This window comes from Streptomyces sp. NPDC001513, assembly GCF_042894695.1.
In the GTDB taxonomy this organism is placed as follows: Bacteria; Actinomycetota; Actinomycetes; order Streptomycetales; family Streptomycetaceae; genus Streptomyces.
On the sequence record NZ_JBIAVU010000013.1, the window covers coordinates 223,958 to 313,336 of the forward strand.

The window sequence follows — 89,379 nt, forward strand, 5'->3', positions numbered from 1 at the left end:
GCCGGTGGACAGGCGGGGCCGCGGCGAGGATGACGGAAACCGGTGAGGGAGCGGCCGGGTCCGCAGGTGCGGTGGGTTCCGGTGCGGGGTCGAGGAGTTGGAACGCTTTCGCGTACAGGGCGGGGTCGATCGGGGTGAAGCCGGTTTCGGTGCGCGTGTTCATGCTGCTGACCTCCACAGTCCGTTCTCGTTGGTGACCTCGTCCCGCCTCTTCAGTTCGGACAGGCGCGGCTTGATGTGTTTGACGGAGGTGCCCAGCTTTCGGGCGATGGTCTCGGCGGTCAGGGGGATGGATTGCTCTCGCAGGAGTTCGAGAATGCGCGGCTTGATCTGCTCCTGGCCGTCCGCAAGGCCTGCGGGGCCGGTGGAGTCCGCCTGGGCTGCCGACTGTTGTGGTGCGGGCCCGGAGGGTCCCCGCTGTGTGGCGGTGAGGAGGTCGGGGAGGCTGCCGATCAGGTTCTTGCCGCGCTTGTCGACCACCGGGGTCCGTGCGATCGCCTCCCGATGCCGCCAGGCCTCGCAGTCTTCAGCGGCGACGGGCAGCGGGTCGCCTGCGAGGGAGGCGGGGGCAACGTCCAGGTGCAGGGAGCGGAACTGGCTGGCCTGCGATCCGGGGGTGAGGAGGTAGCCGAGGCCGAAGGTGCCGTCCTCGGGGTTGGCGGACGCTGTGGTGTCCAGGCCGCTCATGTCCCGGACGGCAACCTTCTGGGCCTGGCCGGGCCAGGAGTCGGGGATCATCGACAGGTCGATGCCCTCCGCGCCCTGGACGGCATTCGTGCCGACGAGCGAGCCCTGGCCCTTGGCGCAGCGCAGGAACACCGCGCCGCCGCCGATCAGGAGCTGGGAGCGGATGATCGACGAGTTCCCGAGGTCTTCGGCGAGTGGGGTTTGGGTGGCCAGGACCACGCCGATCCCCCTCTTCAGGGACCGGCGGGTGAGCTGTTCGACGATCGCTTTGGCCTCCGCGTGGTACGGCGAGGAGACGGACAGCAGCATGTGGGCTTCGTCGATGACGAACGCGATCAGCGGGTCAGTGAAGGGGAAGGACGGGGAGCGGTAGCGGGATTCGCGGTCGAGCATCATCGCGTAGGCCAGGCGCAGGGCGCCCATCGCCTCGTCCAGACCGTCCCCGCAGTACGCGGCCAGTGTGGCTCCGGCGATGGTTCCGGCCTGCGGAGACGCCAGGATCACCGCGATCCCCGAGCGGTGCGCGGACAGCAGGACCTGTTCGAGGACTCCGGACTTTCCGGAGCGGGAGCCGCCGACGAGGTAGAGGTGGCGGGCGCCGGAGCCGGGCTGGGCCAGGGGAACGAGCGCGGGAGACGCGTCGATGTAGGTGCCCAGGCGGACGTACCCACGCGCGTCCATGGACAGCTCGTCCACGACGGTGGAGAGCATGGTGCCGTGGATCAGCGCGTGCTCTTGCATCACGCGCACCCCCATCTGTGAGGGCTTGTCGGTCGGTGCCAACGCGATCTGGATGGTTGACAGGTCCAGGTTGCCCGCGAGGTCCGAGAGGTTGACCGTCCCGATCGCTTTCCGGTTGCGGGTGGCGATTCCTTCCCAGTCGAGGGGCCCGTTGTAGCGGGTGAGGGTCAGGGTGGTGCCGGGCATCGCTCCTTCCGCAGTGGCCACGTGCGCGGCCCACACCTCCTCAGGACTCGTCGGGACACCGGCCGCTATCTCCGGCTGTGCGGGTGCCTTCTTGAGGTGGACGGTGATCGGTAGAGCGTTGGGCGCGTAGTGCTTGGGGTCTCCCATCTCCACCTGGGAGACAGGGATTTGGTAGACGGAGGCGATGTCGGCGGCCTTCACGCGGACCTGCTGGCCCTGGGGCAGCGCGATGACCCCCGTGAACAACACCTGGTCGTCCCCGGCCTGGATGGCGAGGTGTGCGAGGTGGGCGCCGGGCTGGATGAGCTTGCGGCCCTCGGTCTGGGTGGGCCCGGAGATGAACTCTGTCCACCAGGCGGTGATGAGCTGTGCCTGCGAGGACTGCTCGGCCGTGGTTGTGGCGGGGAGCGTGGGGAGCTGGTCGGTGGTGTTGCGGTGGTGGGCCAGGACGGCCGCGCCGGCAGGGGCGGCGAGGCCGAGGGCGAACAGCGGATTGATACCGGACGCCAGGATCTCGTGGGCAGCGATGCCGCAGCCAGTGGCGGTGATCCCGCAGGCGATCAGGGACCGCAGGGCGGGCACGGAGGCGTTGACGGCCCAAGCGCCCGCTCCGGCCGCTGCTGCGGCGATGGCGGACCAGGGGCCGACCGTGAGAGCTCCCACGGCGAGAGCGGCGGGCGCGTACTGGATGAACTGTGCTCGGGTCGGCCCCATGGCCCTTCCTCCTTACTGCTGGGCGTAGAAGGCGGCTTCGGCCATGTCGACCGGGGAGGAGTCCACCGCGTCCGCGATACCCCCGTGCTCGGACTCCACGGTCGTCTTCGCGTCGTCGGCCGCCGCCGCGGCGCTGTCGGCAGCCGAGGTGTAGGCGCCGGCGGCTTCCTTGGCGCCGGTCATGGTCAGGGCGGCGTCGGCGAATTCGGCGGTAGTCGCGTCGTCGACGGCGAGCGCCTTCATCGTTTCGGCCGCGTCCTGCATCTGCTCGGCGCTGTCGTCGACGTCGGAGGCGAGCTTGGTGACGGTCTCGGCGTGGACGTGGACCTGGTGAGTGAGCCAGGCGAGCTTGACGCGCAGCGCCGCATACGTCGCGGCGTCCTTCAGTGATTCGGTGGCAGACATGCGGTCTCCTATCGGGCGTTGTAGAAGTCGCGTTCGGCGGGCTTGGTCAGCGGGGAGTCCGCCACGGCCCGGAAGATGCCGCCGTGGCGGACCTCGGCGTTCGCGGAGGCGGTACGGCAGGCCTCCTCGCCGCCCTGGATCTGGTCGTGGAACTTCTTGGCGGCGGCGGCCTGCAGCTCGAGCTGTTCCTTGAGGTGCTCGCACTTGCCGATGAGGTTGGCACCGACGCCCTTCTCCGTGATCTCGGCGATCAGTACGTCGCAGTCCGCCGCGAGCTCGGTGGATTCGTCCACGAGCGTCAGGCAGGCCTCCTCACTGGTCTGGCACAGGGTGGCCGCGCCTTCGGCGAGGTCGATGACCTGCGTGAGGTTGATGACCTCCCCGCTGCTGTAGGTGCGGGACTTGCCCGAAGCGGTGGTGACGTGGACGCCCTTGTCGTCGACGGTCGCGGCGTGCGGGACGGGCGGGTTGGGCTGCATCGCGGGGTCCTTCCTGATGTGGTCCGGGAGCGTGACGGCCGGGGGCGTAGGGACGGTGCCGGGCGGCGGAATCACCGGACCCGGCACAGGCGGCGGAGGCGGGGCGGTCGGCGCGGTGGTGGGCTTGGGCGGCGGTGCCGCCGCCGTCGGGGGCGCGGTGGGCTTCGGCGGAACGGTCGCCCCCGAGGCCGGCACGGAGGCCCCGGAGGGAGCAGAGGGCCCCGGAGGCGGTGTGGCAGAGGGCGAACCGGAAGGCTTGATGCCTGGCTTCCTCAGGTAGGCGGAGCGCCATCCGTCGCGCAGCCCCCCGGCCCAGTGCGCACCGGCGAGGAGCCCGTAATGGGTTTTAGCCGCCGCGTTGTAGGAGGCGTTGCGGAAGGTATCCGGAGCCTTGGCCGGAGCCCATTTCCCTTTCGGTTTCAGCGGGGGTTTCTTGATTCCCGCCCGCTCGTAGGTGTCGTGTGTGTTGTCGACGCCGACGAGGTAGGTGATGGCGAGGAGTATGAGGAGTTCCATGAGCCTCCCTCATGACAGTCTGTAGTTGACGGGCGGCTACCGGTTACCGGTTACAGGCCCTGTGGACGCCGGTTCGGGCCTCCACGGGGGAGGTTCGGGGTGCGTCTGGGGCTGTAACCGGTAACCTGTAACCGGTAACTGCGCACTCAGCGTGACGAGCCGATGGTGCTGACCGTGTCGTTCGCGGTGTTGAAGACCGCAGCCAGGGTGCTGCGGATCTCCTCGCTGAACGGCGTATACGGGAGGAAGATCCCGGAGAGGATCAGCAGCAGGCAGATCGCCATCTGCTTTCCCTTCGTCTTCTTGAAGGTGAAGAACACCGCCCAGCAGAACAGGACCAGGGCGAAAAACTGGAGCGTCATTCTCATGCACCTTTCTCGAAGGTGAATCCCTTGTTGCTCGCGGGGGTGACCAATCCGGAACCGGAGGAGATCCCGGCGGGCGTGGCGAGCTTCTTGTAGGCGAAGAGGCTTCCGCCTCCAACGAGCGCGACCCACAGCCAGGGGCTGGACGCGATACCGCCACCGGCCTCGGTGGCCTCCTCCGCCTTCTGCTTAGGGGCCGCGCTGCCGAGGGTCGGGGTGGCGCACGCGGCGATCCTCGAAACGTCGTAGGAGGAAGCCTTAGCAACGGCCGCCGCCCGGATCTTCATGCACTCCAGGTAGACGGCCATCTCCCGCTCGTAGAGGGATTTAGCGGCGGTCTCAGCGGTCTGCGCCCGCTGCTTGTCGGCCTCCACCTCGGCCAGCGCGTTCGCGGCCTTCTCCTGCGCGCGGGCACGGTCCTGGGCGGCCTGCTCGGCCTGCATGCTGGTGACGGCCACGACCGTTCCGCACACACCGAGGACAGCGATCGTGCCGCACACCGCGAGCGCGGCCGTGTTCCGACGGACCTGGCCGAGCTTCACGGAGAACTTCGATGCCGTGGCGGGCTTGTCGAGTGTCTCGGGGGTGATGCGGGTGAACTCCTCATCCCAGTCAATGGTGGACATGGGGTTCCTCCTTCCAACGCTGTGTGGGTACGGCCACGTGGCCCGGGGCCAGGGGTGGACGGATGGGCATCAGCTCACGCCGGCGGGCAGGGCCGCGCGGTCCTCGTTGAGGCGCTGGTAGAGCTTGTGGACGTAGGAGGTGGAACGGGTGGAAAGCCGGGCCGCTTCACCGATCGGCTTGCCCTGTACCCAGCACGCGCGGATCACGTTCGCGGCCTCATCAGCGGTCAGCCGGGCAGGCTCCCGCTCCACCCGGTGGACCGAGGTGGACGCAGGGGGAACCGCCGGGTGGAACACCAGGCCTTCACCACAGATGACCAGCAGATTCGCCCGGTGCCGGGGCTCAGGCGTAACCGCTGGAGCGGCCAGCGGGGCGGGCGCCGGGGCTGGGGTGGAAGCCGGGTGGACGACAGGTGCATCCACCCTGTTCACCTCGGCGTCCACCTGGGCCTGGAGGTGGACGATTTTCGTGAGGATCTTCTGCCGGTAGTGGCTGATCGCTTCCGCCAGAACGATCAGGAGGACCGGGGGGATCGAGTGGAGGACGAGCCCTGCCGGGTCGACCTGCCGGGGGAGACCGAAGGGGGTGCCCTGGGGCCACAGCGAGCTCCAGCAGTTCATCACCCAGGTCCCCAGGCCGGCGAACCAGCGCAGCACGGCCGCCCACCCGGAGGACGACAGCCCGTACTCGGACAGGCGCCCGTCGAAGATGAGGACCGTGCCGAGCGCGATGGCGAGCATCGGGTCGAGCATCCACGCGATCCACGGCGACACATCGTGGTCGATCGCGAACATCGTCACGTTCGACGCGGTGAACACCAGCGCTCCGGACGAGACCGCAACCAGCACCCTCGTCAGCTTGGACAGCAGCCCGTTCAACGCATCGATCTGCCCCAGGAAAGAGACACCGGGCGGAGCGGTCTTCGAGAGGCCAGCGTTCACGAGGTGCCGCCATCCTTGAAGACGAACGGGGTGTAGGTCACCGGCTCCTGGGCGGTCCGCCGGCGGATGATGCTGGCGTTCTCCCACGGGTCTCCGTCACGGCGGAGCATCACATCCAGCACGATCCGCACGTCACTCGCACGGCGTTCCAGGAGGCGGTGGTAGACGCGCTCGTCATCCTCGGCGACGGACGGCAGCGGCACGTCCAGGGCTTCCACGACCGCCCTCAGGAGGTCGGTGACGGCCGCGTTGTGGGTGCGCTCGTTCATGCCGCGTCCCTCGGAACCTGCGTGCCGGCGACGCGGTTGGCGACGTCCCGGCGGGCGGCGAGCACCCTGTTGTGGGCCCGGCGGACGCGCCGGCCGTCGAACTCCGAGGCCGGACGATCCAGCAGGGCGATCACCGCGTCCAGCAACTCGACCTCGGCCAGGACCAAGTCCATCTCGGCCTCGATCGCGTCCAGCTCCGCGTCCGACGGCTCCAGACCGTCGGACCACGGCGTAACAACGTCCTGAAGTGCAGCGATGAACTTCATGAGTCTTGCTCCTTCGAGAGAGGAACGGGACCGAACAGCAGCCCCCGGCGTTGTCGCGCCGGGGGCTGCACTGGGTTGGGTTGGCTACTCGAATCCACGAACAGCCACGGCCGCCGACACCCAGCGTGCAGATCAGGTGTCGGCGACTGTGGTCGTTGGTGCGGGTCGGACTGGGCTTCGCACGGCGCCGCTCAAGCCGGGGGCGGTCCGATTCCCCGGCGGTCGTCGCAGCCAAATGTCTGGCCGTGCGGATCTTTAGAGCCGATGGCGTGCCACCCCTTCGGGGCGTAGGGACCGTTGTGACGCGGGCCCGTTCTCAGTCGGCTGGTCTCCACTCGCCTCGGCCGGTGCGGTCACGGCCGTGGTGATGCGGTGGATCACTCTGTGGAGTTCTCAAACGACGACGGCTCTCCGACGAGCGCGGGTAACCCCGAAGGGCTCCCGTAAGAACGGGACACGCCGGACACCAAGAGGTATTGCGGGCACTCCAGAGCAGCCCAAAGAAGGCCCCTCACGAGTGGGTTGTCAGCGACTGAACCGCCGTTTCCGGTGGCCTCGTTGCTTGTGGCAAGCCTGTCCGCGCAGTGCTCAGGAATCGAATGACGGCTTGTCATATGAGGTCTGCCGCTTGCTCGCTACCCCCTGAACAACATGGTGCACCTAGTGCACCATGTTGGCAAGTGGCTCTGCCTACGTCTGGGGGAATGGATGCGGGGAGACTGGTGTACTAGGTACAACACCTGTGACTGGAGGAGTACCCCGATGACCGAGTTTCGAGGGCAGCCGGCATACCTTCAGCTAGCTGACGACCTGCGGGAACGCATCCGAAATGGCAAGCTGCCAGACGGCGCCGCGCTGCCCTCAGCGCAGGATCTGATCAATAGCTCGGGCGCATCAAGCACCGTGGTGAAAAACGCCGTGTCTCTGCTGCGAGCGGAGGGGTACGTCGTCGGTCACCAGGGCAAGGGGGTCTTCGCCCAGTTCCCGCCCCGGCTATCGGACCACTCGCGCGGAGCCGCGGACTGGGCCCTGCCGCTCTTGCAGGCGGGTACGGAATTGGAAGCAGCCCTGCGCGAGGCGCTGAGCAAGGGTGCAACTGACTCGGCGAACAGCGAAGCGGCCCTTGAACGCTGGCGTGCGGCATTCGCCAGCCTGCCGGAGAGCGTCAAGGACCGCTTGGCGAAGGCTTAGTGGCTGCCGGCGGACACGACCGACCACGCGTCGCCGACCAGCTGGTCAAGGCTGGACCGCTCCGGCTTCCATCCGAGATCAGTGGTGATCCTGGAGGTGTCGGCCACTAGACGCGGCGGCTCGGGCTGCGGGGGGCGGTGCACTACGGGCACCTCCCGTCCGGATACCCGTTCAACCGTGGCCACGATCTCCCGCATGCTCGCCGCGGTGGCACCTACGTTGTAGACCCGGTACGGGACAGAAGCGTCGGCCTCAAGAGCCAACACGTAGGCGCGCGCCAAGTCGTCCACGTGCACGAAGTCCCGGACTGCGTCGCCTTCGCCGTTCATCTCAAGGTGCGGGTAGCGGCCGGCTGCCACGGCCACCGCCTTCGGAATGATGCGGCTCTCATCCGCGTCCCCTACCCCGCTGACGGCGCCCGAGATGTTGAAGCAGCGCAGGCTCACGGCCTTGATGCCGCCTGCCTCCGCTCGGGCCCGAAGCGCGTCATCTGCGGCCAGCTTCGACGTCCCGTAGGGATTGCTCGGAGCGGGCACGGTGTCTTCGCCGATGGGCTGCTGCTCCGGCGCCCCGTAGACCGCCGCCGTAGAGCCTAGGATGACCGTGGGGGCCTCCGAGCCCGCAGAGGCGGCAGCCAGCGCATCGAGCAGCGTCACTGTGCCGCCGGCGTTGACGGCCTGGTACTCCTCCGGCCGCTCGAAGGATTCGCGGACTCGCGTCAGAGCCGCGAGGTGGCATACGCCATGGACACCATCAAGAGCTGCCCTGAGGGCTTTCACGTCGCGGATATCGCCGTGGAAGACCTGGGACACCGGCAGCTCTGGCACGGGGGTACCGGCCGGCCGATGCGTGAGTGCCACGGTGTCATGGCCTGCCTCGGCGAGCCGTCGTACAACCGCGTTGCCCACGAATCCGTAGGCGCCGGTCACAAGTACGCGCACTGATCTGCCTCTCAGCCCAGAATGAGCCCGCGGTGCTGCCACGCCAGGTCGAGGCACGCGGCGGCGGCGGATGCCAGGGGTTCATTGTCCAGTAGGCGACGGACGTTGGTCTCGGTGAACTCAATCCCGGCGCCGCTGTCGCCAGCCCGGCCTGCCACGACGGTGCCTTCGGAGTTCCGGGACACCATGCCGGAGAAAACGGAGTCGTACACATCGGAGTCGATGACCACCACGCTGAGGATCTCGCCGGCCAGCGTGAGCGGGTCCAGACCGATCCCGAAGCAGTACGGGCGCACCTTGCCTTCGCGGCGAGCCTGGTTGAGGGTCCGGAACGGTTCGGTGGAGTCGTAGTCGATTGGCTCGCCGCTGCTGCCGTCGGCCTCAGGGTCCCCGAGGAACTCCTCCGCGTACTCCCGGAGCACGTTGCGCCAGAGGTTGAAGTCATTCGACTGGTCCCAGGGCATCACCGATGAGGGCTGGAACACTCCGGCTGGCATGACGTGGTAGTTCCCGCCGGCCAGCGCGACATTGCTCGCGGAACGGTGGTGGAGCGGGAACGACGCTCCGTCGGGACCGAGCCGAATGGTCAAGGTGTCGATGGACGGCAGCAACGGCCGGTGGGCCAGGTCGAACGGGTCTCCGACCAGACCACGGAAAGGAAGTTCCGCCCAACTCGGATCACTGATCCACGCTGGGTCGCTCCCGGTCTTCAGCCAGGCGCTCGCCAGCTCGTGTGCCACACCTTCGCAGACGTCGGCCATGTCGAAATAGGTCGTGTACCCGAACGACAGCTTGGGCCGGCCTTCCGCCTGGGAGATGTCGAGCAGGCGGAAGCTCGGGCGGTTCACGAACAGGGAGGGGCGGTCAATCATCCGGATCGCCTGGGTGTAGCGATCGAACTTGGCTCCGTTCGCGGCCAGCGGCCGAACCCCTTCCGACGCCGTCTCCCGCCCGCTCACCTCAGGCGGACGGGTCTGGGTTAGCCAGGACAGCTCGATATCCGCGAAGTCGACCGGCTCGGGCCACATCCATGACTCGCGGGTGAGGACTGGGCTGTTCCCCGCGCGGGAGGCCTCCGGGTACAGGGCGGCGGCAGCCTTCGTGAGGTCCGCCCGGTGCCGATTGAGTTCGCGACGCGTCATGCGCCAGCGACGCTGGTCGTTGATAGCGGCGAGCGGGTTCCGCCCGCCCGAGTCGCGAGCGGGCGCTCCGACCGTGACCGCAGCTTCGGCCGGCGGGAGCAGGCCGAGCTCCTCCTCCGGCAGAGCCAAGGCGTGAGCGAGCCTGCGCAGCTCGACCATGTCGCGGATGGTCCGCTTGCCGCGTTCGAGTAACGACACGTACGACTGGTCGTAGCCAAGCAGGTCGGCAAGGTCCTGCTGCTTGAGCTTGTGGAGCGCCCGATACGCCTTGAGTACGTCGGCCAGATTCGATGCGTCCGGTGGGGCGCTCCGCTCCGCAATGCCGTCGAGCCAGTGCGGCGCGGAGTCGGCCAGAACGGTCGGCAAGAGGTTGCCGGAGGCTCCCGGCCCGATGGTGCGGCGACAGGGGCTGCACACGGTGTCGGAGTTGCTGCGACTCAACTTCGTTGCGCACCTGGTGCAGAGGTGCGGGGCAGGCGGTGCAACGGCCATGGACTTCTGATCCCTTCGGTGGGAGGGCGGTGACTCCAACGACGTGGCTAGGCGGGGTGATTGACCGGCCCCTGCCAGCTGACCGCCCCCAAGACTATGGACCCACAAAGCAGACCGCGGCGGTTTGAGACCGATCATCGAGAGTTCCCTGTCGGCGCCCACTCCAACCCAGCCGCCAGCCGCACGCCTACAGTTTGGGTTGTGGGCGGCGAACCCTGCGGTGACTGGCAGCGGCTTCACCGCTTTAGCCAGGCTGGGGCCGCACCGAGCAGAGGGCCGGCCAAAGCCGCTCCAGCGACCCGGAAAACCCCTGCCGGCCTGCTTCCTCCACTACTACCCTCTTGGTGTGCTCAGTCTCTTGATCGATACCTCCGTATGGCTGGACCTCGCGAAGCGGCGCGATGGGCAGCAAACGATCGTGCCAATCCGCGTGCTCATGGCTCAGGGGAAACTGGAAATCCTAGTTCCCAATCTGATCCTCGACGAATTCGCGCGGAACCGTCCACGAGCGGAGGCGGCCGCAACCGACAGTGTTCGCGAGCGATTTCGACTCCTGAAAGAGGATCTCAAGGAGTATGGCGACACAGAGGCTCAACGGTGGATCGCTGAGATGTCTCACCAAGTTCCCTTCGTCAGCGCCGGAGCCTTGCAGAACTTTGCAGAAATATTCGAGCTGCTGAACCGCGGGCGCAGACTGAAACCAGGGCCGACTGAGCACGAAGCAGTAATACGTAGAGCACTCGGCAAGAAGGCGCCGCTTCATCTGAACAAGAACAGTGTTGCCGACGCCCTGCTTATCGAACTATATCGCACGAGCCTCAGCAGTTCGACCGACTCTCGGCGGTTCATCTTCGCAACTTCAAACTATCAGGATTTCTCGGCACCCAATCAGGATCGGAGGGAACCTCACCCAGACCTTCTCCCGCTCTTCGCCGACCAGAATTCCAAGTACGTGTACGGCGTGGACGGCCTGAACCTAGCCTTGACCGAAGCCCTCGGCGAGGAATTCATTGAACTGGCCGAGGAAGTTGAATTTCTGCAAGAGGATCGGGGCCCTCGGGCCCTAGCTGACATCCTTGAAGCCCACACGGAATTCCTCGATCGCATCTGGTATGTCCGGAGCAGGCTGCGCGACACCGAGGACGGTCAGATCGATCCGAAATATAATGAGGAACTCCGCCGATCCATTGAGGCTGGCCGCCAACGGATCGAGGAGAAATATGGAACGAACTCCCTTGTCCCGAAGAATGATTGGGAGTGGGGGTTCTTGAACGGGAAGCTCTCTGCTCTTCGCTGGGTACTGGGTGACGAGTGGGACTTCTTGGACACTTAGGAGGTAACGCCATGCGACACGCGCAGGTGCCCTGTTGCGCGGCTCGCCAGCTCTGAGACGATGCGGGGGTCGGTAATCGGTTTCGCAGAGGCGGGCTGCAGCGTGGTTGAGTACAAGAGCGAGATCCGACAGAGCGTGATCTTCGATTTGGAGAAGAAGGTTGCCAAGGACAATTACAGCAAGTACCTCAAGCGGCTGACTCTGCGAAAGGTGCGGGGCTTCACGGACCGCGAAGTCAGCTTCGACTTTCCTGTCACCGCACTGATTGGCCCCAATGGTGGAGGGAAGAGCACCGTCTTGGGTGCCGCCGCCCTTGCCTATTTGAGCGTGCCGCCGGGACGCTTCTTCGCCAAGAGTGGCAAATATGACGAGAGTATGCTGAATTGGTCGATCGAGTACGAGCTGATCGACAAGAAGGTGGCTCCGCGCCTCTCGGTCTCGCGCACCGCAAGCTTCAAGCAGATGAAGTGGAATCGGAAGGCTTTGGATCGTGAGGTGCTGGTGTTCGGCGTTGAGCGCACACTGCCGGCCACTGAACGAGCCAAATTGAAGCCAGCCATCGGCGGTTCCTTTGCCGCGGCACGCGAAGTGACGCTTGAACCCGAAGTGACCCAGCGCGTCGCGAAGATCCTGGCAAAGCCGATAGAAGGGTTCCAACAGCTCTACGTGGACGAGGCCGGCAAGGTCTCACTGTTCTCGGGACGCACGCCGCAGGGAGATGGGTACTCCGAATTCCATTTCGGCTCGGGCGAAGCGAGCGTAATTCGTATTGTGGTTGAGGTTGAGGCGGCCTCTGATGGTGCCATGATCCTCATCGAAGAGATCGAGAACGGCCTCCACCCGGTTGCCACCCAGCGCCTGGTCGAATATCTGATCGGCGTCGCGCACCGAAAATCCTGCCAGGTCGTATTCACTACGCACTCCAACGATGCGCTTGCGCCGCTCCCCACAAGTGCTATCTGGGCGGCACTTCAAGGCAACGTAATTCAGGGAAAACTTGACGTGATGGCCCTGCGGACCATTACCGGGCAGACTCAGGCAAAGCTAGCGATCTTCGTCGAGGATGAATTCGCAAAGCTTATGGTCCTCACTGCTCTGCGCACTCATGGTGATGTCGAGCTGGATGAAATCAAGGTGCACGAACTCCTGGGAGCCGACTCGGCAATCAAGATGAATGAGCAGCACAACATCGACCCGACGGCACCCTTCCCCTCTGTCTGCATCCTTGATGGTGACCAGTCCGATCACGCCGATCCCACCAAGGGCATTTTCGTTCTCCCTGGGGCTAGTTCACCGGAGGCTCACGTTCTCGACCGCGTGATGCAGCGGTTGGACACAGTCGCTGGTCGGCTTACCCTGGCCCTGCATCTGGGCCTGCATGAGCAAGAGCGGGTCAAGCGAGTTGTGCACGAGCGCTTCGTCACAAACTGGGACAGGCATGTGATCTGGGAGCAGATCGGCGCGGATCTCGACTTCACTGCCGGACACACGGTCAAGGGCGCCTTCCTGGCGATCTGGGCACAGGAGTTCCCTGAGGAGGTCCGTTCTTTGATCGACGAGATCGGCGATGCCCTGCCACGGCGGGAACCGGAGCCGCAACGTGACTCATGTGTCTGAGCATCCCATTGGCTCTGAGCCTCTCAGGCATGGGCTCTCCGGAGCCCCGATCGTGCGGTCTGCAGCGCAGTGCGTGCTGGGCCTGACGGCAGTCGCTGACGGCAACGTGGGCGTACATCAACGGGTCCGTGCTGACTGAGTAAGCCCTCCGGCGTAGTGGGAGCTGGCTGGTTGCCTGGCCCCATCCGTCGCTGGGCGAACTTACAAAGCAGATGTCGGCGGTTCGAAACCGTCCGCGCCCACCAGCACAAAGGCCCCCGACCAGCAATGGTCGGGGGCCTTCTGCATCTCCGTTCGACGGCAACGAGGCCATGCAGTGTGGCCGGGTGCGGCGGTCCTGGGCGCGGTGGGTTACCGTCCCGGCATGTCGGCTCGTTTTCCCGAGATCGCCTCCGTCGAGGAGTTCATACGCCTGCGCCTCAGCGAGGATCCTGCGGAGTACGACCGTTCGGCGTGGGCGAGCATGCCGCCGAGCGTGTGGTGGCAACTGGTGCACGAGCATCCGGAGATGCGGTTCTGGGCGGCCCACAACCGCACCTGCCCGCCGGAAGTCCTGGCTGAGCTGATCAAGGACGACGACTGGCGGGTGCGGCATCGCGTTCTGGGCAGGCACTCCTGCCCGTCGGAACTCCTGGAGCAGTTGGCGGACGATCCCCACGACGCGGTCCGCAATACCGTGGCCACCCACTCGCGTTCGCCACGGTCCGCGGTCGCACGGCTCGTCGACGACCCCTGGCCGGTGATCGCCGAAGCGGCCCGCGCCCGCCTGGCCAACTGGCCGGCCCCATAGCCCACGCGCACCTCACGCGCACCAGTACGAAGCCCCCCATCGGGTACGCGGGGGCCTTCGCGTGCCGCGGCGCGCCCCCATGTGCTGCGTATCGGGTGGCTGCCGGGCGTCAAGTCACGGGTTTTCCTGCCACGGGATTTCGGGGCATGACGGGATGCGAACGCCGGGGGCTAATGGCGATACGGCTCAGGAAGAGCCAGTGGCCCGTGAACGCCGTCCGGAACAGCCCTGGCGATGCGATGTGCGGGACACGTATCCCACTCCCCAGGCAAGAAAGGACGTGGCAGCATGTTTCCCGCTCCCGCCCATCCCCTGTGTGTCGAAGCAACGTTGGACCCCCGGCTGACGCGATGGAAGTGGCTGGTGAAATGGTTCCTTGCCATTCCGCACTACATCGTTCTGTTCTTCCTGCAGGTCGCGTTCGTGCTGCTGAGCATCGTCGCGTTCTTCAGCATCCTCATCACGGGCCGCTACCCCCGGCCACTCTTCGATTTCAATGTCGGGGTCATACGTTGGGGTACGCGCGTCAACTACTACTCCTCCGCGGTGATGGGTACCGACGAGTACCCGCCGTTCACGCTCAAAGACGTGCCCGGCTATCCGATCCGTGTCGACATCGCCTATCCCGAGAAGCTCTCCCGCGGACTGGTCCTGGTCAAGTGGCTGCTGGTCCTCCCACAGCTGCTGGTGATCATGCTGATGCTCACCAGCAGCTGGAAGGCGTACCGGTACCTCGACGACTACAGTCCGTTCTCTTCCGGTCTCATCGGCCTGCTCACCCTGGTCGCGGTGGTGATCCTGATGTGCACCGGGAGCTATCCCAGGGGGCTGTTCGACTTCCTGATGGGCCTGGTGCGGTGGACGCTGCGCGTGCTCGTCTACGCGTATCTGATGACCGACAAGTACCCGCCGTTCCGGCTGGACATGGGAGGAAGCGAGCCCGTGGCAGGCGTCGTGGAGCCGGCCGGCAGCGGATAACCGTTCGAATTCACGTGTGCGGAGCCCCCACCGTTTGCGGTGGGGGCTCTCGTCGTGGCGTCTGCGGGCGGTGCAGGGACTCCTCCCACTTCGGGATCCGGGTATGCGCTCGCCGCTGTCGCAGGGCGCCGAGTGTGCGCTCTTTGTGTCTGGGCGTCGGCTGCTCATGCTTGTTGCCAGCCGACGAGCCGTGACTGCTGGAGGTCCTCTTGACCGAATGGAAGCAGGGGAAATGCGGGTGGCCCATCGAGGGCGGAAAGCGCTGTTCCAACCTGACGTTGAAGGGAACGTCGCGGTGCTGGCGGCACCAAGGGAAATGGACCAGGCGAGGTCGGCAGGAGGGGGGGAGGGCCAGGAAGCCGGGCGGGAAGTGGGCTGGGCCGGCAGCGGCGTGACGTGCACGTGGCGGCTGTGCAGGCTGTGGAGGCTGTGCAGGGGGTGGATTTCGGTGGTGCGCCGGCGTCCGAGCTCGCTACGTGCAAAGGCCCCCGACCGTGACCGGTCGGGGGCCTTTGCGTGTGGTTTCACTTGTTGGCGGGGCTCGGGTCCCTGAGGGAACCCGAGCGGCCGCCGTATCCGGGGAAGCCGGTACTAGTGCTCGCCCTCGGCCGGTCCCATGCCCGTGTCCGTCGGGGTGTCCGTCGCGGGCGGGGTGTCGCCACCGTGGTCCGGCGGGGTCTCCGTCTCCGGGGCGGGCGGAGTCTCGGTGCCGGGGGCGGGCGGGGTCTCCGTGCCCGGGGCAGGCGGGGTCTCCGTCCCGGGGGCAGGCGGGGTCTCCGTGCCCGGAGCCGGAGGGGTTTCCGTGCCGGGAGCGGGCGGGGTTTCCGTGCCGGGGGCCGGAGGGGTCTCAGTTCCCGGCGCCGGCGGGGTCTCGGTGCCCGGGGCGGGCGGGGTTTCCGTGCCCGGGGTCGTCGGCGGGGTGCCCGGGGCCGGGTTGGGTTCCGGGGCCGGGTTGGGCTCGGGCTTGTGCTCGCAGTACACCTTGCTCTTGAAGAACTTGCAGCCCGGCATGTTCTCCACGTCGCGGGGCCTGTTCTTCTTGCCCTTGCCCTTGTTCTTCTTTTTCCCTCGCTTGTTGTCCTTGCCCTTGCCGCCGTGGTCACCCTTGCCGTGGTCGAAATGACTGGCCGCGGCGTTGGTCGCCTCGGTGGTGTGCGTTGCCGGGGCGGCGAATGCGCTGGTGGGCAGCAGTGCGCCTCCTCCGACGAGCGCGGCCGAAACGGCGAGCATGGTGAAACGGTGCTTTCGAGAAGTGCGGATCATAAGAGTTCTCCTTCTGTGGGAAAGGTTGTGCGGGGAGATTCCAGTAGGCCCGCTGAGCGCGTGGCACGTCATGTCACCGGAATTCGGGACTTGACAGACCCACGTAGGCCCGCGCGGCCGCGCGGCCCGCGCGGGAGCAGGGGCATGACGGGGGCGCGCTCCAGCAGTACCTGAAGGGTGCGGGCTCTCGGAAGCGCAAGGGCTGTACTTCGGCGCTCCGTGCCGGGATGCCGACCGCGCGTTCCACAACCGCGCCCTCGGCCTTCTGGAACAGGCCCCCACTCCGACCTGAACGTGCGAAGACCCCCGACCGGTGCTGGTCGGGGGTCTTTCGTTCGAGCGGTTTCAGGCGTTGGGGCGCTTGCCGTGATTGGCCTTCTTCTTCTTGCGGGCCCGACGCTTGTTGCCTCGTTTGGCCATGGTGCGAGTCTCCCTCAATTGGTGACTTTTCATGACTTCGTCAGTCTAGATTCGGCCCCGAACCTCCGCATCAGCTCTGCCCCATCCGGGGTCGAGCCGCCCCGACGGCGGGATAGTGGGGGTATGTGCCGTTCCATTAAGACCCTGCGCCCGCCCGCCATCCCCGAGAAGGCCACCGAGGAGGAGATCCGGGCCGCCGCCCTCCAGTACGTACGGAAGGTGTCCGGCTTCCGGGTGCCGGCCGCGCACAACCGCGAGGTGTTCGAGGCGGCCGTGGACGCCGTCGCCGAGGCCACCGCGGCGCTGCTCGACGGTGTGCACGTACGGGGACAGGCCGCCGCCCCGGCGTAGCCGGGACCTCGGACCCGGCTTCCCTGCCCTCCCGGCCTACGCCGTCTACGCGGTCCCGGTTCCCGCGGCGCGGCGGCGCAGCACCCAGATTCCGGCACCCAGTGCACCCGCGGCGAGCGCGCCGCCGACGGCGATCTGCCCAGGGCTCATGGAGCCGATGCTGCCGCCCGTACCGCCGCGTGCCGCGCCGGAGGCGACCTGAAGCGAGACGGTGACGCGCTCGCCGCCCGCGCCACCGCACTCGAAGGTGACGCGGTGCGTGCCCGGGTTGGCGTCGCGGAAGACGGTGGCGCTGCCGTAGAGGTTGGTGGCCTCCAGATTGCCGGGGGTCAGCCGGACCTCGCTGAACGCGGTCGATGTGGCCCGGCCGGTCCTGGTCCCGCAGCCGTCGACATTGAGGGAGACCCGGCCGCCCGGGGCGACGGTGGTGGGGGAGACGCCGGCGGAGGGAGCGGCGTACGCGAACGTGGCGGGAGCGGCGGCGACGATGAGGGTCGCGGCCGCGATGGCCATCAGGCGTCGGGATGTGACGGGTGACGTGGCAGGCGGCTTGGCGGGCATGGAGAGAACTCCTTGGCTCCTCGAAACGGCGCGGCCAGGGCACGGATGTGACGCGGATTCGGTTGCGCACCGTGCTGTGGACGCTAGGAGCCCGGGCCGGAGGCGGCGATCGGGGCCGGGTGAACGGGTGAGCCACTGCTCCGCCCGGGGGAGCCGACAGCCCCGAGGGGAGCCGGCAGCCCCCGGGGCTGTCGGCCGACGTCCTGACCGCAGACGTACGACCCGCCTACGTACTGCCCGCCGACGTACTGCCCGCGGACATCCTGCTCCCGGAGTCGCCTCCGCCGGCGGCCCGGCCCGAGGAGTGCGCCCTACGCCGCAGGAGTCGCCGTCGTCGGCGGGCGGCGGACGAGGAAGGCCGCCAAGGCGCCCGCGGCGAAGAGGGCGACGACCGAGAGGGCGGTGCCGAGCCACTGGGTGCCCAGCCACTGGGTGCCGAAGTAGCCGAGGGCGACGCTGTAGCCGGCCCAGGCCATGCCCGCCAGGACCGACCAGGGCAGGAACTCCGCCACCTTGCGCTGCGTCTTGCCCGCGCCCAGGGACACCACGGAACGCCCGGCCGGGGCGAACCGCGCGATCACCACCAGGGCGCCACCACCGCGTGCCAGGGCCGTGCCGAGGCGCTCGTGGGCGCGGGTCAGCCGGCGGGAGCGGGCGATGGCCCGGTCCAGTCGGGCTCCGCCGCGCCGGCCCAGCCGGTACGCGGCCATGTCACCCAGTACCGAGGCCGTCGTGGCGATGACCAGCAGCAGCAGGATGTCCGGGACCTGCGCGGGCACCGGCACCGGTCCCGCCGCACCGGCGGCCGCTGCGGCCGCCGCAGCGGTGATCACCAGCACCCCGCTCGGCAGCACCGGAAGGAAGACGTCGAGCACGACGGACACCGCCACCAGGGCGTAGATCCATGGGCTCGCGGTCAGCGACCCCAGCGTCTCAAGCAAAACGGGACTCCCCAGTCCGGTTGACGTGCTGCGGCATGAAGCGCCGCGACGTCGCGGGGGAGCGGCAGGAGCGGCTTGACAGCCATACAGCGTACGCCCGGCCCCCGTACCCCGGGAGCCCGGGGCGGTAGCCACACCGCCGCCACGTCAACTCCGCCACCATCGCGGTCCGCTGCCCGAGCGGCCCCCGCCGTTCTGGGCCCGCAGGCCCCCGTCCGTCCCCGCCCCGTAACCGCCACCTTCGACGCCCCGAGCCCACCGGGTCCCCCCGATCCCGCCCGGTCCGCTACTCCGCCGCCGTGAGGTCCCGGTCCAGGACCGTCACCAGCCGGGCCCCCTCGCGGTTCTTCCGCGCCTGGTCCAGCCGCAGCCGAGCCGTCCGACCCGACAGCGCCAGCGTCATCAGCTGGTTCCCGAACCACGGCCCACCCGTACGCCGCCAGTTCAGCGGCGGCCGCCCCGTCCGCCCGTGCAGCGAGAAGCCGCGCCCCAGCCACCGGCCCGTCCGCGACCAGCCCAGCCGAAATCCCCACTTCACCGCCGTGTGGATCGAATTGTGAACCGGCGAGCACGTCAGCTGGAACACCCGCGCGGTACTCGGTATTCGGGGCTCGGCCACATACGCGTGATGCACGTCCCCCGAGAGCACGCACACCGTCGCCGGGGCCCGCGGCCCCGTGCCCACCTCCTCGATCAGATCGGTCAGCGCCGCGAACGAGGCCGGGAACGCCGCCCAGTGCTCCAGATCGCTGCGCCGGCGCAGATCCTCCCCGATGCGCGCCCACCGCGGCCCCCGCTCCCCACGGCACAGCGCGGCATTCCACGTCTCGGCATCGTGGATCAGCGGCGGCATCAGCCAGGGCAGAGAGGACCCGATCAGCAGATGGTCATAACCTCCGTGCCCGGCGAGGGCGTTCTCCCGGAGCCACTGCTGCTCCGCCGGATCGAGCATCGCCCGCCCGTCCTCGGCCAGCACCCGCGCGGCCCGCGTGTCCACCATCAGCAGCCGGGTCCGGCCGAAGTCGCGCCGGTAGCTCCAGCGCACCGTGCCCGGATCGGCGTCCGCCGCGGACGCGAAGGCCCGTAGCACCTCCGTACCGTCGGGGGTGTCCCGGACCGCCGCGTACAGCTCGTCCGCCGCCAGCTCGGCCGGCGAGAGATTCCCCAGGTGCTGGTGCACCCAGTACGACATCAGCCCGCTGAGCACGCGCTCCCGCCACCACGGCGTCGCCCGCATCTCCGCCAGCCACGCCGCGCTCGTGTTCCAGTCGTCGATCACGTCGTGGTCGTCGAATATGTGCAGGCTGGGCACGGTCGACAGCAGCCAGCGGATCTCCGGGTCGAGCCACGACTCGTAGTAGAGCCGCGTGTACTCCTCGTAGTCCGCGACCTGGGCGCCCGGCGCCTCCCGCAGATCCCGTCGGGCCGCGAGCCACTGCCGGGTCTCCTTGGACAGCGCGTCGGCGTACACCTGGTCGCCGAGCAGCAGCAGAACGTCCGGACGCACCGCCTCCGGGTCCGCCGCCAGCCGCGCCGCGAGGGTGTCGAGCGCGTCCGCGCCGTGCGGCCCGTGCTTGCCGGCGGGCGGCGCGGCCTGCCGGCAGGAGCCGAAGGTGACGCGCAGCCCGGGGGCCGCACGGCCCGGGGTCGCACGGCCGGGGCCGGTCACCGCCGGGGTGGTGATCGTGCTCGGCGGGAAGCCGCTGTCGGGCAGGGGCCACACCGGCCGGTCGTCGAGCAGCACCTCATACGCCGTGGTCGCGCCCGGGGTCAGGCCGGTCACCGGCACCAGCGCGTAGTGGTGACCGGCTATCTGGAAGGTGCGCGCGCTGCCGCTCGCCCCGTCGGTGCACCGCACCTCGGCCGTGCACGGGCGGTCCGCCTCGACCCATATCGTGGCCGATCCGCCCGTGTCCCAGTCGACGTGGCGCAGCAGTGGCCCCAGACGCAGTCCGGCCATGCAACTCCCCCTCCTCCGTAGCCCCTTCGATCACGGTACGACGGGGAGGGGGAGCCACGCCTCCCCCTGGCGGGGGAAAGATCGGCGGACTCGGGTCAGCAGCCGTTGAGGATGTTGACCAGGGCCGTCTTCTCACCCGAGTCCATGCTCAGGCCCCAGTACTGCTTCACCTGGACCCACATCCGTGCGTACGTACAACGGTAGGCCGTCCGCGGAGGCAGCCACTTGCCGGGGTCGAGGTCGCCCTTGGCCTGGTTGACGTTGTCCGTGACCGCGATGAGCTGCGGGCGCGTGCGGTCGTTGGCGAACTGCTGGCGGGTGCTCGTGGTCCAGGAGTTGGCACCGGAACGCCAGGCCTCGGCGAGCGGGACGACGTGGTCGATGTCCAGGTCGGAGGCGGCGGTCCAGGTGGCACCGTCGTACTCGGAGTACCAGCTTCCGCTCACCGCGGCGCAGGACGAGTCCTGGACGACGTTCACGCCGTCCCGCTTGAGGACGGTCTCGCGGGTGTTGCAACTGCCGGAGACGGTGCTCCAGTGCGGGAAGAGGTCGCGGCTGTAGCCGCTGGTGGACCCCTCGGCCTTCGGCGTGACGGTGGCCAGGTATGCGCGGGCGGCCGAGGCGCTGATGGGGGTGGGCGGGGCGGCCTGGGCGGTCGGGGCGTTGAGGAGGGAGGTGAGCGCGGCAAGGGCCGCCGCTGACGCGAGCACGCCAATTCGACGCGCGTAGACGTTGGGTATGAGTGCCATGAGGGGCTCCCTGGGTGCGGGGGGTGTGGCCGTGCGGCCCCGGCGGGGCGTGGCCATGCTGACGGCGCCGGGTTTCGAGAGGGTGGGCGCCAGGTGACAGCGTGGCGACATGAGCACGTCACATCAAGTCGGGCAAGGGGCCTGATTTAAATGGAAGTTGAGATTCCGTGCCTGGTGGAGGGTCGGTGGGGAGCCGGTGAGGGGCCGAGGGGGGCCGGTGGGGGGCCGAGGGGGAGCCCGGTGGGGAGTCGGTGGGGGGCCGAGGGGGCGCCCTGGGATGGGGCATGGCGTGACCAAAGGCCTATTTCGGCCGGCTGAGGGCGTCGCGTATTCTGTTCGGAGCAGAAGGGGAGTAGCTCTTCGCCGGACCGTCGACATACTGCTGGGTCACCCCAGCCGGCGCCCGGAGGCAGGCCACGCACAGCGGCCGGCCAGCGAGACCTTCGGCCGCAGTGTCCTGTCCACGCGTGGGCGCGTTTCGTACGCGCATACGCACACCAGGGCGCCGCCGAGCCGAAGCGACCCCTGAAACACCCCAGGTCTCTCGGTACCGCTGGCGTCCTGCCCGACCGATTGAGGTTCCACCCCCGTGTTCAGCTTCAGCATCACGGCGATCGCCTTCGGCGTCGTCTTCCTTGCCGAACTCCCCGACAAGACGGCCCTCGCCGGCCTGATGCTCGGCACGCGCTACCGCGCCTCCTACGTCTTCGCGGGCGTCGCCGCCGCCTTCGCCGTACACGTCGCCCTCGCGATCGCCGCCGGCAGCGTGCTCACCCTGCTCCCGCACCGCCTCGTCCAGGCCGTCGTCGGCATCCTCTTCCTCCTGGGCGCGGCCATGCTGCTCCTGAAGAAGGACGACGGGGAGGAGGAGGTCAAGCCGCCCGCCGACCAGTCCTTCTGGAAGGTCTCGGGGGCCGGCTTCATGCTGATCCTGGTGGCGGAATTCGGTGACCTGACCCAGATCATGACCGCGAACCTCGCCGCGCGGTACGACGACCCCGTCTCCGTCGGCATCGGCGCCGTACTGGCCCTGTGGGCGGTCGCGGGCATCGGCATCCTGGGCGGGCGCACCCTGATGAAGTACGTGCCGCTGCGACTCATCACCAAGATCGCGGCCGCGGTGATGGCAGCGCTGGCCGTCTTCTCGCTGTACGAGGCGATCGCGGGCTGACGGGCTGACGGGCTGACGGGCTGACGCGCTGGCGGGTTGGCGGGTTGGCGGGCCGGCGGGGCCGGCTGAGGTGGGCTGGGGTGGGGGCTGGGATATCCCGTTGCGGGAAGTGCGTGTACCGGTCACGCTCGTGCGCGTGACCGACACCAGCGCCGAACCCGCGCCCCAGGCCGAACCCGTCCCCACCTCGGATCGCCGGTTCGGCTGGTCCAACATGTTCGTCCACCCCGACGAGGACACCCGCACGGATGGTGGGTTCCGGGGTGAACGGGCCGTGCTCGCCGGCTACCTGCGCGATCAGCGGCTGACGCTGGAGCTCAAGTGCGCGGGCCTCGACGCGGAGGCCCTCGCGCGCCGCTCGGTGGAACCGTCCAACCTGTCCCTGCTGGGTCTCGTACGCCACCTCGCGGGGGTCGAGCAGTACTGGTTCCGGCAGGTCATGGCGGGCCAGGACGTACGCCGCCACTACCGCTCGGAGGACGGACCCGCGGGCGAGTTCACCGGCGCGGTGGCCGACCCCGCGATGGTCGCGGACGCGTGGGCGACCTGGCGAGCCGAAGTCGCCTTCGCGGAACAACTCGTCGCGCAGGCCCCCAGCCTGGACGTGACGGGCGACGCGGGAGGTGCGGGAGGTGCGGGGAGTGCGGGGAGTGCGGGTGACGAGCCGATGGAGCTCCGCGAGGTCATGGTCCACATGATCGAGGAATACGCCCGCCACAACGGCCACGCGGACTTTCTACGGGAACGCATCGACGGGCGAGTGGGCCAGTAGGGCGGGGGCTTCGGGGGCGGGGTCTCGGCTGGGCGGGATCAGAGAGGCGCGGGTGGGGTTTCCCGTCAGTCTCATCGTCCTTCCGCGTCGGGCCGGCCCCTCAAGGGCGCTCCTTCGTCGCGTCGCTACGCGATGGCCTGCGGCCACCCTTGACCGACCGACCCGCCACGAAAACCCGAAGACAGCCGAGAAACCCCAAAAGAACGAGCCGGGCCATCGGACCAGGGACGGCCCCATCACAGATATCCGGGTGAGGGTCCCGGGTGCGCACCACATCGCTACGCGCTCCCGCTCGTCTCAGCGTCTGCCAGCCGCCCTGGGCTGGACATAAGCCGCCACAGATCGCTACGCGCTTCGCTGGTTCCGGCGTCTGCCAGCCGTCTGGGGTTGCGCGATTAATTCAATTCCGACACGTCATTGAACATGCTGTTGCGCCAAGAATTCACGATTTCCAGAAAGCTGAATTCTGTGCTGTCATCGCGATCGTCGATCTTTGGAGTCGGTTCTTTTTCGGCGATGGCGATCGTGGGGGTGGTGAGTGCGCCGGAGGATAGTGCGACGCCGCCCACGGCCAGCGCGGTCACGGCGGTGAACAGGGCGAGACGCCGGGTGCGGGGCATGGGGATCCTCCTCGGTGGGGAATGGAAGGACGGCTGGTGGGCGGGCTAGCCCGTGTCTCAATTGAGCTTGATCGGGTGGGCGGCGTCATGTCGCTGAATGTCGTGGCTTGACAGCTGCCATGCGAGGCCGCGTTGGGGGCGGACTGTGGGCCTTTTTGGCTGCCATAGCCGCTGTCTGAGACCGCGTTTGAGATCTGCCGTAGCCGTGGGCTGACGTGCTCGTTGAACTCTCCGTGAGTGGTTCTGGGGGCGGATATCCGTCGGACCTGACGGACGAGCAGTGGACGCGATCTTCTACGTGGTGCGGACCGGGTGCGCCTGGCGGCAGCTGCCGAAGGACTTCCCGCCCTGGCCAACGGTGTACTGGTACTTCACCTGGTGGCACGACGACGGCACCGTCGAGCGCGTCCACGACGCACTGCGGGACGGGGTGCGCGAGGCTGACGGCCGCAATGCCGAGCCGAGCGCCGGCGCCCGGGACTACGAGACCATTCCGGCCCGGTCCGAGACCGTGATTCGCTGGGCGATGATCGGCATCATGGTCCTCACCCGTGGCCGATCGGCGACGCGGCCGGGCCCGCACCCGCTCGTACGCACCGCAGCCGGACACGCTATTCGACTCAGCTGAGCGATTCGAGGTCGTCGGGCGTGCCGTCAAGGGCAGGGCCACAGCCTGGGGGGAGGTGCGAGGCTACGAGTTCCACGGCCTCATCGCCAGTAACGGTGCCACCGATCTGCTCCCGCCCCGAACCGCGCGGCTCATGCAGCCGAAGAACATGGAAGTGCCCTTCGCCGTGGGGGAAGATCGAGGGAAGGTCTTGTGACCAAGGGAAGCGGGTGCACCGGCTGAACTGCAGCGATCCATGGCTGACCAGCGGAAACAGAGCCCGGAGGGTGGGGGTTGCGTATGCCGCCTCTACCAGCGCTGTGTCGATGAGGTTATCGCCCAGGTCCCGCACGACCTGCCACTTGGCTGCCACCGGGTCGTCTGGTGCTGTCCCGGGTATGTCCTTCTTTGTCATGCTCGGACATTAGCTGACTCTGCAACGGCTGCTTCGTAGGCCGCCGTTCGCCTTCCTCGCTGATGAGCACTGCTTCACCGGTACCGCATCTGCCAGAGCAGATCTCAAACGCGGTCTGAGGGTGACGGTGGTGTCAGCCCGCGCGGCTAGGGTTGCTGATCATCTACTCGAGGGGGAGGGTGCCATGGGCATTCATCCTGACGTGGCCGTATTGCTCGATCTTGTGCCGGCAGACTTGGCCGGTGGCGAGCGGATCGACTGGGATGCGGCCGAAGCTGCGCTGGGCACCAAGCTGCCCAGTGACTACAAGGCTCTACTGGACACGTACGGCGTGGGTGACCTCGGAGAGCTCGTCATTTTGCCGCCGCTTCCGAGTGACGTGCCCGGGTGGGAAGCGTGCCACATCGGAAGCATGACAGCCGGCCTGCGCGGGCTTTGGGATAGCGACTCCGGTGTTCCGGGTGTGACGCTCGGTGCAGATGCAGTTCTGCCCTGGGGCTCTGGGATGAACGCCAACGAGATGGCCTGGCTCATGAACGACCCCGACCCGGACAAGTGGCCCGTCGTGGCCTGGCGTCGGCACCACCCGTGGGGCGAGTCGGCTTGGGCCTTGTTCGACTGCGGCATGGTCCAGTTCATCACCCGCATGATGCTGGGTCAGTTCGACGCGTGCCCACTCGGCGATGAGTCCCTCTGGAAGCAGACGGACACCTTCGTCAGCTGGCGCGAGCAACATCGACGGCAGCTGGCCGGGCTGGACCCGGACACCGGTGAGCCCGATCCCTACGCCTACATGTACCCCGTCACTGACGACTAGAAGATCCAGTGGCTCGTCGCACTCGCATGGGGTGCGGTCGCAAAAGTGGCCAACTCTGCCTTCACGTACTGACGTTGGGCGCTCTCAGTCGATCCCTTGGGACACCATGATTCTTCCGAAAGATCGCGACCCCCGCTTCATCACCATCCGTCGTGGGGGGACGCTTACGGACCCTGACCATCGGCTCCTGGCCTTGTGGGCTGCCGATTGCGCAGAGCACGTTCTGCACCTCTTCGAGTCGGTGGAGCCCTCGGACCCACGGCCCCGCGAGGCGATCGAGCAGATCCGCGCATGGACGCGCGGCGAGATCAAGATGTCTCAGTCCCGCGCCGCGGGCGGCCATGCCATGGCTGCGGCAAGAGTGCTGAGCGGAGCCGCTCGGCACGCCGCATTTGCGGCCGGCCAGGCGGCGGTGGTGGCGCACGTCGCCGCACACGAGCTTGGCGCCGCGGCCTACGCGATCAAGGCCGTGCGCGCGACGGCCCCCGGACGGGAGGGCGAGAGCGCCGGCAGGCTCGAATGCGATTGGCAGCGCGAACAGCTCCCGGGAGCGATTCGTGAACTGGTCCTGGACGACCAGCGGTTGCGCAACGACATCTGCTGGTCGGTCTTCGAGTGAGCGAGTCAGGCGACCGGCCGGAGCCGGTCTGGCTGGTAGCGGCGAATGTTGTGGCTTGGCGTCGGTGCGGAACAGGCGGCCAGGAACTACGCCCGGGGACGAAGAGCTTCAAGGGCGGGGCGAAGGTGTACGTCGCCCATGTGTACTGGGGCCCGGGAGGCGAGAGGGTCACTGTGATCGGCCGCGAACGGCACACCAGCAGGTGGATAGCCATCGACACGGCGACGCGCCACCTGCACAGCTTCCGGCCGAAGCTCGTCCACACGCCGCGTGCCTTGGAGCAGCTGAGCGAGGCCGGACACCTCCATGGGTTCGGCGAGGACTACGCAGGGACCGCCTCCGCGACGCTGGAGACGTATGCGCGCCAGTACCGGGCAAAGATCGCGCCCTCCAGTCCGCACCCGGACCGATGCCTGTGCCACGCCTGCCTCACCGGCGAGTCCGCCCATCCGAAGCGTGTCCCTGATACCCGCTGACCCGCTCGCCCTGGAGAGATCCTCCCGATGAGCCCGATTCCTGCCAGGCCCCTCACCAGCGCCTGATCAGATGGGCACTCGACGGCTCCTAGATGAGTCATTCCGAAGTGATCAGTGGTCGTAGGCGATCAGGGACCGTGTGATTGGCTGTCCGGTCTTGTGGTTGTGCCAGATTGCTGCGGCCAGCGCGAGGACGCGTTGGGCGACGCGGACGGCGACGCCCTCAAAGGTCCGGCCGTCGTGTTGTTCCAGGCCGAGCTGGCCTTTGAAGGTGTCGTTCACCGACTCGCCCTTGCGGCGTTTCTCCCGCTTGAACGAGGGCCGCAGCAGCTCTGCCCCGCGCATGGCCAGATCGGTCTCGAATTCCTTGGAGGCGAAGCCTTTGTCCGTGATCACCAGCAGGCCGGGGCGGTCGGTGACTGTGTCCGGCTCACGATCCAACATCGCCGTCAGCACCTCGCGCTCGTCCAGCTTCGGGTTCGCAAGGGACCACAAGATCGGCATACCGGTCGGGGTGCACACCAGGTATAGCCGCAGGCCCCAGAAGAATCGGGAATGGCTGGCGCAGTATCCGTATCCGGCCCAGCCTGCCAGGTCCGACCGCTTCACCGTGGGGCGTGACCGGCCGCACTCGACCGGGGTGGAGTCGATGATCCAGTGGTTGTCGAACCAGGAGTCGGTGTCCGTCGCAAGGAGCCGTATAGCCCGCTTGACCAGCGGCAGCGCCGCCCGCAGCCGCTTGTTCCAGCCCGGCTGCCTCGGCACGAAGGGGAACATCTCGCCGAGGCAGGAGCCAACGAACCGCAGCCACCTGGTGAAGCCCAGCATCGCCTGGGCGACGGCGAGGCAGACGAGCTCGGAATCGGTCAGCCGGGGAGGGCGTCCCAGCCACCGGGTGTCCGTGATCTCGTCGTCGATCTTCACATACAGTGCGGTGAGCAGGGCGTCCAGGTCATTCGTCACAGAACGATCTTGGCCGCCCTGTCTGTCTCTCCGGCCGCCGGCAGGGGGCTGCCCGCCGTTGTCGAAGGCTGCGACGACCTGGCCGTTGGCGTGTCCCGGTCCGGCCCGAGATTGCCGAACCCCGCGCCATGCTCATGCCATCGGTGTGCATAATCGGACGTTGTGTGGACAATGCTTGCGCCGCTCATCGGCGTCCTGCTCGGCGGGTTCATGTCGATGCTGGCCCAGCGCTCGGCAGGACGCGCCTTGGAACGCGGCGAGGCGCGCCGCAGTGTTCGTGAACTTGCCGAGGCGCGCCGCAACGAGCGTCTCACTCACCTCATCGAATTTCTGTCTGCGGTGCAGGAAGCTGAACGAGTCGCGGTGGATCGGCATCACGACAACCTGGCTGACGAGCAGTGGCAGGCCCGGGCAAGGCAGGTCCTTGACAGGGTGTGGGTGATGCAGAAGACGATCCACGTGCTGTGCACGTCTGAGGTCAGCGAAGCGGCACGTAGCCTCGCGTGGGCAGTACAGGAAGTGATCAGGAAGGGCCCCGAAGACCCGGGAGAGCCACAGGATGAGAAGGTCTGGGCGCACATCCGTCCGAGCCGACAGGCATTCCTTGATCTCGTGCGCGACCAGCTGAATTGAAACCCCGGGGAGGGATTCGGCAACTGCTGTGAGCGGCCCGGGGCAAGCAGCACCAGCTCCGGCCTCCATTGTGCGGCGAGCATCATCTACTTCGCCGGCTTCTCGAGGGACGCAAGCCCGCCTTGGCGCAGGAGGCGTGCATGTCCACGGGCCAGCAGCAGGCCATCGAATGGCCCCTTGGCCCATCGACAAGCTGATCACGATCACTTCGGAATGACTCGTCTAGCCATGGGCGCGATGGCCGCTGCCATCGCGCCCATGTCCGTCCCCAGACGGTCGGTAGTCGCCGAGTCGTGAGAAGCGTGTAGCGATCGGTGGCGGCCTATGTCCAGCCCAGGACGGTCGGCGGACGCCGAGACGTGCGAAGCGTGTAGCGATCGGTGGCGGCCTATGTCCAGCCCAGGACGGTCGGCGGACGCTGAGACGAGCGGGAGCGCGTAGCGATTTGATGCGCGCCCCGGTCCGCCCGGATATCTGTGATGGGGTCGTCCCTGGTCCGTTCGCCCGGCTCGTTCTTTTGGGGTTTCTCGGCTGTCTTCGGGTTTTCGTGGCGGGTCGGTCGGTCAAGGGTGGCCGCAGGCCATCGCGTAGCGACGCGACCGAAGGGAGCGCCCTTGAGGGGCCGGCCCGACGCGGAAGGACGATGAGACTGACGGGAAACCCCGCCCGCGCTTCTCTGATCCCGCCCGGCCTCGAAGCCCGCCCCCCGAAGCCCGGCCCCCGCCCCGGCCTCAGCCCGTCGCACCCACCGTGAGCTGGATCGAGCCGTCCGGGGTGTTCGTCACCGTGAGGGTCGTCAGGTCCGGGACGTGGGTCGTCGGGGCGTGGGTGGCTGCGCGGGGGCCCACGCCGATCACGCGCATGCCCGCCGCGAGGCCGGCGGCGATGCCCGCGGCCGAGTCCTCGAACACGATGCAGTCGGCCGGGTCCACGCCCAGTGCGGCGGCGCCCTTGAGGAAGCCCTCGGGATCGGGCTTGCTGGCCTGGACGGACTCGGCCGTGACCCGTATCGCGGGCATCGGCAGGGCGGCGGCCGTCATCCGGGCCGTGGCCAGGGCGGCGTCCGCGGAGGTGACCAGGGCGTGCGGCAGGGCGGCGATCGCCGCCATGAACGCCGGGGCGCCCGCGACCGGGACCACACCGTCGGTGTCGGCGGTCTCGCGGGCCAGCATCACGGCGTTCTCGGCGTGGTTGATCTCCATCGGGCGGTCCGGCAGGAGGACGGCCATGGTGGCGTACCCCTGGCGGCCGTGCACCACCTTCAGGGCTTCCTCTGGGTCCAGACCGTTGGACAGCGCCCAGTCGCGCCAGCACCGCTCGACCACCGCGTCGGAGTTGACGATCGTGCCGTCCATGTCCAGGAGCAGTGCCTTGGCGGTGAGGACGACGGGTGCGGTGGTGGTGCTGGCCGGCATCGGCGGGGCTCCAGACGGGGCGGGAAAAGAGAACAAGTGGTTCCGTCCACCGGTCAGGGAATGAGGACGGAACCACTTTGTTCCCACACGATACAAAACGAAAGGCCGTCCGCGCCACCAGCCGGGGTGTGACCCCTGTCCCTACGGGCTATCCCTCCAGCGCCTTGCGGGTCACCGGACCGTAGATGCCCCACTCCTGGCCGTCGATGCCGCGGGAGTACTGGAACTGCGACAGCGCGTCCTCGACCCGCCAGTCGAACTTCCCGTGGAACTTGCCGCGGTACAGGCCCTGCGCCGACAGCAGCCGCTGCAGCTTCTCCACCTCCGGACCCGAGTCGCCGTACCGCAGGATCGGGGCCTGCGAGGGCGGCGGGGCGGACGAGCGGCTCGCGCTGGGCGACGGGCTCGGGGACGGGGGCGCGGACGTACGGGACGCGCTCGGTGACGGGGACGGTGACGCCGACTTCGAGGCGCTCGGCGAAGGCGAGGCCGAGGCGGACGGGCTGCCCGAGGCCTGGGTGTGGGTCGGGGTCGTGGACGGCGCGGCCGGGACGGCGCTCACCGCGGGCGTCGGCGCCTTCGCGTCGAGCACGGTGACCTCGCTCGGCGAATCGCTCGGGAGCACCCAGACCGCCATGGCCGTTCCGCTGAGGGCGACCACCGCCGCGGCCCCGAGGAGCAGCGCCAGCGGGCGGCGTGAACCGGAGCCGTTCCGCTTCTCCGGGCCCCCGCCCCCGCCCCCACCCCCTCCCCCGCCCGTTCTGCCTCTGCCTCTGCCTCCGCCTCTGCTTTCGGCTCTGCCTCCGCCTGTGTGGGCCGGTTCCGGGATGGCGCGGAGCCGGGTCGTTTCGGCCGGATGCGGGGCGTGCACCGGTGGCCCGTCCTGCCACGGGCCGGTTGGCGGTGGCACGGGTATGCCGTACGCCGGGGTGTCGTCCGGCGCCTGCGCCTGCGCGGGCGCCGGGCGCGGGTCCGGGGTCACGACGCCGGATATCGGCGGCGGGGACACCTCGGGGTCCGGTTCGCCCGGGTCGGACAACGTCACGTACGGACGGATGCGCAGGGGGTTGAAACCCACACCCGGCGCACACCCGCAGCCGGCGCCGACAGCGCCGCAATCTGGACAGTGCTCACCGTTCACTGGACTCCCTCCCTGGCTGTTGCCTGCGATTATGCAGACCCGCAGGAGTGCTCCCAACCGGCCCGAGAGGCCATAACCGGACACACCGCTCAGGATGGAGATGTTGATCCGGCCTGAGGAGGAATCGATGGCTCAGGATGTGACCACGGATGCCGTAGGCCCCGGTCACGGCCCGCAGAAGTCCGGTCCCGCCTCCGAACACACCTCCCGCGAGGTCCTCGTCTCCATTGGCGCCCTGCTGCTGGGCCTGCTGATCGCCGCGCTCGACCAGACCATCGTCTCCACGGCCCTGCCGACCATCGTCAGCGAACTCGGCGGCATGGCGCACCTGTCCTGGGTCGTCACCGCCTACATGCTCGCCTCCACCGCGGCCACCCCCCTGTGGGGGAAGCTCGGCGACCAGTACGGACGCAAGAAGCTCTTCCAGTACGCCATCGTCATCTTCCTGATCGGGTCGGCGCTGTGCGGGCTCGCCCAGGACATGCCCCAGCTCATCGGCTTCCGCGCCCTCCAGGGCCTGGGCGGCGGCGGACTGATCGTGCTGTCGATGGCGATCGTCGGCGACATCGTCCCGCCCCGCGAACGCGGCAAGTACCAGGGCCTCTTCGGTGCCGTCTTCGGCGCGACCAGCGTGCTGGGCCCGCTGCTGGGCGGCCTCTTCGTCGACCACCTCTCCTGGCGCTGGGTCTTCTACATCAACCTCCCCATCGGTCTCGTCGCGCTCGTCGTCATCGCCGCCGTCCTGCACATCCCGGCACGCTCCTCCAAGCACACCATCGACTACATCGGCACCTTCCTCATCGCCTGCGTCGCCACCTGCCTCGTCCTCGTCGCCTCCCTCGGCGGCACCTGGGGCTGGGGCTCGGCCCGGATCATCGGCCTTGCCGTCCTCGGCGCCGCACTGCTCGCCGTCTTCGTCTTCGTGGAACGCAAGGCCGCCGAACCCGTCCTGCCGCTGGGCCTGTTCCACATCCGCACCTTCACGCTCTGCTCGGCGATCAGCTTCGTCGTCGGCTTCGCGATGTTCGGCGCGATGGTCTACCTGCCGACCTTCCTCCAGGTCGTCCAGGGCGTCTCACCGACCATGTCGGGCGTCCACATGCTGCCGATGGTGCTCGGCATGCTGATCTCCTCCACCGCCTCCGGCCAGATCGTCAGCCGCACCGGCCGCTGGAAGGTCTTCCCGATCGCCGGCACCGGCGTCACCGCCATCGGCCTGCTCCTCCTGCACCAGCTGCACCGCACCAGTTCCACCTGGGAGATGAGCATCTACTTCTTCGTCTTCGGCGCCGGTCTCGGCCTGGTCATGCAGGTGCTCGTCCTGGTCGTGCAGAACGCCGTCAGCTACGCCGACCTCGGCGTCGCCACCTCCGGTGCCACCTTCTTCCGCTCCATCGGCGCCTCCTTCGGCGTCGCGATCTTCGGCACGGTCTTCACCAACGGGCTCGACAACAAGCTCGCCGCCTCCCTCGCGGGTGTCCAGCTGCCCGCCGGGGCCGGCGTCGCGCAGCTGGAGGCCGACCCGCGGGCCATCACCGCGCTCCCGGCCGGCATTCGTCCCCGCGTGCTCGACGCCTACGCCGAAGCCATCACCGACGTCTTCCTCTACGCCGTGCCGATCGTCCTGGTCGCCTTCGTGATCGCCTGCTTCCTGAAGGAGGACAAGCTCCGCACCTCGGTCACCGCACCCGATGTGACCGAGACCCTGGCCTCCAACCCGGTCCATCGCTCCTCGCGCGACGAGGTCGCCCGCGCACTGTCGGTCCTCGGCACCCGCGAGGGCCGCCGTCACGTCTACGAGAAGATCACCGCGAAGGCGGGCTACGACCTGCTGCCCGCGGCCAGCTGGCTGCTGCTGCGGATCAAGAAGTACGGCTCCACCGAGCCCGCGCTGCTCGCCGAGCGCACCAACGTGCCGCTGAAGGCCGTCACGGACGCCGCCCGCCAGGTCGAGGGGCGCGGGCTCGCCACCCGGGAGGGGCTGGCGCTGATCCTCACCGACAAGGGGCGCGAGACCGCCGAGAGGCTCGCCGAGGCCCGGCAGGAATCCCTTGCCGAGCTGCTCGGCGACTGGTGGGGCCCGGACCGCCCGACCGACCTGATCAAGCTGGTCGAGGAGATCAACACGGAGCTGTGCGGATCCGACGCCGAGGAGCCGTACGACGCCGCGCCGCGACGGGATCACGCCGCGCACTAGAACCGGTGCCGTGTGAGAAACCAGTGCCGTGCGGTGGGCTCCTGCGGAGTCAGACCAGGCGCTTCTCGAACCAGTGCTCTGCGTACGGGCCCGAGTTGTACGCGGGTATCTCCGCGTACCCGTGACGCGCGTACAACGCGCGGGCCTCGACGAGATCCGACCGGGTGTCCAGCCGGACCCGCTCCGCGCCCAGCGCACGGCCCTGTGCCTCCAGCGCTTCGAGCAGGGCCGCCCCGCCGCCGGTACCGCGGGCGCGCGGGTCGACGTACACCTTGGTGAGCTCGGCGGTGGCGGGGTCGAGCAGGCGCAGACCGCCGCACGCGAGGGGCTCGCCGCCGCGCCGGCCCACGACGAACCGGCCCGTCGGAGGGAGCAGCCCGTCGTCCGGGAAGTCCAGCAGCCCCTGGTCGATCTCGGCCTCGGTGACCTGCCGGTTCCAGTACCGGCCGGCGACCTCCGCGTAGTACGCGCGGCGCAGGAGGGTGGCGTCGGGAGAGGTGACGGGTTCGGGGACGACGGTCCACGACGCGGAGGCCGTCGACGCGGTGGTGGTGACGGGCGCGGTGGTCGTGAGGTGGTCGCTGCCGAGCTTGTCGTCGGCCCAGCCGAGCTGGTCACTGTGTGTGTTGATCGTGTTCATGGAGTCATTGTGGAGTTCGCGGCGGAACTCCCGCGTGGAATATCCACAACGCCGGGCCGATGATAGGAAAAGGACATTTCGCGCGTACCCGGAGGGTGTGAAACGCCATGGCAGAGCATCCCGACTGTGCCTTGATCCGCCGCGGTTACGAGGCCTTCGGCAAGGGCGACATGGAGATGATGGGCACGCTGCTGACGGCCGACGTGATCCACCACGTCCCCGGCGGCCATCCCCTGTCCGGGCACCACAAGGGCCGCGAGAACGTGCTCGACTTCTACCGCCGGCTCGGCGAGGAGACGAACGGCACCTTCCAGGTCCACCTGGAATCGGTACTGGCGGACGGGCGGGGGCACGTGATGAGTTTCCACACGGCGCGCGGTGACCGCGGCGACCGCGGCATCGAGATCCGCCAAGGGCTCTTCTTCACGATCGTCGGCCACAAGATCACCGACATCGACCAGTGCACCGCGGACATCGACGAGGAAGACGCCTTCTGGGGCTGACGCGGAAGACGCCTTTCGGAGCCGACGCATCCGTCGCACGTCCGCCAGCGGTGCGGGGGTGCGGGGCCCGAGCCCCGCACCCCTGACGGGTCATGCCTTCTTCGGTGCCGCCTGCTGCACGACCTCGAACGACCACACCGTCGACGCCGAAGCCGCCGGCTTCGGCCGCTCGCCGCCGCCCTCGCCGCCCTCGGAGCCCGCGCCGCCGCCCGCGCCGCCACCCTGGTGAGCGGCCTTCATCGGCCCCTCCATCCACGCCTGGAAGTCCTCCTCCGAACGCCAGCGCGTGTAGACGAGGTACTGGTCGGTGCCCTCCACCGGGCGCAGCAGCTCGAACCATTCGAACCCGTCCGAACCCTCCACCGTCCCGGCCCGAGAGGCGAAGCGCCGCTCCAGAACTTCCCGCTGCTCGGCGGGAACCGTCAGTGCGTTGATCTTCACGATGCTCATGGGAGCCATCCTAGGTATCCCGCGGGAGATATCGTCGTGCGGGTAATGGAGCGCGGCAGCCAGGCAAAGTCAGGGTTGCGGTCAACAGGGCGGGAGGCCGGCGAGGCGTGGCTAACGCGGCAGAGCACAGCGGTGCGAACGGACATGCCGGAGTCATAGGCGATAGCGGCAGGCTGGGGGCGGCACGCCTCCTGCTGTGGGCGCTGGCGGGCGCCCTCGCCGTCAGACAGGCGGCCGCGGTGCTGCGGGTGCCACCCGGCGAGTGGCTCAGCGGCCTGCACCTTCCCGCAGCCCTCCCCGGCTCGCTCTACGACTCCGGGCAGTTCGCCGGCACCCCCTTCGCCGGGCTGGTCCTGAAGCCGCTCGTCGGTTTCGCCGCCCCCTCCCTGGAGGTGGCCTGGACCTGCGTGACGCTGCTGTGCGTCGCCGCGATCGGGCTCGTCGCCGCGCGCGGCCTGCCCGACCCGGTGCCGCGGCGCACCGCGCTGCTCGCCGCGCCCGTGCTGACCGCACTGATGATGGTCTCGCTGCCCGTCCGCGAGGCCGCCTCACCGGGCCAGACCGCCGTCCTGCCGGTGCTGCTGGTGCTCCTGGCGGTCTTCCGCGTGCCCGGAGACCGGCCCGCGGGCTTCCTCGTCGGCCTCGCGGCCGCGCTCCAGCCCGCGCTGCTGCTGTTCGCCCCGCTGCTGTGGCTGTCCGGGCGCCGCCCCGCGGCCCGCACCGCCGCCGTGACCTTCGCCGCGGCCACCGCGCTGTCCTGGGCGGCCATGCCGCGCGACTCGTGGACGTACTGGGCCGAGCACCTGGCCGGCACCGGCCTCGGCGGAGCCCCCGACAGCCTCTCCAACCAGTCGCTGCACGGCGCGCTGCTGCGCCTCGGCCTGAGCGGCCCCGTCGAGATCCTGCTCTACGCGGCCCTCGCGGGCGCCGTCGTCTGGTTCGGGCTGCGCCGCGCGGTCCGCTACGCCCGCGACGGCCAGCTGCTGCTCGCCGTCGCCGTCACCGGCTGCGTGGCCGTCGCCGTGGCCCCGACGGGCTGGCGCCACCAGCTGCTGTGGGTGCTGCTCGCCGTCGCCGGCAAGGTGGGCCGGCGCGCCGCCGACCGGCCCGTGTGGCCGGTGGCCGTGGTCCTCGCCATGACCCTGCCGAGCTCCGTGCTGCTGCCGAACCTGGCCGCGCTGGCCCCCGTACGGGACAACGTGCTGCTGCTCGCCGCGCTCGCCGCGGCCTGCGCGGTACCGTTCCTGCCGCGCTCGTCGCCGTACTGGCGCGAGCCCGTACCGACCGCCTACGGGCGGCCGGCCGCCGCCCGCTGGCAGCGGGTGCCGCTGCTGCCGTTCTGGCGGCGCGTGCTGTCCCGCCCGAACCTGCTGCTGGAACTCCTGCTGATACGGGTCGGGTACTCGCTCTACTCGCACATCCGGGCCGCCGCGCCCACCAGCCGCACCCTCGCCGAAGGCAACGGCAGCCAGATCCACGGAATCGAGCAGGCGCTCGGCATCGACATCGAGCACGCCGTGAACCACGCCGTCGTGAACACGCCCTGGCTGGAGGCGTTCTTCAACTTCTACTACACCTCCTTCCACTTCGTGGTGCCGCTGACGATCCTGGCGGTCCTGTACTGGCGGCGCCCCGGCGACTACCGCTGGGCCCGCGCCTCCCTGGGCCTGGCCACCGTCCTCGCGCTCGTCGGCTTCTGGCTGTACCCGCTCGCGCCGCCGCGCCTGATGCCCGGCCTCGACTTCATCGACACCGTGCACGGACCGCAGGACCTGGCCAACCCCTCGTACGGGGCCATGACCGCCATCTCCAACCAGTACGCGGCCATGCCCTCGCTGCACTTCGGCTGGTCCTTGTGGTGCGGGATCGTGATCGTCGTGCTGGCGCCGAAGGGCTGGCAGAAGCTCCTCGGGGCGCTGCACCCGCTGATCACGGTGTGCGCGATCGTCGCCACCGCCAACCACTGGGTGCTGGACGCGGTGGGCGGCGCCGTCGTCGTGACCGCTGGCTTCGGACTCGTGTACGCGCTGTCCGGGCCGCGGAAACTCCAGGTGAGCCTCCCGGGGCAGCGCCGGAGCGACGAGGAGCAGCCGGTACGGGCCGGGGCGCGCAGCTCGTAGGCGCCTTCGGGTTCGGGGGCGCCCTCGGGGGCGCGACGGTCAGGGTGCCGGCGGGATGTTCTGGTTGAGGCGGAAGAGGTTGCCGGGGTCGTAGCGGCGCTTCAGCTCGCGCAGGCGCCGGTACTTCTGCGCCCCGTACGCCTGCTCGACGCGCTCCTCGCCCTCCTCCATCAGGAAGTTCGAGTAGACCCCGGTGTGGTGGGGGGCGAGGGCCGACCACAGGCCGCGCGCCCACGTCCGCTCGGCCTCGAAGCCGTCGGCGCCCTCCGTCGTCCCGTTGATGTTGAACGTGTGCCCGGCGCCGCGCCCGCCGAAGGCCGTCTCGTCCTCCCCGACGCGGGCGATGGCCCCGCCGAGCTGGAAGATCGGGAAAGCGGTGAGCGGCGAGACGATCCGGGCCGCGTGCTCGGCCGTACGGTCGATGACCTCGTCGGTGAGCCGGTCGACGTCGCAGGACTTGAAGTAGTACCAGCGGCCGTGCGGGAACGACGGGTCGAACATCGCCTGGTGCTCGGTGAACGGCTTCGGCGCGCACAGGTCCAGCACGGGGGCGGTGCCGGACTCGCGCAGCGGGCGCAGCACCTCCTGCCCCTCCTCCACGGGCCCCGCGTAGCAGCAGACCACCATCACGACGGGCTTCCCCCGCAGTTCCGGCGGTACGTAGTCGACGGCGGGCGCCTTGCGGTGGACGATCGCCGTGGTCAGCTCGTCCGGTACGTCGGTGATCCACTCGCGGTAGAAGCGCAGCAGGCGCGCCGACTCGGCCATCGGCCAGACCACGGGCCCCGCCAGCACCACCGGCCCCAGCGGATTGAGGCGGAACTCGAACTCGGTGACGATCCCGAAGTTCCCGCCGCCACCGCGCACCCCCCAGAAGAGATCCGGGTTCTCGTCCGCGCTCGCCTTCAGGAACGTTCCGTCGGCGGTCACCAGGTCCACGGAGAGCAGCTGGTCGATGGTGAGCCCGTACTTGCGCATCAGCCAGCCGATCCCGCCGCCGAGCGTGAGCCCGGCCAGACCGGTGTGCGTGACGATCCCGGCCGGGACGGCCAGCCCGAACACCTGCGTCTCCCGGTCCAGCTCGCCGAGCAGCACCCCCGCCTGCGCCCTGACCGTACGGGCCTCCGGGTCCACCCGGATCCCGCGCATCGGGGAGAGGTCGATGACGATGCCGTCGTCGCACACCGACTGGCCGGGGAAGCTGTGGCCGCCGGAGCGCACGGCGAGGGGGAGGCCGGAGGCGGCCGCGAAGCGGACGGCGTCGATGACGTCGGCGACGCCCGTGCAGTAGGCGATGAGGGCGGGGGAGCGGTCGACGGAGCCGTTCCAGATCCGACGGTCCTCGTCGTAGGAGGGGTCTCCGGGCCGCACCTGCCGGCCCCGGAAGGACTGGCTGAGCATGGCCATGTGTTCAGTCTGGCACTGGGGGATCGGGCGTGCCCGGGCGCTGGCCGCTGGGCTTGGCGGGGCTGGTTTGGGCCGAAGGGGCGCCGGGGCGCTGCTTGGCCCCGGCGCCCCTTCGGCTGGATCGCCGCTGTCTGTCAGGATCGCTTGGTTCGGGCCGGTCCGCCACTTGGTGGGCGGGGGGCCGTGCCGCCTGTGCCTCGACCGGGCTCAAAGATCGGGGCTCCGCCCCGGACCCCGCTCCTCAAACGCCGGAGGGGCTGGATTTGGGGGCGCTGCCCCCGACCCCCCGCGCCTCAAACGCCGGCGGGGCTGGAGTGGTGCGGCCGCGCTGGATTTGGGGCGGCTGGGCGTTCCAGGGGGCGGCAGGGGCCGGGGCGTGGGTGGAGGGGGCCCCTGCCGTCCTGGGGCCGGGTCAGCCGTGGGTGGTGACCCGGAGTTCCTTGATGCCGTTGAGCCAGGCGGCGCGCAGGCGGCGCGGGTCCTCGCCCGTCAGGTGGAGGTCCGGCAGGACGTCGGCCAGCGCGTTGAAGATCAGGTCGATCTCCATGACCGCCAAGGACTTGCCGAGGCAGAAGTGCGGGCCACCGCCGCCGAAGCCCAGGTGGGGGTTGGGGTCGCGGGTGATGTCGAAGGCGTCCGGGCTCTCGAAGACCTCGGGGTCGTGGTTGGCGGAGGAGTAGAACATCCCCACCCGGTCGCCCGCCTTGATCTTCTGGCCGCCGAGTTCGGTGTCCTGCGTGGCCGTGCGCTGGAAGGACACCACCGGCGTGGCCCAGCGCACGATCTCCTCGGCGGCGGTGGACGGCCGGGTCGCCTTGTAGAGCTCCCACTGGTCGGGGTGGGTGAGGAAGGCGTGCATGCCGTGGCTGATGGCGTTGCGCGTGGTCTCGTTGCCCGCGACCGCCAGGAGGAGGACGAAGAAGCCGAACTCGTCCGAGCCGAGGTTGCCCTGCCCCTCCGCCGCGACGAGCTGCGTGACGATGTCCTTGGCCGGGCACTCCTTGCGCTGGGCGGAGAGGTTCATCGCGTAGCCGATGAGCTCCATCGCAGCGTTCGCGCCGACCTCCTCGGTGATCGCGTACTCAGGGTCGTCGTACGCGATCATCTTGTTCGACCAGTCGAAGATCTTGGCGCGGTCCTTCTGCGGTACGCCGATCAGCTCGGCGATGGCCTGCAGCGGGAGCTCGCACGCCACCTGGGTGACGAAGTCGAAGCTGCCGTCGGCGGAAACGGCCAGGGCCTCCTCGGCGATCTTCCGGGCGCGGTCCCGGAGCGCGTCCTCCAGTCCGCGGATGGCCCGCGGGGTGAAGCCGCGCTGCACGATCTGGCGTACGCGGGTGTGTTCCGGCGGATCCATGTTCAGCATGATCAGTCGCTGGGCATCTATCGCATCACGCTGGATGTGCTCGTTGAAGCGGATGATCGCCGTGTTGGTGGTGGAGGAGAAGAGCTCCGGGTGCGTGGACACGTACTTGACGTCCGCGTGCCGGGTCACGACCCAGTAGCCCTCGTCGTCGAAGCCGGTGACGCCCCGCCGCTGGGGGCACCACCACACGGGTGCGGTCTGCCGCAGCTGCGCGAACTCCGGGAGGGGGACCCGGCTTTGGAGCAGGTCGGGGTCGGTGGCGTCGAAGCCTTCGGGCAGCGCGGGACAGGACATCGGGGCAACTCCAAAGTCTGACGGCCCATCAGAAGTTGGCTTGAAGGTAGTAACGAGTTCCAGAAGTGACAAGGGCCGCGGCGCCAACTGTTGCGTGTGGAATCCGTGCAGGGCACGTGCAAGACCCTTGCGTGCCGGGGCTCCAGGTCATAAGACTGCGGGGAGAACTAGAACGCGTACTAGTTCGGGGCGGGGCGCCGGGACGGCCCGCCGCGCTGGCGCTGTGCAGGAGAGGACGAGCTCATGGCCGCGGAACCCGTCATCGTCGAAGCCGTACGCACCCCCATCGGCAAGCGCGGGGGCGCGCTCGCCAACCTTCATCCCGCCTACCTGCTCGGTGAGACCTACCGGGAGCTGCTGGCCCGTACCGGAATCCAGCCCGACTGCGTCGAGCAGATCGTCGGCGGCACCGTCACCCACGCCGGCGAGCAGTCGATGAACCCCGCCCGCAACGCCTGGCTCGCCATGGGCCTGCCGTACGAGACCGCCGCGACGACGGTGGACTGTCAGTGCGGCAGCTCGCAGCAGGCCAACCACATGGTCGCCAACATGATCTCCGGCGGGGTGATGGACATCGGGATCGCCTGCGGCGTCGAGGCGATGAGCCGTGTGCCGCTGGGTTCGGGATCCAAGCACGGTCCGGGCAAGCCCTTCCCGGACGAGTGGAACGTCGACCTCCCGAACCAGTTCGAGGCCGCCGAGCGCATCGCCCGCCACCGCGGCCTCGGCCGCGAGGACGTGGACCGGCTCGGCGTGCTCTCCCAGGAGCGCGCCGGGATCGCCTGGGCCGAGGAGCGGTTCAAGCGGGAGACCTTCGCCGTGCAGGTGCCGACGACCGAGGAGGAGCAGGCCGCCGGGCAGGGCATGTGGCGCCTGGTCGACCGCGACGAGGGTCTGCGGGACACCAGCATGGAGGCGCTGGCCCGGCTCAAGCCGGTCATGCCCACCGCCGTGCACACCGCCGGGAACTCCTCGCAGATATCCGACGGGGCCGCCGCCGTGATGTGGGCCTCCCGCAAGATGGCCCGCGCGCTCAAGCTCAAGCCGCGCGCCCGCATCGTCGCCCAGACCCTCGTCGGCGCCGACCCCCACTACCACCTCGACGGACCGATCGACGCGACCCGGGCCGTGCTCGGCAAGGCCGGCATGTCCCTCAAGGACATCGACCTCGTCGAGATCAACGAGGCCTTCGCCTCCGTCGTCCTGAGCTGGGCCCGGGTCTTCGACCAGGACCTGGAGAAGGTCAACGTCAACGGCGGGGCCATCGCCCTCGGCCACCCCGTCGGCGCCACCGGCGCCCGGCTGATCACCACGGCCCTGCACGAGCTGGAGCGCCGGGACAAGGAATTCGCGCTGATCACCATGTGCGCGGGCGGTGCGCTCGCGACGGGCACGATCATCCAGCGCCTGTGACCGTCTGCGCAGCCTGAGCGCAGGCGCCTCTGAACCCCGTGGGATGGGATGCAGAAGGCCCCGGCGGCCGGACCTGGGGAGGCCGGCCACCGGGGCCTTCGTATGTCTGCTGGTGGTTTAGTACCAGTGGTTGGCGGACCAGAAGTTCCAGGCGCCGACGGGGCTGCCGTAGCGCTCGTTCATGTAGTCCAGGCCCCACTTGATCTGGGTGGCCGGGTTGGTCTTCCAGTCGGCGCCCGCGGAGGCCATCTTCGACGCGGGCAGGGCCTGGGCCAGGCCGTACGCGCCGGAGGAGGCGTTGGTGGCGGTGTGGTCCCAGCCACTCTCATGCGAGATGATCTTGTCGAAGGCGGCGAACTGGGCCGGGTCCTTGATCATCTGCTGGGCGATCGCCTTGGCGCTCGTCGGGGCAGCCTGCGCGGGAACCGCGGCAAGCATGGAACCGGCGACGCCCAGGGCGAGGACGGAACCCACGAGGGTCTTCTTCGAAGCGGCGATGCGGCGGATGACAGCGTTGGACACGGAGGAACCTTCCACAGGGGACAAGGGCGGTCGCGGCATGCCGGAGCATGCGTGAGCCACTCACGCGGTGGAGAGGGGTTCGTCGGCGGCGGGTGAAGCACCCGTGCCGCCCGGCGACTCATCCAGTTCTACCGACGACGTGGCGCCCTGGCAAAGGTCTCGTGTACTAGCCGGCCTCGCAGTCGAGGCCGGGGGGTGGGCGTGAGGGGGGTTGGCGTGGGCGCTTCGCGGTCCACTACCGCCGTTCGTATGTGACCTGGGTCCTGTGGGGCGCCTCACCGCCCAGGGCCCCGAATGTCACCCTCCGGAACCGTTCGTACCCCTCTCGGGAGCGGGCTCGCGGTCCGAGACGGCACCCGGATCGAAGGAGACGGGCGCGTCGAAGGCGGCCTTCCGCGTCGCCCGCCGCAGGGCCCTCAGCAGCGTGGCCCCCAGCGTCAGCGTCAGGACGACCGTCAGCGCCGCCCGGCCCAGGTCCCAGCCCACCGAAGTCGCCAGACAGTACGCGACGAACCGCGCCAGGTTCGCGGGGACCGGATCGCCCGGGTGGAACGAGATGCCCTGGCCCATGCCCTGCAGGAGCACCCATCCCTGCAGGTTCATGACCGTGCCGTACGCGAACGAGCCCACGAAGCCGTACGCCGCCAGCACCAGCAGCTCCACCCGGCCGCGTAGCCTCTCCGGGCCCGGCAGCAGCCCGGCCCCCAGCGAGAACCAGCCCATGGCCAGCATCTGGAACGGCATCCACGGCCCGACCCCGCCCGTCAGCAGGGCGGAGGCGAACATCGTCACCGAGCCCAGGACGAACCCGAAGCCGGGACCGAGGACGCGGCCGCTGAGCACCATCAGGAAGAACATCGGCTCCAGCCCGGCCGTACCCGCGCCCAGCGGCCGCAGCGCCGCCCCGACGGCGGCGAGCACACCGAGCATCGCCACCGCCTTGGCGTCCATGCCGTTGTCGGCGATCGTCGCGACGACCACGGCCACCAGGAGGGGCAGGAGCGCGGCGAAGAGCCAGGGGGCGTCCTGGGAGTGGGCGAGCCCCGACTGCCGGTCGGCGAGGAGCGGCCAGCCGAAGGCCGCGATCCCGATGAGGGTGACGAGGACCAGGGCGACGGCGGCCCGGGGACCGATGCGGACGGGGCGGGCCGGGCGGGTGGAGCGGGCGGGGCTCACTGGGCTTCCGTCGTATCGAGGGCTGCGGCCACCTGGCTCACCGTGAGCCAGTGGCCCGGGGCCAGGATCTTCGCCACCTGCGGAGCGAAGGCCGGCGAGGACACGACGACCTCGGCGGTCGGGCCGTCCGCGACGACCTCCCCACCGGCCAGGATCACCACGCGGTGGGCCAGCTCGGCGGCCAGCTCCACGTCGTGGGTGGCGAGGACGATGGCGTGGCCGTCGGCGGCCAGGCCGCGGAGGATCCCGATCAGGCGGACCTTGGCGGCGTAGTCCAGGCCGCGGGTGGGCTCGTCGAGGAGCAGCAGGGCCGGGCGGCCGGTGAGGACCAGCGCCAGAGCCAGGGCCAGGCGCTGGCCCTCGGAGAGATCACGGGGGTGGGTGTCGTCGGGGACGTCCGGGAGCAGCGCGGAGACGAGGGCGCGGCAGGTGCCGGGAGCCGCGCCGGCGTCGGAGTCGGCGGCGGCGCACTCGGCGGCGACGGTGTCGGCGTAGAGGAGGTCGCGGGGCTCCTGCGGGACGAGGCCGACGCGGCGGACCATCTCGGGCGGGGGCGTGCGGTGGGGGGTGCGGCCGCCGACGGTCACCTCGCCGGTGGTGGGGGCGAGCGTGCCGACGAGGGTGGCGAGGAGGGTGGACTTGCCGGCGCCGTTGCGGCCCATGAGGGCGATGGTCTCGCCGGGGGCCACGGTGAGGTTGATGTCGCGGAGCACGTCCGTGCGGGTGCGGCGGACGCCTAGGGCGCGGGTGTGGGCCGGGGCCGCTCCCGGGGCGGGGGTGCTCGGGGTCGGGCCCGGGCTCGGCGTGCCCCGGCGCCGTAGCCGCGCGAGCAGTCCGGGCGCGCCGCCGCCGGGGCTCCGCCCCAGACCCCGCGCCTCAAACGCCGGCGAGGCTGGAATGTGCGGCGAGGCTGCGAGATCGGGGCTCCGCCCCGGACCCCGCTCCTCAAACGCCGGAGGGGCTGAATCGTGCGGCGCGGGGTCCGGGGCGGAGCCCTGGGAGACGGCGGGAACGGTGGGCCCGGGCAGGGCTGCCACCGAGTCAGACAGGCGGGCCAGGAGCGGCGCGGCCAGGCGGCGGGCGTCGCGGATGGAGAGGGGGAGGGGGGACCAGCCTGCGAGGCGGCCCAGGGAGACCACCGGGGGGTGGACCGGGGAGACGGCCATGATCTCCGCCGGGGGCCCCAGGACGGGGGACGCGCCCGGCGACGGCAGGAGCAGCACCTGGTCGGCGTACTGGACCACCCGCTCCAGCCGGTGCTCCGCCATCAGGACGGTGGTGCCGAGGTCGTGGACGAGGCGCTGGAGGACCGCCAGGACCTCCTCCGCCGCCGCCGGGTCCAGCGCCGACGTGGGCTCGTCCAGGACCAGGACCCGAGGGTGCGGGGTCAGGACCGAACCGATCGCGACCCGCTGCTGCTGGCCGCCGGAGAGCGTGGCGATGGGCCGGTCACGGAGTTCGTTGAGGCCGAGGAGGTCCAGGGTCTCCTCCACCCGGCGGCGCATCACCGCAGGTGGCAGGCCCAGGGACTCCATGCCGTACGCGAGTTCGTCCTCCACCGTGTCCGTCACGAAGTGGGCCAGCGGGTCCTGCCCGACCGTGCCGACCACGTCCGCGAGCTCCCGCGGCTTGTGCGTGCGCGTGTCACGGCCCGCGACCGTGACCCTGCCCCGGAGCCGGCCGCCCGTGAAATGGGGGACCAGCCCGGACACGGCCCCCAGCAGGGTGGACTTGCCGACCCCCGACGGGCCGACCAGGAGGGTCAGCTCGCCTTCCGGGATCACCAGGTCGACGCCCTGGAGGGAAGGCCCGGCCGCGCCCTCGTAGGTGACCGACACCTGCTCGAAGCGGATCACAGCGACGCCTCCTTGGGCGGTACGGGTGCCACGAACGCGGGCAGCAGGCCGATCAGGATCGCCGCCGCCGGCCACAGCGGCAGCGTGGGCGCCACCAGCGGGACCACCCCCGGGTGCAGCGCGGCCGGGTCGACGGAGCCCGCGCGGATGAGGAGCGCGGCGACGGCCGCGCCCGAGCCGGCCACCAGCCAGGCGCGCGGCCCCCAGCGGTCGGGCCGGTAGCGGGTCCGCACCGACCGGCGCCCGCCGAGGCGCAGGCCCGCGAGGGCCAGGACCGCGCCGATGCCGAGCACGGGGAGCCCGTACGCGGCGCCCTGCGCGGCCAGCAGCCCGTACGTGCCCGCGCACATGCCGAGGAGACCGCCGAGGGTGAGGACGTTGGTGGTGTGCCGGACGGCCGGCGGGACCTTCGCCGTGCGGCCGTAGCCGCGCGCGTCCATCGACGCGGCGATGGCGACGGAACGCTCCAGGGCGCCCTCCAGGACCGGCAGGCCGATCTGGAGGATCGCCTTCACCCCGCCGGTGGGGCGGCCGCGCAGCCGGCGGGCCGTCCGCAGCCGGACCACGTCGGCGACCATGTTCGGCGCGAAGGTCATGGCGACGACCACTGCGACCCCCGCCTCGTACAGGGCGGCGGGCAGGGACTTCAGCAGCCGCGCCGGGTTCGCGAGGGCGTTCGCGGCGCCCACGCAGACGAGGAGGGCGGCCAGCTTCAGGCCGTCGTAGAACGCGAAGACCAGCTGCTCGGCGGTGACCTTCCCGCCGAACCGGATGCCCTGCGCCCAGGCGGGCAGCGGGATCTCCGGGAGCGTGAACAGGGTGTGCGCGCCGGGGACGGGCGAGCCGAGCAGCATGGAGAACAGCAGGCGCAGGCCGATGACGACGAGGCCGAGCTTGAGGAACGCCCCGTAGGAACGCGCCCAGGGCGCGTCCGTGCGGCGGGCCGCCACCACGTACCCGGCGACGCCGACGATCAGCCCGAGAAGCAGGGGGTTGGTGGTGCGGGAGGCGGCGGTGGCGAGCCCGAGGGCCCAGAGCCACCAGGCCCCGGCGTGCAGGGCGGTGGCCCGGCCGGCGAGCGGGGCCTGCCATTTTCTCTTGTACGTCGACCAGCGCGGGGGATCCTGCGCCGCGGGCAGGCTCCGGCGGGCCGGGGTCACGTCGTCGCGTGCGGCGCCGCGCCTGTCTTTCAGCCCCTCCGCACGCTCGCCCGTCATCGGGTGCGGCGGCGGGATTGCCAGAGGGCGGCCGCGGCCAGGGCGGCCACGGCTGCGATGCCCGCCAGCAGGCCCGCCGACGGGCCGCCGTCGTCCGGGGCCGCGGCGGCGGGCGCCGCCGACGCGCTCGGCGCCGGGGCGTCCGCCATCGGTTCGCCGCAGCCCTGCCTCGGGTAGCCCGAGATCGCGCACAGCAGGGCCGCGCTGTTGTAGCGCAGCGGCTTCGCGACCGATGCCAGCGCCTCGGCCGCCGTGGCCTCCGCGGCCACCTGCGCGCACGCGGTGCGCGGGGCGTCCTGCGGCGGGGCCTCGCCCGCCGGGGCGTCCGCGGGCACGCCGAAGTCGACGACGAGCGCGACCCGCTTGCGGCCCTGCGCCGGAGGGGTGGAGCCGCAGACGGCCTCGAAGTCGGCCGCGGCGCGCGGCTGCGCCGCCTGGTCCGCCGCGTCCTTGCTCACCGAGAAGCGGAACCCCTGCACGGAGCCGTCCTTCGGGCGGGCCATCGAGGGGCCCTGCGTGGCGTACGACCAGCGGCCGCCGCCCGAGCCGTCCCAGAACGACCAGTAGCGGTAGCCGGCCGCCAGCGCCGGAGCGGCGGCCAGCACGGCCAGGACGCTCCCGAGGGCCAGCGCCAGAGCGAGGGCCACGGCGGGCCGGCGGCGGCGCATCAGAGCTGGTTCTTCTTCCGGCGGCCGCTCAGCAGGATGCCGATGCCCACGCCGGCCGCGCCGCCCGCGCCGATGATCCACCAGAGGTTCTGGTTGTCGGACGACTCCTCCTTCACGGGGGTGGCGTCCGTGTCCGCGCCCTGCGGGGCCGGGCCGGTCGCGTTCAGCGCCGCGACGAGGTCGGTGCCGCCGAAGGACTTCGGGTCGGTGCCCGTGGCGTGCGCGGCGAGGATCAGGGTGCCGAGGGCGGCCGGCTTGCCCGTGGACCACTCGGCGGAGTTGGCCTTCAGCCACTCCAGGGCGCCCGCCGCCGACTGCTTGTGCCCGGCCGCGGCCAGGGCGATCACCGCGTCGACGGTGTTGCCGGTGTCCGGGGTCGGCTGGTCGGCGCCCGGGGTCACGGCCGTCAGGTGGCCGTCCTTCTTCAGGGCCTCGGCGAGGTAGCCCGCCGCGCCCTGGGCCGCTGCCGCCGGGTCGACGGTGCCCGCCGCCGGGCAGGTCGGCGCGGCCGCGGGGGTGTCCGTACCGGAGGGGACAACGGCCGAGCCCGTGCCGAGGCCGGCCAGCACGGCCGCGGCGGAGGCGTCGCCGTTCGCGAGCAGCTTGCCGTCGACCGGCTGGAACGCGAACGCGCCCCGGTCGCCGGCCGGCTCGGCGGCGCAGCCCAGCTGGAAGGAGAGCAGCGCCTCGTAGGGGGTCTTGCCCGCCTTCGACTTGATCTCGGCCGGCTTCTCGCCGGCCGCGGTCAGGGCGCTGATCACGAGGGCGGTCGAGTTGGCGTCGGTGCCGCTGTCCATGGCGCCGCCCGGGTTGGAGCTCCAGCCGCCGTCCTCGTTCTGTACGGACTTCAGCCAGCCGACGGCCTTCTTGACGCTCTCACCGTGGCCGCCGAGCGCGGTCAGCGCCTGCACGGCGGCGGCCGTCGCGTTGGAGTCGATGTACGCGGTCGCGTCGCAGTCCTTGGCGGTGTCCGCGCGGAAGGCGGGGAAGGAGCCGTTCGCGCACTGCTGGCCGGCCAGCCAGTGCACGGCCTGCGCGGCGGGCTTGATGCCGACGGTGTCCTGGGCGAGCAGCGCGAAGGACTGCCGCCACACGCCGTCGTACATGGGGTCGTCCTTGCCGTACAGCCCGGAGGGGATGACCGGGGGTGCGGAGGGGGAGGCGGGCGGCGCGGTGTCGGCGAGGGCTGCGGGGGCGACACCCACGCAGAGCACGGCGGAGGCGGCGAGCGCGGCTGCGCTGCGGCGGACGTTCATGGGGGAGGGTGCCTCTCCTGCTGGGGAACCGGAGGCGGGCACGCACTGGCACCGGGCTCCGGCTCCGTTTACCTCGACGGTGCCGGCCGCCGGAGGATCCGGCGGCGCGAGCCGCGCACTTCCGGTACGGGGCATTCCGGCTCCCCGCCCGGGCGGTGCCGGGGTGGGTCACGGTTGCGGGTCAGCGCCGGATTCGCACCGGCTTCCCCCCCGTACAGAAGTGTGGACGACGGCTTCACTCTACCGGCCCGTAGCCTGCGGGCCCGGGGGCACTGGGGGCCCGGGCCCCTTACCGGCCGCGCCGCCGTCCCTACACGGCCCGGTACGTCACCGGGTCGGTGCCCGGGACGGCCTCCGCGCGGCCCTGCTTCACCAGCCGCCGCAGGTGGGCTTCCGCTTCCGAGACGGCGATGTTGCGGGAGCCGTACGGGATCTGCTCCCAGGGCCGGTTCCACTCCATGAGCTCCGCCAGCGCCCACGGGGTGAGCGGTTCGGCCAGCAGGGTCCACAGCCCGGACAGCCGCTCCTCGTGGTGGTCCAGCAGTTCCCGTACGCGGGCGGGTGCGTCGGTGAAGGCGTACTGGTGGGCCGGGAGCACCTCGGCGGGTGCCAGCCGGCCGATGCGTTCGAGGGAGTCGAGGTAGTCGCCGAGGGGGTCGGTGACGCGGGTGTCCTCGGGGGCCTCGTACAGGCCGATGTGCGGGGAGATCCCGGGCAGCAGGTGGTCGCCGGAAAAGAGGCGGCCGTTGCCGGGCAGGTTCGCCGGGTGGGCCTCCTCCAGGTGCAGGCAGACGTGGCCGGGGGTATGGCCGGGGGTCCAGATCGCGCGCAGCCGGCGTCCGGCGAGGGGGAGCAGTTCGGCGGGGACGATCTCCCGGTCGGGCACGGCGGCGCGCAGTCCGGGCAGGGTCCGCATGCGGCCGCTCGCGCGGGCGGCGCGCAGGGGCGCGATGTGCTCCTCGGGGGCTCCGGCGGCGGCGAGCTTGGCGCTCATGTAGTCGAACCAGACGCCGGGCTCGGAGGCGCGGGTGCGGACGACGACCTCGGTGTCGGCGGCGTGCATGGCGATCCAGGCGCCGGACGCCTCGCGGACCCGGCCGGAGAGGCCGTGGTGGTCGGGGTGGTGGTGGGTGATGACGACGCCGTGGACGTCGGCGACGGGGATGCCGAGCGCGGCGAGCCCGGCGACGAGGGTGTCCCAGGACTCGGGGTCGTCCCAGCCGGTGTCGACCAGGACCGGGCCGCGGTCGGTGTCGAGGACGTGGACGAGGGTGTGTCCCAGCGGGTTGTCGGGGATGGGCACCTTGATGCCCCACACGCCTCCGCCGTGATCGGTGACCTGTGACGTGTCCTCCGGCATGAGCCCTCCGCCCGTTGCCGCCCTCTGACGAGAACGTGTTTCAGTAGTAGCCCAAGTCGACCACTTCCACGCTCTTCTGACTAGTCGTTGGATCTTCTCCGCTGTTCCGTCCTGGCCGTGGACTCCTCGAACTAGAACTGGTATCAGTTCTGGAACGCCAAGCCGCAGGAGGCCTCAGCCATGACCGAGCTCGTGGAACACGGACAACTGTTCATCGGCGGGGAGTGGACGGATCCGCTGGGCACCGACACGATCCGGATCGTCTCCCCTCACACCGAGCAGGTCATCGGCTCCGTCCCGCACGCCTCGAAGGGGGACGTGGACCGTGCCGTCGCCGCCGCGCGCAAGGCGTTCGACGAAGGGCCCTGGCCGCGGATGACGCTGGACGAGCGGATCGCCGTCGTCACCCGGATCAAGGACGCCATCGCGGTGCGGCACGAGGAGATCGCCCGCTCGATCAGCTCCCAGAACGGGTCCCCGTACTCCTGGAGCATCCTCGCCCAGGCGCTCGGCCCGATGATGGTCTACGACGCCGCGATCACGGTCGCGCGCGCCTACCCGTACGAGGAGCACCGCCAGGGCGTCCTCGGCCCGATCCTGGTGCGCCGGGAGCCGGTGGGCGTGGTCGCCGCCGTCATCCCGTGGAACGTCCCGCAGTTCGTGGCGGCGGCCAAACTGGCGCCGGCGCTGCTGACGGGCTCCACGGTGATCCTCAAGCCGTCCCCCGAAGCGCCGCTGGACTCCTTCATCCTCGCCGACATCGCGCGGGAGGCCGGACTCCCCGAGGGCGTGCTGTCGATCCTGCCCGCCGACCGCGAGGTCAGCGAGTACCTGGTCGGCCACCCCGGCGTCGACAAGGTCGCCTTCACCGGCTCGGTCGCCGCGGGCAAGCGCGTCATGGAGGTCGCCGCCCGCAACCTGACGAGGGTCACGCTCGAACTCGGCGGCAAGTCCGCCGCGGTGATCCTGCCGGATGCCGACCTGGACTCCACCATCGCCGGGATCGTCCCGGCGGCCTGGATGAACAACGGGCAGGCCTGCGTGGCCCAGACCCGGATCCTCGCGCCGCGCAGCCGGTACGAGGAGGTGGCCGAGGCCCTCGCGGCGGCGGCCGGCGCGCTCGTCGTCGGCGACCCGCTCGACCCGGCGACGCAGCTCGGCCCGCTCGTGGCCCAGCGGCAGCAGCAGCGCTCGCTGGACTACATCCGGATCGGCCAGGAGGAGGGCGCGAAGGTCCTGTCGGGCGGCGGCCGCCCGGTGGGCCTGGACCGCGGCTGGTACGTGGAACCCACCCTCTTCGGGGACGTGGACAACTCCATGCGGATCGCCCGCGAGGAGATCTTCGGCCCGGTCGTCTGCCTGATCCCGTACGGGGACGAGGCGGAGGCCGTACGGGTCGCCAACGACTCGGAGTTCGGCCTCAGCGGCAGCGTCTGGACCGGCGACGTCGAGCACGGCATCGACTTCGGGCGGCAGGTGCGGACGGGCACCTTCAACGTGAACACCTTCAGCCTCGACATGCTCGGGCCGTTCGGCGGCTACAAGAACAGCGGCGTGGGACGGGAGTTCGGGCCGGAGGGGCTGAGCGAGTACCTGGAGCACAAGATGATCCACCTGCCGGCGGGCTATGAGGCGGGTGCCTGATGGGTGACCGCTGGCAGGTCGAGGTGGACCGGGGGGTCTGCATCGGCTCGGGCATGTGCGTGAACCACGCCCCGGACGGCTTCGTCCTGGACTCGGCGCGCCAGTCGCATCCGCGCACCGCGCAGTCGGACGCGAACGAGCCGATCCTGACGGCGGCGGAGGGCTGCCCGGTGGAGGCCATCCTCATCACGCTGGCGGCCACGGGCGAACCGGTCTTCCCGCCGGAGGACTAGGGGGGCCGGTTGGCTGCCGGTTGGCTGCGCCGCTTGGGCTGGGTGTGGGGTGGGCCGGTTGTGCCGGGGCCGGGCGCGCGCCGGGGTGTCTCCTCGGGCGCCGAACGTTTCGGGGGGTCGGAGTGCGGAGGCTTGTTGTGTTCGGCGCCCTGCGGGGATCACCCCGACACACACCCGACCCCGGCCCATCCGGCCCGGCTGCGCCGATCCTTCAGCCCTGCCGCACCGACTCCAGCCTGGCTGCACCATTCGGCTTCGCCGCACAAATTCAGCCCCTCCGGCGTTTGAGGAGCGGGTCCGGGCAGAGCCCGGCGGGGTGCGGGGCGGAGCCCCGGTCTTTGAGCCGCACCATTCCAGCCCTGCTGCACCACTCCGGCCTCCGCCGCGCAAATTCAGCCCCGCCGGCGTTTGAGGCGCGGGGTGTGGGGCGGAGACCCGGCAGTGGTGCGCCAGAGGCTTACTTCGTCATTTCGGCGGCGCTCCGCTCGACGCAGAACTCGTTGCCCTCGGGGTCGGCGAGGGTCACCCAGCCGCCCCCGTCGGGCCGCCGGTGGTCGCCGACGACGGTCGCGCCCAGGGCGACGATGCGTGCGACCTCCTCGTCGCGCGTGCGGTCCTGCGGCTGGAGGTCCACGTGGACCCGGTTCTTCACGGTCTTGGTGTCGGGGACCGTCACGAACAGCAGGGTCGAGCCGGGCGTCTTGAGCAGCGCCTCGGGGTCTCCGGGGAAATCGTCGTCGGCGAGCGGGCTGTCCAGGACGGCGGCCCAGAACTGCCCGAGGCTGTAGGCGTCGGAACAGTCGAAGGTGAGGTGTCGCACAAGAGAGGCCATGCGGCGGACTATCGAACATGATCGCGGCCGCTGTCCAGCGGAATTCCGCGATCCCGCAGCGGCTGCTTCAGGCCTTTTCCGGGGCCGTCAGGTCGATCAGACGGCACACCGTCTCGATGTCGATCTTGACCTGGGCGATCGACGCACGGCCGGAAAGCCACGTGATCAGCGCCGAGTGCCAGGTGTGCTCGATGACCCGTACCGCAGAGAGCTGTTCCGCCGTCGGCGGGGCCTCCAGGCCCATCGCGTCCAGGATGATCGCCGTGGTCAGCCGGGACACCGTGTCCACCTCGGGGCTCACGCTGCGGTCGGCGAAGGTCAGCGCCCGCACCATCGCGTCGGCCAGCTGCGGTTCCCGCTGGAGGGCGCGGAAGGCCCGCATCAGGGTCTCCGCGACCCGGGCCGCCGGGTCGTCCCCGGCCGGCGGGCGTTTGCGCAGCGTGGTGTGCATGTGCTGGAGCTGGTCCTGCATGGTGGCGACCAGCAGGTGCACCTTGGACGGGAAGTAGCGGTAGAGCGTGCCCAGCGCCACCCCGGCCGCCTCGGCGACCTCCCGCATCTGGACGGCGTCGAAACCGCCCCGGCTGGCCAGCTGCGCGCTGGCGTGCAGGATCCGGCGGCGGCGCGCCTCCTGGCGCTCCGTCAGGGGAGGCGACGCCGGTGTGGTGACGGCCTTCACTTCCGCTGTCATGTGTCCCGTTCCGTGTCGTTGCGCGGGCTGATTCCGGGCTGGTCCCCGGTCAGCATGGCAGGCGCCGCAGTCGTGGCGCGAATCACCTGCTCCGCCTCTTACGGTGTAGTTTCCGGCCGGTAGATTCAATGCTCTTCGACGGATCAAGTCTGAAACTTGTTCTACATTATCCGAGCGGTTACGCTCCGGCGAAAGTTGCAGGGAGAAGGGGGCCGAGAGTGACCGCTGAGGCCATGGTGACGAGCCCTTTCGCGGGTTCCGCCGCCGACGGCGACCGCCCGCTGCGCATCGCACTCCTCACCTATAAGGGGAACCCGTTCTGCGGCGGCCAGGGCGTCTACGTCCGCCACCTCTCGCGCGAGCTCGTACAGCTGGGGCACTCCGTCGAAGTGATCGGCGCCCAGCCCTATCCCGTGCTCGACACCGGCGCCTCGCTCACCGAGCTCCCGAGCCTGGACCTGTACCGCAGCCCCGACCCCTTCCGCACGCCCAAGCGCGAGGAGTACCGGGACTGGATCGACGCCGTCGAGGTCGCCACCATGTGGACCGGCGGCTTCCCCGAGCCGCTGACCTTCTCGCTGCGCGCCCGCCGCCATCTGGCCGCGCGCGCGGGGGACTTCGACGTCATCCACGACAACCAGACCCTCGGCTACGGCCTCCTCGCCGACCTCGGCGCCCCGCTGGTCACGACGATCCACCACCCCATCACCGTGGACCGCAAGCTCGACCTCGACGCCGCGAAGGGCCGCGTGAAGCGGGCCTCCGTACGCCGCTGGTACGCCTTCACGCGCATGCAGGGCCGCGTGGCCCGCCGGCTCCCCTCCGTCCTCACCGTCTCCGGCTCCTCCCAGCAGGAGATCGCCCAGCACCTGGGTGTCCGGGACGAGCGCATCCACGTCGTGCACATCGGCGCCGACACCGACCTGTGGTCGCCGGACGCCTCCGTCGCCGAGGTCCCCGGCCGCATCGTCACCACCTCCAGCGCCGACGTCCCGCTCAAGGGGCTCGTGTACCTCGTCGAGGCCCTCGCGAAGCTGCGCACCGAGCAGCCCGAGGCCCACCTCGTCGTCGTCGGCAAGCGCGCCGAACAGGGTCCCGTCGCCCGCGCCATCGAGACGTACGGACTCCAGGACGCCGTCCGCTTCGTCAAGGGCATCACCGACGCCGAACTCGTCGACCTCGTCCGCAGCGCCCAGATCGCCTGCGTGCCCTCGCTGTACGAGGGCTTCTCGCTGCCCGCCGCCGAGGCCATGGCCACCGGCACCCCGCTCGTCGCCACCACCGGCGGCGCGATCCCCGAGGTCGCCGGACCCGACGGCGAGACCTGCCTCGCGGTGCCCCCGGGCGACGCGGGCGCACTGGCCGCCGCGCTGGGCCGGATGCTGGGCGACCCGCAGCTGCGGGCCCGCCTCGGCGCCGCCGGGCGCGAACGGGTCCTGACCCGCTTCACCTGGGCCAAGGCCGCCGAAGGCACCGTCGCGCACTACCGCGCCGCCATCGAGCAGGCCGCCCGTGCCGGCCGCACGCGGTGACCTGCCGCGCCCGGTGACCCTCCGCCTCATCCACACCCCCGCCCCACACCCCCGCGACCGCGAAGGCAGGACCCCGTGCTGACCGTCGATTTCTCCCGGTTCCCGCTCGCCGCAGGCGACCGCGTACTCGATCTGGGCTGCGGCGCAGGCCGGCACGCCTTCGAGTGCTACCGGAGAGGCGCCCAGGTGGTCGCCGTCGACCGCAACGGCGAGGAGATCCGCGAGGTCGCCAAGTGGTTCGCCGCCATGAAGGAGGCCGGCGAGGCCCCGGCCGGCGCCACCGCCACCGCCATGGAGGGCGACGCCCTCGCCCTGCCCTTCCCCGACGACTCCTTCGACGTCGTGATCATCTCCGAGGTCATGGAGCACATCCACGACGACAAGGGCGTGCTCGCCGAGATGGTGCGCGTGCTCAAGCCCGGCGGGCGCATCGCCATAACCGTTCCGCGCTACGGCCCCGAGAAGATCTGCTGGGCGCTCTCCGACGCCTACCACGAGGTCGAGGGCGGCCACATCCGCATCTACAAGGCGGACGAGCTCCTCGGCAAGATGCGGGCCGCGGGCCTCAAGCCGTACGGCACGCACCACGCGCACGGACTGCACTCCCCGTACTGGTGGCTCAAGTGCGCGTTCGGCGTCGACAACGACAAGGCGCTGCCCGTCAAGGCGTACCACAAGCTCCTGGTCTGGGACATCATGAAGAAGCCGATGGCCACGCGCCTCGCCGAGCAGGCCCTGAACCCGCTCATCGGCAAGAGCTTCGTGGCGTACGCGACCAAGCCCCACCTCCCCGTCGGCGCGACCCAGTGAGCTCGCCCGGGCGCACCGAACACCTGGTCCTGGACGGCGTACTGACGGCCGAGCAGGCCGCCGCGACGGTGGCGGGCATCCTCGCCGCCCAGCGCGCGGACGGGGCCATTCCGTGGTTCCGCGGACACCACCTCGACCCGTGGGACCACACCGAGGCCGCGATGGCCCTGGACGCGGCCGGCGAGCACGAGGCCGCCGAGCGGGCGTACGCGTGGCTGGTGCGGCACCAGAACCAGGACGGCTCCTGGTACGCGGCCTACGCCGACCGGCCCGACGGCGTGGACACCGCCGAGCCGCAGGACGCGAGCCGCGAGAGCAACTTCACCGCCTACATAGCCGTCGGCGTCTGGCACCACTACCTGTCCACCGGCGACGACACCTTCCTCGACCGCATGTGGCCGGCCGTCTACGCGGCCGTGGAGTGCGTCCTGACGCTCCAGCAGCCGGGCGGCGAGATCGGCTGGAAGCGGGAGGCCGACGGCACCGCCGTCACCGACGCCCTCCTCACCGGCTCCTCCTCCATCCACCAGGCACTGCGCTGCGCCCTGGCCATCGCCGAGCACCGCGAGGAGCCGCAGCCCGACTGGGAGCTCGCCGCGGGCGCCCTGCGGCACGCGATCCGGCGCCACCCCGAGCGGTTCCTCGACAAGAACCACTACTCGATGGACTGGTACTACCCGGTCCTCGGCGGCGCCCTCACCGGCGCCGAGGCCACCGCGCGCATCGAGGAGCGCTGGGACGAGTTCGTGGTCCCGGACCTCGGCGTGCGCTGCGTCCTGCCGAACCCGTGGGTGACGGGCGGCGAGTCCTGCGAGCTGGCGCTCGCGCTGTGGGCGACGGGGGAGTCGGACCGGGCGCTGGAGATCCTGCGGTCGATCGGCCACCTGCGCGCCGACAACGGCATGTACTGGACGGGCTACGTCTTCCAGGACAAGGCGGTCTGGCCCGTGGAGCAGACCACCTGGACCGCCGGGTCCCTGCTGCTCGCCGTGGCGGCGCTGGGCGGGGACGAGGCCACCACCGAGGTGTTCGGCGGGACCTCGCTCCCGGCCGGGCTGGAGCCGGACTGCTGCGGGTGACGCCGCCGGCCGGTCAGCGGCGGTAGAGCCAGCCGGCTACGGCGTGGCCGACGAGGAGGTAGACCACGGCGGCTATGCCGTAGCCGATGACGACCTGGACCCATTCACGGCTGAAGGTGAACAGGTCGTAGGACCAGGTCGCGAGCCAGGAGGCGACGTCGTGGATGAGGTCGACCAGGGAGTTGCCCTGGTTGGCGTCCAGGAAGTAGAGCAGGATCCAGAGTGCGATCACGAAGGCGAGCACGTCCGCCACAAGTGCGACGGCACGTCCTGCCTGACTGCTTCCTCGGGTGCGTGCTCGTGTGTGAGTGCTCATACGGCCCGTGTTGCCGCGTCGGCGTGTCGTAAACCCGAACGGGTCCCGCGAGTGGCGGGGGTGTGGGGCCGGGGTGAGGCTGCGAGGGACGCCTCAGTCCCCGGAGGAAACCGTGTCCGTACCCACGACCGTCCGATTCCGCCGTGCCGTCACGGCGGTGGTCCTCTCCACCGCGCTGATGGTCGGCGCCACCGCCTGCGGCAGTGGCGGGAGCGGCCCGCGCGAGGAGCTGTCCGCCGCGTCGATGGGGGAGCTGGCCGCCCTCGCGGCCGCGGAGCCCGTCGCGGCCGAGGCCGACGAACTGGCCGCGGTGACGCCGTCGCCCAGCACGTCCGCCGAGAAGCAGAAGTTCGCCAAGACGCGTTTCGTGGCCAACGCGGGCCTCGCGGCAGGTGCGACGTACCAGTGGATCGTCAAGCCGTACCGCGCGGGCAAGTTCAAGAAGGGCGCGAAGGGCCGGACGTTCGCGCTCATCAAGGCGGGCCTCGCGGGCGCGTTCGCGTACAACCGGCTGAAGGCGGCGGCCGACAACGCCAAGGGCGACCCGCTGCTGGCCAAGGCGATGGCGCCGCTGACGGCGGGTATCGCGTCCCTCAAGGGCCTCGGCAGCAAACTGCGCAAGGGCGAGGCCGGCGACGCCGACATCAACTCCTTCGACGACGTCATCAGCAGCGTCAAGGAGGCCGGCAAGAGCGCGGGCGCCGAGGTCGTCGACAAGGTCCCGAGCACGTCCCAGCTGACCGGCGGCTGAGCCCGCCCGCCCGGTCCGGCGGCCGGCCGCGGCCTGTTTCAATGGGCGGATGATCGAGTACGTGTTCCTCGCCGCCGGGGCCGCCGGAGCCGCGTGGCTGGTACGGCGCAAGCACCTCGCGCGGACGGCCGCCGGTCCCGTGCCCGGGATCCCCGGGATGGCGCGCCGGCCCGCCGGCGAGGGGCGCTGGCGGGCGGGGCGCGTGTACGCCGACGGGGGCGCGGCCCGCTGGGTCCCCGAGCGCGGTGAGCCCGTACCGCTGCCCGGCGGGCGGGCCACCGGGGTGCGGGTCCCCTCCGTGAAGGAGGGCATCGTCATCCACCCCGGCTCGCGGATCGTCACCTGCACCTACGAGGGCGGCGGCAGCATCGAGATCGCCGTGATGCCGCTGGACGTGCGCGAGCTGCTGGAGGCCGTCCCGCAGGCGGACACGGACACCCCCTCGCCCTGACACGCCGGGAGCCCCGGTCACCGCGGTGTGCGCGGTGACCGGGGCTCCGGTGTGCTGCGGGTGCTCCCGGAGGGGCTAGCCCTGGGTGAAGTAGCCGAACAGGTCGGTGATCACGTGGTTGCTGCCGCCCCAGCTGTTCCAGATGCTGACGCGGCCGTCGGCGACGGGGCTGGTCACGTGGTTGGGGACGGTCTCGCCGGGGCGGGTCTGGAGGCTGCTGGCCTCGGGCTTCGTACCGCCGTGGCCGTAGACGGTGAGGAAGCCGGGGCCGGTGGTGTCGGTGGCGGTCACGTTCAGGGCCGCGCCGACCGCGCCGGCGGGCAGGCCGGCGACCGAGGCGGTGACGCCGGGCGCGAGCTTGCCGGTGGCGCGGGTGTCGGCGAGGCGCTGCGGAACGGTCGGCGTGAAGAGGGTGCTCCCGTTCGCGGCGTAGTAGCCCACCGCGTCCAGGATCAGGTGCGTGGAGCCGGTGTTGGTGTAGAGGATGACCGTGCCGTCCGGGCCGACGGGGACGATGGCCTGGTTGGACTTGTCCTTGCCCGGTTCGAGGTTGAGGTTCGAGCTGACCGGGCGCTTGTCCGGCTCCGAGTAGGCGATGACGTGCGCCTGCTCGGTCGCGCCGGTGGCGGTCAGGTTGAGGGCGACCGCCTTGGCGTCCGCCGGGATGCCGTTGACCCCGGCGACCTTCACGGTGCGGGTCTGGCCGCCGCCCAGCGCGCCGCCGGTGGTGCGGGTGTCGAGGACGCGGGTCGGGGCGAGCGGGGAGAACCGGTCACCGCCGTTCGGCTGGTAGTAGCCGACGAAGTCGACGATCAGCGCGGCCTTGCCGGAGTTGAGCTGCGCCGAGAGCTTGCCGTCGGCGCCCACCGGGACGGTGACCGTGTTGGAGGAGGTGCCGCCCGCCTTGACGTTGACGTTCGAGGTGACCGGGCGGGCCTGGCCCGACGGCCACACGCTGAGGTGGGTGTCCTCGGTGGCGCCGGTGACCGTCACGTTCACGACGGCCGCGGAGGCGCCGGCCGAGTGGTGCGGGCCGGAACCGGTGTAGACGACCGGCAGGGAGAACGCGGTGGCGGTGCCGCCCTGGACGGGGGTGTTGGTGGTACGGGTGTCCAGGACGCGGAACGGCCGCTGCGAGACGTAGCCGGCCGGGGTGTAGGCGACCTGCACGGTCCGCTCGGCCGTCGAGGTGGCGCCCTTGACGTCCGTGAGGGTCGTCGTCACCTTGTACGTGCCGGGCTGCTTGTAGGCGTGCCGGACCGGCTCCAGGGCGTCGCGGCTCTCCTTCGCGCCGTCACCGAAGTCCACGTCCACGCGCTGCACCGGCCACGGCGTGGTGGCGCCGCGCGGGTCGGCCTCGGCGGACAGCGGCGGCACGAACTCCCTCGGGGCGTCCGGGTTCGGCAGGACGGGCTGCGCGGTGAAGGCCGTGGTCAGCGGGGTGGCCGCGGTGACCTTGGCCGTCACGGTGGCGGAGACCTGCTGGCGGACCTTGTTGGACGCCGTCACCTTGACCGTGCACGCGCACGGCTTGTCGTAGACGTGCTCGGCACTGGTGGCCGAGGTGACGACCGGCGCGGTGCCGTCGCCGAAGTCGTACGCGTAGGTGAGCGCGGCGAGCCAGCGGCTGTCCGCCGTGGCCTTGATCTTCACGGTGGTGCCGACCGGGGCCCAGCCCTGTTCGAGCTCCGCCCGGACACTGCGCAGCTCGTCGTACAGCTCGAAGGCACCGCGGTCCAGGTACCCGCCGTCCTTGCCGGTGTTGGGCACGCGCGGGTCGTCCCCGATCTCCCGCCCGAAGTAGTCGGTGAGGAGGACGCCCGGCGCCGTCGCGTCCGCGGAGTCGACCGTGGGCGAACCGTCCACCGCGCCGACGCCCGTGCGCGAGGGGGTCAGGATGTCGTGCGCGCCCTGGCCGGTCCCGGCGTGGAAGGACGCCTGGTCCGGGTAGGTGGCGCCGGCCCACTTGTAGGCCACCCGGTCCGCGGAGAAGGGGCCGGTGATCAGGTTGTAGTCGGCGCGGGTGCCGGTGGCCGCGGTCTGCGCCACTTCGATGCCGTAGCGCGCATCGAGGTTCCCGCAGCCGGCTTCGAAGTCGGTGTGGACCACGTTGTTGAACAGGGACGAGCCGGTGGAGCCGCCGGCGAGCTTGATGCCCGCCTCGCAGTCGCGGCGGATCGTGTTGTTGGTGACGACCAGGCCCGTCGCGTCCCAGGCGAAGACCGCCGCGTTGACGTAGCCCTGGATCTCGTTGCGGCTCAGTACGACGTCGTGCGCGTTCTCGACGCGGACGGACGTCTTCAGCTTGCTGTGCTGGAGGCGGACGTTCCCGCTGCCCCCGTCGATCGTGACGGAGTCGGGGTTGCCGCCGGCGGCGAGCCCGCGCAGCTCCACGTCGGTGGAACCGGTGACCCGGACACCGGCCGGGGCGTCCAGTCCGACGACCTTCACGAAGGAGACGTTGCCGATGGTCAGGCTCTTGCCGGGCGCCAGCCTGAACTTCGGGTTGGCCTCCACCCCGTCGGAGACGAAGGTGATCGGCTTGCCCGGCAGCCCGCCACGGTTGACGGTGACGTTCTCGTCGTAGGGCTTGACGCCCGGTTCGATGCGCACGGTCTGGCCCGGCTGCACGACCTTGACCGCGGCCGAGATCGTGCAGAAAGGCGTGGCGTACGTACCGGGGCCGCTGTCCGAGCAGGCGGCGAGCGAGTGGTTGTCCACGTACAGATCGGTCGGGGTTTCGGCGGCGGCCGCGGTCGCCGGCAGGCCGAGGAGGGAGACGAGACCCGCGGTCAGCAGGACGGTCGCGCGAGTGGGACGCACCAGAAGGGTTCCTTCGAGCAGAGGACGACGTGGGTCGCCATGGGTGCGGCGCTCGCGACCGTATGAGGCCGGTTCCCCCCGGCGGCAGTCGGGCGCACGCGCAACCCGCAGCGACGACGATCATCATCCACTTTCGGACAGCCGCTGTCACATCACATTGTCGGATCGTTGACCTAGCTGTTGAGCTCCGCCAGGACGCGCAGGGTGTGCGGGTCCGGGGCCGTCACGAGGAGGTCGGTGACCGGGCCCTTGCGCCACAGCTCCAGGCGTTCGGCGATCCGCTCGCGGGGCCCGACCAGGGAGATCTCGTCGGCGAAGGCGTCCGGGACGGCCAGCACCGCCTCCTCCTTGCGGCCGGCGAGGAACAGCTCCTGGATGCGGCGCGCCTCCTCCTCGTAGCCCATCCGGGCCATCAGGTCTGCGTGGAAGTTGCGGGCCGCGTGCCCCATGCCGCCGATGTAGAAGCCGAGCATCGCCTTGACCGGGAACAGCCCCTCCGCGACGTCGTCGCAGACCTTGGCGCGGGCCATTGGCGCGATCATGAACCCCTCGGGGAGGTCGGTGAGCGCGGCCTGGTAGACGTCGGTGCGGGTCGGCGACCAGTACAGGGGCAGCCAGCCGTCCGCGATCCGCGTGGTCTGGGCGATGTTCTTCGGTCCCTCCGCGCCCAGCAGGAGCGGCAGGTCGGCGCGGAGCGGGTGGGTGATGGGCTTCAGGGGCTTGCCGATACCGGTGCCGTCCTCACCGCGGTACGGGTGGCTGTGGAAGCGGCCGTCCAGCGCGACCGGGCCCTCGCGGCGCAGCACCTGGCGGATGACGTCGACGTACTCGCGGGTCGCGGTGAGCGGGCTCGCGGGGAAGGGTCGCCCGTACCAGCCCTCGACCACCTGCGGGCCGGACAGGCCGAGGCCCAGCATCATCCGGCCGCCGGAGAGGTGGTCCAGGGTGAGGGCGTGCATGGCGGTGGCCGTCGGGGTGCGGGCGGCCATCTGCGCGATGGCCGTGCCGAGGCGGATCCGCGAGGTGTGCGCGGCGATCCAGGTCAGCGGGGTGAAGGCGTCCGAGCCCCAGGCCTCGGCGGTCCACACCGAGTCGTAGCCGAGGGTTTCGGCCTCGGTGGCCAGGTCGAGGTGGGCGGGCTGGGGGCCGCGGCCCCAGTAGCCGAGTGCGAGTCCGAGGCGCATGAACGTCCCTCCGCGGTGCCGACAGCCGTACCTGACGATGCGTCAGGGGCCTGGCGACTGTAAGGCAACGGCCCCCCGCCCGGAAGGGCGGGGGGCCGTCGTGTGCGCGGGAGCGGGGCTCAGCCGCGCTGGATGCCCGAGGTGTCGTTCAGGATGCCGCGGCGGCCGTCCTGGGTCTGCGCGACCAGGGTGGCCGGGCCGCGCTGTTCGACGGCCAGGTACCAGGTGCCCGGGGCGAGTTCCGCGATCGGGGTGGGGGTGCCGTCCTCGGCGAAGAGGGGGCGGGCCACCGGGACCGCGAACCAGAACGGGGTGAAGTCCGCCGCCGGGGCGGGCGCCGGGGCCGCCTGGTGGACGTCCTGCGGCGCCGGCGTCGGGGTGCCGCCGTACGGCGGGACCGGCTGCGGGGTGGAACCGTAGGGCTGCTGCCCGCCCGGGTAGCCGTACCCGGCGCCCGGCTGGGGCTGGCCCGCGTACGGCGGCACCGCGGCCGGCTTCGGCTCCGGCACCAGCTGGCCCGCGAGGGCCGGGATCTTCGCACCGGCCACGGCCACACCGGCCAGCGCCAGGGTGGCGAGGAAGGCGAGGACGGCGCCGGCGCCCAGGTCGAGCTGGCTCGGGCAGGTGATCAGGGCCCACAGCGCGGACCAGGCGGCCGAGACGGCGAGCACGGTGCCCCACGCCGTCAGCGGGAAGCCCAGCACCTTGCGGGTCTCCGGCTGGAAACGGGCCGCGATGAGCAGACCGGCGGCGATGAAGCCGAGCAGGAAGACGCTGGGAAGCGCCAGACGGTAGGCGTCGGTGTCCCACGCGCTCGGGAGGTCGCCACCCGTCGTGGAGTAGAAATCGAGGAACGAGGCGATGAACAGCAGCACCGCTGCTCCGATCACCACGCCGTCGCCTCGAGTGAGGGAGCGGATGTTCACGTCTTAGGTGTCCTTCTCGGTCTCGGTCGTCTCGTGGTGCCGCGGTCGCAGATCGTGCCTGCAGCAGGTCGGGCGGCACCATGGTACGGACGTTCCCCGCGGCCGAGAGGATCGGGGCGGCGAGCAGCCCCGACGGGGCTGCCGAGTGGGACTACCCGCCGAGGAAGCCGACGATGCCGTCCGCGATGCCCTGCGCCGCCTTCTGCCGCCACTCCGGACTCGTCAGCTGCGCCGCGTCCTTGGCATCACGCATGTTGCCGCATTCGATGAACACCTTGGGCCGAGTTGACAGGTTCAGTCCGCCGAGATCGTCCCGGACGACCAAACCGGTACCGCTGCCGAGGTAGTTGGCGGGGGCCGAGCCGGTGGTGCGGGCGAAGTTCCCGGCGATCCGTTCGCCCAGCTCGCGGGAGGGGCCGACGATCTTCGAGGTGTCCGCGGCGCCGCCCTTGACCTTGGCGGGGAGGATGACGTGGAAGCCGCGGCTGCCGGCCGAGACCCCGTCGGCGTGGACGGAGACGACGGCGTCGGCGTTCGCCTCGTTGCCGATGCGGGCCCGCTCGGTGATGCAGGGGCCCCACGGCCGGTCCTGCTGGTGGGTGAGGACCACCTTTGCGCCCTGCGCCTCCAGGGCCGCCCGCAGGCGCTGGGACACGTCGTAGGTGAACTCCGCCTCCATGTAACCGGAGTTGGTGGTGGTGCCGGTGGTGTCGCACTCCTTGTGACCCGTGCCGATGTCGACCTGCTGGTCGATCTCGTCGGTGTGCTTGAAGTTGCCCGTGTTGTGGCCGGGGTCGACGACCACCGTCTTGCCTGCCAGCGGGCCCTTGGCGGGCGCGGGGGCGGGTACGGGGGCCGCCGCGGGCGTGGTCGCGACCGCGGTCGGGCTGCCGCTCGCGGTGGACCCGGACTTCGCGTCCCGCTGACCGGGCGACCCGGCCGCGTGCGACGCGGGCAGCGGCCGCGGCTGCTGCCCGTCGGACCCGGAGCCGGCCAGCACCTGGGTCAGCACCCAGCCCGCCAGAGCGGCCGGAGCGAGTGCGGCGACCCCGACGACGAGCGTGGAGCGTCGGGTGAACCAGGGCCGGTCCGGACTGACCGAGGAACCGGACTCGGGGGGCGGGGCACTGCCGTCTTTGCGCACGCGGCGATGCTAGACCGCTGCGCCGCCGCCCGGCCGGACCCTGGGCCATCCGGGGGCGTGGTGCGATTGTCTGCCCGGCGTTCGTAGGCTCAGATGCCCGGCCCCGTGCGGCGCAGCACGCGCAGCGAGTCGGTGACGGAGATCTCCTCGAAGGCGCCGGAGGCCAGGGCGCGCAGGTAGATCCGGTACGGGGCCTGCCCGCCGTCGGCCGGATCCGGGAACACGTCGTGGATCACCAGCGTGCCGCCCTCCGCGACGTGCGGGGCCCAGCCCTCGTAGTCGCCGCCCGCGTGCTCGTCGGTGTGGCCGCCGTCGATGAAGACGAAACCGAGCTTGCCGCCCCAGGCCGCGGCGACCTGCGGGGACCGGCCCACGATCGCGATCACGTGGTCTTCGAGACCGGCCTTGTGCAGGGTCCGGCGGAAGGTGGGCAGCGTGTCCATCAGGCCGACCTCCGGGTCCACGACGCTCGGGTCGTGGTACTCCCAGCCCGGCTGCTGCTCCTCGCTGCCGCGGTGGTGGTCGACGGTGATCGCCGCGACGCCGGCCTCGCGGGCGGCGTCGGCCAGCAGGATGGTGGACCGCCCGCAGTACGTCCCGACCTCCAGCAGCGGCAGCCCGAGCCCGGCCGCGGCAGCGGCCGCCTCGTACAGCGCGAGCCCCTCCCGTACGGGCATGAACCCCTTGGCGGCCTCGAAGGCGGCGAGGGTCTCCGGCTTGGGGTGGGCGGCCATGGGTTCCTCCTGGGCTGAGACTGGTCGGCCCATGCTGCCCTACCGCCGGGTAGGGGTCCATGCCGGGGCCCGGGCGGGCGGACCGGGCTGGCGGGCCGGACGGGCGCCCGGGCCGCGATCTGTTTGACCGCCTACTGGTTCGAGATGTGCTGGTCTCGCCCTGCCTGATAGACCCTCGCGCTCCCGGAGGCCGTGGCGCGCTGCGTCACCACGGGGGCCGGGCCGGCAGGCGGGCTCCATTCGTCTACGAGTCTCCTCAGGTCTTCGACCAGCTCCGGCTGTGCTGCAAGGAGACGTCGGAGCCTTCCCTGCCACTCCGCCTGAAGCTCACCTTCGATGTGCTGGTCACCGGCTGCCACGGCAGCGAGGAGGTCCTCACGGTTGGCATCGAGTTCGGCAACCACCGCTGCCGCACGCTCCACTTGCCCACGGCGCCAAAGGGACGCGATTCCCTCCCGTACGCGTTGCCATGCGTCAGTGGCCATCAAGGTGACGACTGTCGTGCCGGCACTGCTCGCCAATGCCACAACCGCTGGCTCCACAGCTCCCCCCATCAGAGCTAGTCATCGGCCCCTTGCGCATCGGTAAGCGCACATCACTAGGCAACGGCGCATGTCCAAAGTACGCCACAGGCGACAGTGCGGGATCCGAAGCTCACCCACCGATTTTCGCCCCAACACTCAACGGGTGAAGGTGGGTTGGCCTGCCTCACCCTCTACCCCAGGCGTAGCGGGTTCAAGCGCGACTGGGATGGGTTGGCGGATCAGGAGGCCACACCTCCAGGCGGTCGGCAACGTCGGTTGCTGCCGGTGGCGGGATCACTCGCAGGTGGCCGGAAGGATTCCGCGCCGGATGCGGATCGCATGCGGTGACGTGACCTCCTCGGATGATGCAAGCCATGGGCAACGCCCCATAGACGAAGGCAATTTGGCCCAGTGCCGTAGCGCGGCAGCTTCTGCGCGGGTCCGTCTGCACGCTCCCGCTACTTGGCTGAAACTCGCCACCACCTCTTGCCAGTACCTACCGCAACACCCCATAAATGACGATGTCTCAAATGACTCGGGAGGTCACGATGGTCCGTGCATGGGAAGCAGATCCTTCCTCACCGATGGTTCGCCGCCTCGGGAAGTCCCCCGAGGAGTTGGGAACCACGGGTGGTGAGTCCGGCTGCCCGGATATTTGGGAACTGGAGAACGGCGACATCGCGGTGATCGGGAGGGACCTTACCGATTCCTACAGAGACAAGCTCCCGCCGGACGCGAAGATCGCCCCGGACGAGCGACTGGTTGTCATCCCGCGCAGGACCGCAGTCTCGGCAAAGGTGGACACTCCTGATGCGTAGCCTGCTCGCTGAAGCGCCGCGTGAACGGCTCGGCCTGGATGCCTATCTAGAAGACTTTGACCGGTACTTCTGGAATTCTGGAGCAACTGGCTTCTGGAAGCTTGAACGGCGCCAGACCTTCAGGGAGGCCGGTGTCGACAGCTGGGAAGCGTTCCGGCGAGGGGAATGGCAGGAAGCGCTGTCTTTGATTGCCGATCAAGAGGGCCACTTCGAGAGTTATTTCGAGCGGATCACGCAAAGCGGATTCGCGCTGCATCGTGTTCGGGTCGTCGAGGAGCCCATCACCCCTTATCTGCAGTGGGAGTTGCATCTTCTACGCCTCAAAGAAAAGCATGGAGAAAGAACGCGGGTGCTGCCGAAGGAGAACCTTCCGGGCGGCGAAAGTGAAGGCTTGCTGCCAGAGGTCGTAGTGCTGGGTGAGCTCGTCATGTATGAAATCATCTACGATGATGACGGAAACCTTGCTGGTGGAATTAAGTTCACCGACGTCAATGTGATCTCGAAATGCAGGGAATTCATTCAGGGATTGCATGCGAAAGGGGAGCAGCTGCGCTCCTTCTTCGGGCGGCGAGTCGCTCCGCTCCCGCCTCCCGCGATCAATTCAGCCGGCTAGCTGGGGCCGCGAGCACTCGGCGCTCCTTCGAACCATGGCAAGCGAGGAGCGCTCACGCGAGAAAATGGGGCGAGACGTGCGAATCATCCTGATCTCCTACTCTGCTTCCGGGTTCTCTGTGCTAAGAGAAGCATGTCACCGGGCCGGATATGAGCCTGTGCTCTATATGCATGCGCGTTCGTTGATTCCCAACGGGGGAACGCGGTCCGGTGCAGGGGACGTTGTGGGCGGTATCATTGACGACATCCCACCGGGAATGGATTTCTTTGTACCTGGTGGAAAGGGGAATCTTGCGAACGTGCTGGCGTGCTACAACGCCGATCTGATTGTTTGCTACGGGTTCCCCTGGCGCCTCCCTGCCTCGGTTCTCCAGTCGACAAGGCTGGGGGGTATCAACGTGCACACATCCATGCTGCCCCAATATAGAGGGCCAATTCCTGTCAACTGGGCAATCCGAAACGGTGACGCAGAGATCGGTGTGTCAATCCATTGGATGGAAGAGGAGTTCGACGCCGGAAGGATTCTCGCGCAAGAAGCAGGGATTGCTCTTGAGGACGACGTCATCCCGGAGAAGCTATGGGATGACGTGAATCAAGTAATCTCCAGGCTGCTTCCTGTAGCTCTGAAACGCGTCGCTGATGGATGTCCAGGCGAAGTCCAGCAGGCCGGTGATCACATGTATGCGGGCTGGATGGAGGAGAGTTTCCATCAAGTGGATTGGCGCAATGGGAGACGCAGCATCCACAATCAGGTTCGCGCCATCAGGTTTGGAAGCTCCGGAAAATCCGGCCCTACGGCGCGCGTCGGGGCTGGTTGGATAAGGCTTCTGCGGACCTCTCTTGAGCCTACTGGAGGTATCGAGAGGGAATGTGCGGATGGCTCCTTGTGGATCGTGGATTCAGTTCCTGCGGATCCGCCTGAATTGGCACGTTCTTCTCGCTAGAACCCCAGCATCATTCGTCGGATTGATTCCTACTCCTGACCTGCGATCTGCCGATAGTTGGCAAGCTTTTGCTTGGCGATCACAGTCCAAGGGTGCGTCGGTCCAAGGATGCGCTCTCGCCCATTTACGACGAGCCCTGTCTGTTCGATCGCCTCATCATTCTGACCCACCGCGCTGAGGGCACTTCCCAGCAAGCTTCGAGCAGCTAGGGTGATTGGATACTCAGCCCCATAGCGAGACTCGTGTTGCGCGACAGCCCTACGCGCGCGTGGCAACGCCTCATCAGGTTGCCCCGTATTGAACAGGGCGTGAGCGCAATTCAACTCGGCGGAAAGGGTGATCGGGTGATGCGCTCCGAGTTCGCGAAGGCAGTCGCTTACCAAGGCAGGACCGGCGCCCGCTTCGCTTTCCAGTTCAGGCCCGGGGGGAAGCTCCAATAGGCAGGCCATTGCCTCGAGTGTCAGTGGATGCCAACGGCCCAGATGGGCTACCCGTCCAGAGACTGTGCGATGCATGAGCCCCACGGCTTCGGCTGTATGGCCAAGCCAAGTAAGTGGGCGTGAGAGATGCAGGCAACTCGTCAGTGTATCGGGCGAGTCAACTCCACATACCCTCTCAAGGTCAGCAAGTACCTGGCGGTGAAGGTCAGCTGCTTCCTCAAGGCGACCGAGTCTGTCGACAGATTTTCCTACACGCTGACGAATTCTCAGGACAAGGATGTGGTCCTCTCCCAGCCGCGCCTCTCCCAATTCTGTAGCCTCACGTGCCAGTGATAATGCCGATGCATAGTCCCCTCCCCGATGTTGAGTAATTATCAGTCGAAAGGCAGCTTCGAACGCCGCTTCGGCGGCTGTCTGACGCACGTCGTGCCACGCGCTGACACGACGGATCAGGGCTAGGGCATGTGGGGCCAGCAAACCTGCCTGTGGTTCTGGCTTACCTCGTTCGGGCAGCTCTGGAATCTTCGCGATAAGCAGCTTTGAGGCTGATAGCGCGAGTAGGTCCTGGCGATCTACGGGAACGCTGCGGGCAACACTGTGGAGGAGGACACCGTGTGTCCGCACGCAACGCTGACCAATTGTCACAAGCTCGGTCAGTGAATGATCCAGTAGCCCACGAAGAGCTAGCTCCACGCGGTCTTTCGGTAGTTCTTGACCTACTTCAACGCCAGAGAGAAGTGGCAATGGGAGTGATTCGCTTGACCAGCAGGAAAGAAGTTGCAGAAGCGTGACGGCTTCAGGCAATCCTTGGTTCACCAGGTTTTCCAGCGAGATTTGCCACGTACTACTCGCGAGATGTCGAGAGTCGCTGGAGTCAGCTCCGGCGCCTTGGTCGAGCAGCTCTATGAGGTCACGACGACTCGAAAGGTGGCGATCGTACTCTGCCATTGACCACGGCTCGATCACTTGATGGGCAAGAAACCCACCAGCCAAGGTCAAGGCCAGAGGGAGGCGACCGAGGCGATCCGCGACAGCGGCAGCTTCCTCTGCTGTCCCAGCCTGCGGTGCGAGGTCGCACAAGACCTGGGCGGCTTCGTCGCGCGGCAAGACGCCCACGTGCAGCAGTTGGGCTGCTGGCCACCAGTAAGTTGCTGCTTGTCGTGTTGTGACGAGAACCGTGCCACGGGGGCTGGTACGCAGCCAAGCCCCATCACGGAGAATCGCTGGATCATCGGCATTGTCCAGGACCAGCAGCCAGGGCTGGGCAGATTGATCAAGCCGATCCCATACGAGGTCCGCAGCTGCGCGTAATCCGTTTCGTGCAGCCATGAGTTCGCCTTCGTGCGCTCCTCTGTCGGCTGCTACGGCGAGCATGCCGGCGCGCAACGACGTCTGGTCCGAGGCATTGACCCATAGGCCCAAGCGGCCAGACTCGGTTGTCGCATGCTTGAAAACTGCAGATGCGACGGCTGTCTTACCGGAACCGCCTAGACCGTGGAGGACGAATACGTCGTTGGCTCGGTCTTTGGCGACAGCTGATTTCAGGCGACTCATGAGATCATTTCGATCCCGCAATATCAAGGGGACTCGCCCGATGGGTGGGTGTCGGACCGAGTCGGGCCCGACCCACGAAGCGTTCGAATAATTGTTCTCGGTAATGTACTGATCGCCAGAGCTTTGGTAGACCCGACCTTCTCCATCGGCATGGCCTTCATTCTGTCCCCTCACCACAGGTCGAAGTGGAGGTCGCGGCCGGAGGGGAAGTTGGTCGCGTACTCTGAAATCGTGAGCACATGCACTGACATCACACCTAAGAAGTCTCATCTGTTGGGATCAAAAGGACACGTTTGGGCGTGACCTATTCACGCCGAGTAGCCGCACCTCACCTCTTCCATGCTTGCACCAAAGGATCCGGACACCCTCTCAACTCGCCTCGAGTCGGGCCTGTCGAGAGCACGCTTGCGCATCGTGGTCCTTGCCTCAATCGGCTGCCGCTCCGGTGGTCCTCGGTGGAGTCCTGTCTGGGATCCTGCCCTTCGCGGCGCTGTCCGAAAGTGCCTTTTCGGCCTTTGGCCGCCCGAACAACTCCTCCCATGCGCACCGGCCCTAGGTCGGTTCACCCACGTACGCATCGGCGCCGACGGCGGGGCCGGCGCGTGGACCGGAGCCGGGCCGATTGCGTGATTCAGGCCACCTGTCCGCAGCCGGGCGATTACGCTCGGCTACGGAACCACAACTGGCTTGGGGGTGACCGTCCATGGTCGGCGTGCGCGATCTTGATCCCAGCGCCTCACCGCTGGATTACTACGGCTACGAACTGCGTCGGCTGCGCGAGGCCGCCGGGCTGAAGCAGTCGCAGCTCGGCGACATCATCTACTGCACCGGCTCGCTGATCGGCCAGGTGGAGAACACGAAGCGGGTGCCGACGCGGGACTTCTCCGAACGGGTCGACGCGGCGCTGGGCACGGACGGGCACTTCTCCCGCCTGGTGGGGCTGGTCCTGCGGAGCGTCTTGCCGACGTGGTTCCAGCCGTATGCGGAGATGGAGGCCCGGGCCGCGTACGTTTCGTCCTTCGAAGCGCAGTTGGTTTATGGGCTGTTGCAGACGGAGGAGTACGCGCGGGCGGTGCTGGGCGTGCGGAACAAGAAGAACCTCGACGCGAGGGTGGCGGCCCGCATGGAGCGCCAGCGGATCCTCGACCGTGAGAACCCGCCACTGATGTGGATCGTGCTGAGCGAGGCCGTGCTGCACCAGGAAATCGGCGGCCCGGAAGTCATGCGGAATCAGCTCACCCGTTTGCTGGACCTCCAGAGTCGGGAGTGGGTGAAGGTGCAGATCTTGCCCTTCGAGGCGGGCGCCCATGCTGGGTTGCCGGGGTCGTTCACCATGCTGCGCTTCGACAGCGACCCGGACATCGTGTACACCGAGGACTTCGTGCAGGGCCATATGACGGCCAATCCTCAGGCCGTCAGGGAGGGTTCGCTCCGATACGATCTTTTGCAGGCTGCCGCACTGTCCCTGGAGGGGTCGGCGGCGCTGATCGCCCGAGTATTGGAGGAGCGCTATGGACACCAACCAGCACCTGACGGGCGCGCGGTGGCGTAAGTCCTCGTACAGCGCCGACACCGGCGGCAACTGCGTCGAGGTCGCCGCGCAGCCCTGTCTTGTCGCCGTTCGGGACTCCAAGAATCCCGATGGGCCCGTCTTCACCGTTCACCCTGCGGCTTTCGCCACCTTCGTGAGGGCCCTCTCTGTATGATCCGCTCCCGACTGGGGGCAGGGGATCCGGGGGAGCAGAGGCTATGGAGCACGTAGGGCCGGGCGGCCCGACGCACGTGGGGCCGTTCGAGGTCGTCGGCGTGCTCGGGCAGGGCGGGATGGGGCGGGTGCTGCTGGGCGCCGGGCCGGACGGGCGGCTCGTCGCCGTCAAGCAGGTACTCGCGCACTTCGCGGACGACGAGGGCTTCCGGGCCCGGTTCCGGCGTGAGGTCGCCGCCTCGCGCAAGGTGTCCGGGGCCTACACGGCCGCGGTGATCGACGCCGATCCGGACGCGCCGACGCCCTGGCTGGCCTCGGTGTTCGTGGCCGGGCCCTCGCTGGGGGCCGTGGTCAAGGCGGTCGGGGTGCTGCCGGAGGACGTCGTACGGCGCCTCGCGGCCGGACTGACCTCCGCCCTGGCCGAGATCCACCGGGCCGGGCTCGTCCACCGGGACCTCAAGCCCGACAACGTGCTCCTCGCCGAGGACGGCGTTCGCGTCATCGACCTCGGCATCGCACGGGTCACCGAGGGTGAGGCCGAGGGCGACACCGGGCTGACGCGTACGGGGTGGGTCGTCGGTTCGCCCGCGTACATGTCCCCCGAGCAGGCCGAGGGCAAGCCGCTCACGCCCGCCAGCGACGTCTTCTCGCTCGGTTCCGTCCTGGCCATGTCGGTGACCGGCCGCAGTCCCTTCGCCGGCACCTCCACCCTCCAGACGCTGTACGACGTGGTGCACGCCGAGCCGGACCTGAGCGAGGTCCCGGCGGGGCTGCGCGACCTCGTCGCGCGCTGCCTGGCCAAGGACCCGGAGGCCAGACCGTCCCCGGCGCAACTGCGCGAGCTGATCGGGCCGGTGACCCCGGCGGGGCGGCAGTGGCCCTCCGCCGTGTACGGGATGCTCGCCGCGCAGCGGGCGCAGATCGACGGGCTGCTCGAAGGCGGCCCGGCCGCCGAACCCGAGCCGTTGCCTCCTGCCCCGGAACCCACGCACGTGGCAGCGCCCGTCCCCGTACCGAAGGTTCCGTCCGCGCCGCCCCGTCCGGCGGAACCGCCCACCGAGCCGAGCTCGCCGGCGCGGAGCCCGTGGCGCGGCAGGCGGCGGATCACGGCCCTGGCGGCGGCCGCCGTGCTGCTGGTGGCCGGCACCGGGGTGGTGGCGTACGTACGGGACCGGATGAACGCCCCCGTCGCGTATACGGGCCTGCCCACCTGCGCGAAGGCCGCCGACACCGTGCCGTTGGCGCTCCGGGACTCCTCGCTCGACACGCGCTCCAAGGAGGCCTGGGGAGTACGTACGGGCTGCACCTGGAACGGGCTCGGCCAGGCCGCCTCGCCCCACGGCCTCGTCCGCTGGGAACTCAGCCTCGGCGGGGACGCGGCGCGCAACGCGGACGCCCAGCGGGACCGCTTCCGGGTGGACGCGGCCGACAAGACGCCGGCTCCGAACCTGACCTTCGGGACGGAGGCCTACTGGGGGAGCCCCAGCCTCGACTGGACGTGCGCCCTCGCCGTGCGCGAGGGCAACCTCTCCGTCTGGGTGGGCCTGTACGCGAGCCCGTACAAGACGGCGGAGTGCCAGGACAAGGCGAAGGCGGTCGCCCGCGCCGCGCTGAAGGCCGCCCCGCGCTGAAGTGCGGGGCGGCGGGGCCGCGGGGCCGGCGCTCAGGAGAACAGCTCGCTCAGCAGCTCGGGGCCGAGGGCGATGGGGGCGGGGCGGTAGGTCGGCGGCTGCACGCCCATCAGCTCGCGCACCAGGAAGTCCCAGGAGCGCTTGCGTACGTAGGCCAGGCAGTCGAGCAGCGTGTGCTCGGCCCCGGGCACGATGAGCAGCTCGAAGTCCTTGTCGGCGGCGATGAGCCGGTCGGCGAACCGCAGCGTCTGCTCCGGGTGGACCTGGTCGTCCATCGCGCCGTGGACGAGCAGCAGCTTGCCCGCCAGCCGGTCCGCGAGGGCCACGTTGGAGGTACGGGCCCAGGCCTCGGGGTGGTCCGCGCCGTCGTAGGTCTCCACGAAGCCCAGGTTGAAGGTGGGGGCGTCGTGCGAGCCGGAGAGGGCGACCCCGGCCTTGTACACCTCGGGGAAGTCCAGCATCGCGCGGGCCGCGGCGAACCCGCCGCCGGAGTGGCCGAACACGCCCACCCGGCCCAGGTCCATCCACGGCCGGGTCGCGGCCAGCTGCCGCAGTGCCGCGGCGTGGTCGGCGAGGCAGCCGGCGTCGGCCAGGCGGCCGGAGGAGGCGTCGTGGAAGGACTTGCTCCGCCCGGGGGTGCCCCGCCCGTCCAGGGCCACCACCACGAAGCCCAGCGCCGCGAGGGGTTCCGCGTCGAGGCCCATGCCGCCGGGGTCGAAGCACGGGGCGACCCGGTTGACCTGCGGGCCGGGGTAGAGGTTGTCCACCACCGGGTACTGCCGGTAGGGGTCGAAGCCGCGGGGCCGGTACAGCACCCCGTAGAGGTCCGTCACCCCGTCGGCCGCGGTGACGCGGAACCGTTCCGGCGCGGTCCAGCCGGTGGCGGTGAGCTTGGTGATGTCGGCGCGCTCCAGCTCGACCAGCACCCGCCCGGCCCAGTCGCGGACGCTGGCCACGGGCGGGGTGTCGACGGTGGAGGCGGAGTCGATGAAGTACTCCTGGCCGTCGGCGGGCAGGGTGACGACGTGGTCCAGCCCGTCGTCCGTGACCTTGGCGAAGCCGGAGCCGTCGAGGGCGGCCCGGCACACCGTGCGCCGGTACGGATCCTCGTCGACCAGCCCGGAGGCGGTGAAGTACACGACCCGCTCGGCCTCGTCGACCCGCAGGATCTGCCGCACCGCCCACGGCCCGGAGGTGACCTGGCCGAGCAGGGCGCCGGTGCGCAGGTCGTACCGGTACAGGTGGCCCCAGCCGTCGCGCTGCGAGTACCAGAGCACCTCGTCGGCCAGCACCCGTACGATCGGCGGCTCGAACAGCCACTGGTTGGGCTCGACCCGGGTGTCCCCGCTCTCGCCGAGGACCGTGGTGACCTCGCCGGTGGCCGGGTCCAGCCGGTACAGGGTGAGGGTGCGCAGGTCGCGGGGCCTGCCGAGGTAGTAGACGGCCGAGCCGTCCGGAGCCCACCACGCCCACTTGGCGGTGACCGGCGACACCTGCGGCATGAGCAGCGGCTCGGCCTGGGCGCGGACGACCGTGCCCGAGGCGACGTCCAGCACGACCAGCTCGGCCAGCGGCAGGTGCTCGTCACCGGCGTAGGCGTACCGCTGGGTGTGCGCCACGGGCGCGCCGCCGTCGGCGGGCCGGGCCTCCACGAGGTGGGTCTGCCGGACCAGGCGCTCGTCGGTGCGGTGCGTCAGCACCTTCGTCGAGTCGGGGGACCAGGCCACCGCGGGCGGCAGGTGCGGCAGGCCGATCTTGCGCAGCAGGGTGGCGTTGGCCGTGCACTCCGGGCCGGTGCCGTACTGGTGGCCGCTCTCGCCGTCGCTGGTCAGCGCCCACTCGCGGTCCTCCGTCAGGGAGCGCGCCCACAGGTCGTGCCCGCGCCGGGACACGGCGAACTTCCCGTCGGGGGAGGGCACTTCCAGCGGGCTGCCCGGCGGCGTGAACTCGGCCTGCTCGCAGACGTAGCCGTCCAGCGTGCAGCGCCAGTACGCGTCGAGCGCGTAGAACTCCACGGCGTTGCCCGCGAGTTCGATGGCCATGAAGGGCAGGGCCTCGGGGTCGACCTGCTGTCCGGAGGCGGCGGCCAGCGCGGCGGCGAGCCGGGCGTGGTCGAAGGCGGGCCCGCGGGTGCCGGCCGCCGGGTCGGCCAGTACGAATCGCTTGCCGGCGCCGTGGCTCACCGCGTACCAGAAGCGGGCGCCTCCGTCGATCCACTGCGGCCTGACCTTGTCGCCGACGACGAGCTCACCGGGGCGGGCGGGACGGCGCAGGAGCTGCTCGGCGGCCTGGTAGTTCTGCGTGGTGCTCACTGTTTCTTCCTTCGTCCTTCGCCGGTGTCGGTGTCGGTGCCGGTGTGGCGTGCGGGGTTGTGGGTCTGTGGGTCAGTTGCTGCGGGCGGTGATGTCGCCGTAGGCGGTGGTGGCGTGGATGGTGAGGGCGGTGGTGGCGCCGTCGGTGTTCCGGAGTGTGTTGTTGATGCGGCCGTGGGTGGTGCCGGCGTCGAGGGTTGCGGAGACTCCGCGGGCGGCGCCGATGGTCAGGTCGCCGGCCTGGGTGCGCAGGTCGACGGTGCCGTGGAGGGCTTCGGCGATGGTGATGTCGCCCTTGTGGGTGCTGATCTGTGCGGGGCCGCCGAGGCGTCCGACGGTGACGTCGCCGGCCATGAGGGTGAGGTGGGCGGCGGCGGTCTCGTCGAGCTTGACGGTGGCCTGGGCGCCCTCGAAGGCGACGTCTCCGAGGCGTCCGACGCCGCGGAACTCGGCGCTGGCCGCCTTGGCCTCGACGCGGGAGCCGGCGGGCAGTTGCACGGTGACCTCGACGGACCCGGAGGGGCCGAGGATCTGGTTCTTCCCCTCGGGGGTCTTGATCCGCAGGATGCCGTCGGCGTATTCGACGGTGGTCTGCTCGGCCGCCTTCACGTCGCGCCCCTTGGAGGCGTTGGCGGGCAGGACCTCGACGGTGGTGTCGGCGCGGTCGGCGGCGATGAGGCGGATGCGGCCCGCGGCGATGTCCAGGACGGCGGAGACGGGGGCGGCGGTGGCGAACTTCTGCATCGTTCTTCTCTTTCTCCAGTGGCGGGCTCCCTGTCGGCCCGCCGTTTCTGATGAACGAAAAGCTACGTTGCATTCACAGATCTGGCAACACACTCGTTGCGCACGGATCTCATCTATGCAGCTCACAGCAGGTATTTCATTGCAATGGCTTTGATTTCAATGCAACATCCTGCGCCCGTGACGTTGCAATGAATGAAGAGTGAACGCCACGGCGAGAGGCGGAACCCGTCATCTGACCTTCCGTCAGATTGGAACGTGTTCTAGTCTGCGCCGCATGGGCATCGGAATCACGCAAGAGCAGCGCGAGCTGGCCGAGGCGGTGCGCGGATGGGTCGCGCGGGCCGTGCCTCCCGAAGAGGTGCGCAAGCTGCTCGACACCCCGCCGCAGACCGGGGCGCGGCCCGTCTACTGGGACGCGATGACCGCGCAGGGGCTGCTGGAACCGCACCTGGACGGCGGGACCCTGCTCGACCTGGCCGTCGTCGTCGAGGAGGCGGCCCGGGCCGCGCTGCCCGGGGCGTACCTGCCGAGCGCGCTGGCCTCCGTACTGCTGGAGCGGGCCGGTGCCGAGCCCCTCGCCGGGCGGGTCGGGGCGGTCGCGCTGGGGCCCGGGACCCTGACCGCCGTGGCCGTCGAGGGCGGCGGGTACCTGCTCGACGGACTGGCGCCGCCCGTGCTCGGCGCCGGTGAGGCCGACCTCGTGCTGCTCGCGGCCGAAGCCGCGCACGGCACCCGCTGGTTCGCCGTCGACGCCGCCGCCCTGGACATCCGTACGCACGAGAGCGCCGACCCGACCCGCCCCACCGCCGAGGTCCGGGCGCGCGGGGTCGCCACCACCCCCGACAGGCTGCTGGAGCTGGACGCGGCCCTGGTCCGCGACCTGGCCTGCACCCTCTTCGCCGCCGACGCCTGCGGCACCGCCGCCTGGACCCTGCACACCGCCGCCGCATACGCGAAGGTGCGCGAGCAGTTCGGCCGGCCCATCGGGCAGTTCCAGGGCGTCAAGCACCTGTGCGCCGACATGCTGGTCCGGCTGGAACAGGCCCGGGCGCTGGCGTGGGACGCCGCGCAGGCCATGGACGAACCCGCCGACGTGCGCTCGCTCGTCGCCGCCCTCGCCGCCGGGAGCGCCCTGGACGCCGCGTACTCCTGCGCCAAGGACTGCATCCAGATCCTCGGCGGGATCGGCTTCACCTGGGAGCACGACGCCCACATCCACCTCCGGCGGGCGCTCGTCGCCCGCCAGCTGCTGGGGTCCGGCGACGGACACCGCCTACGGGCCGTACGGCTCGCCGCGGGCGGCGCGCGGCGCGAACTGCGCCTGGAACTCCCGGCGGAGGCCGAGACCCACCGGGCGAAGGCCCGGACCGCCATCGCGGACGCGCGCGGGCTCGACCCCGCGGCCGCCCGCCGGATCCTGGCCCCCACCGGCTACGCCGCGCCGTACCTGCCGCCCCCGTACGGGCTCGGCGCCGGCCCCGTCGAACAGCTCGTCGTCCAGCAGGAACTGGCCGCGGCCGGAGTCAAGGTCGCCGACCTCGGGATCGCCACCTGGGTCGTGCCCTCCCTGCTCGCCTACGGCACGCAGGCGCAGCGGGACGCCTACGTCCTGCCGACCCTGCGCGGGGACGTCACCTGGTGCCAGCTCTTCTCGGAGCCGGAGGCGGGCTCCGACCTGGCCTCGCTGCGGACGAAGGCCGAGCGGGGCGAGGACGGCACCTGGAGGGTCAACGGACAGAAGGTGTGGACGAGTTCCGCGCACAGCGCCGACTTCGGGATCCTGCTGGCCCGCACCGACCCGGACGCGCCCAAGCACAAGGGGCTCGGCTACTTCGTCGTCGACATGAAGAACACCCCCGGCATCGACATCCGGCCGCTGAAGGAGATCACCGGCGAGGCCCTCTTCAACGAGGTCTGGTTCGAGGACGTGGAACTCCCCGCGGACGCCCTCGTCGGCGCCGCCGACGGCGGCTGGAAGGTCGCCCGCAACACCCTCGGCAACGAACGCGTCCACATGGCCGACCAGATGACCTTCGACACCGGCCTCGAAGCGCTCCTCGCCCACGCCGCCGACCTCGACGGGACGTACCGGGCGCGGATCGGCGCCCTCGCCGCCGAAGCACACGCCCTCGCCTGCATCGGGCTGCGCACCACCCTCCAGCAGGTGTCCGGGCTGGAGCCGGGCGCGGGCGCGTCCGTACGCAAACTCGTCCAGACCCCGCACCAGCAGCGGACCGCCGAGCTCGCGCTCGAACTGCTGGGCCCGGCGGGCGCCGTACGGGAGGGCGCGGGGGAGCGGGCGGTGCACGGCATGCTCATGTCCCGCTGCCTGACCATCGCCGGGGGCACCACGCAGGTCCAGCTCAACGTCGTCGCCGAGCGGATTCTCGGCCTCCCCAGGGACTAGGAGTCATCGGGCATGAAGTCGCGAAAGTCGTACATCGTGGGCGTCGGCATGACGAAGTTCGAGAAGCCGGAGTCGCGGGACTGGCAGTACTGGGACATGGCGAAGGAGGCCGGGACCGCGGCGCTCGCCGACGCGGGCGTGGACTACGGGCTGGTCGAACAGGTCCCGGTGGGGTACTGCTTCCAGGCCTCCACCGCCGGCCAGCGGGCCGCGTACGAGCTGGGGCTGAGCGGCGTCCCCGTCTACAACGTCAACAACAACTGCGCCACCGGCTCGACGGCGCTGATGATGGCGCGGCAGTTCGTGGAGGGCGGACTGAACGACTGCGTGCTGGCGCTGGGCTTCGAGAAGATGAAGCGCGGAGCGCTGGGCGGCGGTGCGGACGGCGGCGCCCGCGGCGGAGCCGCTGATGAATCCTTCAAGACCTCGCCGGTGGCCCGGCACTACGGGATCATGGCCGCCGGCCACGGCTTCGAGATGTCCCCGCCGACCGCGCAGATCTTCGGGAACGCGGCGCGGGAGCACATGGAGCGGTACGGGACCACGGCCGCGCAGCTCGCGGCGGTGGGCGCGAAGAACCACCGGCACTCGGCGAACAACCCGAACGCGCAGTTCCAGGACGTGTACTCGGTGGAGGAGATCCTCGCGGCGAAGGAGATCCACGCGCCGCTGACGAAGCTCCAGTGCTCGCCGACCTCGGACGGGGCCGCGGCGGCGCTGGTGGTGTCGGAACGGTTCGTGGTGGCGCACGGGCTGCACGACAAGGCGGTGGAGATCGTCGCCCAGGCGATGACCACGGACACGGAGGAGTCCTTCGCGTCGGGCTCGTGCATCGACGTGGTCGGCAAGCCGATGACCGCGGCGGCGGCCCGGCGGGTGTACGAGGACTCGGGGCTCGGCATCGAGGACGTGGACGTGGTGGAGCTGCACGACTGCTTCTCGATCAACGAGCTGCTGACGTACGAGGCGCTGGGCATGTGCGGGGACGGGGCCGCGGGCAAGCTGGTGGAGAGCGGGGCCACGACGTACGGCGGGCGGTGGGTGGTGAACCCCTCCGGCGGGCTGATCTCCAAGGGGCATCCGCTCGGCGCGACGGGGCTGGCGCAGGCGGCGGAGCTGGTGTGGCAGCTACGGGCCGAGGCGGGCCCGCGCCAGGTTTCCGGCGCGCGGGTCGGCCTCGCGCACAACATCGGCCTGGGCGGCGCGGCGGTGGTGACCCTGCTGCGACGGTGACGCCCCGCGCCCACTGCCGGGGCTCCGCCCCAGACCCCGCGCCTCAACGCCGGCGGGGCTGAAAGATCGGGGCTCCGCCCCGGACCCCGCGCCTCAAACGCCGGCGGGGCTGTATTTCAGCCCCGCCCCCTACCGGGCCGGTTTCAGTTCGCAGTGGCCGTCCACGCACTCCTTTCGGAGCCGGCCGCGGGAGAGGGTCTGGGCCAGGCCGATCGCCCAGCACATCGGGCAGCCGCGCAGGGCGACCAGGCCGACCGGGGCGAGGAGCAGGGTGGCCGGGCCGAAGGCCGGGATCAGGGCGAAGGCCGCGATCAGCGCGCCGAAGCCCACCGCGCCGCGCGCCAGGTGCCGAGGCACGGACGCGCTCGCGAAATCGGCGCCCGAGGCGGACGCGGTGGCGGACAGGGAGGAACGGGCGTCAGTGGAGGGCACGGGCACGGGTGTCTCCCAGGGAGTGCTGGACGGCCGCGCGGGCCCGGTGGAGCCGCGACTTCATCGCGGCCGTGCTGAGGCCGAGGGACTCCGCGGCCATCCGCCCGCTGTAGCCCTGGACGTCCCGCATGATCAGTACGCGCCGCTGGTCCGCCGGCAGCGCGGCGATGGCCTCCGCCACCCGCCCCGCCTCCAGCCGCTGCAGCACCTCGTCCTCGGCCGACATCACGGCGGCCTCCGGCAGCGGCGCCCGCTCCCGCGGCATCAGCCGGGCCCGGCGCAGGCACTCGTTGCGGACGATGCGGAACATCCACGAGGCCAGGGCGCCGGACGCGCGCAGCATGCCGATCCTCCGGTACAGGATGATCAGCGCCTCCTGGGCCGCGTCCTCGGCGTCCTCGCGCGACGCGCACAGCGAGTGCGCGAAGCGCCGTACGTTCGGGTGCGATCCGGTGACCAGGGCGGTGAGCGAGTCGAGGTCACCGCCCTGCGCGGCGACGATCAGGGCCTCACCGGGCCAGTCCGTGCGGTCAGCCACGGGTCCGGCCCCGTCCACGGCGCAGGACGAGGACGCACGTGCAGAGCAGGACGAGTGCGCCGGCACCCACGAGAACAGCGATCACGACAACCTCCGGGTCATGTGCCGACCTTGGCATCGGCACGTACACACAAGAGGCGCGACCCCCGGGAAAGGATTCACCCCAGGGCCGGATCGACCACCGTCTCGCCCATCGAGGCGCGGCGGATCGAGTCCGCCAGGTCCTCGATCGGGCCGTCGCGCAGGATCAGGCCCGCCGCCCCGGCGGCGAGCGCGGAGGCGGCCAGGCCGGGGTGGGCCGAGCCCGTCAGGACGAGGATCCGGCACTCCGGGTCCTCCGCCAGCAGGGCCGTCACGGCCGTGACCTCCTCGACCAGCGCCACCGCCGGCCGGGCCGTCAGGTCCCGCACGACCTCGATGTCCGGCACGAGGCCGAGCTGGAGCGCCAGGGCCGGGTTCGGCGGATCCAGCAGGACCCGGAGGGCGTGGGCCTGGCGGTGTTCCACGGGCATTTCTTCCACCTGGAAAGCTTATCTGACGCGAAGTCAGCAGTCTTCCCGGCTGGTCTTCCCAACTGCGGGGGCGTGCGTTATACATTCCCTCACCGGCCGGTCCTAGAACGCGTTCTAGAACCGGCCCCCGTATACGACCTCGGTGCGGCCGACGGTGCGGACGGCCGCACCGAGGTCTTCCAGGGCAGCGACACTCCAACGACAGGGAGCCGCATCCTCATGCCGATCGATGCCGCCAGGGCCCTCGCCGCCGACCCCCGCACGGGGACCATCGGCTGGGACCACAAGGACATCCAGCTCTACCACCTCGGCCTCGGCGCGGGCCTGCCGGCCACCGACCCGGACGAACTGCGCTACACCCTCGAATCCAAGCTCCACGTCCTCCCCAGCTTCGCGACCGTCGCCGGCGCCGGCATGGCCATGATGGGCGGCCTCGCCGCCCCCGGCATCGACGTCAACCTCGCCCACGTCCTGCACGGCGGCCAGTCCATCGAGCTGCACCGGCCCATCCCCGTCAAGGGCAACGCCACCTCCTCCGCCAAGGTCGCCGCCCTGTACGACAAGGGCAAGGCGGCCGTGATCGTGCTGCGCACCGAGGTCGCGGACGCCGACGGGCCGCTGTGGACCAGCGACGCGCAGATCTTCGTACGGGGCGAGGGCGGCTTCGGCGGCGAGCGCGGCCCCTCCGTCAAGGAGGAGCTGCCCGGGCGCGCCCCCGACCGCGTCGAGGAGCGGCACATCCGCGAGGACCAGGCACTCCTCTACCGCCTCTCCGGCGACTGGAACCCCCTGCACGCCGACCCCGAGTTCGCCAAGCTGGCCGGCTTCGACCAGCCCATCCTGCACGGCCTGTGCTCGTACGGGATGACCCTCAAGGCCGTCGTCGACACGGCCCTCGGCGGGGACGTCTCCCGGGTCCGCGCCTACCGCACGCGCTTCGCCGGGATCGTCTTCCCGGGCGAGACGCTCCGCATCCGGATGTGGCAGGAGCCCGGCCGCGTCCTCGTGTCGGTGACCGCCGTCGAACGGGAGGACGCGCCGGTCCTCGCCGACACCGTCGTCGAACACTCGTAGTCGTACGCCCTCTTAAGGAGCCGCACCGTGCGCGCAGCACTGCAGAGCGAGATCGGCCAGGACAAGCTCGAAGTCGTCGACGACATGGAGGCCGTGGGCTTCGGCCCCGGCAAGGTCAGGATCCGCATCAAGGCCACCGGCCTGTGCCACTCCGACCTCTCCGCGATGAGCGGCGTACTGCCCCAGCCCGCCCCCTTCATCCCCGGCCACGAGGGCTCCGGCGTGATCACGGACGTCGGCGACGGGGTCACCAGCCACACGATCGGCGACCGCGTCCTCGTCTGCTGGCTGCCGCCGTGCGGGCACTGTCCCTCCTGCAAGCGCGGCCAGGGGCACCTGTGCCTGGAGGCCTTCGGGAACGTCGCCACCCCCAACTTCAAGCGGGCGGCCACCGACATCTTCGGCTTCGCCGGCACCGGCACCTTCTCCGAGGAGATGGTCGTACCGGCCGCCTGCGCCATCCCGATCCCCGACGACCTGCCCTTCGACATCGCGGCGCTGATCGGCTGCGGCGTCACCACCGGGCTCGGCGCGGCCATCAACACCGCCAAGGTGGAGGCCGGCTCCTCGGTCGCCGTCATCGGCTGCGGCGGCGTCGGCATATCCGTCATCCAGGGCGCCAAGGTCCAGGGCGCCGCCCAGATCGTCGCCGTGGACCCGGTCGCCTCGCGGCGCGAGGCGGCGCTGCGGTTCGGCGCCACCGAGGCGGTCTCCCCCGAGGAGTTCGCCGACGCCAAGAACCGGATCACGGCCGGCGAGGGCTTCGACTACGTCTTCGAGGTCGTCGGCAAGTCCGCGACCGCGCAGAAGGCGTACGAGATGACGCGCCGCGGCGGCTCCGTCGTCATCGTCGGCGCGGGCGCCCTCGACGACAACTTCCAGATCAACATGTTCTCGCTGTTCTTCGACGAGAAGAAGATCCTGCCGTCGATGTACGGCGGCGGCGACGTGCTCCGCTCCTACGAGCGCACCATCGCGCTCTGGCGAGCCGGCCGCATCGACCTGGAGAACCTGATCACCCACCGGGTGAGCCTCGCCGAGATCAACGAGGCACTCGACCAGATGCGCACGGGCGTCGCCCTGCGCACCTGCATCGAACTCTGACCCGTTCTCTGACCCGTTCTGCCGATTCCGAGGGGAACCGTACGGATGTCACTGCCACTTGAGGGACTCTCCGCCATCGTCACGGGCGCGGGCCGCGGGCTCGGCCGGGCCGAGGCGATCGAGCTCGCACGGCTCGGCGCGAGCGTGGTCGTCAACGACTTCGGCCAGCCCGGCCGCGACGGCTCGGGGGAGGCCTCCGCCGCCCCGGCGGAGGAGGTGGCCGCGGAGATCCGCGCGGCGGGCGGCCGGGCGGTGGCGCACCTCGGCGACGTGGCCGACTTCGAGCAGGCGCGCGAGCTGGTCGAGCTGGCCGTGAGCAGCTTCGGGAAGCTCGACATCCTGGTCAACAACGCGGGCATCCTGCGCGACCGGATGGTCTTCTCGATGTCGGAGGAGGAGTGGGACTCGGTGATCCGGGTCCACCTCAAGGGCCACTTCAACACCACCCACTTCGCCTCCGTGCACTGGCGCGAGCGGTCGAAGGCCGCGGGCGGCCCCGTCTACGGCCGGATCGTCAACACCTCCTCCGAGGCCTTCCTCGGCGGCTCGGCCGGCCAGCCGAACTACGCGGCGGCCAAGGGCGGCATCGTGGGCCTGACCACCTCGACCGCCCTGGCCCTCGCCAAGTACGGGGTGACGGCCAACGCCATCTGCCCGCGCGCCCGCACCCGGATGACCGAGGACGTCTTCGCCGGCTTCGAGGTCCCGGAGGACGGCAAGCTGGACGCCCTCGCCCCCGAGCACGTCGCCCCGCTCGTCGGCTACCTGGCCTCGCCCGCCTCCGCCAAGGCCAACGGCCAGCTGTTCGTCGTACACGGCGGCATCGTCGTCGTCATGGAACGGCCGAAGGTGGCCGCCAAGTTCGACACGGGCAAGGAGGCCTTCTCCTACGAGGAGCTCGACGAGGTCCTGACCCCGCACTACGACTCCCGCCCGGCGAACGAGACCTTCGCCGCGGCGGAGGTCCTGGGCCTCAAGCACGCCTGACCGGCCTGTCTGCCTGAGCCCCGCCCCGCCCTACCGCCCCGACAGCGGAGCCTGCTGGAGGGGCACCGGGCGGGGCGGGGCCGGCGGCGGATCCAGCCGCACCGGCGGGGGAGGGGACACCGGCAGGGTCAGGCCGAGGATCCCGCACGGCACGTCCGGCGTCGCGTACGGGAGGTGCAGGCGGCCCTGCGGGCTCCACAGCCCCGCGCCGCCGAGCCAGCCGGCCGGGGCGCCCAGCCGGAAGACGTGCCGGTCGGCGGGCCGCCACAGGGCGATGTCCCCCTCCGGCAGCCGCAACGCCACCCCGCAGGTCTCCGGCATCAGGGCCTGCCCCGGCTGCACGGCGAAGGGGAGCGCCTCCCCGAGCCGCAGGCACTCCGGGAAGCGCACCGGACGCGAGCTGCCCAGCACCCCCCAGCCCAGGCGCGGTTCGCCTGGGGCGTCGGAGCGGATCAGCAGCAGCCCGCTGTCCGGATCCGCCAGCAGCAGCCGGTCGTCACTGTCCTCGGCGATCTGCAGCAGCGGGGAGACCTCGCCGCGCCCCAGGTCCACGGCGACGGCCTTGGTCGTGCCCTCCAGCTCACGGTCCAGGGCCAGCAGCCGGCCCACCCGGTCCAGCCACACCCCGCCGGAGCAGCGCCCCGGGATCCGGGCGACCGGCTGCGGCCCGAAGGCGCACCCGGCCACCTGCCACACCGTGGTCACCCCGTCGGCCGAGGCCAGCGCGAAGGCGTCGGAGCCGTCCGGGGACGGCGGGAGCAGCCGCACCCGTACGCCCTCCTCCGCGTCCACCGCGCCCAGCTGGAGCTCCCCGGTGCGCGGCCCGGCCGCCGCACCCGTCGGGTACAGCAGCGCGAAGGCGTGCCGCTCCGCGACCCGCCGGTGGATCAGCACCCGCCCGTCGGTCAGCGGCAGCACCTCGCTGTCGGCCTCCTCGGGCTGCGCGAGCGGCAGCGGAACCGCGTACGGCTCGGGCCCGGCCAGGGTCCAGCGCTCCACGAACCGCGCCTCCCCCTCCCCGGCAAGCCGGGCGGCGTACGACCCGTCCGCCGCGATCGTGAACGGGGCCATGGTCGTCATTTCGATGGCACAGACAGACATCCGTGCGTCACCTCCGGAGGGGAAGCTAGTTTTCGGGCTTCCCGCCGAACAACACGACCAAGGCGGCTTCACACATACGGGTGTCCGGGGGGCGATTCGTTTGTGGTGGACGAGGCGATTGTGCTGTGCGATATCGGGGCGTTTAGGGTGGGGCGAAGTTAGGTATGCCTTACCGGATGTCCGGTTCGGCACGCTGCCCCCACCCCCCAGGAGTTGTGACATGTCCTTCCGACGCCGCGGAACCGCCGCCGTCGCCCTCGCCGCCGCTGCCGCGCTCGCCCTCACCGGCTGCGGCGGGCAGGACGGGAAGGAGGCCAAGGACAACGGCTCCGGCGGGGGCGGGAAGGTCGTCGCGCAGGGCGGCAAGGAGTTCGGCGAGGCCGCGGCGAAGACCGCCGCGTTCGGGACCACCGCCGCGCCCGGCGAGTTCCCGCGCACCGTCACCCACGCCATGGGCACCACGGAGCTCAAGGCCGCGCCGCAGCGGGTCGTCGTCCTCGACGTCGGGGAGCTGGACAACGTTGTCTCCCTCGGCCTGAAGCCCGTCGGCTACGCGCCGTCCGAGGGCGACGCCGGCATCCCCGACTACCTCAAGAAGGACGCCGGCGACCCCAAGTCCGTCGGCACCATCAACAGCCTCAACCTGGAGGCGATCCACGCGCTCAAGCCCGACCTGATCCTCGGCAGCCAGCTGCGCGCCGCCGACCAGTACCCCGCGCTCTCGAAGATCGCCCCCACCGTGTTCTCCATCCGCCCCGGCTTCCCGTGGAAGGAGAACTACCTCCTGAACGCGGCCGCGCTCGACAAGAGCGCCGAGGCCAAGGCCGAGCTCGCCGCCTACCAGGCCAAGGCGAAGAAGCTCGGCGACGACCTCGGCGAGAAGAAGCCGACCGTCACGATGCTGCGCTACATGCCCGGCAAGACCCGCCTGTACGCCGGCGCCTCCTTCATCGGCACCATCCTCAAGGACACCGGCCTGCCGCGCCCGCAGAACCAGCAGGTCGAGGACCTCGCCGTCGAGGTCGGCCCGGAGCGCATGGACGAGGCCGCCGCCGACTGGATCTTCACCGGCGTCTACGGGGCCAAGGACAAGACCAAGCGCGACTCGGCCGAGGCCAACCCGCTGTGGAGGGGCCTGGAAGCCGTGCAGCAGGGCCGGGCCAAGGACGTCCCGGACGAGACCTGGTACCTGGGCCTCGGCGTCACCGCCGCCGACAAGGTCCTCGACGACCTGCGCACCTTCCTGGTCAGGTAGTCCGGGCGGGTCGTGGTGACGGGGACGGTAGCCTTGGCCCGTGCCCCGTCTCTCTGAAGTCATCGCCGCGCTGGACGCTCTCTGGCCCCCCTCGCGGGCCGAGCAGTGGGATGCCGTCGGAACCGTCTGCGGCGACCCCGAAGCCGAGGTCAGCCGGGTCCTGTTCGCCGTGGACCCCGTCCAGGAGATCGCCGACGAGGCGCTGAAGCTGGGCGCCGACCTGATCGTCACCCACCACCCCCTCTACCTGCGGGGCACCACCACCGTCGAGGCCGGCACCTTCAAGGGCCGCGTCGTGCACACGCTGATCAAGAACGACATCGCGCTGCACGTCGCCCACACCAACGCCGACACCGCCGACCCAGGCGTCTCCGACGCCCTCGCCGGCGCCCTCGACCTGCGGATCACCGGCCCGCTGGTGCCCGACCCGACCGACCCCGAGGGCCGCCGCGGCCTCGGCCGGATCTGCGAACTCGACCACCCGGAGACCCTGCGCGAGTTCGCGGCCCGCGCCGCCGCCTGGCTGCCGCAGACCGCGCAGGGCATCCGCTTCGCGGGCGACCCGGACGCCCTCATCCGTACCGTCGCCGTCAGCGGAGGCTCCGGCGACAGCCTCTTCGAGCAGGTCAGGGCCGCGGGCGTGGACGCCTTCCTGACCGCCGACCTGCGCCACCACCCGGTGTCCGAGGCCCGCGAGCAGAGCCCGCTCGCCCTCGTCGACGCCGCCCACTGGGCCACCGAATGGCCCTGGTGCGAGCAGGCCGCCGCGCAGCTCGACGCGATCTCCGAGCGCAAGGGCTGGGGTCTGCGCACCCATGTCTCGCGCACGGTCACCGACCCCTGGACGGCGCACGCGCCGTCCGTCACACACCCCTCTCTCCCTGGAGCCCCCAACTGAACGCCGAGCCCGCCGACCAGATCCGACTTCTCGACGTCCAGGCGCTGGACGTCCGGCTGTCTCAGCTCACCCACAAGCGCAAGTCGCTGCCCGAGCACGCCGAACTCGACTCGCTCACCAAGGACCTGACGCAGCAGCGCGACCTGCTCGTCGCCGCCCAGACCCAGGCGAGCGACACCGCGCGCGAGCAGACCAAGGCCGAGCAGGACGTCGACCAGGTGCGCCAGCGCGCCGTCCGCGACCAGCAGCGCCTGGACTCCGGCGTCGGCATCTCGGCCCGCGACCTGGCGAACCTGCAGAGCGAGGTCGTCTCCCTCGCCAAGCGCCAGGGCGACCTGGAGGACGTGGTCCTGGAGGTCATGGAGCGCCTGGAGGCCGCGACTGAGCGCGTCACCGAGCTCACCGAGCGCGTCTCCGCCCTGGAGGCCAAGGTGGCGGACGCCGCCGGGCGCCGGGACGCGGCCACCGCCGAGATCGACGCCGAGGCCGCGAAGGTCACCAAGGACCGCGAGGTCATCGTCACGTCCATGCCGACGGACCTGATGGCCCTGTACGAGAAGATCCGCGTCAAGCAGGGCGGGGTCGGCGCCGCGCGCCTCTACCAGCGCCGCTGCGAGGGCTGCCGGCTGGAGCTCGACATGGCCGAGGTGAACGAGATCAAGGCCGCGGCCCGCGACCAGGTCGTACGTCACGAGAACTGCGGCCGCATCCTGGTCCGTACGGCGGACTCGGGCATCTGATGCCGAGGCTTGCCGGGTTCGTCGTGGAGGCGGACGGCGGATCCCGGGGCAACCCGGGGCCCGCCGGCTACGGCGCGGTCGTCCTCGACCCGGCGACGGGCGAGACGCTGGCCGAGCGCGCGGAGTACATCGGCGTCGCGACGAACAACGTGGCGGAGTACAAGGGCCTGATCGCCGGGCTGAAGGCGGCCCGCGAGCTCGCGGCGGACGCGCAGGTCCTGGTACGGATGGACTCCAAGCTCGTCGTCGAGCAGATGTCGGGCCGCTGGAAGATCAAGCACCCGGACATGAAGCCGCTGGCGGCGGAGGCGGCGAAGATCCTTCCGCGCGCCCAGGTGACGTACGAGTGGATCCCGCGCGAGCAGAACAAGCACGCGGACCGGCTCGCCAACGAGGCGATGGACGCGGGCAAGCGCGGCAAGCAGTGGGAGCCGTCGGACTCCACGGCCGCGCTGGACGCGTCGGCGGCGCGGAGCCTGGCGGGGCCGGTTCCGTCCGGCCCGCCCGGGGACGCCGCGGCGGGCGCCGCGGCCGTCAGGGCCGCGCTCGCCGCCGGGTCCCGCGGTGCGGGCTCCCGCGGTGCGGGCTCCCGCGGTGCGGGCTCCCGCGGTGCGGGCTCCCGCGGTGCGGGCTCCCGCGGTGCGGGCGAGCCGGCTGCCGCCGATGCGCCGCCCGTCCGGGGTCAGGGCCAGGGTCAGGGGCAGGGCTGGGGACCCGACATGGGTGCCCCGGCCACCTTCGTGCTGCTGCGGCACGGGGAGACCGCCCTCACCCCGCAGAAGCGCTTCTCCGGCAGCGGGGGGTCCGACCCCGAGCTGTCCCCGGCGGGCCGCCGCCAGGCTGCCGCCGTGGCCGAGGCACTCGCCGCACGCGGCACCGTCCAGACGGTCGTCAGCTCGCCGCTGCGCCGCTGCCGCGAGACCGCGCAGGCGGTCGCCGACCGGCTCGGCCTGGCCGTGACGGTCGAGGAAGGGCTGCGCGAGGTGGACTTCGGCGCCTGGGAGGGGCTGACCTTCGCCGAGGTGCAGGAGCGTTTCCCGGACGACCTCCAGGCTTGGCTGGACTCGCCGAGGGCGGCCCCCACGGGCGGCGGCGAGAGCTTCACTGCCGCCACGCGCCGGATCTCGGCGACCCGTGACCGGCTGCTCGCCGCGCATGCGGGGCGTACGGTCCTGCTCGTCACCCACGTGACCCCGGTCAAGATCCTGGTCCGCCTCGCGCTGGGGGCCCCGCCGGAAGCGCTGTTCCGCATGGAACTCTCGGCGGCCTCGCTGTCGGCCGTCGCCTACTACGCCGACGGCAACGCCTCGGTCCGCCTCCTGAACGACACGTCGCACCTGCGGTAGCCCCTGCCGTAGCCCTGCGGGGCGAGGCTGTTTCGGCCTAGCCGGGCTGCGGGTGGGGTGGCCGGTTGGGCCGGGGCCGGGCGCCGGTTGGCTGCGCCGCTTGGGCGGGGTGCGGGGGTGGCCGGTTGTGCCGGGGCCGGGCGCGCGCCGGGGTGTCTCCTCGGGCGCCGAACGTGGCGAGGGGTCGGAGCCTGCGGCGGCAGTGCGTTCGGCGCCCTGCGGGGATCACCCCGACACACACCCGACCCCGGCCCAACCGGCCCGGTTCGATCCCGGCCGCGGCGGCATTTCACCCCGGC

Annotated in this window: 87 protein-coding genes and 1 riboswitch (1 of these 88 running past the window's edge); of the genes, 39 read left to right on the forward strand and 48 right to left on the reverse strand. The window is 70.4% G+C overall.

Features of this window, described 5'->3' with window-relative positions; all coding sequences use genetic code 11:
- The 9 genes from ACFYZ4_RS28240 to ACFYZ4_RS28280 all read right to left on the reverse strand — a co-directional run.
- Nucleotides 1-163 carry the beginning of a hypothetical protein gene (locus tag ACFYZ4_RS28240; RefSeq protein ID WP_390785154.1) on the reverse strand. It extends 299 nt beyond the left edge of the window, so the window shows 163 of its 462 coding nt (coding positions 1-163); the start codon lies at nt 161-163; the stop codon falls past the left edge of the window.
- A complete protein-coding gene (locus ACFYZ4_RS28245) occupies nt 160-2,328 on the reverse strand; it encodes a hypothetical protein (RefSeq protein WP_390785155.1) in 2,169 nt (722 codons plus the stop codon). Before ACFYZ4_RS28245 ends, ACFYZ4_RS28240 begins: the two co-directional genes overlap by 4 nt.
- A gap of 12 nt (nt 2,329-2,340) precedes the next feature.
- A complete protein-coding gene (locus ACFYZ4_RS28250; protein ID WP_390785156.1) occupies nt 2,341-2,733 on the reverse strand; it encodes a hypothetical protein in 393 nt (130 codons plus the stop codon).
- A gap of 8 nt (nt 2,734-2,741) precedes the next feature.
- Nucleotides 2,742-3,728, reverse strand: coding sequence for a hypothetical protein (locus ACFYZ4_RS28255; RefSeq protein ID WP_390785157.1), 987 nt, complete (start codon nt 3,726-3,728; stop codon nt 2,742-2,744).
- A 146-nt stretch (nt 3,729-3,874) separates the two neighbouring features.
- Nucleotides 3,875-4,090 carry a hypothetical protein gene (locus tag ACFYZ4_RS28260; RefSeq protein ID WP_390785158.1) on the reverse strand — a complete coding sequence of 72 codons (216 nt, stop codon included), beginning with the start codon at nt 4,088-4,090 and terminating at the stop codon, nt 3,875-3,877.
- A 2-nt stretch (nt 4,091-4,092) separates the two neighbouring features.
- Complete coding sequence (locus ACFYZ4_RS28265) at nt 4,093-4,719, reverse strand: hypothetical protein (RefSeq protein ID WP_390785159.1); 627 nt, start codon at nt 4,717-4,719, stop codon at nt 4,093-4,095.
- A gap of 69 nt (nt 4,720-4,788) precedes the next feature.
- Nucleotides 4,789-5,661: a hypothetical protein gene (locus ACFYZ4_RS28270; protein ID WP_390785160.1), complete on the reverse strand. Its 873-nt coding sequence runs from the start codon at nt 5,659-5,661 to the stop codon at nt 4,789-4,791.
- The gene (locus tag ACFYZ4_RS28275) at nt 5,658-5,930 is read right to left on the reverse strand and encodes a hypothetical protein (protein ID WP_390785161.1); all 273 of its coding nucleotides are present in this window, start codon (nt 5,928-5,930) and stop codon (nt 5,658-5,660) included. The genes ACFYZ4_RS28270 and ACFYZ4_RS28275 overlap by 4 nt, the downstream gene beginning before the upstream one ends.
- The gene (locus ACFYZ4_RS28280) at nt 5,927-6,196 is read right to left on the reverse strand and encodes a DUF6284 family protein (protein WP_390785162.1); all 270 of its coding nucleotides are present in this window, start codon (nt 6,194-6,196) and stop codon (nt 5,927-5,929) included. The genes ACFYZ4_RS28275 and ACFYZ4_RS28280 overlap by 4 nt, the downstream gene beginning before the upstream one ends.
- Nucleotides 6,197-6,958: 762 nt before the next feature.
- On the opposite strand from ACFYZ4_RS28280, the gene ACFYZ4_RS28285 reads away from it, so the two are divergent.
- Nucleotides 6,959-7,387 carry a GntR family transcriptional regulator gene (locus ACFYZ4_RS28285; protein WP_390785163.1) on the forward strand — a complete coding sequence of 143 codons (429 nt, stop codon included), beginning with the start codon at nt 6,959-6,961 and terminating at the stop codon, nt 7,385-7,387.
- Here ACFYZ4_RS28285 and ACFYZ4_RS28290 read toward each other — a convergent pair.
- Both ACFYZ4_RS28290 and ACFYZ4_RS28295 read right to left on the reverse strand, forming a co-directional pair.
- Nucleotides 7,384-8,328, reverse strand: coding sequence for an NAD-dependent epimerase/dehydratase family protein (locus ACFYZ4_RS28290; protein ID WP_390785164.1), 945 nt, complete (start codon nt 8,326-8,328; stop codon nt 7,384-7,386). The genes ACFYZ4_RS28285 and ACFYZ4_RS28290 overlap by 4 nt on opposite strands.
- Before the next feature lie 11 nt (nt 8,329-8,339).
- On the reverse strand, nt 8,340-9,911 hold the full coding sequence (locus tag ACFYZ4_RS28295; RefSeq protein WP_390785165.1) for a helix-turn-helix transcriptional regulator: 1,572 nt from the start codon (nt 9,909-9,911) through the stop codon (nt 8,340-8,342).
- Nucleotides 9,912-10,308: 397 nt separating this feature from the next.
- On the opposite strand from ACFYZ4_RS28295, the gene ACFYZ4_RS28300 reads away from it, so the two are divergent.
- The 4 genes from ACFYZ4_RS28300 to ACFYZ4_RS28315 all read left to right on the forward strand — a co-directional run bounded on the left by ACFYZ4_RS28300 (nt 10,309) and on the right by ACFYZ4_RS28315 (nt 14,680).
- A complete protein-coding gene (locus tag ACFYZ4_RS28300) occupies nt 10,309-11,295 on the forward strand; it encodes a PIN domain-containing protein (RefSeq protein ID WP_390785166.1) in 987 nt (328 codons plus the stop codon).
- Nucleotides 11,296-11,397: 102 nt separating this feature from the next.
- Nucleotides 11,398-12,912: an ATP-dependent endonuclease gene (locus ACFYZ4_RS28305; RefSeq protein WP_390785167.1), complete on the forward strand. Its 1,515-nt coding sequence runs from the start codon at nt 11,398-11,400 to the stop codon at nt 12,910-12,912.
- 364 nt (nt 12,913-13,276) lie between these two features.
- Nucleotides 13,277-13,702, forward strand: coding sequence for a HEAT repeat domain-containing protein (locus tag ACFYZ4_RS28310; protein WP_351291161.1), 426 nt, complete (start codon nt 13,277-13,279; stop codon nt 13,700-13,702).
- A 288-nt stretch (nt 13,703-13,990) separates the two neighbouring features.
- Nucleotides 13,991-14,680, forward strand: coding sequence for a DUF4389 domain-containing protein (locus tag ACFYZ4_RS28315; RefSeq protein ID WP_351291163.1), 690 nt, complete (start codon nt 13,991-13,993; stop codon nt 14,678-14,680).
- Between the two features lie 591 nt (nt 14,681-15,271).
- Here ACFYZ4_RS28315 and ACFYZ4_RS28320 read toward each other — a convergent pair.
- Entirely contained in the window at nt 15,272-15,943 is a 672-nt protein-coding gene (locus ACFYZ4_RS28320) for a hypothetical protein (RefSeq protein ID WP_351291165.1), read from the reverse strand.
- Between the two features lie 345 nt (nt 15,944-16,288).
- Entirely contained in the window at nt 16,289-16,363 is a 75-nt protein-coding gene (locus tag ACFYZ4_RS28325) for a 50S ribosomal protein bL37 (RefSeq protein ID WP_100661309.1), read from the reverse strand.
- 123 nt (nt 16,364-16,486) lie between these two features.
- Here ACFYZ4_RS28325 and ACFYZ4_RS28330 point away from each other — a divergent pair, with 123 nt between their 5' ends.
- Nucleotides 16,487-16,714, forward strand: coding sequence for a DUF2277 domain-containing protein (locus ACFYZ4_RS28330; protein ID WP_189736681.1), 228 nt, complete (start codon nt 16,487-16,489; stop codon nt 16,712-16,714).
- 45 nt (nt 16,715-16,759) lie between these two features.
- Here the strand turns inward: ACFYZ4_RS28330 and ACFYZ4_RS28335 are convergent, their stop codons facing one another.
- From ACFYZ4_RS28335 to ACFYZ4_RS28350, 4 genes are all read right to left on the reverse strand, one after another.
- On the reverse strand, nt 16,760-17,275 hold the full coding sequence (locus ACFYZ4_RS28335; RefSeq protein ID WP_390785168.1) for a hypothetical protein: 516 nt from the start codon (nt 17,273-17,275) through the stop codon (nt 16,760-16,762).
- 311 nt (nt 17,276-17,586) lie between these two features.
- The gene (locus ACFYZ4_RS28340; RefSeq protein WP_351291169.1) at nt 17,587-18,216 is read right to left on the reverse strand and encodes a VTT domain-containing protein; all 630 of its coding nucleotides are present in this window, start codon (nt 18,214-18,216) and stop codon (nt 17,587-17,589) included.
- 286 nt (nt 18,217-18,502) lie between these two features.
- Nucleotides 18,503-20,176: an alkaline phosphatase D family protein gene (locus ACFYZ4_RS28345; protein ID WP_351291171.1), complete on the reverse strand. Its 1,674-nt coding sequence runs from the start codon at nt 20,174-20,176 to the stop codon at nt 18,503-18,505.
- 95 nt (nt 20,177-20,271) lie between these two features.
- Entirely contained in the window at nt 20,272-20,916 is a 645-nt protein-coding gene (locus tag ACFYZ4_RS28350) for an HNH endonuclease family protein (protein ID WP_351291195.1), read from the reverse strand.
- A gap of 598 nt (nt 20,917-21,514) precedes the next feature.
- Between ACFYZ4_RS28350 and ACFYZ4_RS28355 the strand changes: the two genes are divergently transcribed.
- A complete protein-coding gene (locus ACFYZ4_RS28355) occupies nt 21,515-22,096 on the forward strand; it encodes a TMEM165/GDT1 family protein (RefSeq protein WP_030711384.1) in 582 nt (193 codons plus the stop codon).
- 214 nt (nt 22,097-22,310) lie between these two features.
- Complete coding sequence (locus ACFYZ4_RS28360; protein WP_351291197.1) at nt 22,311-22,868, forward strand: DinB family protein; 558 nt, start codon at nt 22,311-22,313, stop codon at nt 22,866-22,868.
- Nucleotides 22,869-23,263: 395 nt separating this feature from the next.
- Here the strand turns inward: ACFYZ4_RS28360 and ACFYZ4_RS28365 are convergent, their stop codons facing one another.
- Nucleotides 23,264-23,488 carry a hypothetical protein gene (locus ACFYZ4_RS28365; RefSeq protein WP_351291173.1) on the reverse strand — a complete coding sequence of 75 codons (225 nt, stop codon included), beginning with the start codon at nt 23,486-23,488 and terminating at the stop codon, nt 23,264-23,266.
- Nucleotides 23,489-23,741: 253 nt separating this feature from the next.
- Between ACFYZ4_RS28365 and ACFYZ4_RS28370 the strand changes: the two genes are divergently transcribed.
- Nucleotides 23,742-24,116: a transposase gene (locus ACFYZ4_RS28370; RefSeq protein ID WP_390785202.1), complete on the forward strand. Its 375-nt coding sequence runs from the start codon at nt 23,742-23,744 to the stop codon at nt 24,114-24,116.
- Here ACFYZ4_RS28370 and ACFYZ4_RS28375 read toward each other — a convergent pair.
- The gene (locus ACFYZ4_RS28375; protein ID WP_351291175.1) at nt 24,109-24,510 is read right to left on the reverse strand and encodes a DUF6193 family natural product biosynthesis protein; all 402 of its coding nucleotides are present in this window, start codon (nt 24,508-24,510) and stop codon (nt 24,109-24,111) included. The two genes, ACFYZ4_RS28370 and ACFYZ4_RS28375, sit on opposite strands and share 8 nt — an antisense overlap.
- Before the next feature lie 184 nt (nt 24,511-24,694).
- Between ACFYZ4_RS28375 and ACFYZ4_RS28380 the strand changes: the two genes are divergently transcribed.
- The 3 genes from ACFYZ4_RS28380 (at nt 24,695) to ACFYZ4_RS28390 (ending at nt 26,422) form a co-directional block, all read left to right on the forward strand.
- A complete protein-coding gene (locus ACFYZ4_RS28380) occupies nt 24,695-25,327 on the forward strand; it encodes a hypothetical protein (protein WP_351291177.1) in 633 nt (210 codons plus the stop codon).
- Nucleotides 25,328-25,433: 106 nt separating this feature from the next.
- Complete coding sequence (locus ACFYZ4_RS28385; RefSeq protein ID WP_351291179.1) at nt 25,434-25,946, forward strand: putative immunity protein; 513 nt, start codon at nt 25,434-25,436, stop codon at nt 25,944-25,946.
- Complete coding sequence (locus ACFYZ4_RS28390) at nt 25,943-26,422, forward strand: hypothetical protein (RefSeq protein ID WP_351291181.1); 480 nt, start codon at nt 25,943-25,945, stop codon at nt 26,420-26,422. Before ACFYZ4_RS28385 ends, ACFYZ4_RS28390 begins: the two co-directional genes overlap by 4 nt.
- Nucleotides 26,423-26,533: 111 nt before the next feature.
- Here ACFYZ4_RS28390 and ACFYZ4_RS28395 read toward each other — a convergent pair whose 3' ends face one another.
- The gene (locus ACFYZ4_RS28395) at nt 26,534-27,385 is read right to left on the reverse strand and encodes an IS982 family transposase (RefSeq protein WP_390785169.1); all 852 of its coding nucleotides are present in this window, start codon (nt 27,383-27,385) and stop codon (nt 26,534-26,536) included.
- 171 nt (nt 27,386-27,556) lie between these two features.
- Between ACFYZ4_RS28395 and ACFYZ4_RS28400 the strand changes: the two genes are divergently transcribed.
- Nucleotides 27,557-28,018, forward strand: a complete 462-nt coding sequence (locus ACFYZ4_RS28400) for a hypothetical protein (protein ID WP_351291183.1) — start codon at nt 27,557-27,559, stop codon at nt 28,016-28,018.
- 731 nt (nt 28,019-28,749) lie between these two features.
- Here the strand turns inward: ACFYZ4_RS28400 and ACFYZ4_RS28405 are convergent.
- Nucleotides 28,750-29,433: an HAD-IA family hydrolase gene (locus ACFYZ4_RS28405; RefSeq protein WP_390785170.1), complete on the reverse strand. Its 684-nt coding sequence runs from the start codon at nt 29,431-29,433 to the stop codon at nt 28,750-28,752.
- Nucleotides 29,434-29,581: 148 nt separating this feature from the next.
- Nucleotides 29,582-30,070: a peptidoglycan-binding protein gene (locus ACFYZ4_RS28410; protein ID WP_390785171.1), complete on the reverse strand. Its 489-nt coding sequence runs from the start codon at nt 30,068-30,070 to the stop codon at nt 29,582-29,584.
- A gap of 631 nt (nt 30,071-30,701) precedes the next feature.
- Between ACFYZ4_RS28410 and ACFYZ4_RS28415 the strand changes: the two genes are divergently transcribed.
- Entirely contained in the window at nt 30,702-32,771 is a 2,070-nt protein-coding gene (locus ACFYZ4_RS28415; protein WP_351302926.1) for an MFS transporter, read from the forward strand.
- A 49-nt stretch (nt 32,772-32,820) separates the two neighbouring features.
- Here ACFYZ4_RS28415 and ACFYZ4_RS28420 read toward each other — a convergent pair whose 3' ends face one another.
- Nucleotides 32,821-33,411 carry a GNAT family N-acetyltransferase gene (locus ACFYZ4_RS28420; protein ID WP_390785172.1) on the reverse strand — a complete coding sequence of 197 codons (591 nt, stop codon included), beginning with the start codon at nt 33,409-33,411 and terminating at the stop codon, nt 32,821-32,823.
- Nucleotides 33,412-33,518: 107 nt separating this feature from the next.
- Between ACFYZ4_RS28420 and ACFYZ4_RS28425 the strand changes: the two genes are divergently transcribed.
- Nucleotides 33,519-33,914 (forward strand): nuclear transport factor 2 family protein, encoded by a 396-nt coding sequence (locus tag ACFYZ4_RS28425; RefSeq protein WP_351302920.1) that lies wholly within the window; start codon nt 33,519-33,521, stop codon nt 33,912-33,914.
- 90 nt (nt 33,915-34,004) lie between these two features.
- Here the strand turns inward: ACFYZ4_RS28425 and ACFYZ4_RS28430 are convergent, their stop codons facing one another.
- The gene (locus ACFYZ4_RS28430; RefSeq protein ID WP_351302918.1) at nt 34,005-34,364 is read right to left on the reverse strand and encodes an antibiotic biosynthesis monooxygenase; all 360 of its coding nucleotides are present in this window, start codon (nt 34,362-34,364) and stop codon (nt 34,005-34,007) included.
- 107 nt (nt 34,365-34,471) lie between these two features.
- Here ACFYZ4_RS28430 and ACFYZ4_RS28435 point away from each other — a divergent pair, with 107 nt between their 5' ends.
- Nucleotides 34,472-36,484 carry a bifunctional glycosyltransferase 87/phosphatase PAP2 family protein gene (locus ACFYZ4_RS28435; RefSeq protein ID WP_351302915.1) on the forward strand — a complete coding sequence of 671 codons (2,013 nt, stop codon included), beginning with the start codon at nt 34,472-34,474 and terminating at the stop codon, nt 36,482-36,484.
- A 39-nt stretch (nt 36,485-36,523) separates the two neighbouring features.
- Here ACFYZ4_RS28435 and ACFYZ4_RS28440 read toward each other — a convergent pair whose 3' ends face one another.
- Nucleotides 36,524-37,891 carry an FAD-binding oxidoreductase gene (locus ACFYZ4_RS28440; protein WP_390785173.1) on the reverse strand — a complete coding sequence of 456 codons (1,368 nt, stop codon included), beginning with the start codon at nt 37,889-37,891 and terminating at the stop codon, nt 36,524-36,526.
- 412 nt (nt 37,892-38,303) lie between these two features.
- Entirely contained in the window at nt 38,304-39,551 is a 1,248-nt protein-coding gene (locus ACFYZ4_RS28445) for a cytochrome P450 (protein WP_351302909.1), read from the reverse strand.
- 243 nt (nt 39,552-39,794) lie between these two features.
- On the opposite strand from ACFYZ4_RS28445, the gene ACFYZ4_RS28450 reads away from it, so the two are divergent.
- Nucleotides 39,795-40,964 (forward strand): steroid 3-ketoacyl-CoA thiolase, encoded by a 1,170-nt coding sequence (locus ACFYZ4_RS28450; protein WP_351302906.1) that lies wholly within the window; start codon nt 39,795-39,797, stop codon nt 40,962-40,964.
- A gap of 117 nt (nt 40,965-41,081) precedes the next feature.
- Here the strand turns inward: ACFYZ4_RS28450 and ACFYZ4_RS28455 are convergent, their stop codons facing one another.
- The 7 genes from ACFYZ4_RS28455 to ACFYZ4_RS28485 all read right to left on the reverse strand — a co-directional run bounded on the left by ACFYZ4_RS28455 (nt 41,082) and on the right by ACFYZ4_RS28485 (nt 49,019).
- Nucleotides 41,082-41,525, reverse strand: coding sequence for a transglycosylase SLT domain-containing protein (locus ACFYZ4_RS28455; RefSeq protein WP_384343659.1), 444 nt, complete (start codon nt 41,523-41,525; stop codon nt 41,082-41,084).
- A gap of 258 nt (nt 41,526-41,783) precedes the next feature.
- Nucleotides 41,784-42,662 (reverse strand): ECF transporter S component, encoded by an 879-nt coding sequence (locus tag ACFYZ4_RS28460; RefSeq protein ID WP_390785174.1) that lies wholly within the window; start codon nt 42,660-42,662, stop codon nt 41,784-41,786.
- Nucleotides 42,659-44,518, reverse strand: coding sequence for an ABC transporter ATP-binding protein (locus ACFYZ4_RS28465; RefSeq protein ID WP_390785175.1), 1,860 nt, complete (start codon nt 44,516-44,518; stop codon nt 42,659-42,661). The genes ACFYZ4_RS28460 and ACFYZ4_RS28465 overlap by 4 nt, the downstream gene beginning before the upstream one ends.
- Nucleotides 44,515-45,735 (reverse strand): energy-coupling factor transporter transmembrane component T, encoded by a 1,221-nt coding sequence (locus ACFYZ4_RS28470; protein ID WP_390785176.1) that lies wholly within the window; start codon nt 45,733-45,735, stop codon nt 44,515-44,517. The genes ACFYZ4_RS28465 and ACFYZ4_RS28470 overlap by 4 nt, the downstream gene beginning before the upstream one ends.
- A complete protein-coding gene (locus tag ACFYZ4_RS28475; protein ID WP_351304500.1) occupies nt 45,732-46,403 on the reverse strand; it encodes an SCO2322 family protein in 672 nt (223 codons plus the stop codon). The genes ACFYZ4_RS28470 and ACFYZ4_RS28475 overlap by 4 nt, the downstream gene beginning before the upstream one ends.
- Complete coding sequence (locus ACFYZ4_RS28480) at nt 46,403-47,659, reverse strand: prenyltransferase/squalene oxidase repeat-containing protein (protein ID WP_390785177.1); 1,257 nt, start codon at nt 47,657-47,659, stop codon at nt 46,403-46,405. The genes ACFYZ4_RS28475 and ACFYZ4_RS28480 overlap by 1 nt, the downstream gene beginning before the upstream one ends.
- A 112-nt stretch (nt 47,660-47,771) precedes the next feature.
- Nucleotides 47,772-47,903: riboswitch (cobalamin riboswitch) on the reverse strand.
- A 66-nt stretch (nt 47,904-47,969) separates the two neighbouring features.
- Nucleotides 47,970-49,019, reverse strand: coding sequence for an MBL fold metallo-hydrolase (locus ACFYZ4_RS28485; protein ID WP_351304496.1), 1,050 nt, complete (start codon nt 49,017-49,019; stop codon nt 47,970-47,972).
- 180 nt (nt 49,020-49,199) lie between these two features.
- On the opposite strand from ACFYZ4_RS28485, the gene ACFYZ4_RS28490 reads away from it, so the two are divergent.
- Together ACFYZ4_RS28490 and ACFYZ4_RS28495 are read left to right on the forward strand one after the other, a co-directional pair.
- Nucleotides 49,200-50,663, forward strand: a complete 1,464-nt coding sequence (locus ACFYZ4_RS28490) for an aldehyde dehydrogenase (RefSeq protein WP_351304493.1) — start codon at nt 49,200-49,202, stop codon at nt 50,661-50,663.
- On the forward strand, nt 50,663-50,896 hold the full coding sequence (locus ACFYZ4_RS28495; protein ID WP_362813488.1) for a ferredoxin: 234 nt from the start codon (nt 50,663-50,665) through the stop codon (nt 50,894-50,896). Before ACFYZ4_RS28490 ends, ACFYZ4_RS28495 begins: the two co-directional genes overlap by 1 nt.
- A gap of 457 nt (nt 50,897-51,353) precedes the next feature.
- On the opposite strand, the gene ACFYZ4_RS28500 is transcribed toward ACFYZ4_RS28495, so the two are convergent.
- Together ACFYZ4_RS28500 and ACFYZ4_RS28505 are read right to left on the reverse strand one after the other, a co-directional pair.
- Nucleotides 51,354-51,728: a VOC family protein gene (locus ACFYZ4_RS28500; protein ID WP_390785178.1), complete on the reverse strand. Its 375-nt coding sequence runs from the start codon at nt 51,726-51,728 to the stop codon at nt 51,354-51,356.
- Nucleotides 51,729-51,795: 67 nt separating this feature from the next.
- Entirely contained in the window at nt 51,796-52,419 is a 624-nt protein-coding gene (locus ACFYZ4_RS28505; RefSeq protein WP_351300538.1) for a TetR family transcriptional regulator, read from the reverse strand.
- Between the two features lie 218 nt (nt 52,420-52,637).
- Between ACFYZ4_RS28505 and ACFYZ4_RS28510 the strand changes: the two genes are divergently transcribed.
- The 3 genes from ACFYZ4_RS28510 to ACFYZ4_RS28520 all read left to right on the forward strand — a co-directional run bounded on the left by ACFYZ4_RS28510 (nt 52,638) and on the right by ACFYZ4_RS28520 (nt 55,840).
- Nucleotides 52,638-53,951: a glycosyltransferase family 4 protein gene (locus tag ACFYZ4_RS28510; protein WP_390785179.1), complete on the forward strand. Its 1,314-nt coding sequence runs from the start codon at nt 52,638-52,640 to the stop codon at nt 53,949-53,951.
- 75 nt (nt 53,952-54,026) lie between these two features.
- Complete coding sequence (locus tag ACFYZ4_RS28515; protein WP_351300544.1) at nt 54,027-54,761, forward strand: class I SAM-dependent methyltransferase; 735 nt, start codon at nt 54,027-54,029, stop codon at nt 54,759-54,761.
- Nucleotides 54,758-55,840 carry a prenyltransferase gene (locus ACFYZ4_RS28520; RefSeq protein ID WP_351300547.1) on the forward strand — a complete coding sequence of 361 codons (1,083 nt, stop codon included), beginning with the start codon at nt 54,758-54,760 and terminating at the stop codon, nt 55,838-55,840. Before ACFYZ4_RS28515 ends, ACFYZ4_RS28520 begins: the two co-directional genes overlap by 4 nt.
- Before the next feature lie 13 nt (nt 55,841-55,853).
- On the opposite strand, the gene ACFYZ4_RS28525 is transcribed toward ACFYZ4_RS28520, so the two are convergent.
- Nucleotides 55,854-56,156 (reverse strand): hypothetical protein, encoded by a 303-nt coding sequence (locus ACFYZ4_RS28525; protein ID WP_390785180.1) that lies wholly within the window; start codon nt 56,154-56,156, stop codon nt 55,854-55,856.
- A gap of 178 nt (nt 56,157-56,334) precedes the next feature.
- On the opposite strand from ACFYZ4_RS28525, the gene ACFYZ4_RS28530 reads away from it, so the two are divergent.
- Together ACFYZ4_RS28530 and ACFYZ4_RS28535 are read left to right on the forward strand one after the other, a co-directional pair.
- Entirely contained in the window at nt 56,335-56,907 is a 573-nt protein-coding gene (locus ACFYZ4_RS28530; RefSeq protein WP_351300587.1) for a hypothetical protein, read from the forward strand.
- 49 nt (nt 56,908-56,956) lie between these two features.
- A complete protein-coding gene (locus ACFYZ4_RS28535; RefSeq protein ID WP_351300552.1) occupies nt 56,957-57,358 on the forward strand; it encodes a hypothetical protein in 402 nt (133 codons plus the stop codon).
- Nucleotides 57,359-57,433: 75 nt separating this feature from the next.
- Here the strand turns inward: ACFYZ4_RS28535 and ACFYZ4_RS28540 are convergent, their stop codons facing one another.
- The 5 genes from ACFYZ4_RS28540 to ACFYZ4_RS28560 form a co-directional block, all read right to left on the reverse strand.
- Nucleotides 57,434-60,181, reverse strand: coding sequence for a PKD domain-containing protein (locus tag ACFYZ4_RS28540; protein ID WP_390785181.1), 2,748 nt, complete (start codon nt 60,179-60,181; stop codon nt 57,434-57,436).
- A gap of 173 nt (nt 60,182-60,354) precedes the next feature.
- Nucleotides 60,355-61,365, reverse strand: a complete 1,011-nt coding sequence (locus tag ACFYZ4_RS28545) for an LLM class F420-dependent oxidoreductase (protein WP_390785182.1) — start codon at nt 61,363-61,365, stop codon at nt 60,355-60,357.
- Nucleotides 61,366-61,484: 119 nt separating this feature from the next.
- A complete protein-coding gene (locus tag ACFYZ4_RS28550; RefSeq protein WP_384349441.1) occupies nt 61,485-62,291 on the reverse strand; it encodes a hypothetical protein in 807 nt (268 codons plus the stop codon).
- Between the two features lie 151 nt (nt 62,292-62,442).
- Nucleotides 62,443-63,435, reverse strand: coding sequence for an N-acetylmuramoyl-L-alanine amidase (locus ACFYZ4_RS28555; RefSeq protein ID WP_351300564.1), 993 nt, complete (start codon nt 63,433-63,435; stop codon nt 62,443-62,445).
- 89 nt (nt 63,436-63,524) lie between these two features.
- Entirely contained in the window at nt 63,525-64,169 is a 645-nt protein-coding gene (locus ACFYZ4_RS28560) for a class I SAM-dependent methyltransferase (protein ID WP_351598179.1), read from the reverse strand.
- A 1,072-nt stretch (nt 64,170-65,241) separates the two neighbouring features.
- Between ACFYZ4_RS28560 and ACFYZ4_RS28565 the strand changes: the two genes are divergently transcribed.
- The 3 genes from ACFYZ4_RS28565 to ACFYZ4_RS28575 are packed head-to-tail and all read left to right on the forward strand — an operon-like array spanning nt 65,242 to nt 67,067.
- Complete coding sequence (locus ACFYZ4_RS28565; protein WP_390785203.1) at nt 65,242-65,511, forward strand: hypothetical protein; 270 nt, start codon at nt 65,242-65,244, stop codon at nt 65,509-65,511.
- Nucleotides 65,504-66,124 carry a DUF6879 family protein gene (locus tag ACFYZ4_RS28570; RefSeq protein ID WP_390785183.1) on the forward strand — a complete coding sequence of 207 codons (621 nt, stop codon included), beginning with the start codon at nt 65,504-65,506 and terminating at the stop codon, nt 66,122-66,124. Before ACFYZ4_RS28565 ends, ACFYZ4_RS28570 begins: the two co-directional genes overlap by 8 nt.
- Nucleotides 66,125-66,158: 34 nt before the next feature.
- Nucleotides 66,159-67,067 carry a methionyl-tRNA formyltransferase gene (locus ACFYZ4_RS28575; RefSeq protein ID WP_390785184.1) on the forward strand — a complete coding sequence of 303 codons (909 nt, stop codon included), beginning with the start codon at nt 66,159-66,161 and terminating at the stop codon, nt 67,065-67,067.
- Nucleotides 67,068-67,096: 29 nt separating this feature from the next.
- Here the strand turns inward: ACFYZ4_RS28575 and ACFYZ4_RS28580 are convergent, their stop codons facing one another.
- On the reverse strand, nt 67,097-69,235 hold the full coding sequence (locus tag ACFYZ4_RS28580; protein ID WP_390785204.1) for a tetratricopeptide repeat protein: 2,139 nt from the start codon (nt 69,233-69,235) through the stop codon (nt 67,097-67,099).
- A 529-nt stretch (nt 69,236-69,764) separates the two neighbouring features.
- On the opposite strand from ACFYZ4_RS28580, the gene ACFYZ4_RS28585 reads away from it, so the two are divergent.
- The 3 genes from ACFYZ4_RS28585 to ACFYZ4_RS28595 are packed head-to-tail and all read left to right on the forward strand — an operon-like array spanning nt 69,765 to nt 72,397.
- Entirely contained in the window at nt 69,765-70,613 is an 849-nt protein-coding gene (locus tag ACFYZ4_RS28585) for a helix-turn-helix transcriptional regulator (protein WP_390785185.1), read from the forward strand.
- On the forward strand, nt 70,573-70,767 hold the full coding sequence (locus tag ACFYZ4_RS28590; protein WP_390785186.1) for a DUF397 domain-containing protein: 195 nt from the start codon (nt 70,573-70,575) through the stop codon (nt 70,765-70,767). Before ACFYZ4_RS28585 ends, ACFYZ4_RS28590 begins: the two co-directional genes overlap by 41 nt.
- A 43-nt stretch (nt 70,768-70,810) precedes the next feature.
- Nucleotides 70,811-72,397, forward strand: coding sequence for a serine/threonine-protein kinase (locus tag ACFYZ4_RS28595; RefSeq protein WP_390785187.1), 1,587 nt, complete (start codon nt 70,811-70,813; stop codon nt 72,395-72,397).
- Nucleotides 72,398-72,429: 32 nt separating this feature from the next.
- On the opposite strand, the gene ACFYZ4_RS28600 is transcribed toward ACFYZ4_RS28595, so the two are convergent.
- Entirely contained in the window at nt 72,430-74,709 is a 2,280-nt protein-coding gene (locus ACFYZ4_RS28600) for a DPP IV N-terminal domain-containing protein (protein ID WP_390785188.1), read from the reverse strand.
- A gap of 72 nt (nt 74,710-74,781) precedes the next feature.
- On the reverse strand, nt 74,782-75,453 hold the full coding sequence (locus tag ACFYZ4_RS28605; RefSeq protein ID WP_390785189.1) for a DUF4097 family beta strand repeat-containing protein: 672 nt from the start codon (nt 75,451-75,453) through the stop codon (nt 74,782-74,784).
- 274 nt (nt 75,454-75,727) lie between these two features.
- Between ACFYZ4_RS28605 and ACFYZ4_RS28610 the strand changes: the two genes are divergently transcribed.
- Nucleotides 75,728-77,860, forward strand: a complete 2,133-nt coding sequence (locus ACFYZ4_RS28610; protein ID WP_390785190.1) for an acyl-CoA dehydrogenase — start codon at nt 75,728-75,730, stop codon at nt 77,858-77,860.
- Between the two features lie 12 nt (nt 77,861-77,872).
- Entirely contained in the window at nt 77,873-79,093 is a 1,221-nt protein-coding gene (locus ACFYZ4_RS28615) for a lipid-transfer protein (protein WP_390785191.1), read from the forward strand.
- A gap of 129 nt (nt 79,094-79,222) precedes the next feature.
- Here ACFYZ4_RS28615 and ACFYZ4_RS28620 read toward each other — a convergent pair whose 3' ends face one another.
- From ACFYZ4_RS28620 to ACFYZ4_RS28630, 3 genes are all read right to left on the reverse strand, one after another.
- On the reverse strand, nt 79,223-79,525 hold the full coding sequence (locus ACFYZ4_RS28620; RefSeq protein ID WP_390785192.1) for a hypothetical protein: 303 nt from the start codon (nt 79,523-79,525) through the stop codon (nt 79,223-79,225).
- Nucleotides 79,512-80,063, reverse strand: a complete 552-nt coding sequence (locus ACFYZ4_RS28625) for an RNA polymerase sigma factor (RefSeq protein WP_384351953.1) — start codon at nt 80,061-80,063, stop codon at nt 79,512-79,514. The genes ACFYZ4_RS28620 and ACFYZ4_RS28625 overlap by 14 nt, the downstream gene beginning before the upstream one ends.
- 158 nt (nt 80,064-80,221) lie before the next feature.
- Nucleotides 80,222-80,575: a DNA-binding response regulator gene (locus ACFYZ4_RS28630; protein ID WP_351597761.1), complete on the reverse strand. Its 354-nt coding sequence runs from the start codon at nt 80,573-80,575 to the stop codon at nt 80,222-80,224.
- 219 nt (nt 80,576-80,794) lie between these two features.
- Between ACFYZ4_RS28630 and ACFYZ4_RS28635 the strand changes: the two genes are divergently transcribed.
- The 3 genes from ACFYZ4_RS28635 to ACFYZ4_RS28645 are packed head-to-tail and all read left to right on the forward strand — an operon-like array spanning nt 80,795 to nt 83,740.
- Nucleotides 80,795-81,649, forward strand: a complete 855-nt coding sequence (locus ACFYZ4_RS28635; RefSeq protein ID WP_390785193.1) for a MaoC/PaaZ C-terminal domain-containing protein — start codon at nt 80,795-80,797, stop codon at nt 81,647-81,649.
- 27 nt (nt 81,650-81,676) lie between these two features.
- Entirely contained in the window at nt 81,677-82,753 is a 1,077-nt protein-coding gene (locus ACFYZ4_RS28640) for a Zn-dependent alcohol dehydrogenase (protein ID WP_351302681.1), read from the forward strand.
- A gap of 45 nt (nt 82,754-82,798) precedes the next feature.
- A complete protein-coding gene (locus ACFYZ4_RS28645; protein ID WP_390785194.1) occupies nt 82,799-83,740 on the forward strand; it encodes a 3-oxoacyl-ACP reductase in 942 nt (313 codons plus the stop codon).
- Between the two features lie 30 nt (nt 83,741-83,770).
- Here the strand turns inward: ACFYZ4_RS28645 and ACFYZ4_RS28650 are convergent, their stop codons facing one another.
- Nucleotides 83,771-84,841, reverse strand: a complete 1,071-nt coding sequence (locus ACFYZ4_RS28650) for a hypothetical protein (protein WP_351597738.1) — start codon at nt 84,839-84,841, stop codon at nt 83,771-83,773.
- Between the two features lie 220 nt (nt 84,842-85,061).
- On the opposite strand from ACFYZ4_RS28650, the gene ACFYZ4_RS28655 reads away from it, so the two are divergent.
- The 4 genes from ACFYZ4_RS28655 to ACFYZ4_RS28670 are packed head-to-tail and all read left to right on the forward strand — an operon-like array spanning nt 85,062 to nt 89,080.
- Nucleotides 85,062-86,096, forward strand: coding sequence for an ABC transporter substrate-binding protein (locus ACFYZ4_RS28655; RefSeq protein WP_390785195.1), 1,035 nt, complete (start codon nt 85,062-85,064; stop codon nt 86,094-86,096).
- Between the two features lie 40 nt (nt 86,097-86,136).
- The gene (locus tag ACFYZ4_RS28660; RefSeq protein ID WP_351302669.1) at nt 86,137-86,994 is read left to right on the forward strand and encodes a Nif3-like dinuclear metal center hexameric protein; all 858 of its coding nucleotides are present in this window, start codon (nt 86,137-86,139) and stop codon (nt 86,992-86,994) included.
- Nucleotides 86,991-87,734 (forward strand): C4-type zinc ribbon domain-containing protein, encoded by a 744-nt coding sequence (locus ACFYZ4_RS28665; protein ID WP_351597758.1) that lies wholly within the window; start codon nt 86,991-86,993, stop codon nt 87,732-87,734. The genes ACFYZ4_RS28660 and ACFYZ4_RS28665 overlap by 4 nt, the downstream gene beginning before the upstream one ends.
- Nucleotides 87,734-89,080 carry a bifunctional RNase H/acid phosphatase gene (locus tag ACFYZ4_RS28670; protein WP_390785196.1) on the forward strand — a complete coding sequence of 449 codons (1,347 nt, stop codon included), beginning with the start codon at nt 87,734-87,736 and terminating at the stop codon, nt 89,078-89,080. Before ACFYZ4_RS28665 ends, ACFYZ4_RS28670 begins: the two co-directional genes overlap by 1 nt.
- Nucleotides 89,081-89,379: the final 299 nt, after the last annotated feature.

Bases quoted from the DNA above. Each gene is read 5' to 3' on its own strand.
- ACFYZ4_RS28245 (WP_390785155.1), bottom strand. From the start codon at position 2,328: ATGGGGCCGACCCGAGCACAGTTCATCCAGTACGCGCCCGCCGCTCTC.
- ACFYZ4_RS28250 (WP_390785156.1), bottom strand. From the start codon at position 2,733: ATGTCTGCCACCGAATCACTGAAGGACGCCGCGACGTATGCGGCGCTG.
- ACFYZ4_RS28255 (WP_390785157.1), bottom strand. From the start codon at position 3,728: ATGGAACTCCTCATACTCCTCGCCATCACCTACCTCGTCGGCGTCGAC.
- ACFYZ4_RS28260 (WP_390785158.1), bottom strand. From the start codon at position 4,090: ATGACGCTCCAGTTTTTCGCCCTGGTCCTGTTCTGCTGGGCGGTGTTC.
- ACFYZ4_RS28265 (WP_390785159.1), bottom strand. From the start codon at position 4,719: ATGTCCACCATTGACTGGGATGAGGAGTTCACCCGCATCACCCCCGAG.
- ACFYZ4_RS28275 (WP_390785161.1), bottom strand. From the start codon at position 5,930: ATGAACGAGCGCACCCACAACGCGGCCGTCACCGACCTCCTGAGGGCG.
- ACFYZ4_RS28280 (WP_390785162.1), bottom strand. From the start codon at position 6,196: ATGAAGTTCATCGCTGCACTTCAGGACGTTGTTACGCCGTGGTCCGAC.
- ACFYZ4_RS28285 (WP_390785163.1), top strand. From the start codon at position 6,959: ATGACCGAGTTTCGAGGGCAGCCGGCATACCTTCAGCTAGCTGACGAC.
- ACFYZ4_RS28310 (WP_351291161.1), top strand. From the start codon at position 13,277: ATGTCGGCTCGTTTTCCCGAGATCGCCTCCGTCGAGGAGTTCATACGC.
- ACFYZ4_RS28315 (WP_351291163.1), top strand. From the start codon at position 13,991: ATGTTTCCCGCTCCCGCCCATCCCCTGTGTGTCGAAGCAACGTTGGAC.
- ACFYZ4_RS28320 (WP_351291165.1), bottom strand. From the start codon at position 15,943: ATGATCCGCACTTCTCGAAAGCACCGTTTCACCATGCTCGCCGTTTCG.
- ACFYZ4_RS28330 (WP_189736681.1), top strand. From the start codon at position 16,487: ATGTGCCGTTCCATTAAGACCCTGCGCCCGCCCGCCATCCCCGAGAAG.
- ACFYZ4_RS28335 (WP_390785168.1), bottom strand. From the start codon at position 17,275: ATGCCCGCCAAGCCGCCTGCCACGTCACCCGTCACATCCCGACGCCTG.
- ACFYZ4_RS28345 (WP_351291171.1), bottom strand. From the start codon at position 20,176: ATGGCCGGACTGCGTCTGGGGCCACTGCTGCGCCACGTCGACTGGGAC.
- ACFYZ4_RS28360 (WP_351291197.1), top strand. From the start codon at position 22,311: ATGTTCGTCCACCCCGACGAGGACACCCGCACGGATGGTGGGTTCCGG.
- ACFYZ4_RS28365 (WP_351291173.1), bottom strand. From the start codon at position 23,488: ATGCCCCGCACCCGGCGTCTCGCCCTGTTCACCGCCGTGACCGCGCTG.
- ACFYZ4_RS28375 (WP_351291175.1), bottom strand. From the start codon at position 24,510: ATGACAAAGAAGGACATACCCGGGACAGCACCAGACGACCCGGTGGCA.
- ACFYZ4_RS28380 (WP_351291177.1), top strand. From the start codon at position 24,695: ATGGGCATTCATCCTGACGTGGCCGTATTGCTCGATCTTGTGCCGGCA.
- ACFYZ4_RS28385 (WP_351291179.1), top strand. From the start codon at position 25,434: ATGATTCTTCCGAAAGATCGCGACCCCCGCTTCATCACCATCCGTCGT.
- ACFYZ4_RS28400 (WP_351291183.1), top strand. From the start codon at position 27,557: ATGCTTGCGCCGCTCATCGGCGTCCTGCTCGGCGGGTTCATGTCGATG.
- ACFYZ4_RS28405 (WP_390785170.1), bottom strand. From the start codon at position 29,433: ATGCCGGCCAGCACCACCACCGCACCCGTCGTCCTCACCGCCAAGGCA.
- ACFYZ4_RS28410 (WP_390785171.1), bottom strand. From the start codon at position 30,070: ATGGCGGTCTGGGTGCTCCCGAGCGATTCGCCGAGCGAGGTCACCGTG.
- ACFYZ4_RS28415 (WP_351302926.1), top strand. From the start codon at position 30,702: ATGGCTCAGGATGTGACCACGGATGCCGTAGGCCCCGGTCACGGCCCG.
- ACFYZ4_RS28420 (WP_390785172.1), bottom strand. From the start codon at position 33,411: ATGAACACGATCAACACACACAGTGACCAGCTCGGCTGGGCCGACGAC.
- ACFYZ4_RS28425 (WP_351302920.1), top strand. From the start codon at position 33,519: ATGGCAGAGCATCCCGACTGTGCCTTGATCCGCCGCGGTTACGAGGCC.
- ACFYZ4_RS28430 (WP_351302918.1), bottom strand. From the start codon at position 34,364: ATGAGCATCGTGAAGATCAACGCACTGACGGTTCCCGCCGAGCAGCGG.
- ACFYZ4_RS28440 (WP_390785173.1), bottom strand. From the start codon at position 37,891: ATGGCCATGCTCAGCCAGTCCTTCCGGGGCCGGCAGGTGCGGCCCGGA.
- ACFYZ4_RS28445 (WP_351302909.1), bottom strand. From the start codon at position 39,551: ATGTCCTGTCCCGCGCTGCCCGAAGGCTTCGACGCCACCGACCCCGAC.
- ACFYZ4_RS28450 (WP_351302906.1), top strand. From the start codon at position 39,795: ATGGCCGCGGAACCCGTCATCGTCGAAGCCGTACGCACCCCCATCGGC.
- ACFYZ4_RS28455 (WP_384343659.1), bottom strand. From the start codon at position 41,525: ATGCCGCGACCGCCCTTGTCCCCTGTGGAAGGTTCCTCCGTGTCCAAC.
- ACFYZ4_RS28470 (WP_390785176.1), bottom strand. From the start codon at position 45,735: ATGACGGGCGAGCGTGCGGAGGGGCTGAAAGACAGGCGCGGCGCCGCA.
- ACFYZ4_RS28475 (WP_351304500.1), bottom strand. From the start codon at position 46,403: ATGCGCCGCCGCCGGCCCGCCGTGGCCCTCGCTCTGGCGCTGGCCCTC.
- ACFYZ4_RS28480 (WP_390785177.1), bottom strand. From the start codon at position 47,659: ATGAACGTCCGCCGCAGCGCAGCCGCGCTCGCCGCCTCCGCCGTGCTC.
- ACFYZ4_RS28485 (WP_351304496.1), bottom strand. From the start codon at position 49,019: ATGCCGGAGGACACGTCACAGGTCACCGATCACGGCGGAGGCGTGTGG.
- ACFYZ4_RS28490 (WP_351304493.1), top strand. From the start codon at position 49,200: ATGACCGAGCTCGTGGAACACGGACAACTGTTCATCGGCGGGGAGTGG.
- ACFYZ4_RS28495 (WP_362813488.1), top strand. From the start codon at position 50,663: ATGGGTGACCGCTGGCAGGTCGAGGTGGACCGGGGGGTCTGCATCGGC.
- ACFYZ4_RS28500 (WP_390785178.1), bottom strand. From the start codon at position 51,728: ATGGCCTCTCTTGTGCGACACCTCACCTTCGACTGTTCCGACGCCTAC.
- ACFYZ4_RS28505 (WP_351300538.1), bottom strand. From the start codon at position 52,419: ATGACAGCGGAAGTGAAGGCCGTCACCACACCGGCGTCGCCTCCCCTG.
- ACFYZ4_RS28525 (WP_390785180.1), bottom strand. From the start codon at position 56,156: ATGAGCACTCACACACGAGCACGCACCCGAGGAAGCAGTCAGGCAGGA.
- ACFYZ4_RS28530 (WP_351300587.1), top strand. From the start codon at position 56,335: ATGGTCGGCGCCACCGCCTGCGGCAGTGGCGGGAGCGGCCCGCGCGAG.
- ACFYZ4_RS28535 (WP_351300552.1), top strand. From the start codon at position 56,957: ATGATCGAGTACGTGTTCCTCGCCGCCGGGGCCGCCGGAGCCGCGTGG.
- ACFYZ4_RS28545 (WP_390785182.1), bottom strand. From the start codon at position 61,365: ATGCGCCTCGGACTCGCACTCGGCTACTGGGGCCGCGGCCCCCAGCCC.
- ACFYZ4_RS28560 (WP_351598179.1), bottom strand. From the start codon at position 64,169: ATGGCCGCCCACCCCAAGCCGGAGACCCTCGCCGCCTTCGAGGCCGCC.
- ACFYZ4_RS28565 (WP_390785203.1), top strand. From the start codon at position 65,242: ATGGTCCGTGCATGGGAAGCAGATCCTTCCTCACCGATGGTTCGCCGC.
- ACFYZ4_RS28570 (WP_390785183.1), top strand. From the start codon at position 65,504: ATGCGTAGCCTGCTCGCTGAAGCGCCGCGTGAACGGCTCGGCCTGGAT.
- ACFYZ4_RS28575 (WP_390785184.1), top strand. From the start codon at position 66,159: ATGGCAAGCGAGGAGCGCTCACGCGAGAAAATGGGGCGAGACGTGCGA.
- ACFYZ4_RS28585 (WP_390785185.1), top strand. From the start codon at position 69,765: ATGGTCGGCGTGCGCGATCTTGATCCCAGCGCCTCACCGCTGGATTAC.
- ACFYZ4_RS28590 (WP_390785186.1), top strand. From the start codon at position 70,573: ATGGACACCAACCAGCACCTGACGGGCGCGCGGTGGCGTAAGTCCTCG.
- ACFYZ4_RS28595 (WP_390785187.1), top strand. From the start codon at position 70,811: ATGGAGCACGTAGGGCCGGGCGGCCCGACGCACGTGGGGCCGTTCGAG.
- ACFYZ4_RS28605 (WP_390785189.1), bottom strand. From the start codon at position 75,453: ATGCAGAAGTTCGCCACCGCCGCCCCCGTCTCCGCCGTCCTGGACATC.
- ACFYZ4_RS28610 (WP_390785190.1), top strand. From the start codon at position 75,728: ATGGGCATCGGAATCACGCAAGAGCAGCGCGAGCTGGCCGAGGCGGTG.
- ACFYZ4_RS28615 (WP_390785191.1), top strand. From the start codon at position 77,873: ATGAAGTCGCGAAAGTCGTACATCGTGGGCGTCGGCATGACGAAGTTC.
- ACFYZ4_RS28630 (WP_351597761.1), bottom strand. From the start codon at position 80,575: ATGCCCGTGGAACACCGCCAGGCCCACGCCCTCCGGGTCCTGCTGGAT.
- ACFYZ4_RS28635 (WP_390785193.1), top strand. From the start codon at position 80,795: ATGCCGATCGATGCCGCCAGGGCCCTCGCCGCCGACCCCCGCACGGGG.
- ACFYZ4_RS28645 (WP_390785194.1), top strand. From the start codon at position 82,799: ATGTCACTGCCACTTGAGGGACTCTCCGCCATCGTCACGGGCGCGGGC.
- ACFYZ4_RS28650 (WP_351597738.1), bottom strand. From the start codon at position 84,841: ATGTCTGTCTGTGCCATCGAAATGACGACCATGGCCCCGTTCACGATC.
- ACFYZ4_RS28655 (WP_390785195.1), top strand. From the start codon at position 85,062: ATGTCCTTCCGACGCCGCGGAACCGCCGCCGTCGCCCTCGCCGCCGCT.
- ACFYZ4_RS28670 (WP_390785196.1), top strand. From the start codon at position 87,734: ATGCCGAGGCTTGCCGGGTTCGTCGTGGAGGCGGACGGCGGATCCCGG.